This is a genomic window from Rhodoferax koreense, from assembly GCF_001955695.1.
GTDB lineage: Bacteria > Pseudomonadota > Gammaproteobacteria > Burkholderiales > Burkholderiaceae_C > Rhodoferax_B > Rhodoferax_B koreensis.
In genome coordinates this window covers 284,347-396,000 of the sequence record NZ_CP019236.1, presented here as the reverse complement: position 1 = coordinate 396,000, position 111,654 = coordinate 284,347, and the positions used below count along the sequence as shown (strand labels likewise).

Below are 111,654 nucleotides of genomic sequence, written 5' to 3'. Positions count from 1 at the left end.
GGCGCCGCAGGCGAGCCAGGACGTGCTGAAGAAATTTGGCCGGCCCGAATACGACGGCTGGCTCGCGCAGTTCCCGCACGCCACGCCGCTCGAGCCCAAGGCCATGGTCGATGCGTTCCGCCGCTGGGACCAGGAAATCGGCACGCAGAAGACGAAGTGAGTCCAGCGCCACCGGCAGCCGCGCTGCCGGTTTTTCCGTGTTCGTCTCTGAATCCCCCTCCTCATGAATTCAAACTTCTCCGAGCTGCGGCTTGACCGGCTGACGCGACGTTTCGGCCTGGCGAACAAGGCGCAGGGCGCGCAGGTCTTTACCGCGCTCGACGGCCTCACCATGAACATCCGGCGCGGCGAATTCATCGCGCTGCTCGGACCGTCGGGCTGCGGCAAGTCGACCGCGCTGAACTGCATCGCCGGCCTGCTGCCGGTGTCGGACGGCGGCATCTGGCTCGACGACACCCGCATCGACATCCTGCCGCCGGAAAAACGCGGCTTCGGCATGGTGTTCCAGAACTACGCGCTGTTCCCGCACATGAGCGTGGCGAAGAACGTCGGCTTCGGCCTGGCGATGCGCGGCGTGTCGTCCTCCGAAACCGCGCAACGCGTGAAGCGCGCGCTCGACCTGGTGCAGCTCAACGCCCACGCGGACAAGCTGCCGGGCCAGCTCTCCGGCGGGCAGCAGCAGCGGGTGGCAATCGCACGCGCCATCGTCATCGAGCCGCCGCTGGTGCTGATGGACGAACCACTGTCCAACCTCGACGCCAAGCTGCGCCTGGAGATGCGCGCCGAGATCCGCCGCATCCACAAGGAACTCGGCCGCGCCACCATCTACGTCACGCACGACCAGGACGAAGCCCTGTCGCTGGCCGACCGCGTGGTGGTCATGAAGGACGGCGTGGCCCAGCAGATCGACGCGCCGCATAAGATCTACAGCGAGCCGGCCAACCTGCACGTGGCGCGTTTCATGGGGTACCGCAACCTGCTGCCGATGGCGGTGCGCCAGACCGGAAACGGCACGGTGCGGCTCGAAGGCAGTGGCCTGCTGCTGACCGGACGGGCCATGCAGCCGCTGGACGGCAGCGCGCTGGTGGCGATCCGCCCGGAGGAGTTCGACATCGTGGCCGAGCCCGGCGACAACAGCTTCCCGGTGCGCATCACCAATGTCGAATACTGCGGCCACGACAACATCGTCGACGTGTCGACGCTGGCCGGCATGAAGCTCATCGTGCGCACCACGGCGCGCTGCCAGGTCGGCGACAACGTGCTGCTGCACATCGCCCCGGGCAAGGTGCTGGCGTATCCCGACGACGGGAGCGTGTCGCCATGATCGCCGACCGCGGAGCGTCCGTCGGTTTGGGTTCGTCCTTCGACCGCTCGCTGCTGTTGCTGGTGCCGGCCACGCTGTTCATGGTGGTGCTGTTCGTCTACCCGTTCATCTACGGACTGCAACTGTCGTTCCGACCCATGGAAGGCAACTGGCTGGCCAACTACACGAAGTTCTTCACGACCGACAACCTGTGGAGCACCATCGGCACCACGCTCAAGCTCGCGGTGCCGGCCACGGTGATCAACATCGGCGTGGCCCTGCCCATTGCCTACCAGATGCGCCTGAAGAGCCGCTACCAGAAGTGGGTGACCACGCTGCTGGTGATCCCGCTCACGCTCGGCACCGTGCTGATCGCGCAGGGCATGCTGGGCTACTTCGGCCCGCGCGGCTGGCTGTCGCAGACGCTGCAGTTCCTGCACCTGTACGAGGGGCCGATCCGGCTCACCCACAACTACTGGGGCGTGCTGATCTCGCTGGTGATCTCGGGCTTCCCGTTCGCGTTCCTGCTCACGCTCTCCTACATCACCGGCATCGACCCCACACTGCCGCGCGCGGCCGCCACGCTCGGCGCATCGCCCTGGAACCAGTTCCGCTACATCTACCTGCCGCTGCTCGTGCCGGGGCTGGCCATGGCCTTCGCACTGTCGTTCGTGCAGGCGTTCTCGGTGTTCCCCTCCGCCGTGCTGCTGGGCTCCCCGGCGGGTGCGACCCGCGTGATCTCGATCGCGGCCTACGAGGCGGCCTTCGAGCAATACGATTATTCGATGGCCTCGGCGGTGGCGATGATCATGGGCTTCGTGCAGTTGCTCGTGGTGGCGGCCATCCTCGGCGCGCGCGGCATGTTCTACCGCGGTCCGGTCACCGGCGGAAAGGGATGAAATGAAACGACCCCCACTCTCATCGCTTCGCGTATCGCTGCCCCCCGAGGGGGCGCGTCAGTGCCTACGGGCGGCCGGGCGCCACTGACATGGACAGCCATCGTCTCGTGGCCAAGCTCTGGAAGTCGTTGATCGCCCTGGTCATGGCTTTTTTCCTCATCAACGTCGGCCTGATGATCGCCGCCGTGGCCACCAGCTCGGTAGCGCAGCGCTGGCTCGGCACCTGGTTGCCGGCCGGCTACACCTTCAACTGGTACCTCGCCGCGTGGAAGGAATTCCAACTCGGCGGCGTGTTGCTGGTCACGGTGCAGGTGGTGGCGGCCGTGGTGTTCCTGTCGATCCTGATCGGCGTACCCGCGGCCTATGCCCTGGCGCGACGCGACTTCCCGGGCAAGCGGCTCCTGATGGGCCTGTTCCTGCTGCCGCTGATGGTGCCGCCGATCACCTACGGCATTCCGTTGGCCACCGTGATGTACCAGGCGCACATCGCCGGCACGATCTTCGGCGTGATCCTCTCGAACATGATTCCGGCCGTGCCGTTCATGATCCTGGTGATGACGCCCTTCATCGAGCAGATCGACGTCAACCTGGAATCCGCGGCGCGCGTGTTCGGCGCCAGCACCTTCAAGCTGTTCTGGCATGTGCTGCTGCCGCTGTTGGCGCCGGGCATCCTGGCGGCCTCGCTGCTGGTGCTGGTGCGCACCATCGGCATGTTCGAGCTGACCTTCCTCACCGCCGGACCCGATTCGCAGACGCTGGTGGTGGCGCTGTACTACGCGGTGTTCGCCGCGGGCGTGCGTGCGCCGCAATCGGTGGACGCGATGGCCATCATCTACATGACGATCACGCTGGTCTGGCTCTTGATCGCGCTGCAGTTCGTCAACCCGACGCAACTGGTGAGCCGCGTCAAGGAACATCCGCAAACCGCCTGAACGCTTTGGCACCCCCGCATGAAGATCACCCAAGTCGACACGGTCCATGTGGCCGCCTATCCCAACATCACCTGGGTGCAGATCCACACCGACAGCGGCCTCGTCGGCCTGGGTGAGACCTTCCGCGGCGCACAGGCGGTGCAGGCGCAGATCCACGAGCTCACCGCGCCCTACCTGCTGGGCAAGGACGCGCTGGCCATCGAGGCGCACCATCACCATCTGCTGCACGGCTATATCGGTTTTGCCGGTAGCGGCGTGGAGACGCGCGCCGCGTCCGCGGTGGACATCGCGCTGTGGGACCTGCTGGGCCAGGCCACGGGCCAGCCGCTGTACCAGTTGCTCGGCGGTGCCGTGCGCGACCGGGTACCGGTCTACAACACCTGCGCCGGCTACACCTACAACAGCGCCACGCAGCGCCGCGTGGTGACCGAGGGCAGCGCCGACGTGGCGCCCGAAGGCCCGTATGAGGACCAGCAAGCCTTCGTCAAACGCCCGGCGCAGCTCGCCGAGAGCCTGCTCTCCGAGGGCTACAAGGCGATGAAGATCTGGCCCTTCGATCCTTTCGCCGCGGCCAGCCGCGGGCAGGCCATCTCGGCGAAGGACCTGGCCACGGCGCTCAAGCCCTTCCGGGAGATCCGCCGCGCCGTGGGTGAAGAGATGGACATCATGGTGGAGTTCCACTCCATGTGGAACCTGCCGATGGCGGTGCGCATCGCACAGGCCCTCGAAGAGTTCAAGCCCTACTGGGCCGAAGACCCGGTCCAGATGACCAACCTGGACACCATCGCCGAATACCGCTCGCGCGTGCGCATCCCGGTCTGCGCCAGCGAAACCTTGGCCACGCGCCAGCCCTTCCTGCACCTGCTCACGCGCAATGCAGTGGACTACGTGATGCTCGACCTGAGCTGGGTCGGCGGCATCTCCGAGGCCAAGAAGATCGCGGCCATCGCCCAGGCCTTCCACAAACCCGTGGCGCCGCACGACTGCACCGGCCCGGTGGTGCTGGCCGCGTCGCTGCACATGGCGATGAGCACGCCCAACGTGGTGCTGCAGGAGGTGGTCCGCGCTTATCTGTCAGGCTGGTACCGCGACCTGGTCACGCAACTGCCCGAGGTGAAGAACGGCTTCGCCACCGTGCCGCCGGGTGCAGGCCTCGGCCTGGCGCTGTCGCCCGCCTTGCTGGCGCGCGGCGATGTGAGCGTGCGCAGCAGCCGGCTCTGAACACGAAGGGTCATACGCCGTGACGCACTTGTCCATCGCGCCCGAAATCACGCTGCGCCACGGCAGCCTCGCCGCCACGCTCGCGCCCGCCGCCGGGGGGCGCATCACGCGGCTGGTGTCGGCAGGTGCCGAAGGCCCGATCGACTGGCTCGTGCCGCTGAGCGACGACGTGCGCCAGGCCGGCTTCGAGTCGACAGCCTGGCCCAAGGCCGGCTGTTATCCGCTGGTCCCGTTTTCGAACCGCATCCGCCACGGCCAGTTCGCCTGGGCCGGCCGCGAGGCCCGGTTGCCGATCCACCCCGGCGAGACACACGCGCTGCACGGCGGCACGCAGCAGGCCGCATGGACCCTTGCGCGGCAGGACACGCACAGCGCCGTCATGGCCTATGCGCACGAACGCGGGCAACAAGGCTGGCCGTGGGCGTTCTCCGTCGAACAGACGGTGGCGCTGGATCCACAGGGCCTGAGCCTGACGTTGAAGGTCACGAACACCGACACGGTGGAGATGCCCTGCGGCATGGGTTTCCATCCGTATTTCCCGGCCCGCTTCGCTCACCGCATCGGCTTCGAGGCCCAAAACGTCTGGACGCCCGACGCCGAATTCCTGGGCACGCCACCTCGACCAATACCAACGACCGATGACTACACCGTGCCGCGCGCGCTCGTCGATGCCGAGCTCACGCAGTATTACGGCGGCTGGGACGGCCAGGCCCGGCTGCAGGCGGCCGACGGCACGACGATCCGCCTGCAGGCCGACGACGCGATGCGCCACCTCGTGCTGCACCGGCCCGCGGGCCGAGGATACTTCTGCGTGGAGCCGGTGACGCATGTGTCAAACGCCACGGTCCTCTCGATGACCCACTTGGATACTGGCTGGCTTGTGCTGGCACCCGGTGCCAGCACGACATGCCGCATGGCGTTGCGCCTGCCCGCCTGATCCTGCCACGCGCCCAACGCAGAACGCCCGGGCGCTTTCCATGGAAAGCCCCAGGCGTGGGTCGGAACCACTGGCAGCCGTCGATTGCCGACGGCCCTTGCCGGTCGATCAGCCGCGCACGTTGGCGTTGCCGCCCTGGGCCACATCGCCCGGGTAGGCGTTGTCGATGCGTTGCGTGTAACCGGCGCGTTGGGCATCGCGCAGTTCGGCCTTGACCTGGTCACGCGTCTTCACGCTGGTCAACGCGCTGGCCTGTGCCGGATAGTCGTCGTTGTTGATCTGCAGCGTGCCATCGCGCTGGGCCTGCGCCACTTCGGCACGCACCTGGGCACGGGTCAATGTGCTGGCCTGCACCGGCAGTTCAGGATAGCTGTTGTTGTCACCGGCAAATGCGCTGGCGGCCGACAGGGCAGCCACGGCGATCAGGGCGGAAGAAAGAATCTTGGTCGTGTTCATGATAGGTTTCCCAATTGATGTTTAAGAATTTCCAACACATGAAAGGAACCTCGGGCCGGCCACTCAGTCTCTTCAGGCTTGCTTGCTGAACCTGAGGTTCTTTTCATATACAGGGTTTGCAACCTTGCACTCTCTGTGAATAGCAGATAGGGCAATTGGTTCGCCTTTAAACTGACTCAAACGGAACTGCTGTGTTTCGGCTCTGGAAACAATGGACACCATCGAACTTCTCCGCACCTTCCGCGCCGTTGCGGTCCGCGCCAGCTTCTCCATTGCCGCGCGCGACCTCGACGTGTCCAAGGCCAACGTGAGCAAATATGTGGCACAGCTCGAGGCGCGGCTGGGCACGCGGCTGTTGAACCGCAGCACGCGCACGGTGAGCCTGACCGACGCCGGCAGCCTGCTGCTCGAACGCAGCACGCCGCTGATCGACATGATCGAACTCACGCGCGACGAGTTGCAACAGCGCTCGCGCGAACCCAGCGGCCGCGTGCGCCTCACCGCGCCGCACGGCCTGGGCACGATCCAGTTGCCGGCCATGCTGGCCGACTTCATGAAGCGGTATCCCGAGGTCTGCATCAGCCTGTACCTGGACAACCGCACCATCGACATGGTGGAAGAGGCGATCGACGTGGCGCTGCGCATCGGCCGCATCACCGACGCCAACCTCATCGTGCGCAAGCTGCGCCGCATCGAGATGGTGGTCTGCGCGACGCCGGCCTACTGGCTCGAGCACGGCGTGCCCAGCCATCCCGACGAACTGGCTGCACATGACGCCCTCACGTATTCACTGATCGGCCCGCACCCCGAATGGCGGTTCCTGATCGACGGCGAGATCCACCGGGTGCCGCTGCGCAGCCGCATGGATGCCACCGATGCCGTGCCGCTGGTGCACATGGCCTTGCAGAGCATGGGCGTGATCTGCCTGCCCCGGTTGCTGGTGCAGGATCTGATCGACAACGGTGCGCTGCAGACCGTGCTGCCGGGCTACAGCCCCGACGACCTGTGGCTGTACGCGGCCTACACCCAGCGCCGCCACAACAGCGCCGCGCTCAAGGCATTGCTGGCCTTCCTGGAAGAGCGCTGGCGCATCGACTGAGCCCTGGATCCGCGGTCAGACGAAGGGCGGGCCGATCTGCTCGGTCGCGAACACCTTCTGCACCGCGGGCCGCTGCAACATGCGGTGCAGGTAGGCGCCGAGCTGGGGCAGGCTGCGCGCGGGACGGCCGAATTCGCGGGTCCAGCGGCACAGCATCAGCAGGTAAGGATCGAGCGCGGTGTACTGCGCGCCGAGCAGCCACGGCCCGCCGTGGCGCTCGAATTCGGCTTCGATCTGCTCGAGCAGGGCACCCACCTTGGCCTCGGCACGCGCCTTGAGCGCGGTGGCGCCTTGCAACTGGTCGGGCGAAGCCCAGCGTTCGGGGTAGAAATACAGCGTGAGCGTGGCTTGCAAGGTGTTCGTCATCCACATCAGCCATTTGTAAAAGTGCGCGCGCTCGGAGCTGCCCACGCGCGGCGCCAGCTCGGCCTGGGGATGGGTATCGACCAAGTGCAGGCAGATGGCTGCGGCTTCGTACAAGACCAGTTCGCCATCCCGCAGCACCGGGATCAGGCCGTTCGGATTGAGCTTCAGATAGTCCGGCGACTTGTGGGCCTCGTGGGCCCGATCGACCAGGCACAGCCTGAAAGGCGTTCCGAGTTCCTCGAGCAGCAGGTGCGGCGCCATGCTGGCATTGCTGGGGTAATAGTGGAGTTCGATCATGGCGTGCGGATCTGCTCAATCGTTGCGGCGGAGCTCTTGTGTGCCCTGGTAGAGCCTGCCGTCGCGCGTGCTGCCGACAGGCGGCCGGTTGTCCGGGCGGGATGGACGCGGTGGCTGGCCCTGTGGGGGTTGGCCCTGCGGCGGCTGGGCCTGCGGGGGCCGGCCTGGCGGCCTGCCGTCCCCGGGACGCGGCCCTCGGCCGTCACGCTCCCACCGGTCGCGGTCGCCGCGGCGATCACGGTCCCAGTTGCCGCGGTTGATGATGACCGGCGCCGGTGCGTAATACACCGGCGGCGGCCCGTAGAAAGGCCCGGGGCCGTAGTACGGGGCCGGACCGTTGCTGTAGTAGCCCGGACTGTCGTAGTAGACGCCGCCGCCGCTCACCGGCCCCTCCGGATAGACGGCGCAGCCCGACAGCAGCGCGGCGGCGGCCATCAAGGTGGCAGTGGTCGATAACTTCATGGCATGTCTCCAAAGATTGACTGGATTGGACTCCAGGTCGCGGTTGGACTGAAGTCGGCCCCATGAAGTTCTGTAAGTGGCGGTAATGGCGCGTTCAGCCTACATGCTTGCCGAAAAATGCCAGCGTGCGCTGCAGCGCGAGCTGGGCCGCGGGGGCGTCGTACGAACCGCGCTGGTCGCAGTTGAAGCCATGGTCGGCCGCGTAGACGTGCACTTCCACCTCCGGGTGGGCCTTGGCGAAGGCATGCACCGAGTCGACGAGGATGTGGGCGTCCTTCTCGCCGAAGTGCGCCAGCACCGGCACCAGCGGCTTGCGGTCCACCTCGGCGCCGACCGTCATGCCGCCGCCGTAATACGGCACGGCCGCTGCAATGCCCTGGAGCGTACAGGCCGCGCGCCAGGTCAAAAGGCCACCCCAGCAGTAACCCACCACACCGACCTTGCCGCCGCCAGCCTGGGCCGCATGGTCGACGGCTGCCTGGATGTCCTGCAGCACGCCGGGCGCGGGCAGCGCCTCGACCGCGGACTTCAGCGCCATGCCGGCCTGCATGTCGGGCCCGGTATAGCCGAGTTCCACACCGGGCTGCACGCGGTGGAAGGTGGCCGGTGCCACGGCCAGGTAACCCTGGGCGGCGTAGCCGTCGGCCACCGAACGGATGTGCGAATTCACGCCGAAGATCTCTTGCAGCACCACGATGGCGCCTTTGGCCTTCCCGGCAGGCTGCGCCACATAGGCAGGGAAGTTGAAGCCGTCGGCGGCGGTGAGTTGGATGGTGCTGGATGCCATGTCGATGCTCTTTCGAAATGAGAGGTTGGAAAACCGGATGCCCGCCTATGATGGGCGGCCCCGCGAAGTGCGCGGGGTGTTTTATCCCAAAAACGCGCATTCTGCAGGAGGCAGGTCTTGGACACAGTCGACAACCAGGTGAATCCCGGGGTGGTATTGGTCACCGGCGGTAGCCGCGGCATCGGCGCGGCCACGGCCCTGCTGGCCGCGCAGCGCGGTTATGCGGTGGCGGTGAACTACAGCGCCAATTCCCTGGCCGCCGACGAAGTCGTGCGCCAGATCCGCGCGCTGCCCGGCGGCCGCGCCATCAGCGTGCAGGCCGATGTGGCCGACGAGGCCCAGGTGCTGGCCATGTTCGCCCGCATCGACGCCAAGCTCGGCCCGCTGACCGCGCTGGTCAACAACGCCGGTGTGGTGGACGCCGCCTCGACCGTGGCGGAGATGAGTTTTGCGCGCGTCAAGCGCATGTTCGACATCAACGTGCTCGGCAGCTTCCTCTGCGCGCGCGAGGCCGTGCGCCGCATGAGCACGCGCTACGGTGGCCAGGGCGGCGCCATCGTCAACGTATCGAGCGCCGCCGCGCGCCTGGGCTCGCCGGGTCAGTACGTGGACTACGCGGCCGCCAAGGGCGCGATCGACGCCTTCACGCTCGGCCTGGCCAAGGAGGTGGCAGCCGAAGGCATCCGCGTGAACGCCGTGCGCCCGGGCCTGATCGAAACCGAGATCCACGCCTCCGGCGGCCTGCCCGACCGCGTGCGCGACCTCCAGCACCTGGTGCCGATGCAGCGCGGCGGCTCGGCGCTCGAAGTGGCGAATGCGATCGTCTGGTTGTTGTCCGCAGAGGCGAGCTACACCACCATGGCGCTGCTCGATGTTTCGGGCGGAAGGTAGCTCACGCCCAGGGCAGTTCCGCGGTGTTCTGGAAATGATGTAAACCGCCGTAGTCTCCCGTTCGTCCTGAGCTCGTCGAAGGACCTCCTCAACGCCACTCCGATCCGAAAGACGCCCATGGACTACAAGCCGCTGCTCACTTTGCTGGCCATCGTCAACCCCCTGGCCATCGTGCCCTTCTTCATCCACTACACGGCGGGTTTCTCGCACCAGGAGCGGCGGCGCACGATCATGGTGTCCGCGTTCAGCGCCTTCGTGGTGATCGCCACCAGCGCGTTGCTCGGCCTGCAGATCCTCGACTTCTTCAACATCTCCCTGGCGAGTTTCCAGGTCGGCGGCGGCATGCTGCTGCTCACCAGCGCGCTGAGCATGCTGAACGCGCAGCCAGCCGAAGCCAAATCCACGCCCGAGGAAATGCGCCACGCGGCCGACCGCGCATCCGTCGGCGACTCGATCGCCGTGGTGCCGCTGACCATCCCGCTGCTCACCGGGCCGGCCACCATGTCGACCGTGGTGATCTATGCCGACAAGGCCAAGAGCTTTTTTCAACTTGTCACATTGGTCGGCTACGGCGTCGTCATCGGCCTGGCCACGGCGCTGTGCTTCCTGCTCGCCGAGCCGATCGCGCGCTTCCTGGGCAAGACCGGCATCAATGTCATGACGCGGCTGATGGGCCTGATCCTTGCCGCGCTCTCCGTGGAAGTCATGGCCGACGGCCTGCACAAGCTGTTCCCGGTGCTCGGTCGCGGCCTCTAGAAAAGCCGCACCTGTCCACCCTCCTATTGGGGTAAGCCCGCGCGCCGGCCGGCCTGCCGGCGCTTTACTTTTCGAGCCGAAAAGCGCAATGTCGAGGTGCATATTCCGGGTTGCCGCGCCCGCCATCAGCGGCTTTGCATCGTCGAGTTTCCTTTTCCCGTTGCGGCAACAGGAGGATGGCCATGGCACAGCGCAGTCGGCATACCGCGAGCCCCACGTCGGCACGGCCTCTCAGGGCCCTGCGCTGGCTCCTGTTGCTCGCCGGCCTGTTGATCGCGGCCTGCTCCAAGGCGCCACCGACCGGCGACGTGCTCGACGAGGCCAAGCTCGCCGGCCGCACGGCCGCATCGTTTCCCCACGCCACCGAAGACTATTTCCACGACATGGACGGCGGGCTCGCACTCTCCCCGCAGGAGATCGCCGGGCGCAACATGTGGATCGTCTGGTCGGGCGGCAACGACCGCCTCTGGGACCACATGACCAGCGCCACTTTCGGCGCCATGGACCTGCTCAAATCCATCAGTTCCCACCCGAGCCAGGGCTACGACCGCGCCAGGCGCTGGGCCTACCTGGGCCTGGTCAACGAGCCGTGCTTCGAAGCCGCCAGCGGCCCCGACCCGAAACACCGCGGGCTGTGGCTCGACCGGCGCGCCGCGGGCTGCGCCCCCGACCCCTTCGAGAACGAGGCCAAATATCCCGGCGTGGCCGTCGGCGCGCGCGGCAAGCCGCTGGGCGACGGCACCACGCAACCCGTGGGCTCGTTCTACGGGGAAGCCACCGGCATCATCGGCCTGAGGCTGTTCCCCAACCCCGATTTCGATGAAAAGGCCGCCAAGGCCTGGGACGCCGAGAAGTACTACACCGACCCGGCCTACTACAACCGCCAGGACCTGGTGCGGCCGTACCGGGTGGGCATGAGCTGCGGCTTCTGCCACGTCGGCCCGAGCCCGGTGAACCCGCCCGACGATCCAGCCAAGCCCAAGTTCGCCAACCTGAGCTCATCGGTGGGCGCGCAGTACATGTGGGTGGACCGCTTGTTCATCCACAACGCGAACAAGCCCGAGGGCCAGAAGAACTACATGTTCCAGCTGGCACACAGCTTCCGGCCCGGCGCGATGGACACCTCGCTCATCTCCACCGACAACATCAACAACCCGCGCACCATGAACGCGGTCTACGACTTCAACGCACGCATGGGCCTGGCCAACAAGCTCTGGCACGAGAAGCTCGAAGGGGGCGAGGTCGACAACAGGCAGTTCAACGACTTCACCGGCGAGTCTTTCGCCGGGCTGGCCGGCTTCTACGACAAGGCCAACACCACCGTGCGCACGCCACACGTGCTCAAGGACGGTGCCGACTCCGTGGGCCTGCTCGGCGCGCTCAACCGCGTGCACCTCAACATCGGCCTGTACAGCGAGGAATGGCTGCGCCACTTCAATCCCATCGTCGGCGGCAAGACCATCACGCCGATCCGCATCGCCACCGCGCAGAAGAATTCGGTCTACTGGCAGGCCACCGAGGCCGGCACGCCGAACACCGCGCTGTTCTTCCTCAAGGCCGCTCAGCCGGATCGTCTGAAGGACGCACCCGGCGGCGAAGCGTATTTGAACGCCGACACCGCCACGGTGGAACGCGGCAAGGCCGTGTTCGCCGACACCTGCGCGCGCTGCCATTCGAGCAAGGCGCCCACGCCACCGGCCGACCTCGGCCTCGATCCGCAGAAGTGCGCCGGCGCCGGTTACCTCGCTTGCTTCAAGCGCTACTGGACCTGGACGCAGACCGACGGCTACAAGGCGCAGATGCGCGAGATCGTTCAGGCGGCCGACTTCCTGCAGGGCAACTACCTGTCCACCGAAGCGCGCATCCCCTCGACGCTCCTGCGCACCAACCTGTGCAGCCCGCTGGCCACCAATGCGCTGGCCGGCAACATCTGGAACGACTTTTCCTCGACCTCGTACAAGCAGTTGCCCTCGGTCGGTACGGTCACCATCAGCGACCCCTTCACCGGCGCGCCCATGCCCTACCCGATGCCGGCCGGCGGGCGCGGCTATACCCGGGTGCCCTCGCTCATCAGCGTCTGGTCCACGGCGCCGCTGCTGCTCAACAACACCCTCGGCCCATTCGACCCGAGCCCCTCGGTGGCCGCACGCATGAAGGCCTTCGACGCCTCGATCGAGCAACTGCTGTGGCCCGAGAAACGCGAACGCGACGCGGTGCTCGGCGACAAGCTGCCGGGCACCATCGACCGCACCACCGAACGCAGCACCGTCACGATCCCGACCGGTTTCGTACCCGAAGCCGTGCAGCCGCTGCAGGGCAAGCTGCACCGGTGGCTGCCGTGGCTGGTGGACGAAGGCGGCGACGTGGTGCTCGGCCCGATTCCCAAGGGCGTGCCGGTGAACCTGATCGCCAACCTTCGCTTGCGCGCCGAGTCCAGCGACCCAGCCGCCATCGCCACCCATGTGCGCGACGTGGGCGAACTGCTGATCAAGCTCAAGACCAACCTCGCCAACGTCCCGAAGGACGCCGACGACGCCGCGCTGCGCGAGCAGTTCGCCGGACTCAAGGAACCGATGATGCGGCTGAGCAAATGCCCCGACTTCGTGGTCAACCGGGGTCACTACTTCGGCACCGCCGAATTCAACCGGCAGGACGGCCTGTCCACCGACGAGAAGGCTTTCGGCACGGAGCCCGTGCTGAGCGACGACGACAAGCGCGCGCTGATCGCCTTCATCAAGACGTTCTGACCTCACCTTCATGGCACATGCCGATGGAAACCCCTGGGACTACGTCATCGTCGGCTCCGGTGCGGGCGGCGGCACGCTGGCCGCGCGGCTGGCCGAAGCCGGCATGCACGTCTTCCTGCTCGAGGCCGGCGGCGACGCGTGTGCCGACGGCGGGCCGCGCCTGCCCGACGACTACGACGTGCCCGGCTTCCATGCCTTCGCCTGCGAGAACGAGGCCATGCGCTGGGACTTCCAGGTGCGCCACTATGCCAACGAAACGCGCCAGGCCCGCGACCCGAAGTACGACGCCGGACGCCACGGCGTGCTGTACCCGCGAGCCGCCACGCTGGGTGGTTGCACCGCCCACAACGCCATGATCTTCATGCGCCCGCACGACAGCGACTGGAACCACATCGCCGAGCTCACCGGCGACGACAGCTGGCGCGCGCCGAAGATGCAGCGCTACTTCGAACGCGTGGAAGCCTGCCACCACCGGCCGCTGTGGCGCGCGCTGCGCCGGCTGGGCATCGACACGACCGGCCACGGCTGGGATGGCTGGCTGCGCAGCGAACGTGCGCTGCAGCGCGATGGACTCGGCGACGAGCAGATGGTCGGCGTCGTCGCCGAAACGGCCCGGGCCTTCACCCGCAGCCTGGCCAACCCGTTGGCCAGCGCGCTGCGTTGGCTGCGCGGCGGTGCCGGCGACCCGAATGCCCGGCGCTGGGCATGGCGAAGCTTCGCGCGTGGCAGCTTCGAGGGGCTCTGTTATCTGCCGCTGTCCACCGCGCACGGCCGGCGCAGCGGCGCCCGCGAAAGGCTGCTGGCCGCGGCGGCCCGCCATCCCGAGCGGCTGCACATCGAGACCGATGCCCTGGCCACGCAGGTGCTGTTCGACGCCCAGGGCGCGGCCTGCGGCGTCGAATACCTCAAGGGGCCCCGCCTGTACAAGGCGCACGCCAACGTGAACCCCGGCCCGGGCGAGCGCCGCGAGGTGCTCGCCCGGCGCGAAGTGATTCTTTGCGGCGGCGCGTTCAACACGCCGCAGTTGCTGATGCTCTCGGGCATCGGCCCGGCCGCCGATCTGCGCCGCCACGCCATCGCACTGCGTGCCGAACTGCCCGGTGTGGGCCACAACCTGCAGGACCGGTACGAAGTGGCCGTGGCCCATGTCATGCGGCGACCCTGGCAACTGCTGGAAGGCGCCACCTTCAGCCGCGGCGACGCCCCGTGGCAACGGTGGAACGCGACCCACGCGGGCCTGTACGCCACCAGCGGCGCCGCCATCGGCCTGGTACGGCGCTCCGGCACCGGCTCCGACGCCGCCGAGCCCGACATCTTCTGCATGGCCTTGCCGGCCCGGTTCGAGGGCTACCGCCCCGGCTTTTCCAGCGTCATCCGCGACCACGACGACCGCCTGACCTGGGCGGTGCTCAAGGCCCACACGGTGAACCGGGCCGGCACGGTGAGGCTGCGTTCCGCCGATCCGCGTGACATGCCCCTGGTGAACTTCCGCTATTTCGAGGAAGGCGACGACCAGGCCGGGCACGACCTGCGCGCCGTGGTCGAGGCCATCCGTTTCGTGCGCCGCCTGACCGCGCCGCTGTTGGCCGCCGGCGTGATCGCCGAGGAATGTGCGCCCGGACCCGGCGTCACCTCCGACGAAGACCTGGCCGACTACGTGCGCGACACGGCATGGGGCCACCATGCCTCGTGCTCCTGCCCGATCGGCCCTGTCGCCCTGGGCGGGGTGCTCGGCAGCGATTTCACGGTGCACGGTGTGCGCGGCCTGCGTGTGGTCGATGCCTCGGTGTTCCCGCGCATTCCCGGCTTCTTCATCGCCTCGGCCGTGTACATGGCCGGCGAGAAAGCGGCCGACGCGATTCTGCAGACCGCCGCCCAGTCCGGGCCGCCGGCCCATGCGGATGTTCCAAGGAGATGACCATGGCCTACGACGTAGCACAGCTGCTGGCGATGAACCAGACCCAACTCGACGACCTGTTCCGCGAAAGCCCGGCCGGCGACATCCCGAACGGCTCGGCCAAGGGCACGGCGATCATCGCGCCGGGCACGCGTTATTCGGAAAGCATCGCCGACATCATCAACCACTTCGGTTGGCAGGGCAAAGTCTTCGACGCAGAAAAAGGCGTGCTGAAGAACAAGGTGCTGGCCTTCGGCTTCGAGGCCATCATCGCCCGCGTGTACAAGGACACAAGCTGGCTCGATGGCAAGGAATGCATTGTGCTCGACTACTCGGAAACCTCGCTCGTGGCGCACTGGATACGCGACGAGATACGGCTCATCGGGCCGGGCTTCTACCTGGGCAAGGTCTACTGGGGCAAAAGCCGGCTGATCGACTTCTGCCTCCAGTTCTGATTGCTGAACACCCCCAGGCTTATGCACTTCGTGTCAACGCCAACCCCCTTGCAGGGGGCAACACCTGCGGCCTGGCAAAGCCAGTTCCGCGGTGTTCTGGACTGAAGCCGAGGATCGCCGCGAAAGTGCGTTGGAAGCAAAACATATGATGCCGCAATCGCATTTCATGGTGGTCGCCCGCCTGGCCGAGGGCCACGAGCCCGGCCTGAGGCTGTTGCTCAACGCCATGAATGCCAACCCCGGCCAGGCCGATCCGCGCAATGCCGTCGTGCCGTTCGCCCTCTTCGAGAAGCTGCACTTCGCCCGCCTGGTGCTTCTCGACGACGCGTTGCAGGCCGACCTGCAGGTCTATGGGTTGCCGCGCCCGGTCCTGCCCACCTACCTGGCCTTCATGGGCGATTGCGACGGGCCGGGCCGCGACCTGCTGGCCGAACTCGCCGAGCGCGCGAACGACGGACTGCGGCGCATCTTCACGCATTGCGAAGGCTTCACCGCCGGCACCGACCTGTTGGCCTGGATGTGCGCGCACGACCGGCCGCTGGCCGCGCAATATGTGAACTGGGTCGGCCGCAGCGTGCGGCAGATCCGCGAGGACGATGCCTTGCGCCGGCTGCTGTCGCAAAGGGTGCGGCAGGATGACGCCGACGACGACGAAGCCACCACCGCCGAGGCCATGCGCCAGGCCCTGCGCCGCTTCGCCGATGCCGAAGTCGCGGCCGGCCGGCTCTCGCTCACGCCGCCAGTCCCCACGCCGCCGGGCTGGCAGCTGCGGCAATGGCTGCACCTCGTGGCGGTACCGCTGGCCGGCCTGCTGGTGCTGCCATTCCTCGTCGTGCTCGCGCCGCTCATCGTCTGGCAGTTGCGCCGCCGCGAAGAGGCCGACCCCGAAATCTGCCCGCGGCCGGAAGCCGAGGCGCTCCAGGCGCTGCAGGACATCGAGGATTTCGACGTCACCAACCAATACACCGCGCTCGGCCCGGTCAAGCCGGGGCTGTTCCGCCTCTGGCTGCTGAGCGCGCTGCTGGTAGCCATCGACTACGCCTGCCGCCACGTGTTCACACGCGGCCACCTGGCGCGGGTCCAGACCATCCATTTCGCACGCTGGGCCTTCCTTAACGGCCGCACCCGGGTGGTCTTCACCAGCAATTACGACGGCAGCCACCAGAGCTACATGGACGACTTCATCAACAAGGTGGCCTGGGGGCTGAACCTGGTGTTCAGCAACGGCGTGGGCTGGCCACGCACGCGCTGGCTGATCCTCGGCGGCGCGCGCCGCGAACAGCCCTTCAAGTGCTACCAGCGCCGCCACCAGGTACCGACCCAGGTCTGGTACAAGGCCTACCCCGGTTTGACCCTGGCCGACCTGCGGCGCAACCAGCGCGTGCGCGAAGGCCTCGCCCGGCGGCGCATGAACGAAGTCCAGGCGCAAGCCTGGCTGGGGCTGTTATGACCACCGCCGCAACTGCGAGCGTGCATGCCTCGGTGGCGCTGGACGACATCCAGGGCATCGTGCGCTTCGGCTACAAGCACCACACCGAGGCCTGCTTCCTGCTGCTGCGAGTGCGCGACCTTCTCGCCGCAAGGCAATGGCTCGCCGCCGCGCCGGTGGCCAGCGCCGCGGCCGTCGAACCGCTGCCGGCCACCGCGCTGCAGGTGGCGCTCACAGCCGAGGGGATGCATGCCCTTGGGGTGCCGCGCCACGTCGTCGACGGCTTCTCGGCCGAGTTCGTATCCGGAATGGGCAGCGACGCCAGCCGCGCACGCCGGCTCGGCGATGTGGGGTCCAACGCCCCCGAGGCTTGGCGCTGGGGCCTTGGCGCCCGGACACCGCATGTGCTGCTGATGCTGTACGCGCTGCCCGGCCGGCTCAATGCGTGGCAGGCCGCGATCGAATCCGAGTGCGCCGCCGGCTTCGACACCCTGGCGCGCTGGCCCTGCGGCGATCTGCGCAACGTCGAGCATTTCGGTTTTGCCGACGGCATCTCGCAGCCCGAGCTCGACTGGCCGCGGGCACGCCCCGCCGCCGATGCCGAGCAGGCCGACTACGCCAACCTGGCCTGCCTCGGCGAGTTCTTGCTCGGCTATCCGAACGAATACGGCGGCTACACCGACCGGCCGCTGCTCGACCCGGAGCAGGATCCGCAAGGCCTGCTGCCACGCGCGGAGGATGTTCCCGGCCAGGCGGACCTGGGCCGCAACGGCAGCTACCTGGTATTGCGGCAACTGCAGCAGGATGTGCCCGGCTTCTGGCAATGGCTGGACCGCCAGGCCGGCGGCGACCATGAACGCCGGGAGCAGCTCGCCGCGTGCATGGTCGGCCGCACGCGCAGCGGCGTGCCCCTGGCGCAGGCCACGCACATCGGCGCCGCCATGGGTGCGGCGGTGGATCTGAACGACTTCGACTTCAACGCCGATCCGCGCGGTCTGTGCTGCCCGCTCGGTGCCCATGTGCGCCGTGCCAACCCGCGCAGCGCCGACCTGCCGCCGGGCGATGCCGGCCCGCTCTCATGGCTGCGGCGCACACTGGGCTTCGACAGCCAGGCCCTGGGACAGGACCTGGTGGCCTCCACGCGCTTTCACCGGCTGCTGCGCCGTGGCCGCGAATACGGCCGGCCGGTGCCGCTGGTCGAGGCGTTGCAAAAGCCGTCCACTGCGGATGGCGGCCACGAGACCGGCCTGTTCTTCGTCTGCCTCAATGCCAACATCGCGCGGCAGTTCGAGTTCGTGCAGAGCGCCTGGCTCGCGGGCACGCATTTCAACGGCCTGGCCAACGAAGCCGATCCCCTGCTCGGGACACGGCAGGCCACACCCGAAGGTGTGGCGACCGACAGCTTCTCAATCCCCCAGGCCCACGGGCCGGACCGGCGGCTCACTGGCCTGCCGCAGTTCGTCACGCTGCGCGGCGGTGCGTACTTCTTCCTGCCCGGCCTGCGCGCGCTGCGCTACCTGGCCTGGGCGCCAGCGAGAGGCCGACGATGAACTCCAACACCAGCCGGCCCGTGCCGCGCGCCAACACCGGCTCGGCGCTGCTGAACTGGGTCTCCGACACCTCGCTCGCGTTGATCCAGCTCGAGCGCCGTTTCGACCCGTTCTTTCGCCCCGCCTTCGACGCCGTGCTGCGCGACCCGCTGACGCGGCTGACCACCTTCCTCATCAACGCGCAGCGGACCGACGAGGGCCTGCGGATCGCCGAGGAACGGCTGCTGCCCGGCGAAGAGGCATTCGTCGACGCCATCATTGCCACCTTCGAAAAACAGATGCGCGGCCTGTGGAAGCCCGGCGGCTTCGAGCGCGGCGGCAATACCAAGACCCAGGGCATCGTGCGCGCCGAACTGCGCGTGCACGAAGGCCTGCCCGAACACCTGCGCCGCGGCATCTTCGCCACACCACGCAGCTACCCGGCCTGGGTGCGTTTCTCGGGGCCGGGGCCCTACGTCACGCCCGACATCGACGACGTGGGCTTCATGAGCATCAGCGTGAAGCTCATGGATGTGCCGGGGCCGAAACTCATGGACGAGGAGAAATGGACGCAGGACCTGTTCGGCGTCTCGCCGCCGACCTTCGTCACGCCCGATGTGCGCGCCAACGCGCAACTGCAGGAGAACAGCCTGAAGAACGCCTCGCTGTTCTACTTCCTCAACTTCACCCGGCCGCACCTGCTCGACCTGGTGATGCAGGGCCTGTGGATCAAGACGCAGTCCAGCCCCTTCGAGGCGCCGTATTTCAGCTGCGTGCCCTACCTGCTCGGCGAAGGCCAGGCCATGCAGTATTCGTTCTGGCCGACCGACCAGCGACGCACGCCCATCCCGCGCCTGCCTTTGCGCCCACCAGACGACTACCTGCGCGACGCCATGGTGGCCGCCCTGGCCCACGGTGCCGTGGACATCGAGCTGCGCCTCCAGCTGCAGACCGATCCGCACCTGATGCCGATCGAGAACGCCGCCGTGCTGTGGCCCGAGCGGTTGTCGCCACGCGTCCCCGTGGCCACGCTGCACATCCCCGGCCAGAAGTTCGACTCACCCGCGCAGATGGAATTCGCCAAGCGCCTGTCGTACAACCCCTGGCACAGCATCGCCGAGCACCGTCCGCTCGGCAACCAGAGCCGCGCGCGGCGGCGCATCTACCTGTCGCTGTCGCAACTGCGGCACCAGATGAATGCCGTGCCTCATTTCGAGCCGACGGGGGAGGAGACTTTCGATTGAGCTGAAAGGTCGGGCATCGCATCGACACAGTGCGCGACAAAACGCGCCAGGTTGGCCGAAAGCCGCTTCTGGCGATGCTGCACCAGGTAAAACCTGCGCCTGAGCCGTGGCAGGGCCGTGTTCAACACCTTCAGTCGGCCGAGTGTCACCAGGTCCTGCACGGCGCACAACGAAAGGCAGGCCAGGCCCAGACCCTCGGCGGCCGCCTGCTTGATGGCCTCGGTGCTGCCCAGTTGCATGCCAGCCTGCAGGTGGTGCAGGTGCGGCAGCAGCGCATGTTCTACCGCTTCGCGCGTGCCGGAACCCGGCTCCCGCAGCAGCCATGGCGCCTGCCGCAAGACACCCACCGGGATTCGCTGGTCGGCATCTCCCCGAAGCAATGCGTGACCGGCGGAGCAGACCACGACCAGCTCGTCCTCCAGCCACGGCCGCACCGCCAATTCCGCCTCGTGGCACGGTCCTTCGATCAGGCCGAGGTCCACCTCCAGCCGCGCCACGGCGGCCGCCACTTCGCGGGTGTTGCCGATGGACACGTCGATGCCGGTGGCGGGCCAGGCCCTCTGGTAGGCCGCCGCCAGCGCTGGCAGCAGGTAGTTGCCGATGGTGGTGCTGGCGCCGACGCGCAGCCGCGTTGCCAATGCGTCGGCATCGCCCCTGCCCGCACCGACGCCGAATCCGGCCTCGATGTCTTGCGCCGCGTCCAGCAGCGACCTGGCCTGCGGCAGCAAGGCCCGTCCGTTGTCGTTGAGCAGCAGCCGCTTGCCGATGCGGTCGAACAGCTGGGCGCCGAGCAGGCCTTCCAGCTCGTTCAAGGCGCCGCTGGTGGCCGACTGCGACAGCGCCAGGTGCAGGCCGGCGGCCGTGGTGCTGCCCGTGTCGGCCACCGCGGTGAAGATCGAAAGCTGGCGCAAGGTGAGGCGCATGGTGGCCCCAATATACCTGTTTTGCCATTAGGTCATAGCCAAATAATCCGTTGGACCGCTGAACAGCAACCTCGGAAGATGCGCCCATGTCTTCGCAATCGATGGAATGGAGCCGCCCGTGAATGTTGCCGCCGAATCGCCCCTGGCACCGCCCCGGCCGGATGCAGCCCCACGCCCACACGGGCCTGCGGCGCACTTGCAAGCCCTGTTGCCCGGCCTTGCCCTGACCGCGGCCATCGCTTCCGTGTCGATCGGACTCGGGCGGTCCGGCTGGCTCCAGGCTCACGGCATCAGCGCCTTGACGCTGTCCATCGTGCTCGGCATGTTGATCGGCAACACCTGGTACGGCCGCGTCGGCGCCGCCGCCGGTGCGGGCGTGGCGTTTTCCAAGGCGAACCTGCTGCGCCTGGGCATCGTCCTGTACGGCCTGCGGCTGACCTTCCAGGACATCGCCCATGTGGGCTGGGCCGGCGTGGCGATCGACGCGAGCATGCTCTGCAGCACCTTCGGCCTGGCCTGCCTGCTGGGTTCCCGGGTGTTTGGCCTGGACCGGAAGACCGCCATGCTGATCGGCGCAGGCAGTTCGATCTGCGGCGCGGCCGCCGTGATGGCCGCCGATCCGGTGGTGCGCGGCCGGCCCGAGCAGGTGATGGTGGCGGTGGCCACCGTCGTGGTATTCGGCACGGTGGGCATCTTCCTGTATCCGGCGCTGTACCACCTCAATGCACAGTACGGGTGGATCGCCATGTCGCCGACCGACTATGGCGTGTTCGCCGGATCCACCATCCACGAGGTGGCGCAGGTGGTGGCCGCAGGCCGTGCGGTGAGCCTGGAGGCTGCGAACACCGCCGTGATCGCGAAGATGGTGCGGGTGATGATGCTCGCGCCTTTCCTGGTCATGCTGTCGGCGTGGCTGTCACGGCCGGATGCCGCTTCGCACCCCGGTGACGCCCACCATGCCGAAACCGGGGCACCGGTGCGCGGCGGCATCGCCATCCCCTGGTTCGCGCTGGGTTTCGTGGCAGTGGCCGGCCTGAATTCGCTGGCCGTGCTGCCCCAGGCCATGGTCCTGCACCTCACCGACGTCGACACCGTGCTGCTCGCCATGGCCATGGCCGGCCTGGGTCTGACGACCCATGTCTCGGCGATCCGCAAGGCCGGCGTCAAGCCCCTGGCGCTGGCGGCGGTGCTGTTCGCCTGGCTGGTCGGCGGTGGTCTGGCCGTCAACGCGGGGCTGGGCGCGCTGTTCGGGCTGGGCGCTTAGCTGGGCGGCGCGACAACCCTACAATCCCGCCCCTGCTTCCCAATTCCCCCGAAATCCCCCGAAAAATGCCCATCACGGTCAACCCCGATCTCCTTGCCTACATCGACCCGCTGACCCCCGACGAATACGCCGCCCTCGAGCGCAGCATCCTGGCCGAGGGCTGCCGCGACGCCCTGGTGCTGTGGGGCGAGGTGCTGGTGGACGGCCACAACCGCCACGCCATCTGCACCAAACACGACATCCCCTTCTCCACGGTGCAGAACACCGCGTTCAAGTCGCTCGACGACGTGCACCTGTGGATGATCGACCAGCACCTGGGCCGGCGCAGCGTGTCCGACTTCCAGCGTGGCGTACTGGCGCTGCGCAAGAAGAACATCCTCGACACCCGCAAGAAAAACCCGCCGCCCGCCGCACCTGCGCCGGGGCCATCCGAAGACGCCACGCCCGTGGCCACGGCCGCTGCCGAAGAGGCGTCGCCACCGTGGGACACCGCCGACGAACCGCTGAGCAGCCGCGAAGCCATTGCCAAGGCCGCGCGCATCAGCAGCGCCACGGTGACGCAGATCGAGAAGATCCAGAAGTCGGCCACGCCCGAGCTGGTGGCGGCGGTGAAGGCCGGCACGATCTCCATCAACACCGCCGCCACCGTGGCTTCGCTGCCCCAGGAGGAGCAGGTGGCGGCCGCGGCCGGTGGCAAGAAAGAGCTGCAACAGGCTGCGCGCCAGGTGCGTGCGGCCAAGGCCGTGGCACGCACCGAGCCCGAGTCGCCGGAGGGGGTGATCGCCCGGTTGAAACAGACCATCGCCGAACTCACGGCCGAAAACGCGGCGCTGCGTGCGCGGGTGGAAGAGCTCTCGGCCGGGCACTGAGCCCCTGCCCGGCTTGTCCTACAGCAAGATCAAGGATGTCCCACAGCTGCGCTCGGCCTGCCGGCGTAGAGTATGGAACTTGACCTGCACGGGGAGCGCTTTCGGCGTCCACCGATGCGGGCCCACTTCTGAAAGGATTCCATCATGCAGAACGTCTCCAGCCTCCTCCCTGACAGCAGCCTGCAACGCGGCGTGAACCAGGTGGGCACGGCCCTGCACAATTCGATCGACAAGGTCGCCGAGCCGACCCGCAGCGCGATCGAACGCGCCTCGAGTTCGGCGCACGAGACCGTGGACAAGCTCGCCAGCAAGGCGGAGCGGGCCGCCCTGGCCGTGGAGGCGCGCCGCCAGCGCATGGCCGAAGCACCGACGCGTGCGCTCGATCAGGCGCGCGACTATGTGGCGGCCAACCCGCTGCGCGCCGTGGGTACCGCGCTGGCCGTGGGTTATGTGATCGGCTGGCTCAACCGCCGCTAATTTCCCCGAGCGCCGCGGACTCGTCCGCGGATCTTCCCGGCCGCCTGTGTCCGCACCGGCGGCTTTGTCACGGAGGCCCCGCATGAAGCACCCCAACACCCCGGAAGAAAAAGCGAAGGAGCAGACCGCCAAGCCGCTGCCACCCGATCCCCACCGGGTGAACCATGGCACGGAGCCCGGCGATTCCTTCGGCGACCGCTGGACCAACAAGGTCTATTCCACGCCCGACCCGCACCCTGGCCGCGGCCAGGAACCGGCGGAACCCGGCAAACACCACGAGCCGACGCCGTTCCTGCGCGGTTGAGGTTCTTGCGCGCTCAGCGCGCCACCGTCGCGAGCCACTGCTCGATCTCGACCGCCGCCGCATCGGTGGCCGCCGCAAGGGCGCGTGCGCCGCCGGCGGCGTCCGCCGTCGGCGCATCCCGCTGGACGATGAACTGGCGCTGCGCCAGCAGCTTCTCACCCGCGGGCGTGTCGTCCACCAGCGTGGCGCGCAGGCGCACCAGGCCGGCACTGGCCGTCGGCGAACTGAACAGGTGCGTGAACTCGGCGAGTTCGACACGCAACACCAACGGCAGGCTGCCTTCGGTGCGCACCAGCGAAGCACTCTCCCCGGCGTTCAACACCGCGCGGCGCTCGCCCAGCCGGTCGCGCAGCCGCTGGCGCACCAGCTGGGCCGGCGGCATGGTCCAGCGTGCCAGTGCGTACGGCCGGAGTTGCTGCGCATCGGCATAGGCCAGGCGATACAGGACCGCCGTGCTGCCTTCGAGCACACCGGCGGATTCGACTTCGGCCAGCGCCAGCGGCGGCAACGCCGCGGCGGTGCCCGCGGCGGGCGCCACCGTCGGCCCCGGGCCGAAGTCATACTGCGTGGCACGCACCGGCTTTTCGGGCAGTGCCGAACACGCGGCCAGCACCAGCAGCGCTGAGGCCAGCAGCCCCTTGGTCAGTATTCCCGCGAAGGCGGCGTTCGTATGTTTCATGGCTTGGTTCCTGGCGTCGCTGCGGGGGCGGCGAAGCCCTTTTCTCCCGGCCCCGGAACGACGGGGCCGTCGCCGAAGATGAGGGATTGGGGGTTGTCGTTGATGCCGTTGACGGTGCGGCTCAATTGCCGCGCGGCGCGCGAGGCGTCTTCGCTCACGCGGTTGATGCGCGGCAGCGTGGCCGCGCCGAAGGTGTCGGCCGCATGCGCCAGCGCCGCCGTCCCGCCGGCCAGGCGATCGAGCGCGCCGTCCTTTTCGTTGAGCCGGCGCGCGGTCTGGGTGACGGCCTCGAAGGTGCCATTGGCCGAGGCTGCCGTGGCCTGCAGTGCGCGCATGGTCTTGCCGGTCTCGTCGGCCAGCGCGGGCACGCGGGCCAGGGCCGGGTCGAGCCGCTGCGTCAGCGTCTGGTCGATGCGGGCGCTGAGCTGGCCGAGGCTGCCCGCGGCCGAACCGATCTGCTGCGTGGCCTGGCCGGCATTGGTCAGCACATTCGTCACGAGCTTGAGGTTGTAGTCGCTCAGCAGTTGGTTGATGCGCCGCGTGGCCTCGTCGACCTGGGCCAGGATCTGCGGCGCCTGCTCGGTGAGTTTGCCGAGTTGCGAGGTCTGCAGCGGCAGCCGCGGCACGCCGCTGCGGCCGGCGGGAATCGGGTCCTGCGCCTGGCCCGCGTCGTCGAGCTGCACGAAGGCGAGGCCGGTGATGCCCTGGTAGCTCAAGGTGGCGAAGGTGGTGGGCGACAGCGGCGTGGTGTCGTCCACGTCGATGCGGATCAGCACGTTGCCCGGCGCATCTTGGTCGAAGCCGATGTGCGTCACCTTGCCCACGGCCACGCCCTTGTAGCGCACCGCGGCCTGCGGCTGCAGGCCGGTCACGGGGTCGCGCGAAGTCAGCTCGTAGGCATGGCTGCTGCCGGCGTCGCGCGTGAGCCAGACGGCCAGCACGATCAACAGTGCGCTCACACCGATCACGAAAAGGCCGGCGGCCCAGGCGTGGGATTTATTTTCCATGGGCATCTTTCTGCGTTGGTTCGACGAAGGCACGGTGCACGCCGTCGAAATCCGGGTTCAGTGCGTCCGGGTCGGGCGCTGTGTCGTGGATCGGTGTCATGGCGCGGCGGCCCCTTTCACCGAGGAAGAAATGTTCGATGAATGGATGCTTGAAGGCCACCACCTCGCCCGGGGTGCCGGTCACCAGCACCCGCTTCTCGGCCAGCACCGCCACGCGCGTGCTCAGTGCGAACAGCGTGTCCAGGTCGTGCGTAACCATCACCACCGTCAGGCCGAGTTCCTTGTGCAGCGAGCGCAGCAAGGCGACGAACTCGTCGGAACCGTTGGGGTCGAGCCCGGCCGTGGGTTCGTCGAGCAGCAAGAGCGGCGGGTCCATGATCAGCGCACGCGCCAGCGCCACACGCTTGACCATGCCACCCGACAGGTCGGCCGGCATCTTCAGCGCATCGGCCGGTTTGAGCCCGACCATCTGCAGCTTGACCATGGCCGCGTCGTACACGAGATCATCGGGCAGCGTCCTGAGTTCGCGCAGCGGGAAGGCCACGTTTTCCATCACGCTGAAAGCGGAGAACAGGGCACCCTGCTGGAACAGCATGCCGACCCGGCTGGCCGCACCGGCCCGCCCGAGCCGCGCGGCGGGCTGGCCGAGCACCTTGACCTCGCCCTTGGCCGCTTGCTCCAGCCCCAGCATCTGGCGCAGCAGCACCGTCTTGCCCGTGCCCGAGCCGCCCACCAGTGCGACGATCTCGCCGCGCACCACGGTCATCTCCAGGTCCTGGTGGATCACCACTTCTTCCTTGCCGCGGCCGAACACGGTCCACAGGCCATGGATGTCGACGATGGGTGCTTCCATCCTAGACGCCGACATTCTTGAAGACAATGGCGAACAGCGCGTCGACAAGGATCACCACCGTGATCGAGGTCACCACCGAAGCCGTCGTACCCTGGCCCAGGCTCTGCGTGTTGGGCTTGACGCGCAGCCCGTAGTGGCAACCCACGAGCGCGATGAGCAGGCCGAACACCACCGACTTGAACATGGCCAGCGCCAGGTTGGTCACACCCACGGCCTCGGGCAGCGCGTTCAGGAAGAACGCCGGCGTGATGCCCAGCGCCAGGTCCGCCGCAAGCATGCCGCCGGCCAGCGCGGTGAGCGTGGTCCACACGCTGATCAACGGCATGGCGATGGCCAGTGCGATGGCGCGCGGCATCACCAGCCGGAAGCCGTGGGCGATGCCCATCACCCGCATGGCATCGAGCTCCTCGGTGACGCGCATCACGCCGATGGCGGCGGTGATCGACGAGCCAGACCGCCCGGCGATCAGGATCGCGGCCAGCATCGGCCCGAGTTCGCGGATCAGCGACATGCCCAGGATGTTGACGATGAACGACTCCGCGCCGAACTGGCGCAACTGCTGCGAGGTCAGGTAGGCCAGCACCACGCCGATGAGGAACCCGACGAGTGCGGTGATCGGCAGGGCCATCGTGCCCATCTGGTACAGGTGGCCGGAGATGTCGCGCCACGGGCCCTCGCGCGGGGCACGCACCAGGCGCAGCAGGTCGAGCGCGAGTTGGCCCACCATCCGCACCAGGATCCGGCCGTGCGCCAGGCCGTGCAGCACCCAGACGCCGAGCTTGTCCATGCGCTCCGGCCAGGTGGTGGGCGGCGATTTGCCGGGCACGCAGCTGAAGCCCGCGACGCGTTCGAGCAGGCTGCGCTGCTCGGGCAGCACCGCCAGCCGGCCTGGCCATTGCCGGCCCCAATGGTTCCACAGGAGTTGCGCGCCCACGTGGTCGAGCCGCTGCACACCTTCCAGGTCCCAACCCAGCTGCGCCGACGGCGGGCGGGCGCGCAAGGCCTCGGTGGCGCCAAGCCACTGCGACGGCTCGGCCAGGTCGGCCGCCGACCAGCGGCCGCCGAGGCGGGCTGTCGGGCCGTGGGGCGTGTCCAGGCTGTCGATGCGCGGGAAGGTTTCCTCCATGAACGGCTGCGGGCTCCGGATGCAAAAGGTCACCATCCTACCAATGCGCGCCCGGCCGCCCGGTAGGACAAACGCCAGACAGCCGCGCGGGGCCGCATGGCACACTCGACCGCACCCCAGCCCCTGGTCCCTTCATGTCCTCACCGCGCCAGCGTTTTCTCGACGAACTGCTCGAACGTCACCTGCGGGCCATCTTCGGCGACATCGACACGCGGGCGCTGCAGATGCTGCGCCGCCATCTCGAATGGATGGAGATCGCCGGCGGCGAGACGCTGATGCGCCAGGGCGACGCCGGCGACGCGATGTATTTCACCGTGAGCGGCCGGCTGCGCGCCTATGTGAAGAACGGCGACGGCAGCCAGCACATGGTCGGCGAGATGTCGCGCGGCCACATGATCGGCGAGATGAGCCTCTACACCGGCGAGCCGCGCGCGGCCAGCGTGGTGGCGGTGCGCGACTCGGTGCTGGTGCGGCTGGCCAAGCCCGAATTCAACCGGCTGCTGGCGCGCAGCGCGCGCGTCTCGATCGCGCTCACGCGGCAGATCATCCAGCGGCTCAAGGGCGACGGCGCGCGCAGCCAGGGCGGCCCCGCGGGCGGCAGCGGCCCACGGCTGGACCGCGACCGCCCCGTGACCATGGCCCTGCTGCCGATCACCGCCGGCGTCGACGTGGCCGCGTTCGGCGCGCAGCTCGCGCAGCAGATGGCCCGCATCGGCACGGTGCGCCTGGTGACGCGCGGCGACATCGACACGGCGCTCGCCGAGGCGGGCCTGGCCGACAGCGGACACGGCGGCGCCGAGACCACGCGCCGCATCGCCCTGGTGCTCGACGAGATCGAGGCCAGGCACGACTTCGTGCTGCTCGCCGGCGACGATGGGCCGACCGACTGGACACGCCTGTGCTGCCGCCACTGCGACGAGTTGCTGCTACTGGCCGATGCCGACCAGCCGCCGGCGCTGCACGCCACCGAGCAGGCCTGCCTGGCGCCGGGCGCACACCGGGCCGAGGCCGCAGAGATCCTGGTGCTGCTGCATCCGGTGGACCGGCCCGCACCGCGCGGCACGGCCCGATGGCTCGCGCGCCGCCCCGTGGCCGGCCACGTCCACATCCGCCCGGGCCTGGCGCGCGACATGGCGCGGCTCGCGCGGCTGCAGACCCGCACCGCGGTGGGCCTGGTGCTGGCCGGCGGCGGCGCGCGCGGCTTCGCCCACCTCGGGGTGTACCGGGCGCTGGTCGAGCGCGGCATCGACATCGACTGCGTGGGTGGCACCAGCATCGGCGCGGTGATGGCCACCTACATCGCCTCCGACCGGCCGCTGGACGAGGTCATGGCCAACGCGCGCGCGGCCTTCCGCACCAACCCCACCGGCGACTTCAACCTGATGCCGGTGCTGTCGCTGATCAAGGGCCTGCGCCTGCGCCGCATCCTGGCCGAGGCCGTGCAGAGCCTGGTCGGCTACGGCGCCGAAGAGGCCGACGTGGAAGACCTGTGGAAGGGCTTCTACTGCGTGGCCACCAACTATTCCACCGCCAGCGAATACCGCATCGAACGCGGCAACCTGGTGCTGTCGCTGTTGGCCAGCACTTCCATCCCCGGGGCGTTGCCGCCGGTGATCCACCAGGGCGAACTGCTGTGCGACGGCGGCATCTTCAACAACTTCCCGGTCGATGCGATGCGCCGCATGCGCGGCGTGGGCCGGGTCATCGGCGTGGACCTGAACCACCGCAGCGCACCGCTGGTCAACCATGACGACATGCCCGGCACCTGGGCGCTGCTGCGCGACCGCCTGCGCCGGCCCGCGAACCGCCTGTACCTGCTGCCCTCGCTGCCCTCCTACCTGATGACAGTGACCATCCTCAACAGCATGTCGCGCCAGCGCGCCGCGCAAGGCCTGTGCGACCTGTATTTCCACCCGCCGCTGACGCGCGTGGGCATGCTGCAGTGGACGCGGCTGGAGCCGATCATCCAGCGCGGCTACGCCCATGCGGTGCAGGTGCTGGAGCGCAAGCTCAAGGCCGGGCTGGGCGTGTTCGACAAAGAACCGTAGGCCTCAGATCTTCTGCGGCACCTTGTCCGCCTTGTGCTCCACCGGATTGGCCGTAAGCCAGTTCGCGGGGTATTGGCGCATGAACTCCCTGGCCTTCTCGAAGCGCACGTGCAGCCATGCGTCGTGTGCGCCTTCGTTGAGGATCACCGGCATGCGCTTCTCGCTGCCCTGTGGCTGGTAGCGGCGCAGCAGTGCATGGTTGTTGGCGTTGACGGTGAGCAGCGTGAAGCTCGTGAGCGTGTCGCCGTCGGGCCCGGTCCAGACAGCCCACAGGCCCGCCGCGCCCATGGGCTGGCCGTCGATGCGGCTGATGCGGGTGGGCACCGCCTTGCCGGTGCGCCAGTCGTCCTCGAAGAAGGCCGCCATCGGCACGATGCAGCGCTGGCCCTGCAGCCAGGCATCGCGGAAGGCATGCGTGGTGGAGATGGTCTCCGAGCGTGCGTTGACAAGCTTGGGCGCACGCAGCTTGCCGTCGGACGCGGATTTGACCCAGTGCGGCACCAGCCCCCATTGCGCCGTCACGCGTTCACGCGGGGGTACGGCGGTCGTGGCGGGCTCAGCCGCACCGGCATCGGCCACCACTGCCTGGCCGGCGCGGATGAAGCAGCCCGGCTTGCGCGGCCACATGTCGCGCAGGGCCGGCTCGGCCGGAGGCTCGACATGGAACACGGTGCGGTAGAGGTCGGCCTGGTGCAGGGATTCGTAGTGGGCGGTCATCGGGGCATGGTAACGCCCGCGCGGCCCTGCCTCCTAGATCACGAAGAAGCCGTGGGTGCCGTCGCGCCCGAGTTGCGCCACCAGCCCGAATTCCCAGTCCAGGTAGGCCTGCATCGCCGCGGCGGGCGCGTCCGTGCCCTCGTAGGGCCGGCGGTAGCGGTCGATGCGGCCCGAGGCCAGGCGCTGTTCGCCGGCCTCGGTTGGCAGGCCAGCCGCCACCCAGCCGGCGTTGCCGCCTTCTAGCACCCGCACTTCGGCATCCAGCTTCAGTGCGACCAGGTCGGCCGCCGCATAACGCGCGAGCAGGCCGCTGCCGCAGGTGAGCACGAAGCGTCTGGCATCGGGCCAGCGTGTGATCAAGGCCGGCAGCTCGGACCGCACGGCCGACCAGGCGCCGGGAATGTGCTGCTTCAAGTGGCTGGCGCTCGGCGTGACGTTGAGCACCACAGTGTCATCCTTCCCAGCCTCGGCCAACCATTCGGCCAGTTGGCGCGGAGCGACCCAGCGCGGCTCGGCCACCGGTGGCAGTTCGGCAGCCACGCTGCCGGTCTCGGAAAGATCGGCCGCAGCGACGCCATCGCGCACGAACACCGGCCAGCCCATCTGCGCCAGCCAGGACGCCGTCATGTTGGCGCGCACGCCGTCGCCGGCCTCGCCGCCGTCGGCCAGCACGATGCGCGCGCCGCGCACCGGCGCCGACACATCGGTTTCCTGCACCAGCTGGCCGCCGGGCGCGCTGGTGAAGCCGGGCAGATGGCCGGCCTCGAATTCCTCTGGCGTGCGCACGTCGAAGCAGTAGGTGGTGCGGCCCGCCTCGGCCTGCCAGCGGGCCACGTCCTCGGCCCGGGCGCGGCCGACGCGGGCGCGGTCCGCGAGGGCACGGGCGGCTTTTGCGGCCTCGGCCAGCGCGGCCGGGCTGGGCGCGGCCCCGTCGCTGAAACGCCGCGTCTGCCCGAGCGCCAGTGCCTGGCCGGCCAGCGTCCAGCCGATGGTGCCGTTGCGCAGCGCCGACACCGGATTGGGAATGCCCGCGTTCACCAGCGACTGCGTGCCGATGATGCTGCGCGTGCGGCCCGCGCAGTTGACGATGACCTGGGTCTTCGGGTCCGGCGCGAGTGCGCGCACGCGCAGCGCGAGTTCGCCGCCCGGCACGCTGATGCCGCCCGGAATGGCCATGGTGTTGTATTCGTCGAAGCGGCGCGCGTCGAGCACCACCACATCGGCCTCGCCGTGGCGTTGCCGCTCCAGCAGCGCCTGCACTTCCTGCGCGCTCAATGACGGCGTGTGCCGCTCGGCCTCGACCAGTTCGCCGAAGGCCTTGCTAGGCACGTTCACGTCGCGGAACAACTCGCCACCGGCCGCCCGCCAGCCCGAAAGCCCCCCTTCGAGCAGGCTGACCTGGCTATAGCCCAGCCCGGCCAGGCGCTCGGCCGCAGTCTGGGCGAGACCTTCGCCGTTGTCATACACCACGATGGCCGTGTCGCGGCGCGGAATGCGACGCCAGGCTTCGAGTTCGAGCCGCGACAGCGGCAGGCTGGCGGCGAACAAGGGATGGGCTTCGGCGAACGGCGCTTCCTCGCGCACGTCGAGCAGGGCGATCTCCTCGCGGGCGAGCAGGGCGGCGCGGACCTGGGCGGTGGTGGTGATGGGGAAAACCTTGGTGGCATGGGGCTGGGTCATGCGCCATTCTGACGCGGTTGCAAGCAACCAAACCGCATATCGATAGACGCAAAATGCGATGGCCCTCCTGCGCAACGGCGCAGGCCACGCGGATGGGCCAAGGGCCCTCAGCGCACGAGGTCGATGCGCCTTTGCACGCGCTGCGCTTCGGCGTCGTCGCCCGCCGCCCGGGCGCGCCGCTGCTGTTCCCCGAGCCAGGCCAGCAGAGGGCGGCGCCAGCCCTGGGCGGAGGACGTGTCCACCGCGGCCGTCAGCTCGGCGTCCGACAGGCTCTGCCGCTGCAGCAACACCCCGGCGGCAATGAGCCGTGCCAGCGGATCCTCGCTGGCCGTGAGCCTCTGGCCTGTGCCCACGCCACGGTGTTGCGCAGGCAGCAGGGCCGGGTCTGCAGGCGCGCCGCGGAGGTAGGCCGCATAGGCCCGCTCGGCGGGGGCTGCATCCACGGCCAGCGCGTCAAAGGCCGCGCAAGGCGCCAGCACCAGGCTCGCCACCTGCGCCGCGCAGCGCACGAGTTCGGCGCGCGCCAGCAGGTCGGGCCGTGCCGTGGCGCCGAGGGCCCGCCGCGCCCGGGCCATCTCGACGTCGGCGATGCGGTCGTTGCCTTCGAGGTAGGCGCCGACCGCAGCCTCCAGCGCGTTGCGCGCGTCGAGTTGCCAGTCCGGCGGCACGGGCCGCTTGGCGCAGCCGGCCAGGCCCGTGATCATCAAGGCGGCGACCAGGATTCTCATGGCAGCTTGATCTCGGTTTCGCGCGCGAACGGCCACTTGCGATTCACCTCCTGCACCAACGCATCGACCTTGCGCAGGCTGGCCTCGACTTCGGCGCGCAACACGCCGAGATCGGTGCTGGCCACGCGCGCGTTGGCGCCGATGGCCTGGGCCTCGACCAGCACGGCATCGACCTTCTTCAGGCTGGCGCGGGCATCCGCCAGCAGCCCGGTGAGCTGGGCCAGGCTGGCCTGGGTGTCGTCGACCACACCGCTCTTGCCGAAGAGGCGCTGGTCGGCCCTGCCCAGCAGCGACTCGGTACGGGCCAGCAAGGCATTGGTGCGGTCCAGCGCGGTGATGGCTTTTCTGGCGTTGGCATCGCTGCCGAGCAGCACGCCGAGTGCGCCTTCCGGCCCGCCGAGCTTGCCGGTCAGCGCGCGCGTGTTGTCCAGCGTGGCATTCAGGCTCGAACCGTCGCGCGACATGTTCGCCAGGTTTTCCACCAGGGCCTGGACGGTGGCGATCAGGCGCGGGATTTCCGCGGTCACGTCGCCGCGCAGCACGGGGCGTTCGGCGTCGGGCGGCAGCGGCGGATCGGTCAGCACGCCGGTGAAGGCCCGCAGCTTGGTGTCGCCCACCACACCGCGCTCCATGGTGAACACGCTGCTGGTGCGCAGCCAGCGCGCATCGTCGGTGGCCACGTCGACGAGCACGCGCACCTTGCCGTCCTCGGCCAGTTCGGTGCGGCGCACGCGGCCGATGGGAAAACCAGAGAAGGTGAGGTCCATGCCGACCACCACGCCTTCGGAATCGTCGGCCAGCAGCACCAGGCGCTGGGTGTTCTCAAAGATGCCGCGGGCATACAGCACGTAGGCAACCGAACCCAGCACCACGGCCATCATCAGCGCGAGCAGCAGCATGGCCTTGAACTCGATGTGGGCGACGGGCTGGCCGTCGGTTGACGGGGGCGGCGTGGAAGGGGTGTCGGGTGTCGGCATCGGCTTCAAATGTATTTCACGGCCAGGGAACCGGCCTCGATCAGCACCAGCACCACCAGAAGGCGCACCGTGCCATAGGGGACGACGACGAAGTCCACGGGCCTCGGATGGCCCGGCGCCTGCTGCAGCGCCGTGGCCATCGGGATCACCGCCACCGCCAGGCTGAACAGCATCAGCTTCACGCCGAAGCCCAGCGCCACGGCCGGCTCGAACACCCGGCCGACCATGCGCGTGTAGGCCGCGAAGCCCCAGGGCGTGAAGCCGTAGACCACGGTGTAGGCCACCACCAGCGCCACAACGCAGCTCACCGCGGCCAGCGTGACCACGGAAAACGCGCTGGCGACGACACGGGGCACGAGGTGGCTGCGCCAGGGCGCGAGGACACCGTGCTGCCAGCCTTCGAGCTCGCCGCGGCGGCGCATCTGCGCGACCTCCGAGCCCGTGGCCAGGCCGGAGCGCAGCAGCACGAACAACGCGGCCGACAGCGGGATCAGCTCGAGCACCAGCACACGCACCACCATCTCCAGCGCGAACTGCGACAGGCCGTAGCTCTGTGCCGTGACGAGCACGATGCGCACCAGCACCAGGCTCACCAGCGCGCACAGCGCGGTGAACCAGGGCAGCACCTGCCAGGTGGTCTGGTACAGCAGCCGCGCCATGGCCAGGCGCTGCGCGCCGCGGTGGGTGGACGGCGACAGGGCCAGCACCAGCGCCACCGCGCCAAAGTGCAGCACACCCCACCAGCCGGCGAGCACGCCCAGGGCGCGCCGCGGCAGGCTGTCTGGGGGATGCGGGGCGCAGAGCATCGAACGATGATACCGACGCCACCGCCGGTTAAGCTTTCGCCCCATGCCGATGACCCTGCGCACCCCCGCCCACAGCGAGCTGCTGATCAAGAAGAGCCGCTTCATCGGCTGCGTCGAGCCGATGGCCGATCGCGCGCTGGCCCAGGCGCGGGTCGACGCGCTGCGCGCCGAACATCCCGGCGCGGCCCATGTGTGCTGGGCGCTGCTGGCCGGCGGCCAGTCGGCCGCGGTGGACGATGGCGAGCCCGGCGGCACCGCGGGCCGGCCGATGCTGGCCGTGCTGCGCCACCAGGACCTGGACGGCGTGCTGGCCACCGTGGTGCGCTACTTCGGCGGCGTGAAGCTCGGCGCCGGCGGCCTGGTACGGGCCTACACCGATGCGGTGGCGCAGGCCCTGCTGACCGCAGAAAAGCGGCCGCTGCAGCGCATGCGGCCGCTCGCCTGCAGCGTGCCGTTCGCGCTCGAAGGCCTGCTGCGGCGCGAGATCGAGGCTGCGGGCGCCACGCTCGCCGACGTGCGACACGGCAGCGTGGTCAGCCTGTATCTCAGCCTGCCCGAGGCCGAGGCCGAACGCTTCGTGCAGCGCATCAACGATGTCGGCCAGGGCCGCGTGAGCTGGCTCGACACCACCGCGCCGGTATGATGGATTCCATCCCCCATGAGAGATGAAGCCATGTCTGCATTGCCCTCGATACCCGCTGCGCCGCCCATGCTGTCACCCGCATTGCGGCCCTTGCGCGAAGACCTGGCGCTGGCCCTGCGCGCCGCCGCCTTGCACGGCCTGTCCGAAGGCGTCTGCAACCACTTCAGCGTGGCCGTGCCCGGAGAGGCCGACCGTTATCTGATCAACCCGCGCGGCCTGCACTGGAGCGAGATCGGCGGCGACGACATCGTGCTGATCGATGGCGACGGCCGCGTGCTCGAAGGTCGCCACCGGGTGGAGCCGACGGCGCTGTTCATCCACGCCGCGGTGCACAAGATCACCGGCCATGCCGTGGTGCTGCACACCCACATGCCCTTCGCCACGGCGCTCACGCTCACCGTGGACCGCGCGCTCGACCCCACGCTCAGCCAGAACGCCATGCGCTACGTCGGCCGCATCGCCATCGACGCCGACTACAACGGCCTGGCGCTGGACCACTCCGAAGGCGAACGCATCGCCGCGGCCATGCGCGGCAAGGACATCGCCTTCCTCGGCAACCACGGCGTGGTGGTGGCCGGCGCGCGCATCGACCATGCCTACGACGACCTGTACTACCTGGAACGCGCCTGCCAGCACCAGGTGCTGGCGGCCTCCACCGGCCGGCCGTTGGTGCCGGTGAACGCCGCGCTGGCCGCGCGCGTGGCGGCACAGATCCAGGGTGAACGCGAGCAGTCCGAGCTGTTCTTCGAGGCGCTGCGCCGCCTCGTGCCCGCCCCGTTCGTGCGCTGAGAAGCTTCGGGAAACCTGCTGCGGGAATGGCGGTTCAGATCAAGGCCACATATTGCTGGCAAGCCGTGCGCCAGCTGAAGGTGGCCATGACACGCTCATGCAACCGCCGGCCCATGGCGCGGGCTTCGTCGGGCGCGGCGAGCAGCGTCCTCAATGCCTGCGCCAGGACAGCCGCATCGTCCGGCGCGACCAGCAGTCCGTGTTCGCCTTCGGTGATGATTTCCGGAATGCCGCCAACCCGCGAAGCCACCACCGGCAGGCTGAACGCGCCGGCCTCGAGGATGGCGATGCCGAACGGCTCCTGCCGGCTGGGCAGGGCAAACACGGTGGCGCGTTGGTAGAAGCCGGCCACCTCGTGGTGCGGGGTGTCCGGAAAGAAAAGCACGCGGTTCGCGATGCCGAGGCGCGCGCATTGCGCTTGCAGCGCGGGCAGGTTGCTGCCGACCGCGCTGGCCCCGAGCAGGACCAGATCGGCGTCCGGATGCGCGGCGGCGATGGCCGCGAAGGCATCGATGAGCACGTCCTGCCCCTTCTTGTCCTCGAACCTGCCCACGCTCAGGATGGTGCGCCGCGGGCCTGCGGGCGCCGCCCCATCGGCCAGCGCGCGGAAGTATTCGACGTCCAGGCCGTTGTGGATCACCACGGGCACCGTGGCCCGGCCGAACACCGTGGCGAAACGCTCGCCAAGGTCGGAAGAACACACGACCGCCGCTTTCGCGCGCGCGGCCAGCCGCCGCCAGGGGGTAAGGGCCGCGTCGTCGAGCGCGGCCAGCTGGGTGAGGTCGGCCCCGTGAAAGGACAGGATCAGCGCCACGGCCCGGCGCAGCCGTGCGGCGGCGCGCTGCAGCGTGAAGGCCGAGGCGCCCGGGTAATGGCAGTTGACGGCCACGACCTGGTGCTCCTCGCAGAAGCGGGCGAAATCATGGCGAAAGCGGCGTTCCCACCACCAGTAGGCCAGGCGCTCCTTCAAACGCATGCCAGCCTGCCAGGTGCGCAGGCGCCAGCGCACGACGGTCAGGCCGTGGCTGGTCTCCCAGACGGGCTCGGCGGCCTCCCAGTCGGCCACCAGCACGATGGAACGCAGCTGGCCGTCACGCTCCATCTGCCGGGCGAGGTTGATGACGACCTGGTTGACACCGCCGAGATATGCCAGGGACCAGGAAAGAACGAACAGGTAGGTGGGTTGTTTGGCTGTACGGGACATACCGCGGATTGTGCGGTATCGCCCCGCGTCACCGGCCGCTTCACAACTGTGCGCAGACCACCACCAGCCCGACCAGCACCAGCGCCAGGCCGATACGCTCGCTCGCGTGCAGCGGTTCGCGGAACACGCGGCGCGAGACGAAGTAGCTGAACAGCACTTCGACCAGGCCCAGGGTACGGACGTCGGCCGCAGGGCGCACGGCGCTGGCGGTGAACCAGCCGATGGACGCGGCCGCACCCATCATCCCGGCCACGATGGACAGCCGCCAGGCCCGCGCCACCGCGACCAGGGACGCAGGCTGGCGCAACGCCAGGTAGCCGCCGAGCAACAGTGTCTGCAAGGCCTGCGCCCAGACCACGTTCCACACGCCGATGAGCCAGGGCGAATGCCCCGGCAGGGCCAGCGCCGCCCCGCGAAAACCCACTGCCGACAGGGCGAAGCATGCACCCGAGCCGATGCCGAACAGCGCCGTGCGGTTGAGCCAGCCGGAGCCGGCGCCAGCGGCCGATGTCTTGGGCGCGGACAGCAGGATCACGCCGAGCGTGGCGACCACCATCGCCAGCATCGCCAACACGCTCGGCACCTCGTGCAGGAAGACCGTGCCGAACAGCGCCACCTGCAGCACCTCGGTCTTCGAGTAGGTGACGGCGATGATGAAGTTGCGCGCCTTCATCGCCATCAGCAGCAAGGCCGTGGCGCAGAGCTGGGCCAGCGCACCCAGGCAGACCCAGGCGAGGTGATTCAGCCCGAGCGCCGGCAGGCCCCGCGGCGCGCCACCCAGGCCGACCACCGCCAACAGCCAGGCCAGCGCAAACGGCAGGCCGTAGAGAAAGCGCGCGAGCGTGGCGGCCAGGGTGCCGGTACTGGCCGTGAGGTTGCGCTGCGCGGCGTTGCGGATAGTCTGCGCGAAAGCCGCCCAGATGACGATGGGCATCCAGGCCCAGGCGGGCAAGGTAGTCAGGGACAGGAATTGCATGGGAGGAAAGGAACGGCCACCAAGCTTAGCGGCAACGGGCCAATCGCCTCGTCGCGGTTGGCGATGCCAAGCGTCGCAAAGGCCGTGTGTCGTACATTCCGGGCAGAATGAAATCCCCACCTTCATCGCTTGGGCGGCGCTGACATGCAACGCCCCAACATCGCCCTGCGCGACCTGCGCAACCGCCTGCCCGCGCTGCAGGCCTTCATCACCGAGCGCGGCGGCGAAGTGCTGGCGCCGGCCAGCGAGTGGGAAGTGCTGCGCTTTCGCGCGCAGGGCAGCGTGCACGTGGTGAGCCGGCAGGCCAGCGGCCACATCACCTACGGCGGCGACTCGGCGCTGGCCGTGCAATGCTGGCTGGCCAAGCTGCCCTGGCGCGGTTCCGACAGCCACCGCGGCCAGCCCGGCAAACGGCTGCGCTCACAGACCGTGCGCACCCTGCTGGCGCGCGATGGCGATGCGTGTTTTCTGTGTGGCCGGCCGCTCGAAGACGACATCACCGAGGAACACCTCGTGCCCCTCACGCACGGCGGGCCGGACCATCTGGCCAACAAGGTGCTGGCGCATGCGGACTGCAACAAGCAGATGGAACACCTGTCGGTGATGGAGAAGATCCGGCTGCGCGAGGCGCAGCGGTCCTAGCGACCTGCCCGAGACGCGCATCCGTTCTCAGCGCGCGGCGCCACCCGGGACCAGCGCCGCCAAGGCCTCGGCGCTGCCGCCCACCGGCACGGCGGCCATGCCCTGCAGCCGCTCGCGCAACGCCGGGCCGGCCACCGCCTTGCGGGCCGCATCCTCCAGCCGCGCGACGAGCTCGGCCGGCGTGCCCTTGGGGGCGAACAGGGCGAACCATGCGACGGCCTCGAAACCCGGAAAGCCGGATTCGGCCACGGTCGGCAGCTCCGGCGCGCTGGGCAGGCGTTCGCGCGAGGAAACCGCCAGCGCGCGCAGCTTTCCCTCGCGCACCAGGGCCAGCGAGGCGGCATTCGCGAAGAACATCGAGATGCGACCGCTCACCACGTCGGGCAACGGGCTGGCGCTGCCGGGCACGTGCACCATCTCCAGGCCGGCGGCGCGGCTGAGCAGTTCGCCGCCGCGGTGCGAGGATGTGCCGTAGCCGACCGAGGCGTAACTCATGCCCCAGGGCCGGCTGCGCGCGAGCGCCACGAATTCGGCCAGCGTGCGGGCGGGCACGTCGTTGCCCACCACCAGGATGTTGGGTGTCATCGCGATCTGGGAGATCGGCACCAGATCGATGGCCGGGTCGTAGGACAGCTGCACGCCGAAGCGCGCATCCCCCACGATGGCGGCATCACCGGACAGCACCAGCGTGTAGCCGTCGCCGGCCGCCCTGGCGACCCGGCCCACGCCGATCGTGCCGCCGGCGCCGGGCTGGTTCTCCACGACGACCGGCACGGCCAGGGTCTGCGTGAAGCTGTCGGCGAGCGTTCGCGCGATGGTGTCCGGCGCCGTGCCGGCGGCGAAGGGCACGACCAGGTGGATGGCCCGGGCCGGCCAGGCTTGCGGCTGGGCCAGCGCCACGGCCGGGGCTGCGCAGCACAGCCACACGGCGCATGAGAGCCAGCGACGCAAGGGGCGCGGCGCCGCCCCGTGCCGAAAGCTGGAAAACCAGCGAAGGGTCGATGGCATCTGCATGGTTCGCATGGCAAAGCTCCAGGTGAATGTCGGTGGCACCATGGTGCGCGCCAGGCCGGCCGGTGGCCTGAGCCGCACATGAACGATGCCTGAGGAATTCATTAACATGTCTCGTCGTCTGCTTCCCCCGCCCGCAGTGTCGCCTTCCTCCGACCTCCCCGCAGCCTTCATGCTGGACCGATGGCGTGTCGATGCACAACTCGACACGCTGCACGACGGCGAGCGCAGCGTCAAGCTGGAGCCACGTACCATGCGCCTGCTGTGCGTGCTGGCCGCCGCAAACGGGGCGCTGGTGCGCACGGAGGCGTTGATGGACGCGGTCTGGCCCCAGGTGGTGGTCACGCCCGGCTCCCTGTACGAAGCGGTGGCGCAACTGCGCAAGGTCCTGGGCGCGCAGGCCATCGCCACGGTGCCGCGCAAGGGTTATCGATTGGCGCTGGCCGTGGTGACCGAAGAGCCATCGCCAGTGGCAAGCGCCGCCGGTGCAGCCACGTCCCTGGGGCCGCACTCGCTAGCGGTGCTGCCGCTGCGCGCGCGGCTGCTGCCGCACAGCCACGGTTTCATCCGCGAGAGCCTGCTCGACGATCTGATCGCCGAGCTGTCGCGCCATCCGCAACTCACGGTGGTTTCGCTCGGCACCATGCTGAACTACGAGGGCCACCACCGGCCCGGCGCGCGCGAGGCCGGCCGCGAACTCGGCACGGCTTACGTGGTCGATGGCCTGCTCGAAGTGCAGGGCGACACGCTGTCGGTGCGGGTGCAGCTGGTGGCCGTGGACCAAGGCACGCAGACGTGGATCGACACCGTGGAACTGCCGCTCGCCCACTGGTGGGACACGGCCGGCATCGTCGTCGGCCGGCTGGCGCGGGCCTTGAATCTCGAACTGCTGGGCCATGCCGCGGGCGTCCGCACACCGCAGGGGCCGGCGCAGTCCCAGGCCCTGATGCTGGCCAGCCGGGCCTGGGTCGACCTCTTCGCACGCCCGGAGACGCGGGCGGTCACCGCCCAGGCCAGCGCCTGGTCCCAACAGGCCCTGGCCCTGGCGCCCGAGCTGCCGATGGCCTCGGTGTGCCAGGCGTTCTGCCGCTGGCGCGAGTCGCAGTTCGGATGGGGCGATGCCGCGCCGGCCGTGCTCCGCGCCCAGGCGCTGCAGCACGCCGAGCGCGCCGTCACACTGGACCCGCGCGAGCCCGACGCCCACTATGTGCTGGGCCTCGTGGCCTACAGCCTGGGACAGACGGCCCGCGCCGAAGAGGGCTTGCGCCAGTGCCTGCGCCTGTCCGGCTCGCACGCGCCGGCCCATGGCCTGCTGGCCTTGATCCGAACGCGCCGGGGCCATCCCGAGGAGGCCGCCGCCCTGTGCGCGCGGGCGTTCGCCCTCGGGCCGCGCGAACCGCTGCGGGTGATCTGGTACCTGGCGCTGGCCTGGGCGAATCTGGCGCTGCATGACTACCGCGGCGCGTTCGAGGCGTCGCAGCAGGCGATGGCGGTGAATCCCGACTTCGGCACCGCCTACCTGACGGGTGCCGCCGCCGCCCACCAGCTGGCCGCGACCGAGGAAGCCCGCAGTTGGATCGCGGTGCTGCGCGAGCGCACGGTGTTCAAGAGTCTGCAAGCGGTGGAAGAACGCCTGCCCCCCGCACGCGAGGCCGCGCACCGCCAGCAGATGGACGAACTTCTCGCCCTGCTGGCCGCCGCGGGCCTGCCGTGACCGGCGCAACCTGAATGGTGCGGACCGGTGCCAATGCGGTGATGGCCGCCAGCCTCTACGAACGCAGCGCCCGTCAATGGAACAAGCTGATCCTCGTCAACGCAGCCAATGCATCGCAGTGCCTCGTGATGAGCCTGCTGGTGGCTTGGTACCGCTGAGGCCCACCGTCTCGAGATTTATGAATCCACGGCCACGATCAGGTCCACTTCCACCGCCGCGCCCTTGGGTAGCTGCATCACACCCACCGAGGTCCGCGCATGCCGCCCTGCCGCGCCGAGCACCTGGTGCAGCAGTTCGGACGCCGCATCGGCCACCTCGCTCTGCTGGGTGAAGTCCGCGGCGCTTTGCACGTAGACCGTCATGCGCAGCGCCTGCGCGATGGCGTCCAGGCCACCGAGCGCATCACGCAGGATGGCCAGCGTGCGCACGCAGCAGATGCGCGCCGCATGTTGGGCCTGCGCGAGCGTCACCTCCGCGCCGACCCGGCCCGTCACCGCCACGGCGCTGCCGATGCGCGGCACCTGGCCGCTCACGAAGGCCGTGCCGGCATGGACGATGGCCGGCGTGTAGTTGCCGCCGATGCGGATTTCTTCGGAAAGGTCGAAGCCGACGCTTTCGGCGGCTTGCGCGAGCAGGGTGTTTCTGGAGATGGTCATAAAGTCAATCGGCAGTGGATGAAAGTCAGGCCAGCCGCGCCGGGCCGCGGCCGAAAATCCGGCCAGCCTTGCGCCATGCGGCCACGATGGAGGCTGCGATCAAGCCCCGCGCGGGTTGTACCACCGCACCCCAGCCCGAGGGCGCGGCCATGCCCGGCACGATCCGCAGCACGGCACCGACCTCGGCCCAGACCACGACCCAGCCCGCCTCGGCCAGCACATGGGTGGCATGCGCCTCGACGCGGCAGCGTGGGCGCAGCAGCTGTTCGCCGAGCCAGCGCGGCGTCTCGCTGAGCCACACGCCACCGCGCAAGGGGGACACCACGGTGCCCGCCGGCCAGTACAGCATCTGCGACTGGCCGGCGTGCACCTGCAGCATCTGGTGCACAGGAAGTTTGGGGGCGGCGGCGGGCGGGGTCTTCATGGTGGTCTCGCAACAAGGTTCAGGGAGCACCAAGATTAGCCAGCGGCAACACCACAGAACAGGCACACGCCAATGCTTTCTGTGCCGTGACAGAAGCGCCAGACAGCATCTGTTATGGTCCCGAAACGCCGCATCTGTGCCTGTGCTGCAAGCGTGGCGCCAAGGATCATCCCGCCATGGCCGCACTTCCTCCACCGATTTCGCCGACTTCTCCGCCTTCTCCGGCCTCGCCCCTCTACCAGCGGCTGGCCAGCCACTACCGGCAGGCCATCCATGCGGGCGTGCTCGCGCCAGGCGAGCGCATGCCCTCGGTGCGCAAACTCACGCTGCTGCACCAGGTGAGCCTGTCGACCGCGCTGGAAGTCTGCCACCGGCTTGAAGACGAAGGCCTGCTCGCCGCCAAGCCGCGCTCGGGCTACTTCGTGCAGCAGCCGCGCCGGGCCAGGCTGGTGCCGCTGCGTGAACCGGAGATCGGCACGGCGCTGGAAGATGCGCCGGGTCCACTCGACCGGACCCACTACCGGGGGATCCACCAGAAGGTGTCGGACTATGTGGCGCAGTGCGAACGCGCGTCGCTCGTGACCAACCTCGCCGGCGCCTACGGTGCACCCGAGGCCTATCCCGCGCAGGCGCTGCATCGTGCGGCCACGCGCGTGCTGCGCCAGAAGCCCGAACTGCTGGTGAGCGCCGTCAACGCGCAGGGCGACGTGAACCTGCGCACCGTGCTCGCGCGGCGTGCCCTCGGCGCGGGCATGCGTTTCACGGCGGAAGACATCGTCGTGACCTACGGCTGCACCGAGGCGCTGAACATCGCGCTGCGCGCCGTCACATCGCCCGGCGACACCGTGGCCGTGGAGTCGCCCACCTACTACGGCCTGCTGCAGATCATCGAAAGCCTGGGACTGCGCGCGCTGGAGATTCCCACCAGCCCCGCCACCGGCCTGTCGATCGAGGCGCTGGAACTCGCGTTCCGCACGCACCCGGCCATCAAGGCCGTGGTGGCCATTCCCAACCTGCACAACCCGCTGGGCTGCGTGATGCCCGACGACCACAAGGCGCGCCTGGTGGCGCTGTGCGAAGGCGCGGGCATCCCGCTGATCGAGGACGACACCTACGGCGCGCTGGCCGACGGCGATACGCAACTGCAGACCGCCAAGGCCTGGGACCAGACCGGCAACGTCATCTACTGCTGCTCCCTGCGCAAGACCCTGGCGCCCGGCCTGCGCCTGGGCTGGGTGGCGGGCGGCCGCTGGCACGCGCGCATCCAGATGCTGAAGTACGCGCAGAGCCGCTACAACGAAGCCCTGGCCCAGATGACCGCCGCCGAATACATGCAGACCAGCGCCTACGACCGCCACATCCTGCGCCTGCGCCAACAGCTCAAGACCCAGCGCGAACAGATGGCCGAAGCCATCGCCACCTACTTCCCCGCCGGCACGCGGTTGAACCTGCCGCAGGGCAGCATGATGCTGTGGGTGGAATTGCCCGACCACCGGCCGGTGCAGCCGGTGTTCAGCGCGGCTTTGAAACTCGGCATCCGGGTGGCGCCGGGCACGCTGTTCTCCAACTCGGCGCGCTACGACCACTTCATGCGCATCTGCTGCGGCGATCCGCATTCGAAGGCGGTGGATGCGGCCCTGCGGCAGTTGGCGGGGTTGTTGGCCGTGAAAACCCGTTCACGGTAAGTTTTTCGAAGGTTCAAAAGAGCGCTTGACCCGGCCCCTGGGGTCACCCCGATAAAGGCAAGCCTTCGTCAACAATGAGGTGCATCTTGATCTCCACCAATCGATTCCTGAGTCCTTCGGAAGCCGCCAAACGACTTGGCGTTTCCGCCAAAGCCCTGCGCATTTACGAACAACGCGGATTGATCACGCCAGCGCGAAACCCGGCAGGATGGCGGTCTTACGGTCCCAACGAAATGGCCCGTGGCGCCGAAATCGTGGCCCTGCGCGCACTCGGCCTGAGTCTTGCCGAAGTGGCTCGCGTCATCGAAGGCGATGTCCGGGCGCTGGTGCCTTCGCTGGCAGCCCATCAGGCCGCGCTCGAAAACCAAGTCGGACAACTCATCGGCACGATCGAAAAAGTACGTCGCGTGCGAGCCGACCTTGACCGGGGCCAGACACCGATAGCGGCGGAGTTGACATACCTGCTGGCCGCGACGGCAACACACCCGGTCGAATTCGAGCTTCCATGGCCCTGGGGCGGCGAGCTTTTCAGTTTGCCCGAAATCAAGCCGCTGAATTACATCGTCGGCCCACTCGGAAGTGGAAAGACCCGGTTGGCCTTGCGCTTGGCTGAAGTCTTGCCAGGCGCAGCTTTTCTAGGACTCGATCGGTTGAAAGCAGACACGACGCTACAGCTTGCAGACGACTCTGGACTCAGGTCGCGCGTTGATCAAGCGCTGACTTGGCTCCTCGAAGATGGCGCCTCTTCGTCCGAAGCACTGATTGCTTTGATTGCCGGGATCGAAGCCGACGGTCAGACGATTCTGGTGATCGATATGGTCGAACAGGGGCTGGATCAAGGCACGCAAGAAGCCGTGATCGCATTTTTGCGTCGCCGCAGGACCAGCGGCAAGCCACTTTTCCTGATGACTCGTTCCTGCGCGATCCTTGATCTGGCCACAGTTGATGCCGACGAGACAATCATCTTTTGCCCTGCCAATCACAGTCCGCCAGCGCTTGTTGCTGCGCATCCGGGTTCACCCGGCTACGAAGCCGTCGCGACTTGCCTGGCATCTCCGGAAGTCAGGGCACGGACCCAAGGCATGGTGGCTTGGCGACCGAAAGGCGAAGCGCAAGCCTGCGCTTAATCGCCAACACTACAGGCAGTTCGGTCAGCCGCCAGTTCATGGGGAAAGCTTCACGGGTCGAGCACGAATATTTACAACTCGTCTCAACCCCGTTCTCCCGCCTTCGTCGTTTCAGTCAGCTCCAACACTTTCCTGGACCTGAAAGATGAACCTCAAACCAATCACCCTCGCCCTCCTGCTGGCCGCCGCCACTCTGCAGGCCCACGCCGTCGGCCGCCTCGCCGACGTGACCCTCGTGGACCGCGACACCGGCGCGCGGCTGCCCGTCTACACGCACCGCGGCGAATACTGGGTGGCGGGCCGGCCAGGTGCGCGGTATGCGGTCTCGGTGCGCAACGCGCTGGGCGAACGGCTGCTGGCCGTGGCCTCGGTCGATGGCGTGAACGTCATCAGCGGCGAGACGGCGGCCTGGGAGCAGACCGGTTATGTGTTCGCCGCGCGCCAGGGCTACCAGATCACGGGCTGGCGCAAGAGCGACCAGGAGGTGGCGGCTTTCGAATTCGCCGATGCCGGCGACGCCTATGCCACGCGCACCGGGCGGCCGGGGCAGCTCGGCGTGATCGGCGTGGCGCTGTTCCGGGAGCGCGTGCCGGAGCCGGTGGTGGTCGTGCCCGAGCCGAGCCGCATGCGCGAGAAGCGCGCCGCGCCTGCGCAGGAGTCCGCCAACGAAAGCGCCACCGCCTCGCAAAAAAGCACGCTGGCCGATGCCGCAGCCCCGGCTGCTGCGCCGGCCCCGGCGGCCAAGCTCGGCACGGGGCATGGCGCGCGCGAAACCTCGGTGGTCACCACCACCGAATTCGAACGGCAGCAGACGCGGCCCGACGAGATCGTGCGCATCCGCTACGACAGCTACGCCAATCTGCTGGCCAGCGGCGTCATTGCGCGGCCACCGGTACGCGGGCCGGTGCCGGACCCGTTTCCGGGCTCGGCCACGGCTTCCTATGTGCCCGATCCACCCGTGCGCCGCTGAGCCTGCCACCCGGCGCGCGCCGGATAATGCCGCGCATGCCCGGCCCTGCCCTCCCAGACCCCAACGTAGATGAGCCCGACGAAGCGCTCATGCTGCGCTACGCGGCGGGTGATATCGCGGCCTTCGACACTCTCTACGCGCGCCGTGAACTCGGCGTGTGGCGCTTTCTGTTGCGCAGCGTGCGCATCGCGGCGGTGGCCGACGACCTGCTGCAGGATGTGTGGTTCGCCGTGGCGCGCCAGGGTGGCAGCCTGAGGGCGTCAACCGACGGCGGAACCGGCTACCAGCCGAGCGCACGTTTCAAGACCTGGCTGTTCACCATCGCGCACCACCGGCTGATCGACCATTTCCGCAGCGACCGGCACGACCTGCGGCTCGACGACGACGCAAAAGAGGACGGCACGCTGCTCGACACGCTGGCCGCCGACTCGGGCTTGGGGCCGCTGCGGCAACTGCAGTCGCGCCAGCAGGCCGAGGCGCTGATCGAAGCGGTGGAGCAGTTGCCCGCCGAGCAGCGCGAGGCCTTCCTGCTGCAGGCGGAAGGCGGCCTCAGCGTGGAAGACATCGCCCGCGCCACCGGTGTGAACTTCGAAACCGCGAAGAGCCGCCTGCGTTACGCCCGCCAACGCCTGCGCCAGCAGCTACAGGAGTTCGCATGACCGCGCCCCGACCACCGCAAGACCCCTGGCTCGAACCCGAGCCGGCCGCCGACGAACTGCTGCGCCGTTACCACCAGGCCAGCGCAGCCGACCCGCGCCGGCCCGCCAGCCATGTGCGCGATGCCGTGCGTGCGCATGCAAACGCCGTGCTCGCCGCCGGGCCTGCCACCGCGCCCGCAAAGGTTGCGGCGGCGGCGGCATCGGCCGTGCCAGCACGCCCCGCCGCCAACCTGTCGCGCTGGAAGCTGTCGCTGCTGGCCAGCGTGGCACTGGCCGGGCTCACCGGCCTGCTCGTGCTGCAGTTCGACCGCGAACCGACGGAAACACGCACGCGTGTGCTCGGTGAAGCTGCCGCACCCGCCACGCCAGCGCAAACCATGGCCCCCACCGCACCCGTTGCGCCCGCAGAACCGGCACCACGCGCAGCACCCGCCCCCGCGCTGCGATCGGAAAAGAAGCAGTCCGAGGTCGCCCGCACCCCGAAGCCCGCGGCTCCACCGACGACGGCGCAGGCGCAAGCGCAAGCGCAGGCCGACGGCGTGGCGGCACAGCAGAAGTCCGCCGCCGCGGAACTGGCGCCACCGCCCCCCGAGCCAGCGCCATCCGCGATGCCGGCACCGGAGCAAGCCACCGCCGCGCCGGTAGCGCCCAGCGCGTTGTCGCACACACCGCTGGCGAACGAAATGTCACGCGACGACGAAGGCGATCCGCAGCAGCCACGCCGCGCCGCCCTCATCTCGACCCTGCCGCTGGCCAGCGCCCTGCAGGAAGCTGCACGCACCGGCCGCGCCTCGCAGATCAACCGCCTGCTCGCGCGCGGCGCGCCGCTCGACGCGGCCGATCCGGCCGGCCACACGCCGCTGATGCTGGCCACCATCCACAACCACGCGGCTGTGGTGCAACGCCTGCTGGCGGCCGGTGCCAAGGTGGGCCTGGTCGACCGGCGCGGCATGACGGCCCTGCAGCACGCGCGGCAACTGAAGCGTGAACGCATTGCCGAATTGATCGAAGAGGCGTCCTGATGAGGAAGATCTCTTTTGCTATGGTTTAGATAGCTACTGGTCCAAGTATTCCCTCGACCAACAACGGATTTGACTCACAAATTCGAAGATGCAGAAGATGGCGGCGCTTCGGCGTAACCCGCCTCCATGCGGCGGCACCAGCAGCCACCGGGTCCGCAGCCCTCGCCGGGGACGTCGCCCACGACCTCGCCACGCTCGATCCACACCGGCTGGTCGTGGCTCGGGAACGGCTGGAAACGCGGCGCCCATGCCGAGGTCATGCAGGAAGCCAGCCGCACCATCACCGTGCTGGCGTGGGTGGCGGCGCATTGCGGCGTGGCCCTGGTGTCGAGTGCGACCGCCCGGGTGGTATTTCCAGGGGTGGACTACCGCGAGATCCGGGAAGGGCATTTGCTGCCCACGATGGAGCTCAGCGCGGTGTGGGCCGCACGCTCCCGGCCCACGCTGGCCGACCGCTTCGTGGGCCTGTTGCCGCAGGCGGGTTGAGGCGCCACCCGAAGGTGTACCGCCCCGCGAGAACGGGGATCGGCCAGATCAACGCAGCTGCAGCAGCCACAGGCGATCGCTCGCCGTGACCAGGGCCTGGCGACCGTCTGCACCACCGAAGGAGAGGTTCGCCACATGGGGTGCCGGAATCTCGATTCGGCAGCGCAGACGGCCGCTGGGCTCGAACACGCCGATCGCCTGGGGCCCGGCCAGCCACACCCGTCCCGCGCGATCCACCTTCAAACCGTCGGCATTGGCCGTCTGACCGGGCCGGGGCGGCAAGCTGGCCCAGGCCTCGGGCGGACCGAGCCGGTTCTGCGCGTCCACCGTGAAGCGCACGATGCCAACGAAGGTGTCGGCCGCATAAAGCAGCCGGCCGTCGGGCGAAAAAGCCAGGCCGTTCGGGTCTTTGAGGGCGCCGGTCTGCAATGTGGTTTGGCCGTCTTTCCAGCGGTAGATACCGCGAACAGGCTGCTCCTCCGGCGCCTTGGCCGGCCCGTAGCCGCTGATGCCGAAGGCCGGGTCGCTGAACCAGACGGCGCCGTCGGCGGCCACGACCAGATCGTTCGGGCTGTTGAGCGGCTTGCCGTCGAAACGGTCCACGTCCACATCCACCGTTGCGTCGGCGCCGCGTCGCGACAGGTGGCGGTCATGGCGGGCGCTCCAGACACGGCCCTGGGCATCGAAGGCATTGCCGTTGGCGTAGCCCGAGGGCCGCAGCCACACCGTCGCCGGTGCGCGACCGTCGAAGCGGTAGACCGTATTGGCCGGGATGTCGCTGAAGACCCAGTAGCCCTGCGGCGACCAGCTCGGGCCTTCGGTGTACTGGAAGCCTTCTGCGACCACCTTGGGCGGTGCCGCCAGCAGGTCGCAGGTCGGCGGCTCGTCGGCGTGGGCACCGGCCACCGTGGCTGCCAGCAGGATCGCAAAGATGGAAGAATGACGCATGGATGCTCCCGATGAAGTGGTGATGGCCCCGATTTTTTCGAACGGGGGCCTCTCAGTCCCGCACGACTGCGCATAACATTCATCCGCGGCGCCGATAGCGGCGACTGGCCAGATCAAGTGAGCGACCTCCATTCCCCCTGCTACGGACCTTTGCCCGCGTCGCGGAACGCGGCAGCCTGTCGGCGGCGGCGCGTGACCTGGGCTTGGCCCAGTCCAGCGTGAGCCGACAGTTGAGAGAGCTGGAGCAGTTCTACGGCTGCGCGTTGCTGTTGCGAACCACACGCGCCACGCGCCTCACCGAGGCCGGTGAGCAGGTCTACCGACATGCGCGGGAGTGGCTGGGCGCCGACCAGGCCCTGCGAGAGCGCCTGAGCACGGGCGGCTCGGTGCCGCAGGGTACGTTGCGGATGACCGCCCCGTCGGCCTTCGGCGCTTTGGTGGTGACGCCGTTTTGCGCTGAATTCGGGCGACGCCATGCAGAGGTCCGCATCGACATCAAGCTCACGGACCGCGACCTGGACCTGGTGCGCGAGGACCTCGACCTGGCTTTGCGCATCGGCAGGCTCCCGGACTCCGGTCTGGTGGCGCAATCGCTGGGACAACTTGAAGAAGTGGCTGTGGCTCGCCGTACGCTCGTGGCGGCGAGGATGCCGGCGCATCCGGCAGAGTTGGCGCAGTTGCCCTGGGTGGGCTTTTCCGGCCTTCGCCAACGCCTGCCTTTCGTGTTCGTCCGTGGCGAAGACCGTGCCTTGATCGAGCCGCCATGCCGCCTGTGGACGGACGCCATCATCGCGCACCGCGAAGCCTTGCTCAGCGGCGCGGGCGCGGGCGTGATTCACCGCTATGCCGTGGCGGATGCGCTCGAGGACGGCCGGCTCGTGCAGTTGCTGCCGCAATGGCAGCTGCCGCTGTGGCCGCTATGGGCCGTGCAACCCGCGCGTGGCGGCCCCTCGCTGCTGCAGGTCTGGCTGAAGGAGCTGTCCGAACGGCTGGCGAAGCTGCCGGGCTGGCGGAAAGATTAACACTGCGAACGCCCGTGCCAGGCAGGTCGCCCACCGGCAGCCGCGTCTCGACCGGCGTGGCGGCCTCAGAACGTCGCCAGCACCTTCTTCAACAGCTCCGGCGTGATCTCCGGCATCACCCCGAACCACGCCTTGAACGCCGGCCGCGCCTGGTTCAGCAGCATGCCCAGGCCGTTCACCGTGGGATTGCCGCGTTCGCGCGCGGCCTGGAGCAGCGGGGTTTCCAGCGGGATGTAGATCACGTCGGAGACCAGCGCGGTCCTGGGCAGTTGGTCGAGCGAGATGTCGAGCGCAGGCTGGCCGTGCATGCCCTGGTTGGTGGTGTTGACCAGCAGGGCCGCGTCGGCCAGCGCCGCGTCGCGTTGTTCCCAGGGCACGGCGCGCACCGGGGCGCCGAATTCGGTGGCCAGCGCCTGCGCCTTGTCGAAGGTGCGATTGAGCAGGCGGATTTCCTTGGCGCCGCGGTCGGCCAGGCTCAGCACCACGGCACGCGCCGCACCGCCGGCGCCAAGCACGGTCACGGGGCCGGCATCGGCGCGCCAGTCGGGCTTGGCGTCGAGCAGGCTCTGGATGTAGCCCGCGCCGTCGTAGTTGAAGCCGCTGAGCGAGCCGTCGGGCTGCACCACGACGCAGTTCATCGCACCCATGCGGCGCGCGGTCTCGTCGACGCGGTCGACGAGCTTCATCGCTTCGACCTTGTGCGGCAGCGTGAGGTTGCAGCCGGCGAAACCCAGCGCCGGCAGGCCGCGCAACGCGTCGGCCAGCTTGTCGATGTGCACCTGCAGCGGTACGTAGACGCCCTTCAGTCCGTATTGCGCGAGCCAGTGGTTGTGGATCAGCGGGGAACGCGAGTGGGTCACGGGCCAGCCCATGACGCCGGCCAGGCCGAATGAAGGGTGTGAAGACATGTCTTGGAAAGCTTGTTAGGGAGGTGGCAACTTCGCGATGAAGGCCCGGCTCGCTTCCAGGCACTGGCGCGCCCATTCCTTGGGGCCGACCAGTGGCATGCGCACGGCATTGGGCACTTCCACGCTGACCGGGAGTGTACGTGGCAGCGCGGCGAACAGGCCCGTCAGGTCGATGCCGCCTTCACCCGGCAGCAGCCGCTCGATGCGTGCGGTGTGGATCAGCTCGGCTTCGGTGAAGTCGGTGCCGGGCGTGGCATCGCAGAGTTGCGCGTAATGCAGCAGCGACTTCGGGATGGCGGCGATGTCGGCCAGGCTGGTGTGGGAGCGGCCGAAATGGATGCCGTCCACCAGGATGCCGGCGTTGGCCGGCATGCCCGCGGCGCGCACCACAGCCAGCGCGGCGTTGGCGTCGGAGACCGGCGTCCACGGCATGAACTCGAGGTCGGCGTTCAGGCCGAAGGGCCGCATCACCTCGCACAGGCGGGCGTACGAAGCGGCCAGGCGCGCCGCGTCCTTGTCGTCGCCAGCCACCAGCACGGCCTTGGCGCCCAGCTGCACACCGGCGTCGAACAGCCGCAGGTAGTCGTCGGGATTGAAGTTGTCGCCGATGCGGATGATCTCCAGGTCATAGACCTGCACGCCGGTGTCCTTCATCCGAGCCAGCGTTTCGCGCAGGACTTCCGGTGCGTCCAGCAGTTCCTGGAAGATGGCGCCCGGGCCGTTCGACATCAGGCGCAGGCCGACCTGCTGGTAACCGACTTCCGCGGCCACTTCGATGGCCTCGGGTGCGGTGAAGGAGGCGGCCGTGAGATAGGCCATGGAGAAATCGGGCAGCATGGTGGAACCTTTGCGGATGAAGAATCAGGGGGTGCGCATCAGGGCGCGTAGATCGGCTGCCGGCCCACGGGCTGCGGCTTGCGGTTGAAGAAGGGCGAGGCGCGGCTGGCCGCGGCCATCTGCGCGGCGAAGTCGAGCAGCTGCGGCGCCAGCGCCAGCATGCGTTCATCGGTGAAGCGCGCACTCGGCCCGGCGATGCTGATGATGCCCATCGGCGGCTGGCCCGGCAGGCGCACCGGTGCGGCCATGGCGGAGAGGCCCGCGGTGTAGGTGTCGCGGGTCATGCTGAAGCCGCGCTCGCGCGCGGCATGCACCTGTTCCAGCAGCTGCTTGAGCGAGGTGGGCGCGTTCGGGCCGAATTCGCCGGGCAGGCCCAGGCCCTGCTGCGCGACCAGCGCCAGCGCCTCCTCGTCGCTCAAGGCCAGCATCCAGGCGTGGCCGGACGACGAACAGCTGATGCGTGCATCGCTGCCCATGTCCGGGTCATAACGCAGGCCCTGGCGGGCGCCCTGCGCGCGGGCCACCCAGGTGAGGCGGGTGCCGTCGACCACGCTGAGCCGCACCAGCTCGCCCGAGATCTCCGCCAGTCGGTCCAGCAGGGGCTGGGCCACGTCGACGATGCCGGTGTTGCCGAGGAAGCTCAGGCCCAGCGAGACCAGTTTGGTGGTCAGCATGTATTCGCCGTGGTCGCGGCTCTGGCGCACGTAGCCGCAGCGCACCAGGTCGGCCAGCAGGCGGTGCACGGCACTGCGTGGGATGTCGAGCTGGTCGGCGATGGCGGCCAGTTCCATGCCTTCGCCCCGGGAGGCCAGCAATTCGAGGATGCCGAGGGTTCGTTCCAGTATTCCGTTCATGGGGCTCCAGCGTGTGTCGTTTGGGTCAATCGGCAATGGGGCAAGAGCGTACAGGATCGGATGGCGCGCGGGACATGGCTGGAATTTACCACGATAGAAGAATTAAATTCAATAGTTGAATAGTATTCCAGTTTTGGATAGGATCGGGTCATTCGCCACCACCCGTGGTGGCTTTCACCCATTCGCCTTCAGGAGACCCCATGAATTTCGAGCTCAGCGACGAACAGAAAATGATGATCGACACGGTTCGCCGCTTCATCAAGCAGGAACTCAAGCCGCTGGAGGAAGAGGTCGAGGAAAAAGGTTTTCTGGAGAAAGCCAAGGCCGAAGTCATTCATGAAAAAGCCAAGGAACTCGGCCTCTATGCGATGAACATTCCGGCCGAGCTCGGCGGCGGCGGCCTGTCGGCCGTGGACCGCATCCTGTGCGAGGAGCAGTTCGGCCACACCACCGACATCCTGATCCGCCGGGCCTTCGGCAACGTTTACGAGCCCATCCTCGAATGCCGGGGCGAGCAGGTGGCGCGCTGGCTCACGCCCACGGTCGAAGGCAGGCGCACCTGCGCCATCGCCATCACCGAATCGGGCGCGGGCTCGGACGCGCAAGGCATCAAGACCCACGCGAAGAAAACCGATACGGGCTGGGTGCTCAACGGCAGCAAACATTTCATCAGCGACGGCGAATGGAGTGATTTCTTCCTGGTCTCTGCGAAGACCGGCGAGAAGGACATCTCGATGTTCATGGTGGACAAGGGCCTGCCCGGCTTCACCATCGGCAAGGACCAAAAGATGATGGGCCTGCGCGGCACGCCGCACCTGGAACTGTTCTTCGACAACGTGCCGCTCGAGCCGCTGGCCCTGCTCGGCGCCGAGGGCCAGGGCTTCAAGCTGGCCATGGGCGCGCTCAACGTGGTGCGACTGGCCCAGGTGGGCGCGCGCGCCGTGGGCAAGGCCAGCCACGTGCTGGAGCTGATGAACGAATACGCGAATGAACGCAAGCAGTTCGGCCAGAAGATCGGCGACTTCCAGATGGTGCAGCAGATGCTGGCCGACAGTGTGATCGAAATCAACGCCGCGCGCTGGATGGTGATTCACGCCGCATGGATGATCGACCAGGGCCTGGACGCGCGCACCCACATCGCGATGGTGAAGGTGCACGCCGCCGAGACGCTGGGCCGCGTGGTCGACCGGGCGGTGCAGGTCTTCGGCGGCATGGGCTTCTGCAAGGAGTTGCCGATCGAGCGTTATTACCGCGATGCGCGCATCTACCGCATCTTCGATGGCACGAGCGAAATCCACCGCACGGTGATCGCCAAGACGGTGATGAAGAAGGGCGCGGCCCTCTTCGAGCTGAACCGTTGAAGGGGCGCGCCATGGCATCCAAGTTCATGACGGCCGCCGAAGCGGTGGCACTGATCCAGGACAACGACACCGTGGGCCTGATGGGCGGCGGCGGCGGGCTGATGGAGGCCACGCACCTGTTCGAAGCCGTGCAGGCACGTTATCTCGCCACGCAGTCGCCGAAGCGGCTCACCGTGGTGCATGCGCTCGGCATCGGCGACAAGAAGAGCAAGGGCATGAACTGCTTCGCCCACGAGGGCCTGGTGAAGCGCGTCATCGGCGGGCACTGGGTCTGGTCGCCGGCCATGCAGCAACTCGCCGAGCGCGAGAAGATCGAGGCCTACATCCTGCCCGGCGGCGTATCGTCGCAGCTGCTGCGCGAGATCGGCGGCGCGCGGCCCGGCCTGTTCACCCATGTGGGCCTGGGCACCGTGTGCGACCCGCGCTTGGGCGGCGGCAAGATGAACAAGTCGGCGGTTGAGGACCTGGCCGAGGTCACGCAGGTCGATGGCGTGGAATACCTGCGCTACAAGCCCTTCCCGGTGAACGTGGCGCTGGTGCGCGCCAGCGCGGCCGACGAGGACGGCAACATCAGCTTCGAACACGAGGCCGCGAACCTGGACGCGCAGTCGCTGGCCCTGGCCGCGCGCACCAGTGGTGGCAAGGTGATCGTGCAGGTCAAGGAACGGCTGCCGCGCGGCGCGCTCAAGGCCCGCGAGGTGCGCATCCCGGCCGCCTGGGTGGACGCTGTGGTGGTCGACCCGGACCAGCAGACGAGTTATGCGATCCCCTTCGATCCGGCCTTCAGCGGAGAACTGACGGGCGCAGCACGCTATCAAAGTGAGAGCGCCGACCACGCCGCCGAAAATGCTGTGCCGGCCGATGCCTTCAGCGAACGCCAAGCCATCGCGCGCCGTGCCGCGGAAGAAATCTTCAACACCGGCAAGGCCCGGCCGGTGGTGAACTACGGCGTGGGTGTACCCGATGCCGTGGCCAAGCTGCTGGCCAAACGCGGCCAGATGGACCGCATCTACCAGACCATCGAACATGGCACCTACGGCGGCACCTTGATGGACGGCGTGTTGTTCGGCTACGCGCGCAACGCCAGCGCCATGCTGGACGCGGCCACGCAGTTCGACTTCTATGCCGGCGGCGGGCTCGACGTGGCCTTCCTCGGCTTCGGCGAATTCGATGCGCAGGGCAGCGTCAACGTGTCGCGCCTGGGCGGGCTGACCGTCGGCCCCGGCGGCTTCATCGACATCGCCCAGAACGCGCGCAAGGTGGTGTTCTGCGGCACGTTTTCCGCCAAGGGTGTGAAGCTGGCTACGGGCGACGGCGAGATGCGCGTGGTGCAGCAGGGCGCGGTACAGAAACTCGTGCCGCAGGTGGAGCAGATCACCTTCAGCGGACCGCAGGGGCTGGTGCGCGGGCAGCAGGTTTTCTACTTCACCGAACGGGCCAACTTCAGGCTGACGGCCGAAGGCGTTGAGCTGTTCGAGATCGCGCCGGGCATCGACCTGCAGCGCGACGTGCTCGACCAGATGGGGTTTGCGCCGAAGATTGCCGCCGAGGTGAAGGTGATGGCGGCGCGGTTTTTTGTGGCCGCTGAGGGGTAGTTTGGGCAGTGCTTCGACAGGCTCAGCACGAACGGCTGATAGACCCCGTTCGCCCTGAGCTTGTGGAAGGGCATTCCCCGTTCGTCCTGAGCCTGTCGAAGGCCCGCTTCAAGTCAAGCCGGTGCCACATCCGCCCGCAAGGACTGCAGCGCCATGGCGATCGGCTGGTCGTCCATCGGCCGCACCAGCCGCGTGACCTCGCGCCCGTCCTGCAGAAACACCAGGGTCGGCCAGAGCTTGATGCCAAACGACCGGCCCAGCGGCCTGCCTCGGCCGTCCGCAATCTTCAGGTGCTTCACTTCGGGCCGCGTCCGCATCGCGGTTTCGATGGCCGGTCGGGCTGCTGCGCAGATGCTGCAATAGGCATCGCCGAACTCCAGCACCATCAGGCCGCGGGTGGCGTCGATGTCGGCCCGTGACGGCTCGGCGCTGGTGTATTCATTGCTCATGGTGGCCTCTTCGTTTTCAACGTGACGTACGTCTCGCAGCATCCGTCCCCGTGTCATTAGACACCTCTTCGGCCGCTTCGCGCACGGGGTCGGAAATGGCCTCGCCGAGCGATTCCAGCGCCGAGTCGATGTGGCCCGGTTCGCGGCGTTCCGCCGGCTTGGCCACACCCGCGTCAGGATCCGTGTCGCCCTTGGCGGCGGCTTCGCGCGCGGCCCAGTCCGCGTCCAAAGGCGCATCGGCACCGGCCGGCGCGCCGGCCGCATCGTCCTCGAACAGCCCGTGCTGCAGGTTGGTCGGCACGCCTCCCACGTCGGCACCGCTAGGCGGCTGGTTCGATCCGTCCGTGCGCTCCATCGGGCGGGTGGGCTTGGTGTTGGTGTTCATGGCTCGGTCCTTTCACGACATGAGCCATGTTGCGACGCGACCGACCCGGCCGCAGCGAGCCCGCGGCGCGAACTGCCGTCAGGGCGCTCCTACAGCGTCCGCGGGCGCCGCCACCTGCTGCAGCGCCAGGCGCCGGAACTCCTTGGGCGTCTGCCCGCTGTGCTTGCGGAAGAAACGGCTGAAATAGGCCTCGTCCTCGAAACCCAGCGCCGCCGCGAGTTGCTGGATGGTGATCGTCGAATACACCAGGTCGCGCTGCGCCTCGTGCATCACCCGCGCGTTGATCACGTCCAGGCTCGACATGCCGAGCACCTCGCGACACAGCCGCGTGAGCTGGCCCGGGGTCACGCCGAGTTCGTCGGCATACGACTCGACGCTGCAGCGCGTGCGAAAGCGCGCATCGAGCAGCGCGCGGAAGCGCTCGATCTGCGCGGCCTTGCGCGAATGAATGGGCGCGGTCGTCGGCTGGTGGCTCACATGGATGCGCGACACCTGCACCAGCAGCGCCGTCAGGAGCGACATGCCCACCGCCACCTGGCCGCGCGCATGGATGCGCGACTCCTGCTCCACAGCCAGGAACAGTGGCATCAGCGCCTCGGTGTAGCGCGTGGCGCCGTCCAGCGCGATCACGGCCGGTGTGCGGATGGTAGCCACGAGTTCGGGCATGACCACGGCGGCCAGCGATTCGAGCGGCTTCTGCGTGGCGGTGATCACCGGGCCGTTGGTATCGCGCTCGAAGCGAAAACTGTGCACGGTGCCGGCCGGCACCAGAAGCAGGCAAGGAGCGGAGACGGTCTGGCGCATGTTGTCGAGTTGCACGTCCACTCCGCCTTCGGTGAGGTAGAGCAACTGGATGAACGCATCGTGCACATGCGGCTGGATTTCCCAGTTGTAAGGCGCCGAGCGCTGCGGAATCCACTCGAAGTTGAACGAGTTGGACCACGCCGGTTCGGCCTGGTCGCCGTACAGCGCGTAGTTGGGGATGCTTCTGGCCATTTGCAGGAATTGTCCAAGTCTTGGCGTGAATCGTCAATTCGGAAACCTCGCAGGAAAACCAGAATCCAGCCACAACAACAGGAGACAAGATGAGTGAACATTGGCTGGGCCTGGCCCGCAAGGTGTGTGTGGTGACCGGCGCCGCAAGCGGCATCGGCGCGGCCGTGGCGCGCGGCCTGGCCGATGCCGGTGCGGCGGTCGCGCTGCTCGACCGCGACGCGGCGGGCTGCGAAGCCCTGGCGGCCGAACTGCGGGCCGCCGACCACACCGCCATCGCCGTGGCCTGCGACACCTCGCGCGAGGACAGCGTTGCCGCCGCCGCCGAAAAAGTCCAAGTCGAACTCGGCGACTGCCATGCGCTGGTGAACAACGCAGGCTTCCTGCGCGCGGGAACACTCGACGACGTGAGCCTGGCCGACTGGAACGCCGTGCTGGCCGTCAACCTCACCGGCTACCTGCTGTGCGCGCGCGCCTTCGCCAAGCCGATGCGCGCCGCCGGCCAGGGCAGCATCGTCAACGTCGCCTCCATCTCGGCCCGCTTCCCACAGGCGCGCAGCGGCGCCTACAGCGCGAGCAAGTCCGGTGTGCTGCTCTTGTCGCGGCAGATCGCCGTGGAATGGGGGCCGGAAGGCGTGCGCAGCAATGCCATCTGCCCGGGGATGATCCGCACGGCACTGTCGGCCAAGTTCTACGAAGAGCCAGGCTTCGAGGCCAAACGCGCGGCCGTCACCGCCAGCCGGCGCGTGGGCGAGCCCCAGGACATCGCCGACGTGGCGCTGTTCCTGGCGAGCCCGCGCTCGGCCTACGTGAATGGCGCCGAGGTGATGGTGGACGGTGGCATGAGTTCGATGCTCATGGACATGGTGCCAAGGCCCGGTTTTAACAATTCATAAGGAGACGAACATCATGTCCCAGAACATCGAATGCGACCTCGTGGTCGTCGGCTCCGGCGCCGCCGGCCTGGCCACCGCCATCACCGCGAAGAAACGCGGCCTCGACGTGGTGGTGCTGGAAAAAGAACCCGTGTTCGGCGGCACCACGGCGCTGTCTGGCGGCGTGTTGTGGATTCCGCTCGGGCCGCACGGCCGCAAGCAGAACAAGGCCGACACGCTGGAGGCCGTGCGCACCTACATGCGCAAGGAAACCGGCGCCTTCTACGATGAGGCCGCCGTCGAAGCTTTCCTGGAAAACGGCCCCAAGATGGTCGAGTTCTTCGAGCGCGAGACCGAGATGCAGTTCGTGCCGACGCTCTACCCCGACTACCACCCCGACGTCGCCGGCGGCGTGGACATCGGCCGCTCGATCCTGGCCGCGCCCTACGACATCCGCGGCCTGGGCAAGGACATGGCGCGGCTGAAGCCGCCGCTGAAGACCATCACCTTCATCGGCATGATGTTCAATTCGTCCAATGCCGACCTGAAGCATTTCTTCCAGGCGACGAAGTCGCTGACCTCCTTCGTCTACGTGGCCAGGCGCCTGGTGACGCACATGAAGGAATTGCTGCTGTACCGCCGCGGCATCAACGTGACCAGCGGCAATGCGCTGGCGGCGCGGCTCGCGGCTTCGGCGCTGGAGCTCGGCATCCCCATCCACACCGGCAGCCCGGTGCGCGAGGTCGTGATGGAGGACGGGCGCGCCACCGGCGTGCGGGTCAAGTCCGCAACCGGCGAGTTCACCGTGACCGCGCACCAGGGCGTGGTGCTGGCCTGCGGCGGCTTTCCACAGGACGTGAAACGCATCGCCCAGGCCTATCCGCATGTGCAGCGCGGCGGCGAACACCTGTCGCCCACGCCCTTGGGCAACACCGGCGACGGCGTGAACATGGCCGAGGCGCTGGGCGCGACGGTGGACATCCGTTTCAAGGACTCGGCCGCCTGGATGCCGGTGTCCAAGGTGCCCTACGCGAATGGCGAATTCGGCGTGTTCCCCCATCTGCTCGACCGCTACAAGCCCGGCGTGATCGGTGTGCTGCGCAACGGCAAGCGTTTTACCAACGAGTCGAATTCGTACCACGACGTCGGCGCCGCCCTCACGCGCGCCTGCGAAGGCCAGACGGAGACTGCGATGTGGCTGGTCTGCGACAAGCCCACGCTCGCCAAATACGGCCTGGGTTTCGTCAAGCCGGCGCCGATGCCGCTGGGCAAACACCTGCGCAACGGCTACCTGATCAAGGGTGACACACTGGCCGAACTGGCGCACAACGCCGGCATCGAAGCGACAACGCTGGAGGCCACCGTGGCGGCCTACAACGTCGGCGCCGCCCAGGGCGAAGACCCGTCCTTCCACCGTGGCAGCACCAGTTTCAACCGCTACCTCGCCGACCCGGCGCACCAGCCCAACCCCTGCGTGGCGCCGGTGGCCCAAGGCCCGTTCTATGCGGTAAAGCTGGTGATGGGCGACCTCGGCACCTTCGACGGCATCCAGACCAGCGTGGTGGGCGAAGTGCTCAAGCGCGACGGCACGCCGATCGATGGCCTCTACGCCGTGGGCAACGACCGCGCCAGCATCATGGGCGGCAACTACCCCGGCGCCGGCATCACACACGGGCCGAACATGACCTTCGGTTATGTGACCGGCAACCACATCGCGGACAAGGCCGAGGCCACGCAGCTGATCGCCAACGTGGTCATGGCCACGAAGAAGGACAAGGTGTACGCATGAGCGCGATCGACTACATGGCCAAGCCGCTGATCGACCACCGCATCTACACCATCGCGCTGCGCAAGATGCCCGAGTTCATCGAGGTGTTCGACCGGCTGGCGATGCCGATCCTGCGAGAGACGCTAGGCCACCCGATCGGTTTCTACACCAGCCTGGTCGGGCCGCAGAACCAGTTCGTGCACCTGTGGGGCTACGACGACCTGGCCGACTACGAACGTCGCTGCCGGGCGCGCGACTCGCATCCCGACTTCCCGGCCTACCTCAAGGCCTCGGGCCATTTGATCACCGCGCAGGAGACGCGGCTGATCAAGGCCAGCCCGTTGCAAAGCATGGCGGGCCGACCGCCGCGATGAAAATCAAGCCCCTGTCAGGGCTGGGTGCGCTCTTCGACGGCGCCGGCCTCGGCCGCATCGTCGCTCGCGTGATGGATCAGGTGCGGCTTGCGTCCGGGCTGGGGCGTCTCGGCCGCGTCGGGGGCGATCTCCTCGCCACGGTGCTTCTTTTCCTGCTGGACTTTTTTGTCGTGTGCGACATTGCGGGGATCGGTCATGGTGCTCCTTGGGTTGAAAAGCCCAGTCTGCGGAGCGCGCCGAAGCCTGCGCGTGGGACAACAGGCCGAATCTCCAGATATTTAGCCGCGTGATCCGGTGCCCAACACCTTCGCCACCGGGTTGTGCCGGAGCCGGTAAGCGTCTGGCAGCCCGGTGCCCAGCAGCGGGCGCAGGTACAGACGAAAAGCCTCGGTCACGTCGTTGCCGCTGGCCGTGATGAATTCGTCTTCCATCACCCGCGTCTTGCCCGCCACCGCTTCGAGCGGTTGCAGCAGGTAGTCGACAGCGTAGTCGCCGACCCGCCGGATCGCGACCGAGCCACTTTGGGCGCCAGCCACGGCGTATTGCACGGCCTTCTCACCGACCTCGCGGGCCTCGCGCTGGTCCACGTCGGAGACGCAGCCCAGGAACGAGCGCTGCAGGTAGCCGAAGGTGTCGCCGCGCACGCGTTTGATCTTCAGCTTGTCCTTGATCTCGTCGCACAGCAGATCGGCCAGCGCGCCGGTGCCCGAGAGCTGGACGTTGCCGTGGGCGTCGCGCTCCACCTCCTTGGCCAACAAGGTGGCGATGGGTGCGCCGCTGGCATCGTGGATGCCCTCGGAGACCGCCACCACACAGCGCCCCAGGCGGTCGTACACGGCTTTGACGTCGGCCAGGAAATGCTCGAGCACGAAGGTACGCTCGGGCAGGTAAACCAGGTGCGGGCCGTCGTCGGCGAACTTGCGGCCCAGCGCGGCGGCGGCCGTGAGAAAACCCGCGTGGCGGCCCATGACCACGCCGACGTAGATGCCGGGCAGCGAGGCGTTGTCGAGGTTGGCCCCGGCAAAGGCCTGGGCCACGAAGCGCGCCGCGGAAGGAAAGCCGGGCGTGTGGTCGTTGCCCACCAGGTCGTTGTCGATGGTCTTGGGGATGTGCATGCAGCGCAGCGGATAGGCGGCCAGCGCAGCCTGTTCGCTGACGATGCGCACGGTGTCGGAGGAATCGTTGCCGCCGATGTAGAAGAAGTGGTCGATCTCGTGCGCGCGCAGCACCTTGAAGATCTCCTGGCAGTAGGCCAGGTCGGGCTTGTCGCGCGTGGATCCGAGGGCCGACGACGGCGTGGCCGCCACGCCTTCGAGGTGGTGCCGCGTTTCCTGCGACAGGTCCACCAGGTCTTCGTCCACGATGCCGCGCACGCCGTGACGCGCGCCGTAGACGCGCTCGATGTGGCCGAAGCGCCGCGCCTCCAGCACCACGCCGGCCAGGGACTGGTTGATGACGGCGGTGGGGCCGCCGCCCTGCGCCACGAGGATTCTTCCGGATGCCATGGTGTTTCTCCTGCTGGTGCAAGCGCTGGTCGAAGTCGACCCGCGCATCCTAAACCAGCCGCCAGGACCACCACCGAAAGCAGGCCGGATACAGTCACCCTTTGCGCTGGGGCGTCTCCCGCCGAAGCCCCGCATCGCGCCAAATCAGAGATCGAAAGGAACGCCATGCACATCCAGAAAATCGCAGCCTTCTCGGAAGGCCAGACCGGCGGAAATCCGGCCGGCGTCGTCATTGCCGAGATTTTGCCCAGCGACACCGACATGCAGCGCATCGCCGCCGAGGTGGGCTTCTCGGAAACCGCGTTCGCCGCACCTGCAAACGATGGCTGGCGGGTGCGCTACTTCTCGCCCGAATCGGAAGTTCCGTTCTGCGGCCACGCCACCATTGCGCTGGGTGCCGCGCTGGCCCTGCAGCATGGGGACGGCATCTTCGCGCTCACGCTCAACCACGCCCGCATCACGGTGGAGGGCCGCCGAACGGGCGACACACTAGCCGCGGCACTGCAGTCGCCACCGACCCGCAGCGAGCCTGCGCCCGAGGCCCTCGTCGCCGAGGCACTGGCACTGTTCGGCTACGTGCAGGCCGACCTGGACCCGCGCATGCCGCCGGCACTCGCGCACGCCGGTGCAGACCACCTGCTGCTGACACTCAAGTCGCGCGCCGCATTGGCCGCCATGCGCTACGAGCTAGCCGCTGGCCGACGCTTCATGCAGACCCACGCGCTGGTGACCGTCGTGCTGGCCCATGCAGAATCCGCCACGCTGTTCCACACCCGCAACCCGTTCGCATCGGGCGGCGTCTACGAAGACCCGGCCACGGGCGCCGGCACCGCGGCATTGGCTGGTTACCTGCGCGACATCGGCTGGCCGCACGCCGGCGGCATCGATGTCGTGCAGGGTGAGGACATGGGCGTGCGTTCGCGCCTGCGGGCGGACATACCGCCCGAAATCGGCGCCTCTGTCCGCGTCTCAGGCAGCGCGCGGATCATGTAGCCAGTCCTCGTCGACCAGGCCCCGGCGCGCCGCAATTAGCGCGTCAATACAGCCGGATCGCCGCGTCGAAGCGCCAGGTACGGCGGATCTCGACCACGTCGTATTCGCGGGCCAGCGCGGGCTGGAAAGGCGGGTAGTTGGCCTGGCTCTGCACCACGTTGCGGATGGCCTCGTCGAGAGCAGGCACGCCGCTCGATCGCACGAAGTTCACCGATTCCACCGAGCCGTCGCTGCGCACGGCGACCATCACCACCGGATCGGCGTGCGGTTGGCGCACGAGCTCACGCACGGCGTCGAAGGTCATGTTGAGTTCGATCTTGCGGCTCCAGGCTTCGGCGTACAACACCAGCTCGGCGTTGGTGTCGCCGCGGCCGAAGATGCGGCCGCGGCGCGCCGTGCTCCACGAATAGGGCAGGTTGGACGCGTCGCGCGCGGCCTCGGCCGCCTTGCGCCGGTCGGCTTCCTCGTTCAACTGGCGACCGATCGCGCGCAGCCGCTCCTCGCGTTGCGCCTCCGCCGCACGCTTGGCCTCGGCCTTCGCGGCGGCGGGGCTGGCGGCGTTCGCGGCTTGTTGACCGGCGGCGTCTTGCTGCGCCGCTGACTGCTGCGCGGCCTCCTGCCGGGCCGCGGCCTGGCGGGTGGCCTCCGCACGCTCGGCTTCCTGCCGAGTGGCTTCGCTGCGGGCGGCATCCTGGCGTGCCGCCTCTTCTTGCACCGCGGACTGCCGGGCGGCTTCCGCGCGTTCGGCCTGGCGGCGCGTGGCCTCGGCATTCGCAGCCGCCTGACGGGCAAGCTCCTGGCGTACGGCCTCTTGCCGCGCGGCTTCCTGGTCTGCTTCGGCCTGCTTGGCCGCGGTCTGTCTTGCGGCCTCCTGGCGCTCGGCTTCTGCACGGACGGCCTCCTGGCGCGTCGCCTCCTGTCTCGCCGCCTCCCGCTGTGCAGCCTCCTGCCGAAGCGCAGCTTGTCGTGCGGCCTCCTGTTTGGCTGCGGCGAGTTTCTCGGCCTCCAGTCGTTCGGACTCGCGCTTCGCCGCCTCCTGACGCGCGGCGTCCTGCTGTGCGGCTTCCTGGCGTTCGGCTTGCGCGCGCAATGCTTCCTGCCGCGCGGCCTCTTCCCGTGCCACAGCCTCCCGCGCCGCGGCCTCTCTGGCCAGCGCCTGAGTCGCAGCCAACTGACGCTCGGCCTGCTGCCGCAAGGCCTCGGCCTGTGCCGCATCGCGGATGGCCGCGGCGCGTTGCGTGGCCTGCTGGCGCTCGACCTCGAGGCGCGCGACTTCGGCCTTGGCCGCTTCCGCCCTGGCCGCCTCCTGCCGCTCGCTCTCCTGTCGCTTCTCTTGCTCGGCCTGCCGCTGCGCCACCTCGGCCACGGCCGCGAGGCGTTGGGCCTCGGCCTCCTGCCGATCGGCTTCGATGCGCGCCATTTCCGCGGCTTGCTGGCGGGCGCTGGCCTGGCGCACGGCCTCCTCGCGTTCGACCTGCAGCCGCGCGGCTTCGTCGCGCGCCGCCTCCAGCCGGGCCGCCTCGGCCACCGCGCGCTCTGCCGCCTTCGCCGCCGCGTCCGCCTGCGCCGATTCCAACCTGGCCGCGGCCGATCGTTCGGCCGCCTGCCGTGCGGCCTCCTGCCGTTCGCCGTCCTGGCGTTTCGTCTCCAGTCGCTGGTTTTCCTTCAGCGTGTCCTCGGCGGAAAGCGCAGGCTCGGCCGGCGCCACGCTCACGGTGGCGGCATCGGGCAGCGGCGCTTTCTGGACGGGCTCGGGCGGCGCCATGGGCGGGGCCGGCTCAGGCGCCGTGGGCGCAGTGGGAGCGGGCGCGTCGGCGCGCACGACCGGCTTGGCCGATGTCGGCGTGGTGCGCGAGGGCACCTGCGCCGCAGCTGCGCCACCGCCCTCGTTCGGCGCCGGGGCCTTGGCCGGCCCGGGGTCGAGCACGATGCGCAGATCGGGCACTTCCGCGCGCCGCTCCTGCCATGGAAAACCGAAGCCGGGCAGCCCGAACCCGTCGCCGCCGAAGGTCAGGCTCAGCAACAGCGCGTGGCACAGCAGCGAAAGCAGCAGCCCCAGCGGCAGGCGCTTGCGCTCGGGACGCCAGTGCGGACTGGGCCAGAGGCCGTCGATGGGGATTTGCTCGGCGAGAGTGGACACGTAGGAATGGACGGCATCGCGCCCGGTCCGCGCCGGTCGCCAGGGTTTCGGTTCAGAACCGAATGTAGCCGCTGACGACGCCGCAACGGCATCGCCATGTCCGCCGGGCGGCGCAGCGCCTACTTCAGCGGCGAAACCGCCGTCGGCAGCGCGATCGTCGACACCATGTTGGTGGTGAGATGCGCCGGCCCGCCCTTGGGTGGCCAGATGCCTTGGGCCACGGCGTCGGCGCGGGCCTTGCTGCGCGCGTCGAGCGTGGGATAAGCCCAGATGTTGGTGAAGCGCAGCGGGCCGTCGAGCGCGACCATGGCCACCACGCAGGGCGAGATCTTTTCGCGCGCGGGCACGGCGCCTTCCCACAGGTCGATGGTGGCCTGCACGCCGCCGGGCCTGATGCCGTAGGTGCGGATTTCGTAGACCGGGCCGGTGATGCCCGACTCGGCCGACGGCCGCACCGGCTTCATCCAGCCGAAGCCCTGGTAGCTGTGCTGTTCCAGGCTCTGGAAGATGGCGCCGCAACCGAACGGGTCGGCGCTTTGCTGCGTGCGCTCGCGTTCAGCCTGCAGCGCGGCCAGGTCGTCGAAGCCGCGCAGCACGATCATCTGGTTGAGCTGGCCGATGTCGGTGAACCAGCAACCGAGCAACTCGCCCTTGGCGTCGGGCCCGCTCGCGTAGGCCTGGACGTTGGTGGCGGCCTGGCCGGCGGTGCCGAAGGGCAGGGTCATGGTGGCGAGTTCGTAGTACATCGAGAGTCCTTGGTGAATGATGGTTGAATTCGAAGCAATCGGTCAGGCGACCTTGTCTTCGCCAGGGACACCGTGGAACTGGCTCTGCCAGGCCACTGGTGTCGCCCCCTGCAAGGGGGTGGGCGCGACACGAAGTGCACAACCTGGGGGTGTGCCAAATGCCGCGTGGTGTGCGGCGATGAAACCGAAGGTCATGGCCGGGCCCAGCGTGATGCCGCCGGCGGGGTAGTTGCCACCCATCACGCTGTTCAAGTCGTTGCCGCCGGCGTACAGCCCGGCAATCGGTTGGCCTTGTGCATCGAGCACCCGCGCGTTGGCATCGGTCTTCAGGCCGGCGAAGGTGCCGAGGCTGCCGGGCACCACGCGCACGGCGTAGAACGGGCCTTTTTCGAGCGGCGCCATGCAGGCGTTGGGCCAGCCGGCGGCGGCGTCGCCCTGGATGCGGTTGTAGGGCGTCTCGCCCTTGGCGAAGTCGGCATCGCGGCCCTCGCGGGCCATGGTGTTGTAGCGCGCAACGGTGGCCTGCAGGCCGGCCGCGTCGATGCCGCAGTTTTCGGCCAGGGCAGCCAGCGTGTCGCCGCGACGCAGGTAACCGTTTCTCAGCATCGCGCCCATGGGCATCGGCGCGGGTTTGACAGCGCCCAGGCCGTAGTGGCGGATGAAGGCGTGGTCGCAGACCAGCCAGGCCTGCACCGGCTGGCCGGCCGGCGTGGCTTCGAGGAGGCCGTGCATGAAGTCGTAATAGGAGTCGGCTTCGTTGACGAAGCGCTGGCCGGCCGGGGTGACGGCGATCAGCCCCGGCTTGGCGCGTTCGATGAGGTGCGGGAAATGCGCAACGCTGCCGTCCTTGCGCGGCACCAGCGACACCGGCGCCAAGGCCGCGGCCTCCTTCAGGTCGCGCGCCACGGCGCCACCGGCGGCCTCCCCCAGCCGCAGGCCGTCGCCGGTGTTGCCGCGCGATGCGGCCGACCAGTGTTCGGTGCCGGTGGGCGCATGGGGGAGCAAGGCCTTGGCGCGTGCCGCATCGAAGGGAAAGCCGCCGCAGGCCAGCACCACGCCACAACGGGCCTGGATTCCCACGTCGCCTCCCGCCGAGCCGACGACCGCGCCGACGGCGCGGCCCTGCGACATCAGCAGGCGACGCGCGGGGCTGTTCACGTGGATCTCGACACCGGCCTCGAACGCCGAGGCGGCCAGGGCGGCGGCCAACGCATTGCCGTTGACCAGCCGCATGCCGCGCCGGTGCAGCAGCAGGTCGCGCCAGTGGCGCAAGACGAGCTTGGTGACGTGCCAGAAGGACGCCGGCTTGCGCATTGCATTCAGGAAATGCCGCAGCTCCGCACCCGAGGCGATGCCCATGCCCCAGAGCGTGGTCTCATACAGCGGCGGTTTGAGGGCATGGATTTTGTCGCCGAGCCGGTGGCCATCGAACGGCGCGGCGCAGACCGAACGGCCGCCCAGCCCGGCATCCGGCGTGCGGCCGTGGAAGTCGGGGATGCCGTTGCCGTCGATGAACCGCAGCGCGGTGTTGGCCTGGAAGAATTCGACCATGCGCGGGCCATTCTCCAGAAAGGCCTGCGCCCGAGCTTCGTCGAAATGGGCGCCGAGTTCGCGCCGCAGATAGGCCAGGGGCGCGGACGGGTCTTCCACAATGCCCGCCGCCACGGCCAGCGGATTGCGCGGAATCCACATCCAGCCACCTGACCATGCCGTGGTGCCGCCATATTGCGCCTCCTTCTCCACCACCAGCACCTTCAAGCCCAGATGCGCCGCCGTGACGGCCGCCGACAGCCCACCGGCGCCGGAGCCAATGACCAGTAGATCGCAGTGCGTGGCAATGGGTGCAGATGAGGAAGGCGCGGGCATGGCCAAATTCTATGCCTTTTCAAAATACTATTCCATACTTGAATAATATTCCAGTTTTAACTAAGATGCGGGCACCGAGACCATCCATCCCCTGCCGACATGAACGCTGAAGCCTTGCAAGAATCCCCCCGTGCCCTGCACCACCCACTGAGCGGCGCGACCCGTGTGCACTTCATCGTCGGAGACCCCATCGCCCAGGTGAAATCGCCAAGCGATGTGAGCGAGGCCTACCACGCGCGCGGCCACAACGCCTATGTGATGCCGGCCCACGTGAAACCGGCCGACCTGGCGGCCTGGCTGGCCGGCGTGTCGCTGGCGCGCAATGTGGACGGCGTGATCGTCACCGTGCCGCACAAGTTCGCCTGTTTCGACCTGTGTGCCACCACCTCCGACCGCGCCGCTTTCCTGCACACGGTGAACACCATGCGCCGCAATGCCGACGGCAGCTGGCACGGCGACATGTTCGACGGCCAGGGTTTCGTGGCCGCGATGCGGGACAACGGCTGCGAACCCGCAGGCAAGAAGGTGCTGCTGGTCGGCGCGGGCGGCGCCGGCTCGGCCATCGCCCATGCGCTGGTGATGGCCGGCGTGCGCGAACTGGCCATCTACGACGAGGACGCCGCGCGCCGCACCACCCTGGTCGATCGCCTGGCTGGCCTGGGCCGCTGCCCGGTGGCGCACGGCAGCGCCGATCCGACCGGTTTCGACGTGGTGCTCAACGCCACGCCCGTGGGCATGAAGGAGACCGATCCGTATCCGCTGGATGCAGGCCGCATCACCGGCGACATGTTCGTCGGCTGCGTGATCACGGCGCCGGCCGTCACCGCGTTGATCGCCGCTGCGCGCGCCAAGGGCTGCAAGACCATGACGGGCGCCCACATGTTCGGCCGCGTGCGCGACCTCATGGTTGATTTCCTGCTGGAAGACTGAGATGAAGATGCAATTGCTTTCCTCCCTGGCCGCGCTGCCCGAGGCCGCGGATTTCGACGTGGTGGTGATCGGCGCCGGCGGCGCCGGCATGTCGGCCGCGCTGTTCGCCGCCATCGACGGCAAGAAGGTGCTGCTCGTCGAACGCAGCGAATACGTGGGCGGCACGACGGCCGTTTCCGCCGGCACGACCTGGGTGCCGGGCACGCGCCACGCCGCCAAGGTGAACCCGAACGACAGCTTGCAGGAGGCCGCGCGTTACCTCGACAACGCCGTGGGCAGCCACAGCCCGCAAGCACTGCGACAGGCCTTCCTGCAGAACGGGAAGACGGCGGTCGACATCGTCGAGGACCACTCCGACCTGCACTACCGGCCCTACCCGAAACACCCCGACTACATCTCCGACCTGGGTGGCTCCACCCTCAACGGGCGTGCACTCGAGCCGCTGCCCTTCGACGGCCGCGAACTCGGCGAACTGTTCAAGCTGATCCGCCCGCCGATTCCCGAATTCACCGTGCTCGGCGGCATGATGGTGGACCGCACCGACATCAACCACCTGCTCGCGCTCGGCAAGTCGATGGCCTCGTTCAAACACGCGGTGAAGATCATCGCGCGCCACGGCATGGACCGGCTCAGCCATCCGCGCGGCACCCGCCTGGTGATGGGCAATGCATTGGTCGGCCGGCTGCTGCTGTCGCTGTCCAAGCGCAGCAATGTCTCGCTGCTGCTGAACACCTCGCTCGGCCAGTTGGTGCGCGGCGCGGAAGGTGCAAAAGGCGTGGAATCGGTGCTGCTGATCCAGGAAGGCCAGCGCCGCACGGTGAACGTGCGCGGCGGCGTGATCCTTGCCAGTGGTGGCTTCAACCGCCATGCACAACTGCGCAGCGAGATGATCCCCGGCGTGCCGGCCGAATGGTCGCCCACGGCACCGGTCAACTTCGGCGAGGCGCATGGGCTGGCGAAGCAGCTCGGCGCGCACTACGGCAAGGATGGCGCGAGCCACGCCTTCTGGGCGCCGGTGTCCTTGCGCAAGCGCGCGGACGGCAGCAGCGCCGCGTTCCCGCATTTCGTGATGGACCGCGCCAAGCCCGGCATGATCACGGTGAACCAGAAGGGCGAGCGCTTCGTCAACGAAAGCACCTCGTACCACCTGTTCGGCCTGGCCATGCAGCAGGCGCACAAGACCGTGCCCTCGATCCCCGCCTACATGATCGCCGACGCCCAGGCACTGGCCCAGTACGGCATGGGCATGGTGCGGCCCGGCGGCAAGGGCCTGGCGCCTTTCCTGGCCGACGGCTACCTGGTGCAGGCCGACACGCTGGACGAACTCGCGCAGAAACTCGGCATCGACGCCGAGGGCCTGAAGGCCAGCGTGGCCAAGAACAATGCCTACGCCGACAGCGGCGTGGACCCGGATTTCCAGCGCGGCGTGACGGCCTACCAGCAGAACATCGGCGACGCGACGCGCGGCGGCAAGAACCCGAACCTCGGCCGCCTGGCGCAAGGGCCGTACTACGCGATACGCCTCTACCCGGGCGACATCGGCGCGGCCACCGGCCTTGCCACCGATGCCGACGCGCGTGTGCTCGGCCAGGACGAACAACCCATCCCCGGCCTCTACGCCGTGGGCAACGACATGCAGTCGGTGATGGGCGGCGTGTACACCGCACCGGGCATCACCATCGGGCCGGGGCTGGTTTTCGGCTATCTCGCGGCGAAACACGCGGGCGCACGCGCGGCCACCAACCTCCGTTCGCCCTGAGCCTGTCGAAGGGCACCGATCATCCTGAGCCCGTCGAAGGGCCTGAGCCTGTCGAAGGGCCTGAGTCGGCACCACGGCTTCGACAGGCTCAGCCCGAACGGTCGTTGATACAGACCGAACGGCCAGTTAATTCAGCTCGACGCGAGTTGCGGTTTTGTCGTGTCCGCCGACAGCCTGGCTAGGGGAAAACACCTCCTCGAGGATGCATGAAATGTCCTGTTTCTGGCCTGAATCGTCGAAGGAAAAAAACGAGCCAGGAACCAGAATTCAGCAGCTTCAGAAGACCCGCCAACAGGGCCGAACTCATCCATTTCCGAGGAGACAACACATGCCCGATCACCCGTGCACCAGCGGCCTGGCCGCGATCGTCACCGGCGCCGCCGACGGCATCGGCTGGGCCACGGCGCAACACCTGGCGTCCGACGGCTACCGCGTGGGCCTGCTCGATCTGCGCGCCGAGGCCGCCACGGCGCGCGCCGCCGAACTCGGCCCGCAACACCTCGGCATCGCCTGCGACGTGACGCAAGCGGCGAGTGTCGAAGCCGCCGTGGCAGAAGTTGCGGCGAAGCTCGGCCGCATCGCGGTGCTGGTCAACAACGCCGGCATCGGCGACCAGACCGGTGCCACGGTGGACCAGAACGTGGACGCCTTCGACCGTGTGTTGTCCGTGCATCTGCGCGGCGCCTTCCTCATGAGCCAGGCCGTGGCCAGGCGCATGCTGCAGGCCGCGCCGATCGACGGCCTGGGCCGTGGTGCCATCGTCAACCTCGGCTCCATCGCCAGCACCGGCGGCCTGCCGACGCGCAACGCCTACAGCGCCGGCAAGGCCGGCATCCTCGGCATGACACGTGCCATGGCCAGCGAGTGGGCGCGCGACGGCATCCGCGTGAACGCCGTGGCGCCGGGTTATGTGCGCACGGCGCTGCTGATCGAACTCGAAGAAAAAGGCGCCATCGACGCCGCCGGCATCGCGCACCGCACGCCCATGGGCCGCATGGCGCAGCCCGCCGAGATCGCCGATGCCATCGCCTTCCTCGCCTCGCCCCGTGCGAGCTACATCACCGGCGCGACGCTGCCCGTGGACGGCGGCTGGTCGGCCTTCGGCGCCACCGAATCACAGCTCGCGGCGCTCGGCGCCTGAGTTCCAAGAATTTCAACTCCGGAGACAACGATGCTTGCCATCAACCTGTTCAACGGCCTGGTGTACGGCGCATTGCTGATCGTGATGTGCTCGGGCCTGGCGCTGATCTACGGCCTGCGCCGCGTGGTCAATTTCGCGCACGGCTCGCTCTACATGCTCGGCGCCTACCTCGGCTATTCGATCGCCAGCCACAGCAACTTCTGGGTCGCGCTGGTGGCCGCGCCGGCGCTGATGGCGGTGTTCGGCATCCTGCTCGACCGCTATGGCTTTCGCCTGCTGCAGGACCGCGATCCGCTCTCCGTGGTGCTGGTCACCTTCGGCCTGCTGCTGATCATCGAAGACTTCGTGCAGACGGTGTGGGGCAAGAGCAACCTCTCCGTGGCCGCGCCCGAACTGCTGAACACCTCGGTGGAGATCTTCGGCACCCAGCTCCCGGCCTACCGCATCGGCGTGATCGCGGTGGGCGCCATGGTGGCGCTGGGCCTGAGCCTGTGGCTGCGCTTCTCGAAGATCGGCCTGTTCGTGCGCGCCGCCAGCACCGACCCGACCACCACCGCCATGCAGGGCGTGAACACCGATGTGCTGAGCGCCGGCGTGGTCGGCCTGGGCTGCGCGCTGGCGGGCCTGGCCGGCGTGGTGGCCGCACCCTTCCTGTCGCTGTCGCCGTCGATGAGCGCGGACGTGATCATCGACTCGTTCGTGGTGGTGGTGATCGGCGGCCTGGGCTCGCTGATCGGTGCCTTCATCGCCGCCATGGCGCTGGGCATGGTGCAGGCGCTCGGCGCGGTCTACATCCCCGATTTCGCCGCCGTGCTGCCCTTCGTGATCATGGTCTTCATCCTGATCTGGAAACCCTCTGGCCTGGCCGGAAGCCGGACCTGAATCGGAGTTTCACATGACATCTTCCATCTCCAGAATCGGGCTCAACACCGTCGCCGCGCTCGCCATTGGCGGCGTGGTCGCGGCCACCGTCACGTCGAACACGGCGCTGTCGCTTTTGACCCAGGCCATCATCTACGCGGTGTTCGCCAGCGGCGTGGGCCTGCTGCTGCGGCAAAACGGCATGGCCAGCTTCGGCCACGCGCTGTTCTTCGGCGGCTCGGGTTACGCCATGGGCATGATCCTGCAGGCCAAGGCCATGCCGGCCGAGGCGGCACTGCTGTTCACGCTGGCCGCCATCGCCGTGCTGGCCTTCCTGGTGGGCCTGGTGATCGTGCGCGTGCCGGGTGTGGCCTTCGGCATGCTGACACTGGCCATCGGCCAGATGTTCTTCCTCACCGCGTCCAAGGCGCGCGGCATCACCGGCGGTGCCGACGGCATGAACATCGACTGGCCGTCCACACTCTTCGGCGTGCCGATCTCGGCCATCCTCAAGCCGGCCAGCATGTTCCTGCTGTGCTGGGTGGCGATGGTGGTGGTGATGGGGCTGCTGGCCCTGCTGCTGCGCAGCCGCTTCGGCAGCATCACCGAGGCCGTGCGCGACAACGAGGAGCGTGCGCGCTTCATCGGCATCCGCACGCTGGTGCCGCGTGCCGCGATCTATGCGCTGTCGGCCACCGTCACCGGCGTGGCCGGCCTGCTCTCGGCACTGAACACCAGCTTCGTCTCGCCGGAGAACCTGCACTGGAGCCTGTCCGGCGTGGCGCTGATGATGGTCGTGGTGGGGGGCTACAAGGCGCTGTGGGGCCCGGCCATCGGCGCCGTCGTGTACTTCCTGGCCAAGGACATCCTCGGCGATTACGCCAACCACTGGATGGCCATCTTCGGCGTGGCGCTGATCACTGTGATCGTGTTCTCGCCGACCGGCATCGCAGGTGCGCTGAAGCGGCTGTTCCTGGGCAAGAAGAAGCCGGCGATGCAATCCGCCGCACCCGCAACAGCGCACAGCACGGAGGTATTCCAATGAGCGACTATGTCCTCGAGGCCACCGACGTGGCCATCCACTATGGCGGCGTGAAGGCGGTGGACGGCGTTTCGCTGACCCTGCAGCGCGGCCAGATCCGCGGCCTCATCGGCCCCAACGGTGCGGGCAAATCCACGGTGATCGACGCCATCACTGGCCGGGTGCCGCTCACGCGCGGCTCGGTGCAACTCGGCGGCCAGGACGTGAGCGCGCTGGGCGCCACGCAGCGGCGCATGCGCGGCCTGTCGCGCAGCTTCCAGCGCACCAGCATCTTCGGCCAGATGCGCGTGCGCCAGCAGGTGGAACTGGCCTCGCACAAGATGGGCGTGGCCGATTCCGAGGCCGACGCCGACGCGGTGCTGCAGGAGCTCGACCTGATGCCGCTGGCCGAGGTCACCGCCGAAGACCTGGGCTACGGCGAACAGCGCCGGCTCGACCTGGCGCTGGCGCTCGTGGGCCGGCCCAGCGTGCTGCTGCTCGATGAGCCGATGGCCGGTCTTTCCGTGAAGGAATCGCACGACCTGGCCAAGCACCTGAAGGCGCTGACCTCGCGCTGGGACGTGTCGGTGCTGCTCGTGGAGCACGACATGGACGTGGTGTTCGGCATCTCGGACGCCGTCACCGTTTTCGAACTCGGCCGCGTGATCGCCAGCGGCGAACCGGCCGCCGTGCGCGCCGATCCGCGTGTGCGGGAAGCTTATCTGGGGAGCGCAGCATGAGCACACTTGACGAGGGGCCCCGCACGGCGGGGATCGGCAATAGTGCGAAGGCTGCCAGCCACCGACTAGCTTCACGTGGATCAACCACGCAACGTAACGGAGGTGGCGCATGAATGCCTTGTTGAAACTTGAAGATGTCAACGCGTTCTACGGTTCCGCGCACATCCTGCACGGCATGAACCTCACGGTGAATCCCGGCGAGCGCGTGGCCCTGATCGGCCGCAACGGCGTGGGCAAGACCACGGTGGTCAACACCATCCTCGGCCTGGCGACGATGCGTGGCGGACGCATCGGCCTCGGCGCGAAAACCTTGCCGCGGCCACGGCCCTACCTCGCCGCGCAGAACGGTGTGGTGGTGGTGCCGCAGGGCCGGCGCATCGTGGCCAACCTCACGGTGGAAGAGAACCTGCAGCTCGGCGCCGCCGTGGGCCGCAAGGGGCCGTGGAGCGTGCCCGAGATCTACAAGCTGTTCCCCATCCTGCAGGAGCGCGCCCACACGCCGGGCACGGCGCTCTCCGGCGGCCAACAGCAGATGCTGGCCGTGGGCCGCGCGCTGATGGCCAATCCGGCGCTGATCCTGCTCGACGAGCCCACCGAAGGCCTGGCGCCGGTGATCGTGGACCAGCTTGGCGTGATCTTCAACCAGGTTGCGGCGCAGGGCACGGCCTTGCTGCTGATCGAACAGAACATGAGCCTGGTGGTACGTGTGGCCGAACGTTATTGCGCCATGGCCAAGGGCTCGGTGGTGGCGCAAGGCAAGGTCGAAAACACCAAGCAAAGCCTGCACGACCTCGAAGCCCACGTGATGGTTTAACCCTGGTTTTCCAAGCGGCGGCCGGACCGATTCCGGCACTTTGATTCAGGAGACACAAGCATGTTCAAGATGAAAACCCTGCCACGTTCGCTCGCAGCCCTCGCCGTCGCCGGTCTGCTGCCCTTCGCCGTCCTGGCGCAGGGCAAGGAGCCGGTGAAGGTCGGCCTGGTGTCGTCCAAGTCCGGCGTGTTCGCGCAGCAGGGCGAGGAGGTGATGCGGGCCGTTCAGTTCGCGGTGGACGAAGCCAATGCCAAGGGTGGCGTGGACGGCCGCAAGGTGGAGATCACCACCGGCGACGACGAAGGCACGCCCGACGCCGGCCGGCGCGTAGCGGAGAAGATGGCGCGCGACGGCTACAACCTGCTGATCGGCGCGATTCCCTCCTCCATCTCGCTGGCCATCGCCCAAAACCTGGACCGCTGGGACGCGGCCTACTTCGCCGTGGCCAGCAAGTCGGACAAGCTCACCGGCGACACCTGCAAGCCGCGCAGCTTCCGCACCAACCATTCGGACGCGATGGACATCGCCATGATCAATGAGCTGGCCAAGGGGCTGAAGGAAAAATCCTTCGCCATCCTCGCCGCCGACTACGTGTGGGGCCGCGACTCGGGCGAATCCTTCAAGAAGGCCGCCGAAGCCGCGGGCAAGAGCGTGCCGCTGGCGCTGTACGCGCCGCTGGGCACCAAGGACTTCTCGCCCTACATCGCACAGCTGAAGGCCGCCAACGTGGAAGCCATCTGGGTGGCCGAGACCGGCCGTGACGCGATCGCCTTCGTCAAGCAGGCACAGGAATTCGGCCTGATCCCGGCCAAGAAGCTGATCGGCCATGCGCTGATCCAGAACTTCATGATCACGGCCACCGACAAGGCGCTCGAAGGCACGCAGGGCAACACCGCCTACACGCCCGAGATCGACTCGCCGCTGAACAAGAGCTTCGTCGCCGCCTGGAAGGCCAAGTTCAACCGCCTGCCCACCGACAACGAAGGCCAGGCCTACAACGGCGCGCAGGTGATGTTCGACGGCGTGCGACTGGCCAAGAGCGTGAAGCCCGCAGACGTGAGCAAGGCCCTGAGCGGCGCGAAGATCGACACGGTGTACGGCACCTTGACGATGCGCGCGGCGGACAACCAGTTGGTGATGCCGAACTACATGGGCCGCGCCAAGGTGGTGGACGGCGTGCTGCGCCCGGTGATCGAGACGCGCTTCGAGCCCTCGCTCACGCCGCCACCCTCGCCGCTGTGCAAGATGTCCTGATGCGCTCCGGCACGGCCGCTTTCAAGGAGACGACATGCGACAGCTGAAGAAGGTGCTGGTCACCGGCGGCAGCGGCTTTCTCGGCGCGTGGATCGTGCGCCGGCTGCTGGCGCAGCACATCGCCGTGCGGGTGTTCGACATCCACGCGCGGCGCGACACCGTGGCCGCCATCAACGGCGCGCCGGTGGCCGATGCGCTCGACTGGCAGGTGGGCGACATCAGCCGGGCCGACGACGTGGCGCGGGCCATGGACGGCTGCGACGGCGTGATCCACCTCGCCGGCGTGCTCACGCCAGACTGCAGTGCGCGGCCGGTGCGGGGGGCCGAGATCAACCTCATCGGCTCGCTGCACGTGTTCGACGCCGCCATCGCGCAGGGCATGGCCCAGATCGTCTACGCCAGCTCGGCCGGCGTGTTCGGCCCCGACGATGCGCTGCATCCCGCGCCGGCCACGCATTACGGCGCGTTCAAGCTCGCGGTGGAAGGCTCGGCGCAGGCGTACTGGCGCGAGCGCGGCATCGCCAGCGTCGGCTTCCGGCCGTTCGTGGTCTACGGCCCGGGCCGCGAAAGCGGTGCCAGCGCCGGCCCGAGCTTGGCCTGCAGGGCGGCGGCCCGGGGCGAACCGTTCACCATCGGCATCACCGGCGCCTGCGGCCTGGTGTATGTGGACGACGTGGCGCAAGCCTTCGTACAGGCGCTCCTCACACCGGTGCAGGGGGCGCCGGTCTACAACATGGTGGGCGTCACCGCGACCATGGACGAGGTGATCGCCGAGATCCGCCGCCAGGCGCCGGCCGCGCAATTGCGCGCGCAAGGAAAACCGCTGACGATCGCCGACGGCATCGCCGAAGACGGCCTGGATGCGTTCCTGCCCGGCCGGCAGAAGACGCCGCTGACGCAGGGCATCGCGGCCACGTTGCGGCATTACGGCGCCCATTGAGGCTTTCAAGGTTCAGGTCACCCCGAACCTCCGTTCGGGCTGAGGCTGTCGAAGCCCTTGGCCACAGCAAGCAGGCCCTTCGACAAGCTCAGGGCGAACGGGCGGAGCTGTCGCCCATACGAAATATCAACAGACAGGAAAGGAAAACAGCATGCGCAAACTTCGCCTGGCGGTGATCGGCGCGGGCGCCATCGGCCGCACCCACATCGCGCTCGCGCGCGACCACGCGCTGTTCGAACTGGTCGCCATCGTCGACGGCTCGGCGCCAGCCCAAACACTCGCAGCGCAGATCGGCGTGCCCTACCACACCGATGTAGCGGCGATGTTGTCGGCCGAAAAGCCCGACGCCGTGATCGTGGCCACGCCGAACGCCACGCATGCCGACATCGGCGTGATGTGCCTGGCCGCCGACGTCCACGTGCTGGTGGAAAAACCCATCACCGACACCCTGGCCGATGCGCGCCGGCTCTGCGCCGCGGCCGACGCGGCGGGCAAGGTCCTGCTGGTGGGCCACCAGCGCCGCTACAACGGCATCCTGCGCGCGGCGCGCGGCATCGTGCAGTCCGGCCGGCTCGGCCAGTTGGTGTCGGCCACGGGCATGGCGACCTTCCTCAAGCCCGATCCTTATTTCGATATGGCCTGGCGCCGGCGACAAGGGGGCGGGCCGATCCTGATCAACCTGATCCACGACATCGACCTGCTGCGCTTCCTGATGGGCGAAATCGACAGCGTGCAGGCCGCCAGCGCCAACGCCGTGCGCGGCTTCGAAGTGGAAGACACGGCCGCCGTGATCCTGCGCTTCAAGAGCGGCGCGCTGGCCACGATGACCGTCTCCGACAGCACCACCGCGCCTTGGAACTGGGACCTGGCCGCGGGCGAGTCGGCCCACTACCCGCGCCAGGACGTGAACACGCATTTCATCTCCGGCACCCACGGTTCGGTGACGCTGCCGCGCCTGGAGGTGTGGGAATACCGCAGCGACCGCGGCTGGCACCAGCCCTTGACGCAGGAACGCATCGCGCTGCACGATACCAACCCGTATGCCGAGCAGTTGCGCCATTTCGACGCAGTGATCCGCGGCCAGGAGGAACCCGTGTGCAGCGGCGTGGATGCGATGCGCAGCCTGCAGGCCGTGCTGGCCATCCACGAAACGGCGGCCAGCGGCGAGGCGGTGCAGATCGGGGACTGAAACTCCTCGGCTCGCCCTGAGCTCGTCGAAGGACACGAACCAACCCTTCGACAGGCTTAGGGCGAACGGAATTCAGCCCCCTCCCCGTTCGTCCTGAGCCTGTCGAAGGACCTGCTGAGCCCGCCGAAGCCCGCAATGCCCGGACCCACCCTTCGACAAGCTCATGGCGAACGGGAAAAAACCTGAAAGACCCTTGATGACCCACTCGACACCCACACCAACCACCGCCACTCCAGCCCCCATCCACGCCCTGGTCACCGGCGCCGCCGGCGGCATCGGCCGCGGCATCTGTTTCGCGCTGATCGCGCAGGCGCGAAGGGACGGTGCGCCCATCCACATCTCGGCCGCGGCCTCCGCGCCGAGCGAGAAGCTGGACCACCTGCTCGCGGAACTGCGCGCGGCCGGCGCCACGGCGCAGGGCATCACCGGCGACATCACCGACCCCGCGCAGTGCGTGGACCTCGTGGCCCAGGCCCATGCGGGCGGCGGCGATCTCACGGCGCTGGTCTGCAATGCCGGCGCTTCCGGCCCCGGCCGGCTGGTCGACCTGCCGGTGGCGCAATGGGACCACACCTTCCATCTCAACACCCGCTCGGTGTTCGTCATGGCGCAGGCGGCCTATCCGCAGCTGGTGCGCACACGCGGCAGCATCACGGCCGTGGCCTCGATGTCGGGCCTGACGCCGCATCCCGGCTACGGTGGCTATTCGGCGGCCAAGGCCGCCCTGATCATGCTGTGCCGGCAGATGGCGCAGGAATGGGGCGCGGAAGGCATCCGGGTGAACGCGGTCTGCCCCGGCATGACCCATACGCCGCTGACCGCGCCCGTGTACACCGATCCGGCGGTAAAGACCCAGCGCGAAAGCCTGGTGCCGCTGGGCCGCATCGGCCAGCCCGAGGACATCGGCCGCACCGTGGCCTTCCTGGCCGGGCCGGGCGCGGCCTACATCACCGGCCAGAGCCTGGTGGTGGACGGTGGCATCTCGGACCACATGCTCACGATGATCCCGGGCCGGCCCGGCCGGCCGCCGATCGGATCGGCCCCGAAGTAATGCGTTCGGCCGCTTGACCTGCCGCGCCGCGCTGGTTAGGGTGGAGGTGCATCACGAGGAGACCCAACATGCGCGTCAGCGATGAAGAGTATTTCCGCAGCTGCGTCGCCAAGGAGCGGCACCTGGCCCACCTGCTGGGCCACCACCAGATCGAGGAGTGTTACGAAAACGCCGGCACGCTGTGGGAGAACACCACGCAGTTGCCGAAGTGGACCCGCGACTGGGGCGCCTGCGGCCCGCTGATGACCGAACACGGCATCGACCTGCGCTTCACCACGCCGCCGGGCAAGACCACGCCGAGCGAGGTCAGGGCCGGCGCCACCACCGTGCTGGTGAGCGACCATCCGAACCGGGACCGCGCGGCCATGGTGGCGGTGGTGAAGGAGGTGATCTTCCGGCTCGAACACCACAAGGCGGCGAAGGCGGCGTGAGACGAGTGGGGATGGGGATGGGCATGGCGCGTGGGTGATACTGCGGTGGCATCGTTTTTGCACCCAGCTTCGTCATCCGCACTTCTCAGAGAATTCCATGGCCCGTTTCATCTCGCGGCGCTGCTTCGGCGCCCTGCTTCGTACCGCCGCATTCGGCGCCTTGTTCGCCGGCAGCCTGGCCCAGGCGCAGACCGGCGCCATCCGCCTGCTCGTGGGCTTCCCGGCCGGCGGCGGCACCGATGTGATCGCGCGCACGCTCGCCGAAAAACTCAAGGATGAGCTGGGCGCGCCGGTGGTGGTGGAAAACCGCGCCGGCGCGGGCGGCCAGATCGCCGCGCAGGTGCTCAAGACGGCCCGGCCCGACGGCTCCACGTTTTTCCTCACGCACGACCACACGGTGTCGATCCTGCCGCTGGTGGTGAAGAACCCCGGCTTCGACCCGTCGCACGACTTCGTGGCCGTGGCCGGTTTCGCCACGTTCGTGAACGCCCTGGCCGTCTCGGGCGGCACGCCGGCAAAATCGGTGGCCGAGTACCTGGCCTGGACGCGCAACACCCAGGGCGGCCGTGGCACTGTGGGCGTGCCCGCGCCGGCGTCGGTGCCCGAATTCCTGGTGAAGATCATCGGCGAGAAATACAACATCGACCTGCAGGCCGCGCCCTACCGCGGCAGCGCGCCAATGCTGGCCGACATGCTTGGCAACCAGATCTCGGCGGGCATCGGCTCGGTGCCGGATTTCATCGAGAACCACAAAGCCGGCAAGATCCGTGTGATCGCCGTGCTCGGCGACAAACGCCAGGCCTCGCTGCCCGACGTGCCGACCTTCGCCGAGCTCGGCGTCGCCGGCTTTGAGGACGTGCCCTACTACGGCATCTTCGCGCCGGCCGGTACCTCGCGCACCACCATCGACCGCTTCGCCCATGCCATCGCCAAGATCGTCGCCGAGCCCGAGGTGCGCGACAAGTTCACGGCCATGGGTCTTACCGTGGACTACATGCCGCCCGACGTGCTGGCCCGGCGCGAACACGCCTATGCGCAGACCTGGGCCCGCATCATCAAGGCCAGCGGCTTCCAGCCGCAGTGAAATTCTGAAAAGCCGGTTTTTCCGGCCGCTTTACCGCACTTCCGCGGCGCGGGCCTTGCTTAGCATGCAGCCATGAACAGCAAACACCTCCACCGCGAGTCGCCCTGGAACACCGACCTGATGCTGCCGCGCGTGACCGACAACGCCCGGCTGACGGAACTGCAGATCCTGCTCGGCGGCCTGTCGCTGGTGCTGAGCCGCGTGCACCCAGCGTTCGCCAAGACCCGCTTTCTGGCCACGCGCCGTCTCGCCATGCGCCTGACGCGCGGCCTGGAATACAACGACCCGACCAAGGCCCACGTCTGCAGCGAAGACCTGAAGACCGCGCTGGCCGAATGCGAAAGGTCGCTCGACCCCGGCACGCTCATCGTGCTGAAGAAGCTGCTCGCCCGGACGATCCGCGACGAGATCGAATACGCGAACTTCGACCGGCAGATCGACTTCACCTACAGCGATTTCATGGCCGAGGAGAAGATCACCGGGATGTTCGCGGGTGCCGAACAAACCCAGGCGACGGTACAGGGCGCGACGCTGAACTGAACGGGCGTGAGGCAGCACCTCCCTCGTACCGATGGTGCCGATCACTCCGGCAGGCTGCTGGCCTGCGGCAGGCCCGCAGCGATGGCGCGCTCGCGCACATACCTTGCCGTCGGCGGCGCGGTACTTCTCAGCTTGAGAAAGGTTTCCGTGGCCGCCGCGTTGTTGCCTTCCATGAGATAGGCCATGGTGATCAGCCCCAGCGCTGGCAGATGGCCGGGCTGCTGCTCGAGCAGCTTTTCCGCCTGCTGCCGCGCCTTCACCGGCAGGCGTGCCGCCATGTAGGACTGGACCAAGAACATCCGCGCATCGCTGGCCGACGGTACCAGGCTCAGCGCTTTCTCCAGCGCCTCGATCGCCCGACCGAGCTTGAGGGCGCGCATCTGCGCCTCGCCCAGGTTGATCCAGCCATTGGCCAGTTGCGGATCCAGCCGCACCGCGGTTTCGAGTGCCTCGGCCGCCTCGCCCAGGCGATTGAGCTTCAACAGGGCATAACCCTTGGAGCTCCAAGCAACCGATTCGGTGGGGTCGGCCGACACCGCGCGTTCGGTGTAGACCAGCGCGCCCTGGAAGTCGCCTTTGCGCCCCAGCACCCTGGCCATCACGAGGTTGAGGGCGCGCGGCACCGGCTCGGTCTTCTCGACTTCGCGCAGCATTTTCAGCGCTCCGTCCGCATCGTTGCGGCCCTGGCGGGCATCGGCCCAGTAAATGACGTACTCCGGCGGCAGGGCCTCGATGGCATGGGCGCGCGCGAAGGCCGCATCGGCGTCAGCGTAGGCCCGGGCTTCGAGCAACAAAATGCCGTAGGTGCGCAGAGCCCAGACGTCATTGGGTGCCAGCGCCAGCGCGGCCCGGACATCGGCGAAAGCCAGGTCGGTCTTTTTCCGCGTCCGGCGAACGTCGGCGCGGTTCGTCAACCAGGCGGGTTCGGCCGGCTCCAGCGCGATGGCCTTGCCGAATGCGTCCTCGGCCGCGTCCAGACGCTGCGTGGCCACCAGCACGCCGCCCAGGGCGTTCCAGGCCCTGGCCGAATCGGGTGCCAGCGCCACCGCCTTGCGCGATGCCTCCTCGGCTTGTGCGTACCTTCCGGCCTTGTGGTCGGCGTCGGCAAGGGCCACGAGCATTTTGGCTTCCTCGGCGGCCGTTGCGCCCTTCAACAAGCCCGCGCGGAAGGCCGGGCTGGCGTTGCCGTCCTCGGCGGCCAGCGCGGCCAGCCGGACCTTGGTAAAGGCCTCCGTGCTGCCCAGCCGAAGGGCGTTGGTGTAGGCGGCGATGGCTTCGGCGCGGTGACCCAGTGCCTCCTGGATGGCGCCGAGTTGTTCCCAGGCGTACGTGCGTTCGGGCATCTTGCGCAGCGACTCGCGGATCTGGGCCAGCGCGGCTTCCGGCTGCTTGGCCGCCAACAGGATGCGGGCGCGTGTCCGAGCCGGCTCCGGGTAGCCGGGCCAGAGCGACTCGGCCTTGGCCAGTGCCTGCTCGGCCTCATCGGGACGGTTCAGGTCGTACAAAACATCGCCGAGCGTCAGCCAGGCGAACGGCAGATGGTCGTCGAGCGCCAACGCCCGCCGGAAACTGGCCTCGGCCTCCTGCTTGCGGCCCGATGTCTGCTGGGCCTGCCCCAGGTAGACCCAGGCGAGGGCGGCCGTTGGCTGCACGGCGGTCCAGGCCAGCGCGTGCCGCTCCAGCTTGTCCCAACTGGAAGAAGCCTGCAGTTCTTCGGCCAGGTCGGCCCTGTGCCTCTCGGCCTCGGGCGGCACCACGGCGGGCGGCGGCGCTGCGCCGTGCGCCAGCAGATCCGCCACGCCATCGGCCACCACGATCTTGTTCAGGTTCTGGCCCGTGCCCAGCACGGCGGTGGTCAGTCCGAGCAGCCGGCCCTCACGGTCGAACAGGCCGCCACCGCTGGAGCCAGGCGATTGGGGCGCGGTGGCCACCAGCAGGGCGTAGGGCTCGCCCTTCTGCACGATGGTGAGCAGCCCGCTGCTCACGGCCAGCCCGAAACCGAGCGGGTTGCCCACGGCATGCACCGGTTCACCGACGGCCAGGCTGTCGCTGCGCCGCAGCGCAACCGGAGCGGCCTTGAGTTCGGGCACCGACAGCAGACAAAGGTCGACATCCGGCAACTGCGCCGTCCACGCGGCCTTGAACTCGCCGGTGGCGGTGACGACACGGATGACGGGTTCGTCGCGCACGACATGGCAATTGGTCGCGACCTTGCCCGGCGCGACCACCACGCCGCTGCCGTGGCCGTCCTGGACCTGCACCGTCACCACCGATGGCGCCACCCGGTCGAACACCCGCCGCGCATCGTCGCGCGTGTCCGCGGACGGCTCGGCAGACCAGGCGGGCGACGCGGCCCAAGCGGACATGCCCCACACCACCAGCGCGAGCGCTGTCAGCCACCGCGAGGAAAAGAGCGGCTTCCTCATGGCGCAGTCCCCTCGAAAGGCAGCATGCTGCGGCGGTAGCTGTCCGCCGCCGCCTTGGTGTCCAGGGCCAGCAACTGCTGGTAGGCGTCGCGGGCTTCCTTGTGCAGGCCGGCGGCGCGGCGCATGGCGACAAGCTCACTCCAGGCCAACACATCGCGCGGAGCGCGCTGCAGCACCCGCTCCATCGCGTTGGCCGCCTCGCGCGGCCGGTCCAGGCGTTGCAGCACGATGCCGAGCAGCCGCCAGTAACTGGCTTCGTCGGGTGACTTCGCCGTCAGGTCGCTGAGGATGGGCAAGGCTTCGGCGGCCCGGCCGCCACGGTTGAGCGACCACGCGAGGTTGTAGCGCCATCCGTCGTTGGAGGGCGTGGCATCGACGGCCGCCTGGAAGGCCGCGATCGCCTCGGGCCAGCGCTGCATCGCGCCCATCGCCTCGCCGATGCCGCGCCAAGCCTCCTCGCGGTATTCGAGCTGGCGCTCCAGGCTCTTGCGGTACGCCGCGACCGCCGCTTCCGGCGCATCCAGCCGAAGCAGCGCCACGCCGCGCCAGAACCAGGCAATCGAACCATCCTGGTCGGCCGCGGGCAACTGCTGCAGCACCGCGTAGGCGCGCTGGTTCCGCCTGGCCGCCATATAGGCCCTTGCCAGCTCGATACGCGGTTGCAGGCTTTCCGGGAACAAGCCGGACAAGCGCGACCAGATCGCGATCGCCGTCTCGTGGTCGCCCTTGGCTTGCGCCATGCGCGCCAGCCCTTGGTAGGCCTCCAAGAGCCAGGTGTCCAGCTCGATGGCGCGGCGGTACGAAGCCTCGGCCTCCCGATTGGCGCGAGCCACCTCCTGGGTCCGCGCCAGCAGCAGATGGGCCTTGGCGAATTCGGGTTGCGCGGCCACCAGGCGCTCGGCATGGGCCTTGGCCTCGTCGGCCAGGCCGCGCATCAGCAACAGCTCGCCCAGGCTCACGCCGATCCCGGGCTGCTCGGGGCTGACGCGGTACCGTTCGCGCCAAGCGGCCAGTTCCGCCGGTGCGTCTTTCAGCCCGGCCGCGGCGGCCACCGCGAAACGCAGCGCGTCGGCATCGTCGGGCTGCTCGCGCACCCAGGTGGCGGACAGCGCCGACAGTTCGGTCCAGCGCGCGTTGCGCAGCAGCTCCGTGGCCGCGTCGAAGCGCTGCAGTTGCGCAGCCGCCGCCTGAGAACGTGCCACCACCTCGTCGACCCAGGCCGCCAGCGGCGCGAAATTCACGTTCTGCCCGGCGCGGTGGCGGTAGTCGAGCACGCCGACGAGGCGCCCCTCGGCGTCCAGCAGCGCGCCGCCTTCGGAGCCGGGCGACACGGGCGCCGTGAACTGGATGTAACGCTGGCCGCGGAAGCTGCGCACACCGGAGACCACGCCTTCCGAGATGCCGACGCCCAGGCCGGCGGCGTTGGACACGGCATAGACCCGGCTGCCCACTGGCGGCAACTCCCGCTGCACCGTCAACGCCGACCCTTGCGGCATGCTCGCCTCGGGCAGGTCGACCAGGCACAGGTTGCGTTCCCGGTCGCGGGCTGCCACCGCCACGGGCACGCCCTCCTGCGGCCCGTCCGGCCAGCGCAGCCGCACGGTCTGAGCACCTTCGAGTGCTTCGCAGATGGTGACGAAACGACGCGCCTGCACCTGCGTGGCACTGGAGACACCGACGCGCCGGCCCGAGGCGTCCAGCGTCTCCAGCGCAGCGACCGACCCGCCGCTACGGGCGAAGACTTCCTGCGCCGACAGCGCCCATACCGGGTCTGGGTGTGCGAGCGCCAGCAGCGCCGCGAGAGAAACAAGGTGACGGGTCGAAGAAAAGGGTCGGAGGGGAACGGCGGAATGAACTGGCAGGTCAAGAAAAGGCATGCATGGGGGCCGAACAGGGAAAGACGGCAGTCGAGGCGTTGGGCGCTATTTTGGGTGTGCCACGGCCAGCAACGGCCGGGCGCATGACCCGGATGAGGGAAACAATTTGCATCGACCGCCATCTGTTCCGTCAATGCAACGATCGATGACTTGAAGCCCTTGCCGCTGTGCGGCGAAATGTACAAGTGGGCCTTTCGACCTGTGCCGCGGACCCGGTCGCGTCGCCGCATTGCAACCTTTTCACAACAGCCGGACCGGGTTCACCCAGGGGCCCGGTGGTACAGGCCGCGTTAAAGTTTGCGCACACCCTGGAGACAACGCGTTGAGCGACACCACTTTCGACTACATCATCATCGGCGCCGGCACGGCGGGCTGCCTGCTGGCCAACCGGCTCAGCGCGGATGCGAGCAAGCGCGTCCTGCTGATCGAGGCCGGCCCGAAGGACGACTACCATTGGATCCACATCCCGGTGGGCTACCTCTATTGCATCGGCAACCCGCGCACCGACTGGCTCTACCGCACCGAGCCCGATCCGGGCCTGAACGGCCGCACGCTGCGTTATCCGCGCGGCAAGACCCTTGGCGGCAGCTCGAGCATCAACGGCATGATCTACACCCGCGGCCAGGCCCGCGACTACGACCTCTGGGCCGAACTCACGGGCGAGGATTCCTGGTCCTGGCAGAACGCCCTGCCCTACTTCAAGCTGCACGAGGACTACTACAAGGGCGCCGATGCACTGCACGGCGCCAAGGGCACGACGCCTGAACTGCTCGGCGGCAAGAGCCCGGCGGGCAGCTACTGGCACACGCTGCAGCACCGGCATGCCGGCGGCGAATGGCGCATCGAAAAACAGCGCCTGCACTGGGACGTGCTCGACGCCGTGGCCCAGGCTGCGCAGCAGGCCGGCATCCCCGCCTCCAGCGACTTCAACCGCGGCGACAACGAAGGCGTGGGTTATTTCGAGGTCACGCAGAAGAACGGCTGGCGCTGGAACACCGCCAAGGCCTTCCTGCGGCCCACGTGTTATGCGCGGCCCAACTTCGAGCTGTGGACCGCTGCACAGGTGGCGCGGCTGACGCTGGAGCCGACCGACGATGGCCGCCGGCGCTGCACCGGCGCAGAAGTGTTCACCGGCTCCGGCCGGCTCAGGGCGCGCGCGACGCGCGAGGTGATCCTGTGCGCGGGCAGTATCGGCTCGCCGCAGATCCTGCAGCTGTCGGGCATCGGCCCGGCCGAGCTGCTGCAGGGCCTGGGCATCCAGCCGGAGATCGACCTGCCCGGCGTGGGCGCGAACCTGCAGGACCATCTGCAGATCCGCGCGGTGTTCAAGGTAAAGGACGTGCCCACGCTCAACGTGCTCTCGAGCAGCCTCTGGGGCAAGGCCAGGATCGGCCTGGAGTACGCGTTCAAGCGCACCGGGCCGATGAGCATGGCACCGTCGCAGCTCGGCGCGTTCACGCGCAGCGACCCGGGCCAGCCGTACCCGAACATCGAATACCACGTGCAGCCGCTGTCGCTCGACGCCTTTGGCGACCCGCTGCACAGCTTTCCGGCGATCACGGCCAGCGTCTGCAATTTGAACCCCACGAGCCGCGGCACGGTGCAGATCAAGAGCCCGCGATTCGAGGACGCCCCGGCCATCGCGCCCCATTACCTGAGCACTGCGGAGGACCGCCAGGTGGCGGCCGACTCGCTGCGGCTCACGCGGCGCATCATGGCGCAGCCAGCCCTGGCACGGCTGCAGCCCGAAGAATGGAAACCGGGCGTGCAGTTCCAGAGCGACGAGGAGTTGGCCCAACTTGCCGGCGACATCGCCACGACGATCTTCCATCCCGTGGGCACCACCAAGATGGGGCGGGACGATGATCCGATGGCCGTGGTCGACGCGTTCCTCAAGGTCCGCGGCGTGGCCGGGCTGCGCGTGGTGGACGCGGGGGTGATGCCGACCATCACCAGCGGCAACACCAATGCCCCGGCCTTGATGATCGCGGAAAAGGCGGCCCACTGGATCGCCGAGGCAGCGCGTTAAGCCTCGCTTTTGAACATGTAATTGCGCGCGATTTTTCGTTCCCGTTCGCTCTCGCGAGGTTTGGTTTGTATGCACATCACCGGTCAGGGTAAGTCCCAATGCCCCGGCTTGGTGCACCAACTACAGTAGCGCCACTTGCACTCAGGCCCCGGCCTGTCAAAGCGAGGGACCGAGGAGACAGCCCAAAAAGCAGAACACAATTCAGGCATCCGAACGAGATGTTTTTTCAAAGCGCCGCAACCCGGCGCTTTTTTTATGCCTGGCGACCGCGGCCGGAAGGCACATCCGTCTCGGATTTCGCCGGAAATGCGGGTGCGACAATGCCCGCCATGGAATTGCTGCTTGTATCAATGGCCTCGCTGCTGGCCGGTTTCGTCGATGCGATTGTGGGCGGTGGAGGCCTGATCCTGGTGCCCGCCCTGTTTGCCGTGTTCCCCACGACCCATCCCGCCACCTTGCTCGGCGTCAACAAGGGTGCCTCGATCTGGGGCACGGGTTTCGCCACATGGCAATATGCCCGGCGGGTCGACATGCGCTGGCATGCGCTGCGGCCGGCCGCGGCAGCGGGCTTTGCCGGCTCCCTCGGCGGTGCCTGGCTGGTCACGGTGATCTCGCCGGATTTCCTGCGCAAGCTGCTGCCGCTGGTGCTGGTGGGCGTGCTGGCCTACACGCTGGCCAAGAAGGAACTCGGCCGCGTGCACGCACCCCGTTTCGAAGGCCGACAGGAAATGTGGGCCGCCACCGCCATCGGCCTGGTCATCGGTTTCTACGACGGCTTCTTCGGCCCGGGCACGGGCAGCTTCTTCGTTTTCCTGCTGGTGCGCTGGCTGGGCTACGACTTCCTCAACGCCTCGGCCTCGGCCAAGCTGCTCAACACCGCAACCAACCTCGCGGCGCTGATCCTGTTCGCGGTCAAGGGCCATGTTTGGTGGCACTTCGTGGTGGTGATGGCGCTGGCCAACGTGATCGGCAGCCTGCTCGGCACGCGGCTCGCGCTCAAACACGGCGCGGGTTTCGTGCGCATCGTGTTCATCGCCGTGGTGAGCGTGCTGATCTTGAAGACGGGCTACGACGCGTTCCTGCGTTAGCGGGCCACCCATGGACTCCATCCTGTTCATCGTGGCGCTGGGCGCCATCGTCGCGGGTTTCGTGCAGGGCCTGTCGGGCTTTGCGTTTGGGCTGGTGGCGATGTCGTTCTGGGCCTGGGCGCTCGAGCCGCGCCTGGCCGCCACGCTGGTGGTGTTCGGCTCGCTAACCGGGCAGGTCATCGCCGCCGTCTCGGTGCGCCGCGGCTTCGACATCCCGAGCCTGCTGCCCTTCGTGCTCGGCGGCCTGGCCGGCATTCCGCTCGGCGTGGCGCTGCTGCCGCGCATGGACATGGACTGGTTCCGCCTGGTGCTCGGCGGCCTCCTGGTGGTGTGGTGCCCCGCGATGCTGATGGCCCGGCACCTGCCCCGCATCACCGCCGGCGGCCGGCCGGCCGATGCGGTCGTGGGCCTGGCGGGCGGCGTGATGGGCGGCCTCGGCGGCTTTACCGGTGCGTTGCCGACGCTGTGGTGCACGCTGCGCGGGCTGGAGAAGGACGCGCAGCGGGCCATCGTGCAGAACTTCAACCTGGCCATGCTGGCCGTGACCATGGGCAGCTATCTGGCCACCGGCATCGTCACACGCGCGATGCTGCCGATGTTCGGTGTGGTAGCCGCCGCCATGCTGGTGCCAACGCTGCTCGGCACGCGGCTCTACATCGGCATCAGCGAGGCGGCCTTCCGCAGGATCGTGCTCGGCTTGTTGACGGCCTCGGGTGTGGCGATGCTCGCGGCCTCGGTGCCGCGGCTGCTGGCCCGTCTCTGAACCCGGCCCCGGCTAGAGCTCGAGCGTGATCTGCCGCCAGTCGGCGCCCACGGTGTCGTGGACCACGGTGGCGCCGGTGAAGCCGATGCGGCGGCCGTCCGCCGCGGGCAGGCGCAGGACCAGGCTGTCCTGCGCTGGCGGGTGGACACCTTCGCGCAGCACGCCGATCTGCAGGCTCTGCGGCGTACACGCCACCTGCAGCCGCCACTGGCCGGATGCGCCGCCCTGCGTGCGGCCGTCGTCCTCGTAACACGTCGACTCGAACTGGCCCTCGCCGAGGAAGGGAAACAGCTGGAAGCCGCGCAGGTCCTCGACCCGGCCGAAATGGATGTCGCCGTAGTTCATCGGGATCGCGCAGCCTTCGCGCGCCAGCAGCGGCGGCGGGCCATCGAGCGGCGCCGCCAGCGTGATCAGCCGGCCGGCGGGGTGATGCCGCGCCGAATGCCATTCGTACCAGCCGCCCGTGCCCGGCAGCCATACCGCGCGTTCGGTCTGGCCCGGCTCGACCACGGCCGCCGACAGCAGGTTGGCGCCGACCAGCATGTCGTCGTTTTCTTCCAGGCAACGCAGGTCTTCGGGGAAGTCGTGGTAGGTCGGCCGGATGATCGGCTCGAAGCCGCGGTGGTAGCGCCAGACCAGGTCGTACAGGTAGGGCATCAGGCGGTAGCGCAGCACGATGAGTTCGCGGATCTGCGGGGTGACGGCCGGGTACATCCAGGGCTCGTTCACCGTCTGGTCGTCGTTCCACGAATGGATGCTGAAGCGCGGCAGGAAGATGCCGTGCTGCACCCAGCGCACCAGCAGCTCGGGGCCGGGGGCGGGGCCGGAAAACCCGCCGATGTCATGCCCGGTGTTCGATACGCCCGACATCGCCAAGCCCAGCCCCATGCGGATGTTGTAGCGCAGGGTTTCCCAGGCCGTGTAGTTGTCGCCCGACCAGGTCTGCACGTAGCGCTGCATGCCCGCCGCGCCGGAGCGCGACACGAGGTAGGGCCGCTCGGTCGGCGCGAACTCGGTCTGCGCGGCGTGCGAGGCCTGCATCATCAGCAGCGTCTGCAGCGGGCGCGCCTCGCCCACCGGCCGCGGCGTGCCGAAGCCGTGCGCCATGGCCTTGTCGCTCCACACTTCGAATTCGTTGTTGTCGTTCCAGGTGGTGGGGATGCCGTACTGCAGCAGTTGCTCCGTCACCTGTTTCTTCCACCAGGCGATGGTCGCGGGGTTGGTGAAGTCGAGGTAGGCGCCGGTGCCGTCCCAGAACTGCACGGCGGTGGGCTGGCCGTCCGGATCCTGCACCAGCAGGCCGGCCTGGCGCGCCTCTTCGAAGCGCGGGTGGTCGCGCAGCAGCGCGGGCTTGATGTTGGGCACGAGCCGCACACCGCGGTCGAGGTAGCTCTGCACGAACGCCGCGGGGTCGGGAAACTTCTCGCGGTTCCAGTGGAAGACGTAACGGCCCGGGCCGATCGAGGTGTAGCCCGAAGACAGGTGGAACGAGTCGCAGGGAATGTCGTGTTCCTCGCACCGCTGCAGGAATTCGCCCATGCGCTCCTGCGCGTCGGGCGCGTCGGTGTAGCGCATGGTCGAGCCCGAGTAGCCGAGCGCGTAACGCGGCGGGAAGATCGGCCGGCCGGTGAGCCAGGTGTAGCGCCGGGTGATGGCGGCCGGATCGGCGCCGGCGATGTAGTACAGGTCGAGGTCGCCGTGGTCGGCCACGAAGTAGCGGTAGTGGCCGTGGTAGTTGTCCATCTCCCGGCCCATGTCGAAGCTGCAGTCGGACAGGGTGTCGTAGAACAGGCCGAAGCAAAGGCCGGTGTCCTTCCCGCCACCCTTGCGCGTGATGTAGAACGGGATGTGCTTGTACAGCGGGTCGGTGCTGCGCGCGCTGTAGCCCATCGGGTCGAGGTTGCACATGCGGTAGCGCTGGCCCGCGCGGTTGGCGTCGCCCGCGCGTTCGCCCAGGCCGAAGTAGGCCTCGCCGCGTTCGCGCTGCAGGTAGTGGTAGACCTTCTCGTCCCACCAGCCGAAGTTGTAGCTCTGCGTGGCGCGGTCGGCGGCCGTGGCCTGCCAGGCGCCGCGGTGGCGGCTTTCCCAGCGGCAGAAGAAGCCTGCGAGCGCAATCGTGAGGCGTACGGCGCCGGTGGTGATCTGCAGCCGGGCATCGTCGTGCGTGAGCTTGAAGGCCGGCAACGAAAAGCCGCTCAGGTCGAACCGGTCGCGGCCTTCGGGGGGCAGGTTGTCGAGGCCCGGTGCCACGGTCCAGGTGCGCGGCATCTGCAGGTCGCCCTGCGGCAACACCAGCACGCGCACCATGTCTTCCTCCAGCACCCAGACATGGGCCGTGGCGAGGCCGCCGCTGCGCAGCACGATGTGGTTGCCGCTGTGTGATTGCAGGCTGAATACGGGAGCTTGGTCTAAACGCATGGTCGTCATCGATGGGTGGCGGGTCAGGGTCACAATCTCAGGCCTTGCGGGTCGAAGAAATGCAGGTGTTCGTCCGGCGCGCTGACACGCACGGTGTCGCCGCGCTGGATGCGCGTCTGGCCCGGCAGGATGACTTCGAACGCAGCCTCGGGCACCACGTTGCCGTGCAGGATGCTGGTGCTGCCGAGCTGCTCGACCTGCGACACCTGCATCGACAGCGGCCCCTGGTCGGAGAGTTGCGCGTGTTCGGGGCGGATGCCCACGGTGGCCGCGCCGGCCTTGGCGCGGGGCATCTGCGCTACCGGAACGAAGTTCATGCGCGGGCTGCCGATGAAGCCGGCGACGAACTGGTTGCAGGGCCGGTTGTACAGGTCCAGCGGCGAGCCGACCTGCTCGATGCGGCCGCCTCGCAGCACCACGATCTTGTCGGCCATGGTCATGGCCTCGACCTGGTCGTGCGTGACGTAGACCATGGTCGCGCCCAGGCGGGCATGCAGGTCGCGGATCTCGGCGCGCATCGACACGCGCAGCTCGGCATCGAGGTTGGACAGCGGCTCGTCGAACAGGAACAGCTTGGGTTCGCGCACGATGGAGCGGCCGATGGCCACGCGCTGGCGCTGGCCGCCGGAGAGTTGCGTGGGCTTGCGCTGCAGCAGCGGTGCGAGCTGCAGCATGGTGGCCGCGGCGTTGACCTTGCTCTCGATGACCGATTTGGCCACGCCCAGGTTCTCCAGGCCGAAGGCCATGTTGTCGTACACACTCATGTGCGGGTAGAGCGCGTACGACTGGAACACCATGGAGCAGCCGCGGTGCGCCGCGCTCACGTCGTTGACACGCTGGCCGTCGATGCGGATGTCGCCGCCGCTGGCCGGCTCCAGGCCGGAGATGATGCGCAGCAGCGTGGATTTGCCGCAGCCCGAAGGGCCGACGAAGACCACGAATTCGCCGTCGGCCACCTGCAGGTCGACGCCGTGGATGATGGTGGTCTTGTCGAAGGTCTTGACGACTTTGGAGAGTTCTAGCGTAGCCATGGGAGTCCTTATTTCACACCGGCACTGGCGATGCCGGTGGTGATGTATTTCTGCAGGAAGGCGAAGACGATGGTGATCGGGATCAGCGTGATCACGGTCATGGCCAGCAGGTAGTGCCATTGGGTGTTGAGCTCGCCCTGGAAGGCGTTGAGCGCGAGCTGCAGCGTGAAATGCTCCGACTTGGACAACACGATCAGCGGCCACAGGAAATCGTTCCAGCGCCACATGAACGAGAAGATGGCCAGCACGGCCATGGCCGGCGCGGCCAGCGGCAGGATGATCTTCCAGTAGATGCGCCACTCGCTGGCGTTGTCCATGCGCGCGGCTTCGAGCAGTTCATCGGGAATGGTCAGCATGTACTGGCGCAGCAGGAAAACGCCGGTGGGCGTGGCCACGGCGGGCAGGATCACGCCCCACAGGTTGTTGAGCAGGTGCAGTTCGGAGATCACCAGGAAGGCCGGCACCAGAATGATGGTGGGCGGGATCATCAATGTGCCGATGATCAGCACGAACACCGTCTTCTGCCCCGTGAACTGGTACTTGGACAGGGCAAAGGCCGCCATTGAGTTGAACAGCAGGGTGAGCACGGTGGCCACCACGGTGATGAAGACGCTGTTCCACAGGTAGGTGCCGAAGGCGAACTTGCCGAAGATCTCGGTGTAGTTGCCGCTGGCGAACTTGAGTTCGTTGACCGGCTGGCGGTCGTTGATGTTCACGCGGATCTCGGTCTGCGGCGCGGCCGGGTCCACCATGGTCGCCACCAGGCCGATGCGGCGCACCTGGGCGAGTTCGCGCACCTGGCCCTGGTCGTCCTTGGCCTTGAACAACGGCAGCGGTTTGTCGTAACCGGCCACCACGACTTCCTTCTGGCTGTAGGGCAGGAAGGTCGGCGGGAACTGGCTCAGCGCGCTTTCGGTCTTGAAGGACGACATCACGAGCCAGAGCACTGGGCCGAACATCACGACCAGGCCGGCCAGCAGGTAGGCGTAGGAGAGCCAGTCGGTCCAGTGCAGGCGGGTGCCGCCATGCCGGCGGCCTCGGGTACGGGTGAGGAAATTCGCCATCGCTGCGTCCTTATTTCTTGACCTTGCCGGCTTCACCGGCCTTGGACAGCCGGAGCTGCACGAGGGTGAGCGCCATCAGCCCCACGGCCAGGATCAGCGAGGCCGCCGCGGCCAGGCCGTAGAGGTGGATCTGCTCGGCGAACCCGGTCTGGTAGATGTATTGCACGATGAAAGTGGTGGCAGAGCCCGGGCCGCCGCCGGTGAGCACGAACACCTCGTCGAAGCTCTGCACCGCGCGGATCATCACCAGCACCAGTACGACGATCAGGTTGGGCATGAGCAGCGGCAGCGTGATGCGATAGAGCACGCGGAACGGCTTGGCCGCATCCATCTCGGCGGCTTCGTACACGTCCTTGGGAATCGCCTGCAGGCCGGCCAGCAGGATCAGCGTGTAGAAGCCCATGTGGGCCCAGATCGACACCACGACGACCCAGAAGAAGGCCCAGTGCCGGTCGAGCAGCCAGTCCATCGGCTGCGCGCCCATGGCCACCAGGCCGGCGTTGAACACGCCCTGGCTTTGCAGCAGCCATTTCCAGATCAGCGCCACCACCACCGGCGACAGCAGCACAGGGTAGAAGAACACGCCGCGCCAGAAACCGCGGCCGATGATCTTGCGGTTGAGCACCAGCGCCGTGACCAGCGAGAAGAACAGCATCAGCGCCACCTGGATCAGGCTGAACTTCACGGTGTTGAAGATCGAGCGCCAGAAGATGTCGGTGCGGCAGGACTGCAGGTCGGTGTAGTCGCGGCATTCGAGCAGGATCGCGAAATTCTCCAGTCCCGCGTACGGCCGCTGCGTCGGCAGCAGGTTCACCCCGCCCGTGAACGCATAAACCAGGTTCGCCACGATCGGCAGGAAGGTGAAGATGCTGATGATCAACAGGTTCGGCCCGACGAACAGCCAGCCGATGCGCGACGAGCCGAGCAGCTTTTGCCCGAGGCGGAACACCGGCTCGAACAGGTTGAAGAAGAAGCCCAGGAGGCTGGTGAAGACTGACATACGGACTCCGATCTACTTTCAGGCACATGCCCCACCGTCGAAGGCCCTTCGAAAAGCTCAGGGCGAACGGGGGGTGCTTCGACGAGCTCAGCACGAACGGGGTTGGCAGCGTTGGCGGACCAGCGTGTCTCATTCCAGAACAACCGCGGAACCGTCTTCGCCGGGCCGCAGGTTGTGCCCCCTGCAAGCCTGTCCTGAGCTTGTGGAAGGAGGGGTGGGCGGCTACACACAGTGCGCCAACCTGGGGTGTGCCTATTTTTCAGCCTGTTTGACGGCCTCGGCCATGTCGGCGCCGATCTTGGTCACGGCTTCGTCGACGCTGATCTCGCCGACGATGGCCTGGGTGACGCGCGTCACGGTGGGCAGCATCAGCGCGCGGTTGTACTTGTAGCCCTGCAGCGCGTAGGCGGCCGGTGCCAGCGTGGCGGTGCCGCTGGTGAACACGCCGAGTGCCGCCTGGGCCGCCGGGCCGGCACTCGGATAGGCCACGCCCTTCTTCGCCACGCCGGCATGGGCCGGGATGCTGTTGGTGCGCGAGGCGAACTCGGCCACCTGGGCTTCCTGCGCCATGAAGTCGAGGAAACGACCGACTTCCTTGGGCGACTTGGTGGTCTTCAGCGCCACCCAGGCCGAGCCGCCGGGCATGCCGGAGCAGGCGGCCGGGCCGCACGGGTTGGGCACCGCCACCCAGTCGAAGGCATTGCCGATTTCCTTCTGCATGCGGTTGATCTGCCACGAGCCCGACAGGATCATCACCAGCCGGCCGTTCTTGAATTCGCCCACGGTGTCGGCGTAGCTGGAGCCGCCGGAGCCGCCCCACACGTCCTTGAGCATGGTGCCGTCCTTGTGCCAGGCGACGAACTTACCCACGGCCGTCTTGTAGCCATCGTCCAGCGCCACGTTGCCCTTGGCGTCGAAGATCTTGGCGCCGAAGCTCACCGCCGGGCCGGCAAAGCGGTGGCCCGACCGGTCCCAGGCCATCGCCGCGGGCGTCTGCGTGGCCTTGGCCACCTTGCGCGCCGCATCGGCCCATTCGTCCCAGGTGGCCTTCGGGCCGGGCAACGGGATCTTCGCCTGTTCGAACAGCGTCTTGTTGACGAACGGGCCGGTCATGGTGAGCTGCGACAGGAAGCCGTAGATGCCCTTGTCGCCGGCCTTGTTGCGCATCCAGGGCAGCGTGCTGCCGAAGTTGTCTTCCCAGTACTTGCGGTCCTTCACATAGGGCGCGATGTCGATGTAGTTCTTCGACAGGCCGCCGATCTCCGCGACCCGCGCGATGTCGGGGCCCTGCCCGGCGGCGAGCTGGATCGGCAGCTGCTCGACCACGGTCTTGTATGGCACGGTGTCGAGGATCACCCTCGCACCCGGGTTCTGCGCCTCGTAGCGTTTGATGAGGTCGGCGGTGACCTCGCATTCGTTGCCGTCCTGGTAACACATGACGCGGATGTCGGCCAACGCGGTGGAGGCCAGGCCCATCAGCGCAATGCCGACGGCGGTGTTCAGAATTCCGGATAAGCGCTTCATGTGTCTCCGTGCTTTCTTGGTTATTGGGGGTCCGATGAATTATTATGGCAAACGTTTGCCAAAAAGACCAAGGCTTTGTCGATGCTCTCGGGAAAACCCTGAGCCGGGGCCATGGACGTCGCGCGGTGCCCCGGCTGCGACAATGACCGATGGGCACCGCGGCCCCTGCAAAGGCCCATGATGGACGGGAGATCAAGGAAAACATGACGGACGAAAGTCGCCCAGGCATAGGACCGGTGTCGCTGGCCACGGTGGCGGCGAAGGCTGGCGTCTCGATCGCCACGGTGTCGCGCATCGTGAACGGTGAAACCCGCCGCGCGTCGCCGGAAACGCTCGAACGGGTGCGGCAGGCGATCAAGACCGTCGGCTACCACCCCAACCAGCTGGGCCGCGCGCTGCGCAACCGCGAAAGCCGCCTGGTGGCGATGCTCGCCGCCAACCTCGACAACCCCGTCATGGCCACCATCGCGGCTTCGACCGAGGCGGCGTTGCGCGAGGCCGGCTACACCATGATCCTGTGCGACACGCACGATCGCCCCGACCTGCAGGACGACTACCTCAACGCCATGCGTTCGCAGGTGGTGCAGGGTTATGTGATGGTGGCCAGCCAGCCCAGCCCCGGGTTGCGCGACTTCGTGGATCGCGGCGCGCCGATGGTCTTCGTGAGCCGGCGCAGCCCGTTCGGCGAATGTGCCTTCGTCGGGCCGGACAACCTGGCCGCAGGCGCCGCCGCGGCCGACTACCTGCTCGACCGCGGCATCGACGCGCCGGCCGTGGTGTTCCCGTCGCGCGGCTCGTCCACCACGCGTGAACGCGTGAAAGGGTTCTGCGACCGTGCCACCGCCAGGGGCGTTCCGGCTGGGCAGGTTCGCCATGTCGAGGCGCCCGGTATCTCGCACCTGGAAATCGGCTATGCCGCCGCCGCCCACTTTGCCGCGCCCCAGGCCTGGCCACGCGGCGCGATGTGCATCAGTGACCAGGTGGCCTATGGCGTGCACCGGCTGGCGCGCGAGAGCGGTGTGCGGGTGCCGCATGACTGCGAACTGGTGGGCATCGACGGCAATCCGATCAATGCCTGGCTCGCGCCGTGGCTCACGTCGGTAGAGATCCCGCACCGCGACTTCGGCCCGCGTGTCGTCGATCTGCTGATCGGCCTGTGGGGCGGCCAGCCGCCGCGCGAACACCTGATGCCGCACCGCATGGCCGCGGCGCTGGAAAGCTGACCTAACGCCGGCTCTTTCGCAGCGCCCTGGCGGCAGCGGCGGCGCTGGTGGCGGCGCTGGCGGCGGACGCCGGCGGCACCGGCGTCATCGAGGCCGCCGAGGCCATGGCCACGGCCGATGCGGGCGCGGATGCCGCGGCGGCGACTTGTGCCGGCGTGGCACCCGCCCGCACGGCCGCTGGCGCCGAAGCGCCGGACATCGGCGGCACCGGCAGGCCCGGCACATCGGCCACGGCACGCGGCTGGCCCAGCGGCGTCTGCGCCTGGCCTTTCTGCACCGCGGCCAGATCCGCCTCGTTCGGGTATTGGTTCATCAGCCAGTAGTCGAACACGCGGCGCGCGATCGGCGCGGCATTGACGCCGCCGAAGCCAGCGTTCTCCACCACCATGGCCAGCGCGATCTGCGGGTTCTGCGCCGGTGCGTACGCCATGTACAAGGCGTTGTCGCGGAAGCGCTCTGGCATGGTGTTGGCGTTGTATTTTTCGTTCTGCCCGATGGTCACGACCTGGGCCGTGCCGGTCTTGCCAGCCGACAGGTAACCCGCGCCCTTGAACGCCGTGGCGCCCGTGCCTTCGCTGGTCACCCCGGCCAGCGCACGCTGGATGACGGCGATGTTGGCCGGTTTGGCGCTGATCTCGGCCTTGATCTCGCGCAGGGTCTCCTTCGAGCTCCGCGTGACCACATCCACCACCTCCTTGACCAGGTGCGGCTTCATCTTCACGCCGTCGTTGGCGATGACGCTGGTGGCCAGCGCGAGCTGCAGCATGGTGAAGTTGTTGTAGCCCTGGCCGATGCCCAGCGAGATGGTTTCGCCGGCGTACCACTTCTGCTGCTCGGCGCGCTTGTAGGCGCGGCGTTTCCAGGCGGTGGACGGCAACACGCCTCGCACCTCGCCGTTGATGTCGATGCCGGTGAGTTCGCCGAAGCCGAACTTCACCATCTCGTCGTGCATCAGGTCCACGCCCATGTCGTTGGCCAGGATGTAGTAGTAGGTGTCGCACGACTGCACGATCGACTTGTACATGTCGACCACACCGTGACCGCCTTCCTTGTCGTCGCGGAAGCGGTGGCCGGCGAACATGAAGAAGCCGGGGTCGACGATGCTCTGCTGCGGCGTGCGCTTGCCGGTCTCGAGCGCGGCCAGCGCCATGAAGGGTTTGTAGGTCGAGCCCGGCGCATAGGTGCCGCGCAGGGCGCGGTTGAGCAGCGGCTTGTCCGGCGACTCGTTGAGCGCCTGCCAGCTCTCTGAATCGATGCCTTCGACGAACAGGTTCGGATCGAAGGTTGGCTTGCTCACGAAGGCCAGCACCTCGCCGGTCTTGGGATCGAGCGCGACGAGGGCACCACGGCGGTCGCCGAACAGGTCTTCCACGAGCTTCTGCAGCTTGATGTCGATCGACATGACCACGGTGTTGCCCGGCGTGGCCGGATTGCTCGCCAGTTTGCGCACCGCCCGGCCGCCGGCGGAGGTCTCGATCTCCTCCACGCCGGTGAGGCCGTGCAGCTGCGCCTCGTAACTCTGCTCGATGCCGAGCTTGCCGATGTATTCCGTGCCCTTGTAGTTGTCGGCGTCCTCCGAGTCATCGATGCGCGCCTTCTCGTTTTGGTTGATGCGGCCGATGTAGCCGATCACGTGGCTGGCGAGTTCGCCGTATGGGTAGCTGCGGAACAGCCGGGCCTTCACGTCCACGCCCGGAAAACGGTAGCGCTGCGCGGTGAAACGCGCCACCTCGACGTCGGTGAGCCGGGTGCGGATCGGCAAAGACTCGAAGTTGCGCGATTCCTCGACGAGTTTCTTGAAGCGGCGCCGATCCCGCGGCTGGATGTCGACCACGTGCGAGAGCTCTTCGATGACCTGCTCGAGGTCGGCCACCTTGCTGGGCGTGATCTCCAGCGTATAGGCGGAATAGTTGCTGGCCAACACCACGCCGTTGCGGTCCAGGATCAGGCCGCGGTTGGGCACCACCGGCACGATGGCCGTGCGGTTGTTCTCGGCCTGTTCGCTGAGGTCTTCGTGCCGCACCACCTGCAGATAGACCAGCCGCGCCACCACCACCGAAAACGCCAGCACCACGACCAGGCCGGCGACGAGCAGGCGCAGCCGGAAGCGCGCGAGTTCGGAAGCGTGGTCCTTGAGTTCGGTCATAGGGGCCGGGTCTTGTCCGGATCCGGCGCCATGCGTTGCGGCGCGAGCAGCAGCACGCTCATCACCGGCCAAAGCAAGGCTTCGATCACCGGCGCGAGCATGAAGCTCCAGCCGGGGAAGGTGCCGCTGCCGAGCATGCGCAACAGGAACTCGATGAAATGCGCCACGGCGAACAGCGGCAGCACCTGCATGGCCTGCGAAGGCATGCTGAACCACAGCAGCCGCCGATGCATGGCGATGGCCAGGAAACTCAGTACCGCGTACGACAGCGCGTGTTGCCCCAGGAGGCTGCTCTGGTGCACGTCCATGCACAGGCCGAACACGAAGGCGATGCCGATGCCCACGCGCTGCGGCTGGTGCACACTCCAGAACACCAGCAGCACGGCCAGCAGATCGGGCACCCAGGCCGCGCGGCCCCACAGGCCCATGTTGCCGGCCATGTTGACGAGCAGGGCCAGCACCAGGCTCAGGGCGATGAAGACAGGATTGGCCGGCAGCAGCAGCTGCTGCTGGCCCGGACGCATGATCATGCGGACCTCCCATTGGCGGGGCGTTGGATGGACTTCATTTGCGGGCCTTCTTCGGCGGGGGCACGACCGGCTCGGCGCGCGGCGGCGGCTCCGGCAACTGGGCCGTCATCGGCGCGAGCACCATCACATGGCGCGCGCTGCCCATGCGCGCGGCCGGCACGCAATAGACGCGCGCAAACGCCGAATCGGCGCGGCGTTCGATGCGCTCGATCCTGGCGACCAACAGCCCCGTGGGATAGACGCCGTCGACGCCGCTGGTGGTGAGCACGTCGCCCTCCTTGATATCGGAATTGCCGGCCATGAAGCGCAGCTCGAGCAGACCGCCGGAGGCCGAAGGTTCGCCGTAGGCCACGCTGCGCGCGCCGGTGCGGGTGTTGAGCACCGGCACGGCCTGGTCCCGGTCGATCAGCAGCGTGACTTCGCTGATCAGGGGATAGACGCGGGTGACCTGGCCCAGCACACCGGTTTCGTCGAGCACTGGCGAGCCGGCCACCACGCCCTGTGTCATGCCCTTGTCGATGATCACCTTGCGGGTGTAGGGATCGGCGGCGTCGTACAGCACCTCGGCGGCCTGGCCCGGCGAGGCGAGTTGCTGGCGCAGCTGCAGCAGGTCGCGCAGGCGGCGGTTTTCCAGCGTGAGCTGTTCGACCTGGCCGGCGCGCACCGACTGCGTGGCCAGCTTGCGCTCGGCGGCATCGGCGGCGGCCTGCGCCTTGGCCAGCGATTCGACATAGCTGCCGCCGCCCTGTACCAGCCGCACCGGCGCCAGGGCGGCCCATTGCACCGGGAATAGCGCCGTGGCCACGGCCGCGCGCAGCGGCTGCATCAGCTTGAAGCGTGCGTCGGCCACCATCAGGAAGACGGCCAGCGCGCTGAACACCATCAGCTTGGTCAGGGCCGAGGGGCCCTGCTTGAAAAACGGGGGGGGTGTCCTGTCCAGCGTACCGAGTGGCATCGCCGTACCTCTGGTTGAGACAAAAGGTTGACCGTAACGGCTTCGCTGCGAGGGCGTCGCACCGAGGCCGGTGACGGATTACTCGCTGGTAAAAATGGAGCCGCCGAGCCGCTCCATCCGTTCCAGGGCGATGCCGCAGCCGCGCACCACGCAGGTCAGCGGGTCTTCGGCCACCAGCACCGGCAGGCCGGTTTCCTCGGCCAGCAGGCGGTCCAGGTCGCGCAGCAGGGCGCCACCGCCGGTGAGCATCATGCCGCGCTCGGCGATGTCGGCACCGAGTTCGGGCGGGGTCTGTTCCAGCGCGTTCTTCACGGCAGCGACGATGTTGTTCAGCGGATCGGTCAGGGCCTCGAGGATTTCGTTGCTCGAGATCGTGAAGCTGCGCGGCACGCCTTCGGAGAGGTTGCGGCCCTTGACTTCCATTTCCTTGACCTCGGAGCCCGGAAACGCCGAGCCGATGTTCTTCTTGATGGCTTCGGCCGTGGGTTCGCCGATCAGCATGCCGTAGTTGCGGCGGATGTAGCTGATGATGGCTTCGTCGAACTTGTCGCCGCCCACCCGCACGCTGCCCTTGTAGACCATGCCGCCGAGCGAGATCACGCCGACCTCGGTGGTGCCGCCGCCGATGTCCACCACCATCGAGCCGCTGGGCTCGGAGACCGGCAGGCCGGCGCCGATGGCCGCGGCCATGGGTTCCTCGATCAGGTGCACGGCCGAGGCGCCGGCACCGAGGGCCGCATCGCGGATGGCGCGTTTTTCGACCTGGGTCGAACCGCAGGGCACGCAGATGATGATGCGCGGGCTGGGCCGCAGCATGCCGCGCGGGTGCACCATCTTGATGAACTGCTTGATCATCTGCTCGGTGATCACGAAATCGGCGATCACGCCGTCCTTCATCGGGCGGATCGCCTCGATGTTGCCGGGTACCTTGCCGAGCATGGCCTTGGCTTCCTTGCCCACGGCCTGGATCGTCTTCTTGCCCTGGGCGCCGCCCTCATGGCGGATGGCCACGACCGAAGGCTCGTCGAGCACGATGCCCTTGTCGCGCACGTAGATCAGGGTGTTGGCCGTGCCAAGGTCGATGGCCAGGTCGGTCGAAAAATACCGACGAAAAGCTCCAAACATGCAGAATCCTCTCGGGCATGACTGGCGCTTCGGCCGGCCATCGCCGCTGTAAAACGGGTCAAAATAGGGGTTTTCGGTGCCAATACGGGCGACTTCGCAGCCGTTGGACCAAAGGCGGGATAATACCGCACTCCCTGTGAATAACTACCTTGTGCTTGAGCCAGGGCTGACTTTTACCTGCGCTTAACACCCTCCCCGACGCACCTTCAACGCACTCGCCATGGCCCTCAATTCCCAAGAAATCGAGCGCATCGCCAATCTCGCACGGCTCGAACTGCAGCCTGCGGAAAGCGAACGCCTGCTGACCCAACTCAATGGCTTCTTCGACATCGTCGAACAGATGCGCGCGGTGGACACCACCGGCATCGAGCCCCTGGCCCATCCGGTGGCGGTGATGGAAGACATCACGCTGCGCCTGCGCGACGACGTGGTGAGCGAGCCCAACCAACGCGAGGCCAACCAGCAGACCGCGCCGGCCGTGGAACGCGGCCTGTTCCTTGTCCCCAAAGTGATCGAATAAGCCAGGCGTCATGACCACAGAATCGAACAAATCTCTTCACGACCTCGGCGTGGCCGAGATGGCCCGGCAACTGCGCGAGCACAAGTTTTCCGCCGTCGAAGCCGCACAACATTTCATGGCCCGCATGGCCGAGCAGGACCAACTCGGCGCGTTTCTGGCCACCGATGCCGAAGTCACGCTGCGCCAGGCCGCGGCAGCCGATGCGCGGCTCGCCGCCGGCAACGGTGGTGTGCTCGAAGGCGTGCCGATCGCCCACAAGGACATCTTCGTCACCAAGGATTTCCCCACCACGGCCGGCTCGAAGATGCTCGCCGGCTACCGTTCGTCCTTCGACGGCACCGTGGTCGCCAAACTCGCCGGGCATGGCGCGGTCACGCTGGGCAAGCTCAACTGCGACGAATTCGCCATGGGCTCGGCCAACGAGAACTCGGCCTTCCAACCCGCACTGAATCCCTGGGACACCAGCCGCATTCCAGGTGGCTCGTCCGGCGGCAGCGCGGTGGCCGTGGCCGCGCGCCTGGCGCCGGCCGTGACCGGCACCGACACCGGCGGCTCGATCCGCCAGCCGGCTTCGTTCTGCGGCATCACCGGCATCAAGCCAACCTACGGCCGCGCCTCGCGCTATGGCATGGTCGCGTTCGCGTCGAGCCTGGACCAGGCCGGCGTGATGGCGCGCAGCGCCGAGGACTGCGCGCTGCTGCTCGCCGCCATGTGCGGCCCGGACCTCGACCGCGACTCGACCTCGCTCGACGTGCCGGCGGAAAACTATTCACTGGCGCTGAACCAATCCATCGAAGGCCTGCGTATCGGCCTGCCCAAGGAGTTCTTCAACGCCGGCGTGTCGGCCGACGTGCGCACGGCGGTCGATGCGGCGCTCAAGGAATACGAGAAGCTCGGCGCCAAACTGGTGGAGATCTCGCTGCCACGCACCGAACTGTCGATCCCCGTGTACTACATCATCGCGCCGGCCGAGGCCAGCTCCAACCTCAGCCGCTTCGACGGCGTGAAGTTCGGCCATCGCGCGGCGCACTACACCGACCTGATCGACATGTACAAGAAGACCCGCGCCGAAGGCTTCGGCGACGAGGTCAAGCGCCGCATCATGATCGGCACCTATGTGCTGAGCCACGGCTACTACGACGCCTATTACCTGCAGGCGCAGAAGATCCGCCGCATGATCGCCGACGACTTCCAGCAGGCCTTCCAGCAGTGCGACGTGATCGCCGGCCCGGTGGCGCCCACCGTGGCGTGGAAGCTCGGCGACAAGTCGGACGACCCGGTCGCCAACTACCTGGCCGACATCTTCACCCTGCCCTCCTCGCTGGCCGGCCTGCCCGGCATGAGCGTACCGGCAGGCCTGGGGGCCGGCGGCATGCCCGTCGGCCTGCAGTTGATCGGCAATTACCTGAAGGAAGGCCAACTGCTGAACATGGCGCACCGCCTGCAGCAGGCCACCGACTTCCATCTGCGCCAACCGGCAGGGGCCAAGTAAAAAATGACGACCACAAGCAAAACAAGCAGCCTGCTGGTGCACGGCTACGAAGTCGTGATCGGCTTCGAGACCCATGCCCAGCTCTCCACGCAAAGCAAGATCTTCAGCCGCGCATCGACCGCTTTCGGCGCCGAGCCGAACACCCAGGCCTGCGCGGTCGACATCGCGCTGCCGGGCACGCTGCCGGTGATGAACAAGGGCGCCGTCGAACGTGCCATCCAGCTCGGCCTGGCGCTGGGCTCCACCATTGCGCCGCGCAGCGTGTTCGCACGCAAGAACTACTTCTACCCGGACCTACCCAAGGGCTACCAGATCAGCCAGTTCGAGATCCCCGTGGTGCAGGGCGGTGCGGTCGAGTTCTATCTGGGGGACGAAAAGAAGACCGTGCGCCTGGTGCGCGCGCATCTGGAAGAAGACGCCGGCAAGTCATTGCACGAGGACTTCGTGGGGCAGACCGGCATCGACCTGAACCGCGCGGGCACGCCGCTCTTGGAGATCGTGACCGAGCCCGACATGCGCTCCAGCGCCGAGGCCGTGGCCTATGCCAAGGAACTGCACAAGATCGTCACCTGGATCGGGATCTGCGACGGCAACATGCAGGAAGGCAGCTTCCGCTGCGACGCGAACGTGTCGGTGCGCAAGCCCGGCGAGCCTCTGGGCACGCGCCGCGAGATCAAGAACCTGAACAGCTTCAAGTTCATGCAGCAGGCCATCGACTACGAGGTGCGCTGGCAGATCGAGCAACTGGAAGACGGCCACGCCATCCAGCAGGCCACGGTGCTGTTCAACCCAGACACTGGCGAGACCCGCGCCATGCGCACCAAGGAAGACGCGGCGGACTACCGCTACTTCCCCGACCCGGACCTGCCGCCGCTGGTGGTGGCGCCGGAATGGGTGGAGCGTGTGCGCGCCGAGATGGCCGAGCTGCCGCGGGTGATGGCGGCGCGTTTCGTCAAGGACTATGGGCTGTCGGACTACGACGCCGCCTCGCTCACACAGAGCAAGGCGATGAGCGCGTATTTCGAAGCCGCGGCCAAGGCCAGCGGCCAGGCCAAGCTGGCCAGCAACTGGATCATGGGCGAGATCTCGCGCCGGCTCAATGCGGGCGAGCTGGACATCGCGCAGGCGCCCGTCGACGCCGGGCGCCTGGCGCAGATGCTCCAACGCATCGCCGATGGCACGATCTCCAACAGTGCGGCACGCCAGGTGTTCGACGTGTTGTGGACGGATGGCGGTGAAGTGGACACCATCATCGAGGCCAAGGGCCTGAAGCAGATGAACGACAGCGGTGCCCTGGAAGCCATCGTCGACGAAGTCATTGCGGCCAATGCAAAGAACGTGGAAGAGTACCGCGCCGGCAAGGACAAGGCCTTCAACGCGCTGGTCGGCCAGATCATGAAGGCCAGCAAGGGCAAGGCCAATCCGACGCAGGTCAACGAGTTGTTGAAGGCCCGCTTGGGCTAGCGCCCGCCCCTTTGCCCTGACATCCCGTTCGTCCTGAGCCCGTCGAAGGCCACTCCGTTCGTCCTGAGCCTGTCGAAGGATGGACGGCGACGGTGCGTCGACAGGCTCAGCACGAACGGGGTTGGGGGCTCAGCCTGAATACGCTCGGGCCCAGCCTCCTACGGAGGTAGAGACCCACCCAAAAACGGTGGGCGCTCAGCGTGCGCCGGCCCACAGCGGCTTGAGCCGCGCCAGTTCCTCGTCGAAACGGTCGTTCACGCGTTTCTTCTCCAGCGTCTGGTCGGCGATGAAGCGCTGCTGTGCGCGCACGCTGTCCTCGTGTTCGGCGATCTGGCGGCGCAGCTTCGGCGGGGCCTTGGCGGGGTCGTTCTTGTAGAACTCGAGTTCGGCGTTGATGGCCTCGTTCTGTTTGTCGAGTTCGGCCAGGCGCTTGTTGGCGGCGGCGATGACTTCGTCGACCTGCTTGAGCGCATCGGCGCGCTCCCGGTCGTGCGCGGCCTGGTCCTGGTAACGCATCAGCAACGCACGGTTGCGGCGGCGTTCCTCATTGACGCGCACCTTTTCCTCGGCATCCTTTTTCTGCTGGGCCTCGATGCGTTCGCGTTCGCTCGCGGTGAGCGACGGGCCGACACTGCGCTTCACCGTGCCGCTGGGGTTGAGCTCGTTCTGCTCGCGATCCAGGCACTCGGGAATCGGCCGGTCGGAAGTGAGTTTGTTGCCGCGCGCGTCGGTGCAGCGGTAGATGCTCTGCGCCAAGACCTGGCAAAGAAAGCCGCTGCAAACAAGCGCCGCCGCGCCATACCGAGTCCACCGAGTCACATAGTTCCTTGGTCCACACCGTAACGTTGTCGATAGGCCAAAACTGCGGCGTGGTGTGCGCCGAGGCCGTCCTTGCCATGAAGGGCCAGATACTGCAATAAATCGGCCAGCTTCGCAATCGCGCACACCTGCAGCCCCAGGGTATCACGCACATATTGCACCGCGCTGTGCGGCACATCCTGGCCGTTCTCGGTGGCCATCTCCTGCCGGTCGAGGGCGATGGCCACCGCATGCGCCGTGGCGCCAGCGGCCTGGATGATGGCAATCGATTCGCGCACCGCCGTGCCGGCAGACATCACGTCGTCCACGATCAGCACGCGGCCCTTGAGCGGCGCGCCGACCAGCGAGCCGCCTTCGCCATGCGCCTTGGCTTCCTTGCGGTTGTAGGCAAACGGCACGTTGCGGCCCAGCCGTGCCAGTTCGATGGCCACGGCCGCGCCCAAGGGAATGCCCTTGTAGGCCGGGCCGAACACCATGTCGAACTCGATGCCGCTGGCCAGCAGCCGCTTGGCATAGAAGGCGGCGAGCCGACCCAGCTTGGCGCCGTCGTCGAACAGGCCGGAATTGAAGAAATAGGGGCTCATGCGGCCGGCCTTGGTCTTGAACTCGCCAAAACGCAGCACGCCGGAATCAACGGAGAATTGCACGAATTCCTGGGCCAGCGCATCCTGCGCCGCGTCCGCTTTGTCCGTTTTGCCAACCATGGAGAAGTCCTTGTTCAAGTTAACCAGCCTCAATCTCAACGGCATCCGCTCCGCCACCACCAAGGGTGTCGAAGCCTGGATTGCCGCGACCGGCCCAGATTGTATTTGTGTCCAGGAAGTCAAGGCCCAGGCCGCCGACGTGCGCGGCCGCTTCGAACAACTGGCCGGCCTGCAGGGCCATTTCCACTTCGCCGAGAAGAAGGGGTATTCGGGCGTGGCCGTGTACAGCAAGCATGTGCCGAGCGAGGTCGTGACGGGCTATGGGTCGGCCGAATTCGACGCCGAAGGCCGGTATGTGGAGTTGCGCTTCGACACGCCGACGCGCAAGCTATCGGTCATCAGCTGCTATTTCCCCAGCGGCTCCTCGGGTGAACTGCGCCAGCAGGCCAAATTCCGCTTCCTCGCGGAGTTCCTGCCGCACCTGGCGCGGCTCAAGGCCACGCGTGAGTTCATCCTGTGCGGCGACGTGAACATCGCGCACCGCGAAATGGATCTGAAGAACTGGCGCAGCAACCAGAAGAACAGCGGCTTCCTGCCCGAGGAGCGCGCCTGGATGACCCACCTGCTGGCCCGTGCCGACCTCGACCCGCTGGCCGCCGACGGCCTGGGCCTGGTCGACGTCTACCGCCTGCTGCAACCCGACACCACCGACACCGCCTACACCTGGTGGAGCAACCGCGGCCAGGCGTATGCGAACAACGTGGGATGGCGGCTCGACTACCACCTGGCGACACCCGCCACGGCGGCGCTGGCGCGCAGCGAACACATCTACAAGGACGTGAAGTTCAGCGACCACGCACCGCTGACCGTCGAATACGACATGGTCATCTGAACACCAGGGGGGATGCCGTCAACCCAGCGCTGAGTCAGTCCTTGCTGAACGCCCGCGCTGCGGCGGCCGTGTCCAGCGCTTCTCGCAGCAGCTTGATCTTGCCGTTCTCTGCGATCAGCAGACCGGCGTAGGTCTGTTGATAGACCTTGCCCGTATCGACCACCAGCGCTTCGACAGAGTATTCCGCAAAGACCTTGTCGGGCGTTTCGATCCAGACTTTGAGGTTCTTGAAGCGGAAGTCGGGCACTTTGGCGAGGAGGCCGGTGAGCAGCATCTCGACGGCCGCTGGACCTTCCGCGTGCGCGTTCACTGTCGGCAGTTCAAGAACGCCGTTTTCCGAGAACTGCGCCGCAGACACTGCGGGTGTCTGTACGTTGTCGAGGTAGGCCTGAAGCAGTTGCAATGCGGTTTTCATGTTGGGTCCTTGTGAGGTCGGCTCAAACCTGAGCGAGGCCGCCATCGGCGAACAACTCGATGCCGGTGATGAACGACGAATCGTCGGAAGCAAGAAACACCGCGGCGTTGGCAACGTCGTCGGGTTGCCCGATGCGCCCGATCGGAATCTGCGAGGTCAGGTAATCGAGCAAGCCCTGCTGCTGGACTACGTCAGTCCCTGCGAGTTCGACCAGGCCTGGCGTGTGGATCGGACCGGGCGACAGGGTGTTGATGCGGATCGCGCGGCCTTTCAGGTCCAGCACCCAGCTGCGGGCGAGGTTGCGGACGGCGGCCTTGGTCGCGCTGTAGATGCTGAAGTTCGCCGTGCCCTTGATGCTTGTTGTCGAACCGGCCAGGATGACGGAAGCGCCGTTCGCCGCCTTCTCGAGCAAGGGCAGCGCCTTCTGCACCGTGAACACGACGGCCTTCACGTTGCGATGGAAAGTTTGATCGAAGTGCGCCTCGGTGATGGCGCCGAGCGCCAGCATCTCTCCGCCACCCGCGTTCGCATACAACACATCGAGGCGGCCGTGATGGGCCTGTACCGTGTCGTAGAGGCGATCCAGGTCGTCGAGCTTGGTCGAATCGGCCCGGACGCCGATCGCGTTCTGACCGATGGCGGCCACGGCCGCATCCAGCTCGGCCTGGCGACGGCCGGTGATGTAGACGAACGCGCCTTCCGACGCGAAGGCCTTCGCTGCCGCGAGGCCGATGCCGGTGGTGCCGCCGGTGACGATGGCGACTTTGCCCGAGAGTTTGTTGCCCATGAAATGCTCCAGTGGTTGATAAGGTGGTTGCAGTCTAGGTAATTCATGGCCATGGATAAAGATGAAAAATTTGACTTCTTATTTCATGGCTGTGAATAATTACCGCCATAAAAACCACCACTGCCCCCATGGACCAACTGCTTGCCCTGCGTGTATTTGTGCGGATTGCCGAGTCGGGCGCATTCTCGAAAGCCGCGGACTCGATGAACATTCCGCGCCCCACCGTGACCAAGCTGGTGCAGGACCTGGAACGCCACCTGGGCACCAAGCTGCTGCATCGGACGACACGGCGCATCAACGTCACGCCGGAGGGAACCGCCTATTACGAACGCGCCAAACATCTGATTGGCGAGCTCGAAGACATGGACGAGAACGCGGCCCGTGCACGGGCCAGGCCGCAAGGGCGCATTCGCATCGACGTGGGGTCCGTGCTGGCCAACATGATCCTGATTCCCGCCCTGCCGAGCTTTCGTGCGCGTTATCCGGACCTGCACGTCGATCTTGGTGTGAGCGACCGTCCGATCGACCTGATCGGCGAAGGCGTGGACTGTGCCATTCGCGGTGGCGCGCTGGTCGACACATCGCTGGTGGCGCGACGCATCGCCAACATGGATTGGGTCACCTGCGCGAGCCCGCTCTATCTAAAGGCGCGGGGCATCCCGAGTCACCCGCATGAACTGATGCCGCGCGCGGCTGATGCGACAGACAAGACACGTGTCCCGGGCCACGCCATCGCCGGTTACTTCTCGTCGCTCACCGGCAGAGCCTTCCCGCTCGAGTTCCACAAGGGCGGCGAGCAGGTGCTGGTGCACGGTCAGGTGGAGGTGGCGGTCAACGAAAGCACGGCCCACCTGAGCGCGCTGCTCGCTGGCGTCGGCATCGGGCAGGCGTTCAAGTTCATGGCGGCCCCTCACCTCGAAAGCGGCCGGCTCCGCACTGTGCTCGACGACTGGACCCGGCCGCGTCAACCCTTTCACGTGCTTTATGCGAGCAATCGGCATCTGGCCGCCAAGATCCGGCTGTTCGTCGATTGGGTGGCGGAGGTATTCGCGCCGTTCGACGACCAGTGAACGCACAGAAGGTTGACGAGCACCCCGTGCTGGCGGTCCGACGTGTGGCTTCGCAGTCGTTCAAGCCACGCTGCGCCGCGTCTTGCGCCCCGCTTTGCTGACTTCCTCGATCACATCGGCCAGGGTGTCGAAAGCCGGCCCGATCTTTTCATTGGGCACACAACCGTAACCCAGCAGCAGCCCCACCTGCGCCGCCTTGGCCACACTGTAATAGGCGCTCAGCGGCCGGGCGATGATGCCGCGTTCCATGGCCGTGCGGCACACGGCCCAGTCGTCGCGCAGGTGCGGCAGGCCCAGCACCAGGTGCAAGCCGGCCTCGTCGCCCATCACCGGCAGGGCGTCGCCGAAGCGGCGCTGCACGGCGGCGATCAGCAGGCTGCGCCGCTCGGCGTACAGGCCGCGCATGCGCCGAATGTGCGAATTCAGGTAGCCCTCGTCGATGAACTCCGCCAGCACCGCCTGTTGCATCAGCTGGCCCTCGCGGTACAGCTCGGCCAGGCCCAGCGAGAACAGGTCGGCCAGCGGCGCGGGCACGGCCATGTAGCCCACGCGCATCCCGGGAAACAGGGTCTTGCTGAAGCTGGAGAGGTAGATCACCTGGCCGTTGGTGTCCAGCCCCTGCAGCGAGGCCAGCGGCCGGATGCCGAAGCGGAATTCGCTGTCGTAGTCGTCCTCGATGATCCAGCAGTTGTGCTGGCGCGCGTACTCCAGCAGCATGCGCCGCCGCGCCAGGCTCATCACCATGCCCAGCGGGTATTGGTGCGAGGGCGTGCAGATGATCAGCCGGGGCGGCCTGGCCAGGTGC

108 protein-coding genes (2 of these 108 cut by a window edge) are annotated in these 111,654 nt (G+C 68.0%); 61 read left to right on the top strand and 47 right to left on the bottom strand.

Annotated elements, in window-relative coordinates; all coding sequences use genetic code 11:
- The 6 genes from RD110_RS01840 to RD110_RS01815 form a co-directional block, all read left to right on the top strand.
- Positions 1-160, top strand: the final stretch of a protein-coding gene (locus RD110_RS01840) for an extracellular solute-binding protein (RefSeq protein WP_076196127.1). It extends 1,028 nt beyond the left edge of the window; only the last 160 of its 1,188 coding nucleotides appear in the window; its start codon lies off the left edge, out of view; its stop codon occupies positions 158-160.
- A gap of 63 nt (positions 161-223) precedes the next feature.
- Entirely contained in the window at positions 224-1,324 is a 1,101-nt protein-coding gene (locus RD110_RS01835; protein WP_076196125.1) for an ABC transporter ATP-binding protein, read from the top strand.
- The gene (locus RD110_RS01830; RefSeq protein ID WP_076196123.1) at positions 1,321-2,202 is read left to right on the top strand and encodes an ABC transporter permease; all 882 of its coding nucleotides are present in this window, start codon (positions 1,321-1,323) and stop codon (positions 2,200-2,202) included. The genes RD110_RS01835 and RD110_RS01830 overlap by 4 nt, the downstream gene beginning before the upstream one ends.
- Positions 2,203-2,291: 89 nt before the next feature.
- Complete coding sequence (locus RD110_RS01825) at positions 2,292-3,134, top strand: ABC transporter permease (RefSeq protein ID WP_076196121.1); 843 nt, start codon at positions 2,292-2,294, stop codon at positions 3,132-3,134.
- A gap of 18 nt (positions 3,135-3,152) precedes the next feature.
- A complete protein-coding gene (locus RD110_RS01820) occupies positions 3,153-4,355 on the top strand; it encodes a mandelate racemase/muconate lactonizing enzyme family protein (protein ID WP_076196119.1) in 1,203 nt (400 codons plus the stop codon).
- Between the two features lie 19 nt (positions 4,356-4,374).
- Positions 4,375-5,292: an aldose 1-epimerase gene (locus RD110_RS01815; protein ID WP_076196117.1), complete on the top strand. Its 918-nt coding sequence runs from the start codon at positions 4,375-4,377 to the stop codon at positions 5,290-5,292.
- Between the two features lie 108 nt (positions 5,293-5,400).
- Here the strand turns inward: RD110_RS01815 and RD110_RS01810 are convergent, their stop codons facing one another.
- Positions 5,401-5,748: a DUF4148 domain-containing protein gene (locus RD110_RS01810; RefSeq protein ID WP_076196115.1), complete on the bottom strand. Its 348-nt coding sequence runs from the start codon at positions 5,746-5,748 to the stop codon at positions 5,401-5,403.
- A gap of 211 nt (positions 5,749-5,959) precedes the next feature.
- Between RD110_RS01810 and RD110_RS01805 the strand changes: the two genes are divergently transcribed.
- A complete protein-coding gene (locus RD110_RS01805; protein ID WP_076196113.1) occupies positions 5,960-6,847 on the top strand; it encodes a LysR family transcriptional regulator in 888 nt (295 codons plus the stop codon).
- Between the two features lie 15 nt (positions 6,848-6,862).
- Here the strand turns inward: RD110_RS01805 and RD110_RS01800 are convergent, their stop codons facing one another.
- The 3 genes from RD110_RS01800 to RD110_RS01790 form a co-directional block, all read right to left on the bottom strand.
- Positions 6,863-7,510 carry a glutathione S-transferase family protein gene (locus RD110_RS01800; RefSeq protein ID WP_076196111.1) on the bottom strand — a complete coding sequence of 216 codons (648 nt, stop codon included), beginning with the start codon at positions 7,508-7,510 and terminating at the stop codon, positions 6,863-6,865.
- A 15-nt stretch (positions 7,511-7,525) separates the two neighbouring features.
- Positions 7,526-7,972: a hypothetical protein gene (locus tag RD110_RS01795; protein WP_076196109.1), complete on the bottom strand. Its 447-nt coding sequence runs from the start codon at positions 7,970-7,972 to the stop codon at positions 7,526-7,528.
- Between the two features lie 94 nt (positions 7,973-8,066).
- Positions 8,067-8,759, bottom strand: a complete 693-nt coding sequence (locus RD110_RS01790) for a dienelactone hydrolase family protein (RefSeq protein WP_076196107.1) — start codon at positions 8,757-8,759, stop codon at positions 8,067-8,069.
- 117 nt (positions 8,760-8,876) lie between these two features.
- On the opposite strand from RD110_RS01790, the gene RD110_RS01785 reads away from it, so the two are divergent.
- The 8 genes from RD110_RS01785 to RD110_RS01750 all read left to right on the top strand — a co-directional run bounded on the left by RD110_RS01785 (position 8,877) and on the right by RD110_RS01750 (position 19,707).
- Positions 8,877-9,650, top strand: coding sequence for an SDR family oxidoreductase (locus RD110_RS01785; protein WP_394329433.1), 774 nt, complete (start codon positions 8,877-8,879; stop codon positions 9,648-9,650).
- A 117-nt stretch (positions 9,651-9,767) separates the two neighbouring features.
- Complete coding sequence (locus RD110_RS01780; RefSeq protein ID WP_076196106.1) at positions 9,768-10,406, top strand: MarC family protein; 639 nt, start codon at positions 9,768-9,770, stop codon at positions 10,404-10,406.
- Positions 10,407-10,588: 182 nt separating this feature from the next.
- A complete protein-coding gene (locus RD110_RS01775) occupies positions 10,589-13,153 on the top strand; it encodes a c-type cytochrome (protein ID WP_076204246.1) in 2,565 nt (854 codons plus the stop codon).
- 10 nt (positions 13,154-13,163) lie between these two features.
- The gene (locus RD110_RS01770; RefSeq protein WP_076196104.1) at positions 13,164-15,071 is read left to right on the top strand and encodes a GMC family oxidoreductase; all 1,908 of its coding nucleotides are present in this window, start codon (positions 13,164-13,166) and stop codon (positions 15,069-15,071) included.
- 2 nt (positions 15,072-15,073) lie between these two features.
- On the top strand, positions 15,074-15,505 hold the full coding sequence (locus RD110_RS01765; protein WP_076204243.1) for a hypothetical protein: 432 nt from the start codon (positions 15,074-15,076) through the stop codon (positions 15,503-15,505).
- A 145-nt stretch (positions 15,506-15,650) separates the two neighbouring features.
- Positions 15,651-16,955: a hypothetical protein gene (locus RD110_RS01760; protein WP_076196102.1), complete on the top strand. Its 1,305-nt coding sequence runs from the start codon at positions 15,651-15,653 to the stop codon at positions 16,953-16,955.
- Positions 16,952-18,484, top strand: coding sequence for a Dyp-type peroxidase (locus RD110_RS01755; RefSeq protein WP_076196100.1), 1,533 nt, complete (start codon positions 16,952-16,954; stop codon positions 18,482-18,484). The genes RD110_RS01760 and RD110_RS01755 overlap by 4 nt, the downstream gene beginning before the upstream one ends.
- Positions 18,481-19,707 (top strand): catalase family protein, encoded by a 1,227-nt coding sequence (locus RD110_RS01750; protein WP_204250016.1) that lies wholly within the window; start codon positions 18,481-18,483, stop codon positions 19,705-19,707. The genes RD110_RS01755 and RD110_RS01750 overlap by 4 nt, the downstream gene beginning before the upstream one ends.
- On the opposite strand, the gene RD110_RS01745 is transcribed toward RD110_RS01750, so the two are convergent.
- Positions 19,671-20,630, bottom strand: a complete 960-nt coding sequence (locus RD110_RS01745) for a LysR family transcriptional regulator (protein ID WP_076196098.1) — start codon at positions 20,628-20,630, stop codon at positions 19,671-19,673. The two genes, RD110_RS01750 and RD110_RS01745, sit on opposite strands and share 37 nt — an antisense overlap.
- Positions 20,631-20,835: 205 nt before the next feature.
- Between RD110_RS01745 and RD110_RS01740 the strand changes: the two genes are divergently transcribed.
- From RD110_RS01740 to RD110_RS01725, 4 genes are all read left to right on the top strand, one after another.
- On the top strand, positions 20,836-21,894 hold the full coding sequence (locus tag RD110_RS01740; RefSeq protein WP_394329449.1) for a YeiH family protein: 1,059 nt from the start codon (positions 20,836-20,838) through the stop codon (positions 21,892-21,894).
- Between the two features lie 65 nt (positions 21,895-21,959).
- The gene (locus tag RD110_RS01735) at positions 21,960-22,763 is read left to right on the top strand and encodes a ParB N-terminal domain-containing protein (protein ID WP_076196095.1); all 804 of its coding nucleotides are present in this window, start codon (positions 21,960-21,962) and stop codon (positions 22,761-22,763) included.
- A 144-nt stretch (positions 22,764-22,907) separates the two neighbouring features.
- Entirely contained in the window at positions 22,908-23,240 is a 333-nt protein-coding gene (locus RD110_RS01730; RefSeq protein WP_076196093.1) for an ElaB/YgaM/YqjD family protein, read from the top strand.
- An 82-nt stretch (positions 23,241-23,322) separates the two neighbouring features.
- Positions 23,323-23,544, top strand: coding sequence for a hypothetical protein (locus RD110_RS01725; RefSeq protein WP_076196091.1), 222 nt, complete (start codon positions 23,323-23,325; stop codon positions 23,542-23,544).
- A gap of 13 nt (positions 23,545-23,557) precedes the next feature.
- Here RD110_RS01725 and RD110_RS01720 read toward each other — a convergent pair whose 3' ends face one another.
- The 4 genes from RD110_RS01720 to RD110_RS01705 are packed head-to-tail and all read right to left on the bottom strand — an operon-like array spanning position 23,558 to position 27,209.
- Positions 23,558-24,223, bottom strand: a complete 666-nt coding sequence (locus tag RD110_RS01720) for an ABC-type transport auxiliary lipoprotein family protein (protein WP_076196089.1) — start codon at positions 24,221-24,223, stop codon at positions 23,558-23,560.
- On the bottom strand, positions 24,220-25,230 hold the full coding sequence (locus RD110_RS01715) for an MlaD family protein (RefSeq protein ID WP_076196087.1): 1,011 nt from the start codon (positions 25,228-25,230) through the stop codon (positions 24,220-24,222). The genes RD110_RS01720 and RD110_RS01715 overlap by 4 nt, the downstream gene beginning before the upstream one ends.
- The gene (locus tag RD110_RS01710) at positions 25,220-26,083 is read right to left on the bottom strand and encodes an ABC transporter ATP-binding protein (protein WP_239467150.1); all 864 of its coding nucleotides are present in this window, start codon (positions 26,081-26,083) and stop codon (positions 25,220-25,222) included. The genes RD110_RS01715 and RD110_RS01710 overlap by 11 nt, the downstream gene beginning before the upstream one ends.
- 1 nt (position 26,084) lies before the next feature.
- A complete protein-coding gene (locus tag RD110_RS01705; protein ID WP_076204238.1) occupies positions 26,085-27,209 on the bottom strand; it encodes an MlaE family ABC transporter permease in 1,125 nt (374 codons plus the stop codon).
- A 134-nt stretch (positions 27,210-27,343) separates the two neighbouring features.
- On the opposite strand from RD110_RS01705, the gene RD110_RS01700 reads away from it, so the two are divergent.
- Complete coding sequence (locus tag RD110_RS01700; RefSeq protein WP_076196083.1) at positions 27,344-29,257, top strand: patatin-like phospholipase family protein; 1,914 nt, start codon at positions 27,344-27,346, stop codon at positions 29,255-29,257.
- Between the two features lie 3 nt (positions 29,258-29,260).
- Here the strand turns inward: RD110_RS01700 and RD110_RS01695 are convergent, their stop codons facing one another.
- The 5 genes from RD110_RS01695 to RD110_RS01675 all read right to left on the bottom strand — a co-directional run bounded on the left by RD110_RS01695 (position 29,261) and on the right by RD110_RS01675 (position 34,165).
- Positions 29,261-29,974: an SOS response-associated peptidase gene (locus RD110_RS01695; RefSeq protein WP_076196081.1), complete on the bottom strand. Its 714-nt coding sequence runs from the start codon at positions 29,972-29,974 to the stop codon at positions 29,261-29,263.
- Positions 29,975-30,007: 33 nt separating this feature from the next.
- Positions 30,008-31,654 carry a rhodanese-related sulfurtransferase gene (locus RD110_RS01690; RefSeq protein WP_076196079.1) on the bottom strand — a complete coding sequence of 549 codons (1,647 nt, stop codon included), beginning with the start codon at positions 31,652-31,654 and terminating at the stop codon, positions 30,008-30,010.
- 107 nt (positions 31,655-31,761) lie between these two features.
- Positions 31,762-32,382 (bottom strand): hypothetical protein, encoded by a 621-nt coding sequence (locus tag RD110_RS01685; RefSeq protein WP_076196077.1) that lies wholly within the window; start codon positions 32,380-32,382, stop codon positions 31,762-31,764.
- A complete protein-coding gene (locus RD110_RS01680; protein ID WP_076196075.1) occupies positions 32,379-33,359 on the bottom strand; it encodes an MlaD family protein in 981 nt (326 codons plus the stop codon). Before RD110_RS01680 ends, RD110_RS01685 begins: the two co-directional genes overlap by 4 nt.
- A 5-nt stretch (positions 33,360-33,364) precedes the next feature.
- The gene (locus RD110_RS01675) at positions 33,365-34,165 is read right to left on the bottom strand and encodes an MlaE family ABC transporter permease (RefSeq protein WP_076196073.1); all 801 of its coding nucleotides are present in this window, start codon (positions 34,163-34,165) and stop codon (positions 33,365-33,367) included.
- A gap of 43 nt (positions 34,166-34,208) precedes the next feature.
- Here RD110_RS01675 and RD110_RS01670 point away from each other — a divergent pair, with 43 nt between their 5' ends.
- Positions 34,209-34,808 carry an IMPACT family protein gene (locus RD110_RS01670; RefSeq protein ID WP_076196071.1) on the top strand — a complete coding sequence of 200 codons (600 nt, stop codon included), beginning with the start codon at positions 34,209-34,211 and terminating at the stop codon, positions 34,806-34,808.
- A gap of 30 nt (positions 34,809-34,838) precedes the next feature.
- Positions 34,839-35,597 (top strand): aldolase, encoded by a 759-nt coding sequence (locus RD110_RS01665; protein WP_239467149.1) that lies wholly within the window; start codon positions 34,839-34,841, stop codon positions 35,595-35,597.
- A 34-nt stretch (positions 35,598-35,631) separates the two neighbouring features.
- On the opposite strand, the gene RD110_RS01660 is transcribed toward RD110_RS01665, so the two are convergent.
- On the bottom strand, positions 35,632-36,801 hold the full coding sequence (locus RD110_RS01660) for a glycosyltransferase family 4 protein (RefSeq protein ID WP_076196067.1): 1,170 nt from the start codon (positions 36,799-36,801) through the stop codon (positions 35,632-35,634).
- A 40-nt stretch (positions 36,802-36,841) separates the two neighbouring features.
- Positions 36,842-37,777: a hypothetical protein gene (locus tag RD110_RS01655; RefSeq protein ID WP_076196065.1), complete on the bottom strand. Its 936-nt coding sequence runs from the start codon at positions 37,775-37,777 to the stop codon at positions 36,842-36,844.
- 144 nt (positions 37,778-37,921) lie between these two features.
- Here RD110_RS01655 and RD110_RS01650 point away from each other — a divergent pair, with 144 nt between their 5' ends.
- The gene (locus RD110_RS01650) at positions 37,922-38,419 is read left to right on the top strand and encodes an HNH endonuclease (protein ID WP_076204236.1); all 498 of its coding nucleotides are present in this window, start codon (positions 37,922-37,924) and stop codon (positions 38,417-38,419) included.
- A gap of 27 nt (positions 38,420-38,446) precedes the next feature.
- On the opposite strand, the gene RD110_RS01645 is transcribed toward RD110_RS01650, so the two are convergent.
- On the bottom strand, positions 38,447-39,535 hold the full coding sequence (locus RD110_RS01645; protein ID WP_157900031.1) for a Bug family tripartite tricarboxylate transporter substrate binding protein: 1,089 nt from the start codon (positions 39,533-39,535) through the stop codon (positions 38,447-38,449).
- A 34-nt stretch (positions 39,536-39,569) separates the two neighbouring features.
- Here RD110_RS01645 and RD110_RS01640 point away from each other — a divergent pair, with 34 nt between their 5' ends.
- The gene (locus RD110_RS01640; protein WP_162277343.1) at positions 39,570-41,144 is read left to right on the top strand and encodes a winged helix-turn-helix domain-containing tetratricopeptide repeat protein; all 1,575 of its coding nucleotides are present in this window, start codon (positions 39,570-39,572) and stop codon (positions 41,142-41,144) included.
- 14 nt (positions 41,145-41,158) lie between these two features.
- Positions 41,159-41,302: a hypothetical protein gene (locus RD110_RS27685; protein WP_157900030.1), complete on the top strand. Its 144-nt coding sequence runs from the start codon at positions 41,159-41,161 to the stop codon at positions 41,300-41,302.
- A gap of 18 nt (positions 41,303-41,320) precedes the next feature.
- Here the strand turns inward: RD110_RS27685 and RD110_RS01635 are convergent, their stop codons facing one another.
- Both RD110_RS01635 and RD110_RS01630 read right to left on the bottom strand, forming a co-directional pair.
- Positions 41,321-41,800, bottom strand: a complete 480-nt coding sequence (locus RD110_RS01635; RefSeq protein WP_076196059.1) for a RidA family protein — start codon at positions 41,798-41,800, stop codon at positions 41,321-41,323.
- Between the two features lie 25 nt (positions 41,801-41,825).
- Positions 41,826-42,224: a hypothetical protein gene (locus RD110_RS01630; protein ID WP_076196057.1), complete on the bottom strand. Its 399-nt coding sequence runs from the start codon at positions 42,222-42,224 to the stop codon at positions 41,826-41,828.
- A gap of 176 nt (positions 42,225-42,400) precedes the next feature.
- Here RD110_RS01630 and RD110_RS01625 point away from each other — a divergent pair, with 176 nt between their 5' ends.
- The 6 genes from RD110_RS01625 to RD110_RS01600 all read left to right on the top strand — a co-directional run bounded on the left by RD110_RS01625 (position 42,401) and on the right by RD110_RS01600 (position 48,173).
- Positions 42,401-43,909, top strand: a complete 1,509-nt coding sequence (locus RD110_RS01625; protein WP_076204233.1) for an aminotransferase-like domain-containing protein — start codon at positions 42,401-42,403, stop codon at positions 43,907-43,909.
- A 74-nt stretch (positions 43,910-43,983) separates the two neighbouring features.
- Positions 43,984-45,036, top strand: coding sequence for a MerR family transcriptional regulator (locus tag RD110_RS01620; RefSeq protein WP_076196055.1), 1,053 nt, complete (start codon positions 43,984-43,986; stop codon positions 45,034-45,036).
- 145 nt (positions 45,037-45,181) lie between these two features.
- Positions 45,182-46,006, top strand: coding sequence for a hypothetical protein (locus RD110_RS01615; RefSeq protein WP_076196053.1), 825 nt, complete (start codon positions 45,182-45,184; stop codon positions 46,004-46,006).
- Positions 46,007-46,041: 35 nt separating this feature from the next.
- Positions 46,042-46,665 carry a sigma-70 family RNA polymerase sigma factor gene (locus RD110_RS01610; RefSeq protein ID WP_076204230.1) on the top strand — a complete coding sequence of 208 codons (624 nt, stop codon included), beginning with the start codon at positions 46,042-46,044 and terminating at the stop codon, positions 46,663-46,665.
- Positions 46,662-47,687, top strand: a complete 1,026-nt coding sequence (locus RD110_RS01605) for an ankyrin repeat domain-containing protein (RefSeq protein WP_076196051.1) — start codon at positions 46,662-46,664, stop codon at positions 47,685-47,687. Before RD110_RS01610 ends, RD110_RS01605 begins: the two co-directional genes overlap by 4 nt.
- Before the next feature lie 126 nt (positions 47,688-47,813).
- The gene (locus RD110_RS01600) at positions 47,814-48,173 is read left to right on the top strand and encodes a type 2 periplasmic-binding domain-containing protein (protein ID WP_076196049.1); all 360 of its coding nucleotides are present in this window, start codon (positions 47,814-47,816) and stop codon (positions 48,171-48,173) included.
- 48 nt (positions 48,174-48,221) lie between these two features.
- Here RD110_RS01600 and RD110_RS01595 read toward each other — a convergent pair whose 3' ends face one another.
- The gene (locus RD110_RS01595) at positions 48,222-49,121 is read right to left on the bottom strand and encodes an SMP-30/gluconolactonase/LRE family protein (protein ID WP_157900028.1); all 900 of its coding nucleotides are present in this window, start codon (positions 49,119-49,121) and stop codon (positions 48,222-48,224) included.
- A gap of 104 nt (positions 49,122-49,225) precedes the next feature.
- On the opposite strand from RD110_RS01595, the gene RD110_RS01590 reads away from it, so the two are divergent.
- Positions 49,226-50,143: a LysR family transcriptional regulator gene (locus RD110_RS01590; RefSeq protein WP_338053090.1), complete on the top strand. Its 918-nt coding sequence runs from the start codon at positions 49,226-49,228 to the stop codon at positions 50,141-50,143.
- 65 nt (positions 50,144-50,208) lie between these two features.
- On the opposite strand, the gene RD110_RS01585 is transcribed toward RD110_RS01590, so the two are convergent.
- The 3 genes from RD110_RS01585 to RD110_RS01575 are packed head-to-tail and all read right to left on the bottom strand — an operon-like array spanning position 50,209 to position 52,742.
- On the bottom strand, positions 50,209-51,051 hold the full coding sequence (locus RD110_RS01585; RefSeq protein WP_076196045.1) for a shikimate dehydrogenase: 843 nt from the start codon (positions 51,049-51,051) through the stop codon (positions 50,209-50,211).
- A 15-nt stretch (positions 51,052-51,066) separates the two neighbouring features.
- Entirely contained in the window at positions 51,067-51,888 is an 822-nt protein-coding gene (locus RD110_RS01580) for a sugar phosphate isomerase/epimerase family protein (RefSeq protein WP_076196043.1), read from the bottom strand.
- Positions 51,889-51,926: 38 nt separating this feature from the next.
- A complete protein-coding gene (locus tag RD110_RS01575) occupies positions 51,927-52,742 on the bottom strand; it encodes an IclR family transcriptional regulator (RefSeq protein ID WP_076196041.1) in 816 nt (271 codons plus the stop codon).
- Positions 52,743-52,942: 200 nt separating this feature from the next.
- Between RD110_RS01575 and RD110_RS01570 the strand changes: the two genes are divergently transcribed.
- Both RD110_RS01570 and RD110_RS01565 read left to right on the top strand, forming a co-directional pair.
- On the top strand, positions 52,943-54,103 hold the full coding sequence (locus RD110_RS01570) for an acyl-CoA dehydrogenase family protein (RefSeq protein WP_076196040.1): 1,161 nt from the start codon (positions 52,943-52,945) through the stop codon (positions 54,101-54,103).
- An 11-nt stretch (positions 54,104-54,114) separates the two neighbouring features.
- Entirely contained in the window at positions 54,115-55,698 is a 1,584-nt protein-coding gene (locus tag RD110_RS01565) for an acyl CoA:acetate/3-ketoacid CoA transferase (RefSeq protein WP_076196038.1), read from the top strand.
- A gap of 113 nt (positions 55,699-55,811) precedes the next feature.
- Here RD110_RS01565 and RD110_RS01560 read toward each other — a convergent pair whose 3' ends face one another.
- The 3 genes from RD110_RS01560 to RD110_RS01550 form a co-directional block, all read right to left on the bottom strand.
- Positions 55,812-56,147, bottom strand: coding sequence for a thioredoxin family protein (locus RD110_RS01560; protein WP_076196036.1), 336 nt, complete (start codon positions 56,145-56,147; stop codon positions 55,812-55,814).
- A 16-nt stretch (positions 56,148-56,163) separates the two neighbouring features.
- Positions 56,164-56,532, bottom strand: coding sequence for a hypothetical protein (locus tag RD110_RS01555; RefSeq protein WP_076196034.1), 369 nt, complete (start codon positions 56,530-56,532; stop codon positions 56,164-56,166).
- A gap of 78 nt (positions 56,533-56,610) precedes the next feature.
- On the bottom strand, positions 56,611-57,528 hold the full coding sequence (locus RD110_RS01550) for a helix-turn-helix domain-containing protein (protein WP_076196032.1): 918 nt from the start codon (positions 57,526-57,528) through the stop codon (positions 56,611-56,613).
- A gap of 89 nt (positions 57,529-57,617) precedes the next feature.
- On the opposite strand from RD110_RS01550, the gene RD110_RS01545 reads away from it, so the two are divergent.
- The 3 genes from RD110_RS01545 to RD110_RS01535 are packed head-to-tail and all read left to right on the top strand — an operon-like array spanning position 57,618 to position 60,542.
- Positions 57,618-58,421 carry an SDR family NAD(P)-dependent oxidoreductase gene (locus RD110_RS01545; protein ID WP_076196030.1) on the top strand — a complete coding sequence of 268 codons (804 nt, stop codon included), beginning with the start codon at positions 57,618-57,620 and terminating at the stop codon, positions 58,419-58,421.
- A gap of 13 nt (positions 58,422-58,434) precedes the next feature.
- Positions 58,435-60,189, top strand: coding sequence for an FAD-dependent oxidoreductase (locus RD110_RS01540; protein WP_076196028.1), 1,755 nt, complete (start codon positions 58,435-58,437; stop codon positions 60,187-60,189).
- On the top strand, positions 60,186-60,542 hold the full coding sequence (locus tag RD110_RS01535) for an NIPSNAP family protein (RefSeq protein ID WP_076196026.1): 357 nt from the start codon (positions 60,186-60,188) through the stop codon (positions 60,540-60,542). The genes RD110_RS01540 and RD110_RS01535 overlap by 4 nt, the downstream gene beginning before the upstream one ends.
- 14 nt (positions 60,543-60,556) lie before the next feature.
- Here RD110_RS01535 and RD110_RS01530 read toward each other — a convergent pair whose 3' ends face one another.
- Positions 60,557-60,739, bottom strand: coding sequence for a hypothetical protein (locus tag RD110_RS01530; RefSeq protein ID WP_076196024.1), 183 nt, complete (start codon positions 60,737-60,739; stop codon positions 60,557-60,559).
- A gap of 81 nt (positions 60,740-60,820) precedes the next feature.
- Positions 60,821-62,047, bottom strand: coding sequence for a 6-phosphofructokinase (locus RD110_RS01525; RefSeq protein WP_076196022.1), 1,227 nt, complete (start codon positions 62,045-62,047; stop codon positions 60,821-60,823).
- Positions 62,048-62,212: 165 nt separating this feature from the next.
- On the opposite strand from RD110_RS01525, the gene RD110_RS01520 reads away from it, so the two are divergent.
- Entirely contained in the window at positions 62,213-63,040 is an 828-nt protein-coding gene (locus RD110_RS01520; protein WP_076196020.1) for a PhzF family phenazine biosynthesis protein, read from the top strand.
- A gap of 43 nt (positions 63,041-63,083) precedes the next feature.
- On the opposite strand, the gene RD110_RS01515 is transcribed toward RD110_RS01520, so the two are convergent.
- The 3 genes from RD110_RS01515 to RD110_RS01505 all read right to left on the bottom strand — a co-directional run bounded on the left by RD110_RS01515 (position 63,084) and on the right by RD110_RS01505 (position 67,792).
- Positions 63,084-65,180 carry a TonB C-terminal domain-containing protein gene (locus RD110_RS01515; protein ID WP_076196018.1) on the bottom strand — a complete coding sequence of 699 codons (2,097 nt, stop codon included), beginning with the start codon at positions 65,178-65,180 and terminating at the stop codon, positions 63,084-63,086.
- A gap of 119 nt (positions 65,181-65,299) precedes the next feature.
- Positions 65,300-65,926, bottom strand: a complete 627-nt coding sequence (locus RD110_RS01510; RefSeq protein ID WP_076196016.1) for an NIPSNAP family protein — start codon at positions 65,924-65,926, stop codon at positions 65,300-65,302.
- Between the two features lie 42 nt (positions 65,927-65,968).
- Positions 65,969-67,792: an FAD-dependent oxidoreductase gene (locus RD110_RS01505; RefSeq protein ID WP_083686056.1), complete on the bottom strand. Its 1,824-nt coding sequence runs from the start codon at positions 67,790-67,792 to the stop codon at positions 65,969-65,971.
- A gap of 99 nt (positions 67,793-67,891) precedes the next feature.
- Between RD110_RS01505 and RD110_RS01500 the strand changes: the two genes are divergently transcribed.
- The 14 genes from RD110_RS01500 (at position 67,892) to RD110_RS01435 (ending at position 81,547) form a co-directional block, all read left to right on the top strand.
- Entirely contained in the window at positions 67,892-68,722 is an 831-nt protein-coding gene (locus tag RD110_RS01500) for a shikimate dehydrogenase family protein (protein ID WP_076196014.1), read from the top strand.
- 7 nt (positions 68,723-68,729) lie between these two features.
- Positions 68,730-70,481, top strand: coding sequence for an FAD-dependent oxidoreductase (locus RD110_RS01495; RefSeq protein WP_076204225.1), 1,752 nt, complete (start codon positions 68,730-68,732; stop codon positions 70,479-70,481).
- A gap of 328 nt (positions 70,482-70,809) precedes the next feature.
- Positions 70,810-71,622 carry an SDR family NAD(P)-dependent oxidoreductase gene (locus tag RD110_RS01490; protein WP_076196012.1) on the top strand — a complete coding sequence of 271 codons (813 nt, stop codon included), beginning with the start codon at positions 70,810-70,812 and terminating at the stop codon, positions 71,620-71,622.
- 30 nt (positions 71,623-71,652) lie between these two features.
- Positions 71,653-72,504 (top strand): branched-chain amino acid ABC transporter permease, encoded by an 852-nt coding sequence (locus RD110_RS01485; protein WP_076196010.1) that lies wholly within the window; start codon positions 71,653-71,655, stop codon positions 72,502-72,504.
- 13 nt (positions 72,505-72,517) lie between these two features.
- Positions 72,518-73,528, top strand: a complete 1,011-nt coding sequence (locus RD110_RS01480; protein ID WP_076196008.1) for a branched-chain amino acid ABC transporter permease — start codon at positions 72,518-72,520, stop codon at positions 73,526-73,528.
- The gene (locus tag RD110_RS01475) at positions 73,525-74,244 is read left to right on the top strand and encodes an ABC transporter ATP-binding protein (protein WP_076196006.1); all 720 of its coding nucleotides are present in this window, start codon (positions 73,525-73,527) and stop codon (positions 74,242-74,244) included. The genes RD110_RS01480 and RD110_RS01475 overlap by 4 nt, the downstream gene beginning before the upstream one ends.
- Positions 74,245-74,353: 109 nt before the next feature.
- Positions 74,354-75,058: an ABC transporter ATP-binding protein gene (locus RD110_RS01470; RefSeq protein ID WP_076196004.1), complete on the top strand. Its 705-nt coding sequence runs from the start codon at positions 74,354-74,356 to the stop codon at positions 75,056-75,058.
- Positions 75,059-75,118: 60 nt separating this feature from the next.
- Positions 75,119-76,312, top strand: a complete 1,194-nt coding sequence (locus tag RD110_RS01465) for an ABC transporter substrate-binding protein (protein WP_076196002.1) — start codon at positions 75,119-75,121, stop codon at positions 76,310-76,312.
- A 34-nt stretch (positions 76,313-76,346) separates the two neighbouring features.
- Complete coding sequence (locus tag RD110_RS01460; protein ID WP_076196000.1) at positions 76,347-77,252, top strand: NAD-dependent epimerase/dehydratase family protein; 906 nt, start codon at positions 76,347-76,349, stop codon at positions 77,250-77,252.
- A 151-nt stretch (positions 77,253-77,403) separates the two neighbouring features.
- A complete protein-coding gene (locus RD110_RS01455) occupies positions 77,404-78,441 on the top strand; it encodes a Gfo/Idh/MocA family protein (RefSeq protein ID WP_076195998.1) in 1,038 nt (345 codons plus the stop codon).
- Positions 78,442-78,637: 196 nt separating this feature from the next.
- Entirely contained in the window at positions 78,638-79,492 is an 855-nt protein-coding gene (locus RD110_RS01450) for an SDR family NAD(P)-dependent oxidoreductase (protein ID WP_076195996.1), read from the top strand.
- A 68-nt stretch (positions 79,493-79,560) separates the two neighbouring features.
- The gene (locus RD110_RS01445) at positions 79,561-79,923 is read left to right on the top strand and encodes an aminoacyl-tRNA synthetase (protein ID WP_076195994.1); all 363 of its coding nucleotides are present in this window, start codon (positions 79,561-79,563) and stop codon (positions 79,921-79,923) included.
- A 97-nt stretch (positions 79,924-80,020) separates the two neighbouring features.
- Positions 80,021-81,007 carry a Bug family tripartite tricarboxylate transporter substrate binding protein gene (locus tag RD110_RS01440; protein ID WP_076195992.1) on the top strand — a complete coding sequence of 329 codons (987 nt, stop codon included), beginning with the start codon at positions 80,021-80,023 and terminating at the stop codon, positions 81,005-81,007.
- A gap of 72 nt (positions 81,008-81,079) precedes the next feature.
- Positions 81,080-81,547: a hypothetical protein gene (locus RD110_RS01435; RefSeq protein ID WP_076195990.1), complete on the top strand. Its 468-nt coding sequence runs from the start codon at positions 81,080-81,082 to the stop codon at positions 81,545-81,547.
- 41 nt (positions 81,548-81,588) lie between these two features.
- On the opposite strand, the gene RD110_RS01430 is transcribed toward RD110_RS01435, so the two are convergent.
- Together RD110_RS01430 and RD110_RS01425 are read right to left on the bottom strand one after the other, a co-directional pair.
- Positions 81,589-83,973, bottom strand: a complete 2,385-nt coding sequence (locus RD110_RS01430) for a tetratricopeptide repeat protein (protein ID WP_076195988.1) — start codon at positions 83,971-83,973, stop codon at positions 81,589-81,591.
- Complete coding sequence (locus tag RD110_RS01425; RefSeq protein ID WP_083686055.1) at positions 83,970-85,850, bottom strand: serine protease; 1,881 nt, start codon at positions 85,848-85,850, stop codon at positions 83,970-83,972. Before RD110_RS01425 ends, RD110_RS01430 begins: the two co-directional genes overlap by 4 nt.
- A 322-nt stretch (positions 85,851-86,172) precedes the next feature.
- Here RD110_RS01425 and RD110_RS01420 point away from each other — a divergent pair, with 322 nt between their 5' ends.
- From RD110_RS01420 to RD110_RS01410, 3 genes are all read left to right on the top strand, one after another.
- Complete coding sequence (locus RD110_RS01420; protein ID WP_076195984.1) at positions 86,173-87,879, top strand: GMC family oxidoreductase; 1,707 nt, start codon at positions 86,173-86,175, stop codon at positions 87,877-87,879.
- A gap of 329 nt (positions 87,880-88,208) precedes the next feature.
- Positions 88,209-88,967: a sulfite exporter TauE/SafE family protein gene (locus tag RD110_RS01415; protein WP_076204222.1), complete on the top strand. Its 759-nt coding sequence runs from the start codon at positions 88,209-88,211 to the stop codon at positions 88,965-88,967.
- A gap of 10 nt (positions 88,968-88,977) precedes the next feature.
- Positions 88,978-89,730, top strand: coding sequence for a sulfite exporter TauE/SafE family protein (locus RD110_RS01410; RefSeq protein ID WP_076195982.1), 753 nt, complete (start codon positions 88,978-88,980; stop codon positions 89,728-89,730).
- A gap of 12 nt (positions 89,731-89,742) precedes the next feature.
- Here RD110_RS01410 and RD110_RS01405 read toward each other — a convergent pair whose 3' ends face one another.
- The 5 genes from RD110_RS01405 to RD110_RS01385 form a co-directional block, all read right to left on the bottom strand.
- Complete coding sequence (locus tag RD110_RS01405; protein WP_076204221.1) at positions 89,743-92,148, bottom strand: glycoside hydrolase family 31 protein; 2,406 nt, start codon at positions 92,146-92,148, stop codon at positions 89,743-89,745.
- Between the two features lie 29 nt (positions 92,149-92,177).
- Positions 92,178-93,179 (bottom strand): ABC transporter ATP-binding protein, encoded by a 1,002-nt coding sequence (locus RD110_RS01400; protein WP_076195980.1) that lies wholly within the window; start codon positions 93,177-93,179, stop codon positions 92,178-92,180.
- Positions 93,180-93,187: 8 nt separating this feature from the next.
- The gene (locus tag RD110_RS01395) at positions 93,188-94,243 is read right to left on the bottom strand and encodes a carbohydrate ABC transporter permease (protein WP_076195978.1); all 1,056 of its coding nucleotides are present in this window, start codon (positions 94,241-94,243) and stop codon (positions 93,188-93,190) included.
- 10 nt (positions 94,244-94,253) lie between these two features.
- Positions 94,254-95,243: a carbohydrate ABC transporter permease gene (locus RD110_RS01390; RefSeq protein ID WP_083686054.1), complete on the bottom strand. Its 990-nt coding sequence runs from the start codon at positions 95,241-95,243 to the stop codon at positions 94,254-94,256.
- Positions 95,244-95,495: 252 nt separating this feature from the next.
- Positions 95,496-96,767, bottom strand: coding sequence for an ABC transporter substrate-binding protein (locus tag RD110_RS01385; protein WP_076195976.1), 1,272 nt, complete (start codon positions 96,765-96,767; stop codon positions 95,496-95,498).
- 203 nt (positions 96,768-96,970) lie between these two features.
- Here RD110_RS01385 and RD110_RS01380 point away from each other — a divergent pair, with 203 nt between their 5' ends.
- On the top strand, positions 96,971-97,990 hold the full coding sequence (locus RD110_RS01380) for a LacI family DNA-binding transcriptional regulator (protein WP_076204216.1): 1,020 nt from the start codon (positions 96,971-96,973) through the stop codon (positions 97,988-97,990).
- A 1-nt stretch (position 97,991) separates the two neighbouring features.
- Here the strand turns inward: RD110_RS01380 and mrdA are convergent, their stop codons facing one another.
- The 4 genes from mrdA to RD110_RS01360 all read right to left on the bottom strand — a co-directional run bounded on the left by mrdA (position 97,992) and on the right by RD110_RS01360 (position 102,746).
- The gene (mrdA, locus tag RD110_RS01375; RefSeq protein WP_076195974.1) at positions 97,992-100,136 is read right to left on the bottom strand and encodes a penicillin-binding protein 2; all 2,145 of its coding nucleotides are present in this window, start codon (positions 100,134-100,136) and stop codon (positions 97,992-97,994) included.
- Entirely contained in the window at positions 100,133-100,666 is a 534-nt protein-coding gene (gene mreD, locus RD110_RS01370; RefSeq protein WP_076195972.1) for a rod shape-determining protein MreD, read from the bottom strand. Before mreD ends, mrdA begins: the two co-directional genes overlap by 4 nt.
- Positions 100,667-100,700: 34 nt before the next feature.
- A complete protein-coding gene (gene mreC / locus RD110_RS01365) occupies positions 100,701-101,621 on the bottom strand; it encodes a rod shape-determining protein MreC (RefSeq protein ID WP_076195970.1) in 921 nt (306 codons plus the stop codon).
- Between the two features lie 78 nt (positions 101,622-101,699).
- Positions 101,700-102,746, bottom strand: coding sequence for a rod shape-determining protein (locus RD110_RS01360; protein ID WP_076195968.1), 1,047 nt, complete (start codon positions 102,744-102,746; stop codon positions 101,700-101,702).
- 220 nt (positions 102,747-102,966) lie between these two features.
- Here RD110_RS01360 and gatC point away from each other — a divergent pair, with 220 nt between their 5' ends.
- The 3 genes from gatC to gatB are packed head-to-tail and all read left to right on the top strand — an operon-like array spanning position 102,967 to position 106,222.
- Positions 102,967-103,266: an Asp-tRNA(Asn)/Glu-tRNA(Gln) amidotransferase subunit GatC gene (gatC, locus tag RD110_RS01355; RefSeq protein WP_076195966.1), complete on the top strand. Its 300-nt coding sequence runs from the start codon at positions 102,967-102,969 to the stop codon at positions 103,264-103,266.
- Between the two features lie 10 nt (positions 103,267-103,276).
- Positions 103,277-104,758, top strand: a complete 1,482-nt coding sequence (gene gatA, locus RD110_RS01350) for an Asp-tRNA(Asn)/Glu-tRNA(Gln) amidotransferase subunit GatA (protein ID WP_076195964.1) — start codon at positions 103,277-103,279, stop codon at positions 104,756-104,758.
- A gap of 3 nt (positions 104,759-104,761) precedes the next feature.
- The gene (gatB, locus tag RD110_RS01345) at positions 104,762-106,222 is read left to right on the top strand and encodes an Asp-tRNA(Asn)/Glu-tRNA(Gln) amidotransferase subunit GatB (RefSeq protein ID WP_076195962.1); all 1,461 of its coding nucleotides are present in this window, start codon (positions 104,762-104,764) and stop codon (positions 106,220-106,222) included.
- 195 nt (positions 106,223-106,417) lie between these two features.
- Here gatB and RD110_RS01340 read toward each other — a convergent pair whose 3' ends face one another.
- A complete protein-coding gene (locus RD110_RS01340) occupies positions 106,418-106,978 on the bottom strand; it encodes a DUF4124 domain-containing protein (RefSeq protein ID WP_076195960.1) in 561 nt (186 codons plus the stop codon).
- A 59-nt stretch (positions 106,979-107,037) separates the two neighbouring features.
- Entirely contained in the window at positions 107,038-107,745 is a 708-nt protein-coding gene (gene pyrE, locus RD110_RS01335) for an orotate phosphoribosyltransferase (protein WP_076195957.1), read from the bottom strand.
- Positions 107,746-107,755: 10 nt separating this feature from the next.
- Between pyrE and RD110_RS01330 the strand changes: the two genes are divergently transcribed.
- Entirely contained in the window at positions 107,756-108,577 is an 822-nt protein-coding gene (locus tag RD110_RS01330) for an exodeoxyribonuclease III (protein WP_076204214.1), read from the top strand.
- A gap of 34 nt (positions 108,578-108,611) precedes the next feature.
- Here RD110_RS01330 and RD110_RS01325 read toward each other — a convergent pair whose 3' ends face one another.
- Positions 108,612-108,992, bottom strand: a complete 381-nt coding sequence (locus RD110_RS01325) for a nuclear transport factor 2 family protein (protein ID WP_076195955.1) — start codon at positions 108,990-108,992, stop codon at positions 108,612-108,614.
- Positions 108,993-109,014: 22 nt separating this feature from the next.
- Positions 109,015-109,779, bottom strand: coding sequence for an SDR family NAD(P)-dependent oxidoreductase (locus RD110_RS01320; RefSeq protein ID WP_076195953.1), 765 nt, complete (start codon positions 109,777-109,779; stop codon positions 109,015-109,017).
- Between the two features lie 128 nt (positions 109,780-109,907).
- Between RD110_RS01320 and RD110_RS01315 the strand changes: the two genes are divergently transcribed.
- On the top strand, positions 109,908-110,849 hold the full coding sequence (locus RD110_RS01315) for a LysR substrate-binding domain-containing protein (RefSeq protein ID WP_076195951.1): 942 nt from the start codon (positions 109,908-109,910) through the stop codon (positions 110,847-110,849).
- A gap of 60 nt (positions 110,850-110,909) precedes the next feature.
- Here the strand turns inward: RD110_RS01315 and pdxR are convergent, their stop codons facing one another.
- Positions 110,910-111,654, bottom strand: partial view of a MocR-like pyridoxine biosynthesis transcription factor PdxR gene (pdxR, locus tag RD110_RS01310; RefSeq protein ID WP_076195949.1) — the 3' portion only. It continues 761 nt past the right edge of the window; 745 of the gene's 1,506 nt are visible here — the last part of the coding sequence; its start codon lies beyond the right edge, outside the window — the gene reads right to left on this strand; its stop codon occupies positions 110,910-110,912.

Excerpts from the sequence above, each read along its gene's own strand:
- gatA (WP_076195964.1), top strand. The coding sequence starts at position 103,277 with ATGACCACAGAATCGAACAAATCTCTTCACGACCTCGGCGTGGCCGAG.
- RD110_RS01320 (WP_076195953.1), bottom strand. The coding sequence starts at position 109,779 with ATGGGCAACAAACTCTCGGGCAAAGTCGCCATCGTCACCGGCGGCACC.
- RD110_RS01680 (WP_076196075.1), bottom strand. The coding sequence starts at position 33,359 with ATGCCGACACCCGACACCCCTTCCACGCCGCCCCCGTCAACCGACGGC.
- RD110_RS01445 (WP_076195994.1), top strand. The coding sequence starts at position 79,561 with ATGCGCGTCAGCGATGAAGAGTATTTCCGCAGCTGCGTCGCCAAGGAG.
- RD110_RS01835 (WP_076196125.1), top strand. The coding sequence starts at position 224 with ATGAATTCAAACTTCTCCGAGCTGCGGCTTGACCGGCTGACGCGACGT.
- RD110_RS01410 (WP_076195982.1), top strand. The coding sequence starts at position 88,978 with ATGGACTCCATCCTGTTCATCGTGGCGCTGGGCGCCATCGTCGCGGGT.
- RD110_RS01470 (WP_076196004.1), top strand. The coding sequence starts at position 74,354 with ATGAATGCCTTGTTGAAACTTGAAGATGTCAACGCGTTCTACGGTTCC.
- RD110_RS01745 (WP_076196098.1), bottom strand. The coding sequence starts at position 20,630 with ATGCGCCTCACCTTGCGCCAGCTTTCGATCTTCACCGCGGTGGCCGAC.
- RD110_RS01315 (WP_076195951.1), top strand. The coding sequence starts at position 109,908 with ATGGACCAACTGCTTGCCCTGCGTGTATTTGTGCGGATTGCCGAGTCG.
- RD110_RS01535 (WP_076196026.1), top strand. The coding sequence starts at position 60,186 with ATGAGCGCGATCGACTACATGGCCAAGCCGCTGATCGACCACCGCATC.
- RD110_RS01560 (WP_076196036.1), bottom strand. The coding sequence starts at position 56,147 with ATGAGCAATGAATACACCAGCGCCGAGCCGTCACGGGCCGACATCGAC.
- RD110_RS01660 (WP_076196067.1), bottom strand. The coding sequence starts at position 36,801 with ATGTCCCGTACAGCCAAACAACCCACCTACCTGTTCGTTCTTTCCTGG.
- RD110_RS01645 (WP_157900031.1), bottom strand. The coding sequence starts at position 39,535 with ATGAATTCCTCAGGCATCGTTCATGTGCGGCTCAGGCCACCGGCCGGC.
- RD110_RS01430 (WP_076195988.1), bottom strand. The coding sequence starts at position 83,973 with ATGAGGAAGCCGCTCTTTTCCTCGCGGTGGCTGACAGCGCTCGCGCTG.
- RD110_RS01405 (WP_076204221.1), bottom strand. The coding sequence starts at position 92,148 with ATGCGTTTAGACCAAGCTCCCGTATTCAGCCTGCAATCACACAGCGGC.
- RD110_RS01710 (WP_239467150.1), bottom strand. The coding sequence starts at position 26,083 with ATGGAAGCACCCATCGTCGACATCCATGGCCTGTGGACCGTGTTCGGC.
- RD110_RS01460 (WP_076196000.1), top strand. The coding sequence starts at position 76,347 with ATGCGACAGCTGAAGAAGGTGCTGGTCACCGGCGGCAGCGGCTTTCTC.
- mreC (WP_076195970.1), bottom strand. The coding sequence starts at position 101,621 with ATGCCACTCGGTACGCTGGACAGGACACCCCCCCCGTTTTTCAAGCAG.
- RD110_RS01395 (WP_076195978.1), bottom strand. The coding sequence starts at position 94,243 with ATGGCGAATTTCCTCACCCGTACCCGAGGCCGCCGGCATGGCGGCACC.
- RD110_RS01580 (WP_076196043.1), bottom strand. The coding sequence starts at position 51,888 with ATGCTGCCCGATTTCTCCATGGCCTATCTCACGGCCGCCTCCTTCACC.
- RD110_RS01595 (WP_157900028.1), bottom strand. The coding sequence starts at position 49,121 with ATGCGTCATTCTTCCATCTTTGCGATCCTGCTGGCAGCCACGGTGGCC.
- RD110_RS01670 (WP_076196071.1), top strand. The coding sequence starts at position 34,209 with ATGCCGATGACCCTGCGCACCCCCGCCCACAGCGAGCTGCTGATCAAG.
- RD110_RS01490 (WP_076196012.1), top strand. The coding sequence starts at position 70,810 with ATGCCCGATCACCCGTGCACCAGCGGCCTGGCCGCGATCGTCACCGGC.
- RD110_RS01380 (WP_076204216.1), top strand. The coding sequence starts at position 96,971 with ATGACGGACGAAAGTCGCCCAGGCATAGGACCGGTGTCGCTGGCCACG.
- RD110_RS01325 (WP_076195955.1), bottom strand. The coding sequence starts at position 108,992 with ATGAAAACCGCATTGCAACTGCTTCAGGCCTACCTCGACAACGTACAG.
- RD110_RS01570 (WP_076196040.1), top strand. The coding sequence starts at position 52,943 with ATGAATTTCGAGCTCAGCGACGAACAGAAAATGATGATCGACACGGTT.
- RD110_RS01465 (WP_076196002.1), top strand. The coding sequence starts at position 75,119 with ATGTTCAAGATGAAAACCCTGCCACGTTCGCTCGCAGCCCTCGCCGTC.
- RD110_RS01730 (WP_076196093.1), top strand. The coding sequence starts at position 22,908 with ATGCAGAACGTCTCCAGCCTCCTCCCTGACAGCAGCCTGCAACGCGGC.
- RD110_RS01820 (WP_076196119.1), top strand. The coding sequence starts at position 3,153 with ATGAAGATCACCCAAGTCGACACGGTCCATGTGGCCGCCTATCCCAAC.
- RD110_RS01585 (WP_076196045.1), bottom strand. The coding sequence starts at position 51,051 with ATGTCTTCACACCCTTCATTCGGCCTGGCCGGCGTCATGGGCTGGCCC.
- RD110_RS01550 (WP_076196032.1), bottom strand. The coding sequence starts at position 57,528 with ATGGCCAGAAGCATCCCCAACTACGCGCTGTACGGCGACCAGGCCGAA.
- RD110_RS01610 (WP_076204230.1), top strand. The coding sequence starts at position 46,042 with ATGCCCGGCCCTGCCCTCCCAGACCCCAACGTAGATGAGCCCGACGAA.
- RD110_RS01565 (WP_076196038.1), top strand. The coding sequence starts at position 54,115 with ATGGCATCCAAGTTCATGACGGCCGCCGAAGCGGTGGCACTGATCCAG.
- RD110_RS01575 (WP_076196041.1), bottom strand. The coding sequence starts at position 52,742 with ATGAACGGAATACTGGAACGAACCCTCGGCATCCTCGAATTGCTGGCC.
- gatC (WP_076195966.1), top strand. The coding sequence starts at position 102,967 with ATGGCCCTCAATTCCCAAGAAATCGAGCGCATCGCCAATCTCGCACGG.
- RD110_RS01765 (WP_076204243.1), top strand. The coding sequence starts at position 15,074 with ATGGCCTACGACGTAGCACAGCTGCTGGCGATGAACCAGACCCAACTC.
- RD110_RS01615 (WP_076196053.1), top strand. The coding sequence starts at position 45,182 with ATGAACCTCAAACCAATCACCCTCGCCCTCCTGCTGGCCGCCGCCACT.
- RD110_RS01520 (WP_076196020.1), top strand. The coding sequence starts at position 62,213 with ATGCACATCCAGAAAATCGCAGCCTTCTCGGAAGGCCAGACCGGCGGA.
- RD110_RS01605 (WP_076196051.1), top strand. The coding sequence starts at position 46,662 with ATGACCGCGCCCCGACCACCGCAAGACCCCTGGCTCGAACCCGAGCCG.
- RD110_RS01530 (WP_076196024.1), bottom strand. The coding sequence starts at position 60,739 with ATGACCGATCCCCGCAATGTCGCACACGACAAAAAAGTCCAGCAGGAA.
- RD110_RS01625 (WP_076204233.1), top strand. The coding sequence starts at position 42,401 with ATGGCCGCACTTCCTCCACCGATTTCGCCGACTTCTCCGCCTTCTCCG.
- RD110_RS01425 (WP_083686055.1), bottom strand. The coding sequence starts at position 85,850 with ATGCCTTTTCTTGACCTGCCAGTTCATTCCGCCGTTCCCCTCCGACCC.
- RD110_RS01475 (WP_076196006.1), top strand. The coding sequence starts at position 73,525 with ATGAGCGACTATGTCCTCGAGGCCACCGACGTGGCCATCCACTATGGC.
- RD110_RS01720 (WP_076196089.1), bottom strand. The coding sequence starts at position 24,223 with ATGAAACATACGAACGCCGCCTTCGCGGGAATACTGACCAAGGGGCTG.
- RD110_RS01435 (WP_076195990.1), top strand. The coding sequence starts at position 81,080 with ATGAACAGCAAACACCTCCACCGCGAGTCGCCCTGGAACACCGACCTG.
- RD110_RS01455 (WP_076195998.1), top strand. The coding sequence starts at position 77,404 with ATGCGCAAACTTCGCCTGGCGGTGATCGGCGCGGGCGCCATCGGCCGC.
- pyrE (WP_076195957.1), bottom strand. The coding sequence starts at position 107,745 with ATGGTTGGCAAAACGGACAAAGCGGACGCGGCGCAGGATGCGCTGGCC.
- RD110_RS27685 (WP_157900030.1), top strand. The coding sequence starts at position 41,159 with ATGGTGCGGACCGGTGCCAATGCGGTGATGGCCGCCAGCCTCTACGAA.
- RD110_RS01770 (WP_076196104.1), top strand. The coding sequence starts at position 13,164 with ATGGCACATGCCGATGGAAACCCCTGGGACTACGTCATCGTCGGCTCC.
- RD110_RS01400 (WP_076195980.1), bottom strand. The coding sequence starts at position 93,179 with ATGGCTACGCTAGAACTCTCCAAAGTCGTCAAGACCTTCGACAAGACC.
- RD110_RS01655 (WP_076196065.1), bottom strand. The coding sequence starts at position 37,777 with ATGCAATTCCTGTCCCTGACTACCTTGCCCGCCTGGGCCTGGATGCCC.
- RD110_RS01385 (WP_076195976.1), bottom strand. The coding sequence starts at position 96,767 with ATGAAGCGCTTATCCGGAATTCTGAACACCGCCGTCGGCATTGCGCTG.
- RD110_RS01665 (WP_239467149.1), top strand. The coding sequence starts at position 34,839 with ATGTCTGCATTGCCCTCGATACCCGCTGCGCCGCCCATGCTGTCACCC.
- RD110_RS01735 (WP_076196095.1), top strand. The coding sequence starts at position 21,960 with ATGCCCATCACGGTCAACCCCGATCTCCTTGCCTACATCGACCCGCTG.
- RD110_RS01830 (WP_076196123.1), top strand. The coding sequence starts at position 1,321 with ATGATCGCCGACCGCGGAGCGTCCGTCGGTTTGGGTTCGTCCTTCGAC.
- RD110_RS01725 (WP_076196091.1), top strand. The coding sequence starts at position 23,323 with ATGAAGCACCCCAACACCCCGGAAGAAAAAGCGAAGGAGCAGACCGCC.
- RD110_RS01790 (WP_076196107.1), bottom strand. The coding sequence starts at position 8,759 with ATGGCATCCAGCACCATCCAACTCACCGCCGCCGACGGCTTCAACTTC.
- RD110_RS01760 (WP_076196102.1), top strand. The coding sequence starts at position 15,651 with ATGATGCCGCAATCGCATTTCATGGTGGTCGCCCGCCTGGCCGAGGGC.
- RD110_RS01755 (WP_076196100.1), top strand. The coding sequence starts at position 16,952 with ATGACCACCGCCGCAACTGCGAGCGTGCATGCCTCGGTGGCGCTGGAC.
- RD110_RS01795 (WP_076196109.1), bottom strand. The coding sequence starts at position 7,972 with ATGAAGTTATCGACCACTGCCACCTTGATGGCCGCCGCCGCGCTGCTG.
- RD110_RS01700 (WP_076196083.1), top strand. The coding sequence starts at position 27,344 with ATGTCCTCACCGCGCCAGCGTTTTCTCGACGAACTGCTCGAACGTCAC.
- RD110_RS01685 (WP_076196077.1), bottom strand. The coding sequence starts at position 32,382 with ATGAGAATCCTGGTCGCCGCCTTGATGATCACGGGCCTGGCCGGCTGC.
- RD110_RS01545 (WP_076196030.1), top strand. The coding sequence starts at position 57,618 with ATGAGTGAACATTGGCTGGGCCTGGCCCGCAAGGTGTGTGTGGTGACC.
- RD110_RS01715 (WP_076196087.1), bottom strand. The coding sequence starts at position 25,230 with ATGGAAAATAAATCCCACGCCTGGGCCGCCGGCCTTTTCGTGATCGGT.
- RD110_RS01360 (WP_076195968.1), bottom strand. The coding sequence starts at position 102,746 with ATGTTTGGAGCTTTTCGTCGGTATTTTTCGACCGACCTGGCCATCGAC.
- RD110_RS01805 (WP_076196113.1), top strand. The coding sequence starts at position 5,960 with ATGGACACCATCGAACTTCTCCGCACCTTCCGCGCCGTTGCGGTCCGC.
- RD110_RS01650 (WP_076204236.1), top strand. The coding sequence starts at position 37,922 with ATGCAACGCCCCAACATCGCCCTGCGCGACCTGCGCAACCGCCTGCCC.
- RD110_RS01635 (WP_076196059.1), bottom strand. The coding sequence starts at position 41,800 with ATGACCATCTCCAGAAACACCCTGCTCGCGCAAGCCGCCGAAAGCGTC.
- RD110_RS01750 (WP_204250016.1), top strand. The coding sequence starts at position 18,481 with ATGAACTCCAACACCAGCCGGCCCGTGCCGCGCGCCAACACCGGCTCG.
- RD110_RS01450 (WP_076195996.1), top strand. The coding sequence starts at position 78,638 with ATGACCCACTCGACACCCACACCAACCACCGCCACTCCAGCCCCCATC.
- RD110_RS01600 (WP_076196049.1), top strand. The coding sequence starts at position 47,814 with ATGCGGCGGCACCAGCAGCCACCGGGTCCGCAGCCCTCGCCGGGGACG.
- RD110_RS01415 (WP_076204222.1), top strand. The coding sequence starts at position 88,209 with ATGGAATTGCTGCTTGTATCAATGGCCTCGCTGCTGGCCGGTTTCGTC.
- RD110_RS01775 (WP_076204246.1), top strand. The coding sequence starts at position 10,589 with ATGGCACAGCGCAGTCGGCATACCGCGAGCCCCACGTCGGCACGGCCT.
- RD110_RS01690 (WP_076196079.1), bottom strand. The coding sequence starts at position 31,654 with ATGACCCAGCCCCATGCCACCAAGGTTTTCCCCATCACCACCACCGCC.
- RD110_RS01825 (WP_076196121.1), top strand. The coding sequence starts at position 2,292 with ATGGACAGCCATCGTCTCGTGGCCAAGCTCTGGAAGTCGTTGATCGCC.
- RD110_RS01780 (WP_076196106.1), top strand. The coding sequence starts at position 9,768 with ATGGACTACAAGCCGCTGCTCACTTTGCTGGCCATCGTCAACCCCCTG.
- RD110_RS01480 (WP_076196008.1), top strand. The coding sequence starts at position 72,518 with ATGACATCTTCCATCTCCAGAATCGGGCTCAACACCGTCGCCGCGCTC.
- RD110_RS01540 (WP_076196028.1), top strand. The coding sequence starts at position 58,435 with ATGTCCCAGAACATCGAATGCGACCTCGTGGTCGTCGGCTCCGGCGCC.
- RD110_RS01810 (WP_076196115.1), bottom strand. The coding sequence starts at position 5,748 with ATGAACACGACCAAGATTCTTTCTTCCGCCCTGATCGCCGTGGCTGCC.
- RD110_RS01620 (WP_076196055.1), top strand. The coding sequence starts at position 43,984 with ATGAGGTGCATCTTGATCTCCACCAATCGATTCCTGAGTCCTTCGGAA.
- RD110_RS01695 (WP_076196081.1), bottom strand. The coding sequence starts at position 29,974 with ATGACCGCCCACTACGAATCCCTGCACCAGGCCGACCTCTACCGCACC.
- RD110_RS01390 (WP_083686054.1), bottom strand. The coding sequence starts at position 95,243 with ATGTCAGTCTTCACCAGCCTCCTGGGCTTCTTCTTCAACCTGTTCGAG.
- RD110_RS01555 (WP_076196034.1), bottom strand. The coding sequence starts at position 56,532 with ATGAACACCAACACCAAGCCCACCCGCCCGATGGAGCGCACGGACGGA.
- RD110_RS01675 (WP_076196073.1), bottom strand. The coding sequence starts at position 34,165 with ATGCTCTGCGCCCCGCATCCCCCAGACAGCCTGCCGCGGCGCGCCCTG.
- RD110_RS01500 (WP_076196014.1), top strand. The coding sequence starts at position 67,892 with ATGAACGCTGAAGCCTTGCAAGAATCCCCCCGTGCCCTGCACCACCCA.
- RD110_RS01505 (WP_083686056.1), bottom strand. The coding sequence starts at position 67,792 with ATGCCCGCGCCTTCCTCATCTGCACCCATTGCCACGCACTGCGATCTA.
- RD110_RS01630 (WP_076196057.1), bottom strand. The coding sequence starts at position 42,224 with ATGAAGACCCCGCCCGCCGCCGCCCCCAAACTTCCTGTGCACCAGATG.
- RD110_RS01440 (WP_076195992.1), top strand. The coding sequence starts at position 80,021 with ATGGCCCGTTTCATCTCGCGGCGCTGCTTCGGCGCCCTGCTTCGTACC.
- RD110_RS01510 (WP_076196016.1), bottom strand. The coding sequence starts at position 65,926 with ATGTACTACGAACTCGCCACCATGACCCTGCCCTTCGGCACCGCCGGC.
- RD110_RS01705 (WP_076204238.1), bottom strand. The coding sequence starts at position 27,209 with ATGGAGGAAACCTTCCCGCGCATCGACAGCCTGGACACGCCCCACGGC.
- RD110_RS01495 (WP_076204225.1), top strand. The coding sequence starts at position 68,730 with ATGCAATTGCTTTCCTCCCTGGCCGCGCTGCCCGAGGCCGCGGATTTC.
- gatB (WP_076195962.1), top strand. The coding sequence starts at position 104,762 with ATGACGACCACAAGCAAAACAAGCAGCCTGCTGGTGCACGGCTACGAA.
- mreD (WP_076195972.1), bottom strand. The coding sequence starts at position 100,666 with ATGATCATGCGTCCGGGCCAGCAGCAGCTGCTGCTGCCGGCCAATCCT.
- RD110_RS01485 (WP_076196010.1), top strand. The coding sequence starts at position 71,653 with ATGCTTGCCATCAACCTGTTCAACGGCCTGGTGTACGGCGCATTGCTG.
- RD110_RS01800 (WP_076196111.1), bottom strand. The coding sequence starts at position 7,510 with ATGATCGAACTCCACTATTACCCCAGCAATGCCAGCATGGCGCCGCAC.
- RD110_RS01525 (WP_076196022.1), bottom strand. The coding sequence starts at position 62,047 with ATGGCATCCGGAAGAATCCTCGTGGCGCAGGGCGGCGGCCCCACCGCC.
- mrdA (WP_076195974.1), bottom strand. The coding sequence starts at position 100,136 with ATGACCGAACTCAAGGACCACGCTTCCGAACTCGCGCGCTTCCGGCTG.